Below are 115,343 nucleotides of genomic sequence, written 5' to 3'. Positions count from 1 at the left end.
CTCGCATCAGCAGGAGGTCGGAACGGGATACTTTGATCATGTCACCACCATCATCCAGGGCGGGGTGTCATCGGTGACGGCACTGACGGGATCGACGGAAGAAGAACAGTTCTGATCCTGGGTCGAGCATGCCCGACCCCTACACGTATCCGGGGCATGTCCGACCCGACACGTATCCCGGATATGTCCGACCCGACACCTATTCTGGGCCTGTCCGACCTCCACAGACTTCTGTAGGGGACGGGCATGCCCGTCCCTTCTTCATGCTGACGCCTGAGGTGAATCATGCCGATACTGGAAACCCTGATTGCCCGCACCATCCTGCAGGGATTTGACGCGCAGTATGGACGTTTTCTGGAAGTCACTGGCGGGGCGCAACAGCGTTTTGAACAGGCCGACTGGCAGGCGGTGCAACTGGCGATGAAAGCGCGTATCCATCTCTACGATCACCATGTGGGTCTGGTGGTAGAACAGCTGCGCTGTATTACCGCCTCGCAGTCGGAAGACCGTGATTTTTTGCAACGGGTAAAGGCCATCTACACCGATTTGCTGCCGGACTACCCGCGTTTTGAAATAGCCGAAAGCTTCTTTAATTCCGTCTACTGCCGTCTGTTCAGCCACCAGGCTCTGACGCCGGAACGACTGTTTATCTTCAGTTCACAACCAGAGCAGCGATTTCGCACCATTCCACGCCCACTGGCAAAAAACTTCAGTGCGGCCGATGGCTGGCAGCCTTTGCTGAGCCGTTTACTGCACGATCTGCCGTTGCGCCTGCCTTGGCAGGATATGGCGCGAGATATCCAGTATATCATTGCGCATCTGCGGGAAAACTTTAGCGCCAGTGAGCTGCAACAGGCGAATTTACAGGTCGCCAATGAACTGTTTTACCGGAATAAGGCTGCCTGGCTGGTTGCCAAACTGCGCACGCCTTCAGGAGTCTGCGCCTTCCTGCTGCCGATTCACCGCAGTGACGAAGGCACATTGTTTATTGATACCTGCCTGACGCGCAACCGTGAGGCCAGCATCGTCTTTGGCTTCGCCCGCTCCTACTTTATGGTGTATGCCCCGTTGCCTGCGGCGCTGGTTGAATGGCTGCGTGAGATCCTGCCGGGCAAAACTACGGCTGAACTCTATATGGCGATTGGCTGCCAGAAGCATGGCAAAACCGAAACGTATCGCGAATATCTCCACTATATGAGCGCAACAAACGAGCAGTTTGTCGTGGCGCCCGGCGTACCAGGGCTGGTGATGCTGGTGTTTACCCTGCCGGGCTTTGATCGGGTATTTAAAGTGATTAAAGATCGCTTTGCGCCGCAGAAAGAGGTGACGCCAGAGCGGGTGCGTCAGTGCTATCAGCTGGTCAAAGAGCATGACCGCGTGGGCAGAATGGCGGATACCCAGGAATTCGAAAATTTTGCTATCGAAGAGAAGCGCATCAGCCCGGCGCTGCTGGCGCTGCTGGAGCAAGAGGTGCCGGAGAAATTGCAACGGAACGGGGAGATGCTGACCATCAGCCATCTGTATATGGAACGGCGTATGACCCCGCTTAACCTGTGGCTGGAGCAGGCCAGTGCGCAGCAACGACGAGAGGCGATAGAAGAGTACGGAAATGCGGTGAAGCAGCTGGCGGCGGCCAATATCTTCCCTGGCGATATGCTGTATAAAAATTTTGGCGTCACCCGTCACGGGCGGGTGGTGTTCTATGACTACGATGAAATCAGCTATATGACTGAAGTGAACTTCCGCGATATCCCCGCCGCACGCTACCCGGAAGATGAATTAAGCCACGAGCCCTGGTACAGCGTGTCGCCAGAAGACGTGTTTCCGGAAGAGTTTCGTCACTACCTGTGCGCCGATCCGGCCATCGCCACACTGTTTGATGAAATGCACGCGGAGCTGTTTCACGCCGACTTCTGGCGCGGGCTACAGCAGCGTATCCGCGCGGGTCACATTGAAGATGTGTTCGCCTACCGCCGCCGCCAGCGCTTCAGTCAGCGTTATCGTTCACTGCAAACGGCAGGTTAGCGCGATCCGCCGTATTCACGGGTGATCTCTTTCGCCGCTTTGATCACCAGTGCACCGATTTCGGTAACACGGTCGTCGGTAATGCGTGAGATCGGGCCGGAGATGGAAATCGCTGCGAAAGGTTCGCGGTGTTCGTCGTAGATGCAGGCGGCAATGCAGCGCAGACCCAGCGCGTGTTCTTCATCATCAAACGAATAACCGGCCTTGCGTACCTGCGCAAGATTCTCTTTCAGGCTGTGTGGTGACATCAACGTTTTCGGCGTGTAGTGATGTAGCCCCTGACGATGCAGTAGTTCGCTCACCTGCTTATCATCAAGGTTGGCGAGAAATGCCTTACCTGCACCGGAGGCGTGCATCGGCAGTTTGCCGCCAATCGGCGCTGACATGCGCATTAGCTGAGTGCATTGCACCTGATCGATAATCACCGCCTGGTGATCGCTGATGTCTAACACCGCCAGATTCACCGTTTCGCCGGAGGCCTCCATCAGTGTGCGTAGCATCGGATGGACCAGTGCCAGCAGGTTACGGCTTTGCAAAAAGCTACTGCCGACCACAAACGCGTGCGCCCCAATAGTCCACAGCCCTAAATCCCCGACCTGCCGCACAAATCCCTGTTGCTGCATAGTGGTCAACAAGCGATGTGTGGTGGAGTTAGGTAACCCGGCCTGCTGTGCCAGTTCAGTGAGCGCCACATTACCGTGGGACTCAGCAATAAATTCCAGCAGCTTCAGACCACGGGTTAACGACTGAACCTGCCCGGCAGGCGCAGCAGTAGATGCAGCGGCGGCACGCGGCTTCTTGCCGCGTTTCACGACGACGGGGGTGACCATACCTGACTCCTTTTTGCGCATTATGGAAATCATTTTCGTTCTATACCCGTCATACTTCAAGCTGCTTCTGCATTTGTCATCAGACTGAAAATGTCTCACCTGGCATCACTGTTACCCGCACAAAAGTTGTGCCAGTATGACGTGCTGGCAGTGGTGCCTGGGTGAGATGCTGAAGGGGAAGAGTGGTGAGTAACCGGATTGAAGCGCTGCATCAGCAGTTGAAAAAACGCATTATGCTGCTGGATGGCGGCATGGGAACCATGATCCAGAGCTACAGACTGGAAGAAGAGGATTTTCGCGGTGCGCGTTTTGCCGACTGGCCGAGCGATCTAAAAGGCAACAACGATCTGCTGGTGCTGACGAAACCCGAGATGATTAGCGAAATCCACAACGGCTACCTCGCCGCAGGTGCAGATATCCTCGAAACTAACACCTTCAACTCCACCACCATCGCGATGGCCGATTACCAGATGGAATCCCTGTCGGCCGAGATCAACTACGTCGCCGCGAAACTGGCGCGGGCCTGTGCCGACGAGTGGACGGCACGCACCCCGGATCGTCCACGCTATGTCGCAGGTGTGTTAGGGCCCACTAACCGCACCTGCTCCATTTCTCCTGATGTCAACGATCCCGCATTTCGTAATGTCACCTTTAACCAGCTGGTGGAAGCTTACCGCGAATCCACCCGCGCGCTGGTGGAGGGGGGCGCTGACATCATCATGATTGAAACGGTGTTCGATACCCTGAATGCCAAAGCGGCGATCTTTGCCGTTAAAGAGGAATTTGAAGCGCTGGGGGTTGAGCTGCCGCTGATGATCTCCGGTACCATCACCGATGCTTCAGGCCGAACGCTCTCTGGCCAGACGACGGAAGCCTTCTATAACTCACTGCGCCACGCGGAACCGCTCTCCTTTGGCCTGAACTGTGCTCTTGGTCCAGACGAGTTACGTCAGTACGTAGCGGAGCTGGCGCGTATTGCCGAAGGGTATGTCACCGCACACCCGAATGCCGGGTTACCCAACGCTTTTGGTGAATACGATCTGGATGCGCAGATCATGGCCGAACAGATTGGTGAATGGGCGCAGGCCGGCTTCCTGAACATTGTCGGCGGCTGCTGCGGTACCACGCCAGAGCATATCGCGGCGATGGCGAAAGCGGTTGAGGGCGTTGCCCCGCGTCCGCTACCAACGCTGCCCGTTGCCTGCCGCCTTGCCGGGCTGGAGCCGCTGAACATCAGCGCAGAAAGCCTGTTTGTCAACGTGGGGGAACGGACTAACGTCACCGGCTCGGCGAAATTTAAACGACTGATCAAAGAAGAAAAGTATAACGAAGCGCTGGAAGTGGCTTTGCAACAGGTGCAAAGCGGCGCACAGATTATTGATATTAATATGGATGAGGGGATGCTCGACGCTGAAGCAGCGATGGTGCGTTTTCTCAACCTGATTGCCGGGGAACCGGATATTGCGCGTGTGCCCATTATGATCGACTCCTCGAAATGGGAGGTGATCGAGAAAGGTCTGCAATGTATCCAGGGCAAGGGCATCGTTAACTCGATCTCCATGAAAGAGGGCGTCGCTCAGTTCCTGCGTCATGCCCGCCTGGTGCGGCGTTACGGTGCGGCAATGGTGGTGATGGCCTTTGATGAAGTGGGCCAGGCGGATACCCGTGCGCGTAAAATCGAGATCTGCCGCCGCGCCTACAAGCTGCTGACGGAAGAGGTCGGCTTCCCGCCGGAAGATATTATTTTTGACCCGAATATCTTCGCGGTCGCCACCGGCATTGAAGAGCACAACAACTACGCGATGGACTTTATCGGCGCCTGTGAAGACATCAAACGCGAACTGCCGCATGCGATGATTTCGGGCGGGGTGTCCAACGTGTCGTTTTCCTTCCGGGGTAACGACCCGGTGCGTGAAGCGATTCACGCGGTCTTCCTCTACCACGCTATCCGTAACGGCATGGATATGGGGATCGTGAATGCCGGGCAGCTGGCAATCTATGACGACCTGCCTGCCGACCTGCGTGATGCGGTAGAGGACGTGGTGCAAAACCGTCGCGACGACGGCACCGAACGTCTGCTGGAGCTGGCAGAGAAATATCGTGGCAGCAAAGCCGATGATGACAGCACCAAGCCGCAGGCCGAATGGCGCAGCTGGGACGTGGCAAAACGCCTGGAATACTCGCTGGTTAAAGGGATTACCGAATTTATTGAAGTCGATACGGAAGCCGCACGCCTGTTGGCCGCCCGTCCGATCGAAGTGATTGAAGGGCCACTGATGGCCGGTATGAACGTGGTCGGTGACCTGTTTGGCGAGGGTAAAATGTTTCTGCCACAGGTGGTGAAATCAGCGCGTGTGATGAAACAGGCGGTGGCCTGGCTGGAACCCTATATTGAAGCCAGCAAAGAGAAGGGCAGCACCAACGGTAAAATCGTTCTGGCGACGGTAAAAGGCGATGTGCACGATATCGGCAAAAATATCGTTGGCGTGGTGTTGCAGTGTAATAATTACGAAATCATTGACCTGGGCGTGATGGTGCCCAGCGATAAGATCCTGAAAACCGCCCGCGAACACAACGCCGATATTATCGGCCTGTCTGGCCTGATCACCCCGTCACTGGACGAGATGGTCAACGTGGCGAAAGAGATGGAGCGCCAGGGCTTTACAATACCGCTGTTGATTGGTGGGGCTACCACGTCTAAAGCGCACACTGCGGTAAAAATCGAACAGAATTACAGCGGCCCGACGGTATATGTGCAGAACGCCTCGCGCACCGTGGGCGTGGTCTCTGCGCTGCTGTCTGCGACCCAGTACGATGACTTTGTCACCCGCACCCGCAAAGAGTACGACACCGTACGTATTCAGCATGCCCGTAAAAAACCGCGTACGCCGCCGGTGACTTTACAGGTGGCACGTGACAACGATTTTTCCTTCGACTGGGAGAATTACACACCACCGAGAGCACACAGGCTGGGTGTGAGCGAAGTGAGTGCTAACATCGAAACGCTGCGCAACTATATCGACTGGACGCCATTCTTTATGACCTGGTCGCTGGCCGGCAAATATCCGCGCATTCTGGAAGATGAGGTGGTCGGTGAAGAAGCCAAACGGCTGTTCGCCGATGCCAACGCGATGCTGGATCAGCTAAGCCGCGACGGTTCACTCAATCCGCGCGGTGTAGTGGGCATTTTCCCGGCGAACCGCGTCGGGGATGATATCGAAATTTACAGCGACGAATCGCGTACTGAAATTTTGCAAGTGAGTCATCACTTACGCCAGCAGACCGAAAAAAAGGGCTTTGCTAACTATTGTCTCGCCGATTTTGTCGCGCCGAAGTCGAGCGGTAAAGCCGACTATCTGGGCGCATTTGCCGTCACCGCAGGCCTCGAAGAAGATGCCCTGGCAGACGCCTGGGATGCACAGCACGACGACTACAACAAAATCATGGTCAAAGCATTGTCAGATCGCCTGGCGGAAGGTTTTGCCGAATATCTGCATGAGCGGGTGCGTAAAGTGATATGGGGCTTTGCCGCCACGGAAAACCTCAGCAACGACGAGTTGATTCGGGAAAACTACCAGGGGATCCGTCCTGCGCCTGGCTACCCTGCCTGCCCGGAGCACACGGAGAAAGCCACCATCTGGGAACTGCTCGATGTGGAATCCCACACCGGAATGAAACTGACGGAGTCCTTCGCCATGTGGCCGGGGGCGGCGGTGTCCGGCTGGTACTTCAGCCATCCGGAGAGTAAATACTTTGCCGTGGCCCAGCTACAGCGTGACCAGATTGAAGACTACGCCCGGCGTAAAGGGATGTCGGTCACCGACGTTGAACGCTGGTTAGCGCCTAATCTGGGATATGACGCTGATTAAAAACGTGTTCATTGCTCTTCATTGAGAATTGATAAGGTAATCATCGGCTAAACTAACACTATCAGCACAGCGGATGTTGTTACTGCTGTGCATAGTCAGTCTTTCTGAGTGATGAGGTCGATATCTGTGTTAACCCTGCTTAATCTTCTTTCTGCCGTGGCGTTGCTGGTGTGGGGGACGCACATCGTGCGTACCGGCATTATGCGCGTCTACGGTGCCGATCTGCGGCGGGTACTCAGCCGCAGCGTGGCAAAAAAACCGATGGCGTTTCTGGCGGGCATTGGTGTTACCGCCCTGGTGCAGAGCAGCAATGCCACCACCATGCTGGTGACGTCATTTGTCGCCCAGGAGCTGGTGGGGCTGACACCTGCGCTGGTGATCATCCTCGGTGCGGATGTCGGTACGGCGCTGATGGCGCGTATCCTCACGTTTGATCTCTCCTGGCTGTCGCCGTTGTTTATCTTCTTTGGCGTGGTGTTTTTCCTTGGCCGCAAACAGACCCGTGCGGGGCAGATAGGGCGTGCCAGCATCGGGCTGGGGTTAATTCTTCTGGCCTTACAGCTGATTGTTGCTGCTGCCACGCCGATCACCCAGGCCGCCGGGGTAAAAGTGCTGTTCTCATCACTGACCGGTGATGTGATGCTTGATTCACTGATCGGTGCGCTGTTCGCGATTATCAGCTATTCCAGCCTCGCGGCCGTTCTGCTGACCGCCACGCTGACGGCCACCGGGGTGATCTCCTTCAAAGTCGCCCTCTGTCTGGTGGTTGGGGCTAACCTCGGCAGTGGGCTGCTGGCGATGCTGAATAACAGCGCGTCGAACGCTTCCGGCAAACGGGTGGCGCTCGGCAGCCTGCTGTTTAAATTTATCGGCTCGCTGCTGGTGCTGCCGTTTATTGAGCCGCTGGCGGGATGGCTGGAGAAATTGCCGGTCAACGACGAAGAGTTAGTGATTTTCTTCCATGTGTTTTACAACCTGATCCGCTGCGTTGTCATGGTGCCCTTTGCCGAACCGATGGCTGCGCTGTGTCGTCGGCTGATCCGTGAGGAGCCGGAAACCGACCTGCGTCTGAAGCCACGCCATCTTGATCCCGGCTCACTGGATACGCCTGCGCTGGCGCTGGCTAATGCCTCACGTGAAACCCTGCGAATGGGGGATGTGATGGAACAAATGCTGGCGACCTTTAGCAAAGTTGTGCACGGTGAACTGCGGGAAGATCGCGAAATTCGCAAGTTGGATGATGATGTCGATGTGTTGTACACCGCCATCAAACTCTATCTGGCACAGATGCCAAAAGAAGACCTGCCGGAAGAGGATTCACGGCGCTGGGCAGAAATTATTGAGATGGCCCTGAACCTGGAGCAGGCCGGAGATATTCTTGAACGGATGAGTGGCGATGTGGCCGATAAATCACTGGCCGCGCGGCGCGCATTCTCGGTGGAAGGTTTACAGGAGCTGGATGCTCAGTTAGAGCTGCTGACCAACAACCTGCGCCTGAGCCTGTCGGTATTTTTATCCCGCGACATGACCAGTGCGAAACGCCTGCGTCGTTCCAAGCACCGTTTTCGCATCACCAACCGTCGCTACTCGCATGCTCATGTTGATCGTCTGCATCAGCATAATGTTCAGAGCATCGAAACCAGTTCGCTGCATCTGGGGTTACTGGGGGATATGAAGCGCCTTAACTCTCTGTTCTGCGCGGTGGCATACAGCGTGCTGGAGCAGGCGGATGATGACAGAGATGATGAGGAAAGTAGCAGAGTCAGGAAGGTGTAGGGGCCAGGCACGCCTGACCCGCTACGAATGTTAAAACAAACCCCAACAGCAGGTTATTTTTTCTTAATCGCTTTGCCAGACCAGTAACCCGCCAGCAGTGACCCGGACAGGTTATGCCACACGGAGAACAGCGCGCCTGGCAATGCTGCCAGTGGGGAAAAGTACATTTTCCCCAGCGCCGCGGCCAGACCTGAGTTCTGCATGCCCACTTCCAGCGCCAGCGTGCGGCAGGTGGATTCGTCGAAGCCAAACAGCTTGCCGCCCCAGTAGCCGCCCAGCAGACCAATGGCGTTATGCAGGATCACAGCGACAATCACCATCAGCCCCACTGAACCGATAAAGCCCTGGCTGCCTGCCACCACCGCACTGATGATCAACAGAATGCAGACCATGGAAAATGCAGGCAGGTAAGGCTCTACGCGTTTCACCAGGCCGTTCATGGTGTGGTGGATCACCAGGCCGAGGCTGATCGGCACGACGACAATTTTCACAATACTCAGCAGCATGCCCACCACATCCACCTGAATATGGGTATCGACATAGAATTTAGTCAGCAGCGGCGTAGCGAAGACCCCCACCAGCGCCGACACGGAGGAGATGGTTACGGACAGGGCAACATCGCCCTTGGCCAGATAGATCATCACGTTAGAGGCGGTCCCGCTGGCCACGCTGCCCACCAGAATCATACCTGCTGCCAGGTCAGGCGGCATATGGAACAGCTTTGCCAGGCCCCAGGCTGCCAGTGGCATCACCAGATAGTGCAGGAAGGTACCGGCAATCACCGGTGCCGGGCGGGTCAGTACCCGTTTGAAATCGCCGACGTTTAGCGTCACACCCATACCGAACATAATCAGCATCAGCAGGTAAGGCACATAAGGTCCCATGCCGGTGAAGGTCGTGGGCGTGTAATACGCGGCAACAGAGAGCAGGACTGCCCAGAGAGGAAACAGTCGGGTAACAGTGGCGAGCATAGAGAGACTTCCTTTTTAGAATCGCATTTTTTCTTTCAGCGAGTATGCAGATGATGCCAAATTGCCATAGCAAAACAACGCTCATCCCGAAGGATAAGACGTCGAAGATCATAGCATTAAAAATGGGGTGAAAAGTCAGCGAGTTCCGGCGGATATAAAGCAGAAAACCCCACCGGAGTGGGGTTCAGGCAGCACAGCATACTTCTTCTGCCGCCGACGAAAAAACCGGGCAAGGCCCGGTTTCATCATCATTCAAACAGGTTGCGGTGCAGCGTTTGGACAATTTTCTCTGCATCCTGTCCAGGGACAAGGAAGCAGAGATTGTAGCTGCTGGCACCGTAACAGATCATGCGCAGATTGAACGGCTCCAGCACGCCAAACACTTCTTTGCCCACGCCACAGGCCTGAGAAAGTTTGTTGCCGATAATCGCAACCAGCGCGAGATTCTCTTCCACTTCTACCCGGCACAGGGAGGAGAGTTCCGTCAGCAACGCCTGTGTCAGCAGGCTTTCTCCGGTCGAGGTTGAACCGGTGGTATCCAGCGTCAGCGCCACGCTCACTTCAGAGGTGGTGATCAGGTCAACGGAGATATTGTGACGCGCCAGAATGTTGAAGACTTCGGCAAGGAACCCGCGTGCATGCAGCATATTCAGGCTGTGCAGCGTCAGCAGCGTCTGTTTACGGCGCAACGCAAGGGCGCGGAACAGCGGCGGGTTCTCGGTTTTATTGCACACCATGGTGCCACCGGCTGACGGATCTTTGCTGGAACCGACAAACACCGGAATATCACTGCGGACCGCAGGCAACAGCGTCGCCGGATGCAGCACTTTCGCGCCAAATGTCGCCATTTCAGCAGCTTCTTCGAAGGTGATCTCATCGATACGATGGGCAGTATGCACCACGCGCGGATCGGTGGTGTAGATACCCGGCACGTCAGTCCAGATATCAATGCGGCTGGCATGCAGCGCTTCACCCAGCAGGGCAGCCGTATAGTCACTGCCGCCACGGCCTAGCGTGGTGGTGCGGCCCTGTGCTTCACTCCCGATAAAGCCCTGTGTCACCACCAGCGCTTCGTCAGTGCGGGATTTCAGCTGGGTGTTAACCAGTTCGTTCAGCAGCGTGACGTTTGGTTCTGCGCGGCCAAAGCGGTCGTTAGTGCGCATCACTTTACGCACATCGAACCACTCTGCGGCGACCTGACGCTGGCGCAGGATCTCAACAAACAGCAGGGTGGACATCAGTTCACCGTGGCTGACCAGTTCATCGGTCAGGGCGGTAGAGGGCGACAGTGCTGCCGCTTCAGACAGCATACTGATGTTGTCCAGCATGCGGTCGATTTCGTCACGGATGACCGTCGGTTGATCCAGTGCGTCAATGATCGCGTACTGAATACGGCGAATGTCGTCGAGCAGGGAAGCACGCTGTTTTGGCTGCTGGCCTTCAGCCAGTGCAACCAGCAGATTGGTCACACCCGCAGAGGCGGATAAGACAACCAGACGCACATCGGGATTGGACAGCACCACATCAGCGCTGCGGTTCATAGCGGTAAAGTCGGCCACACTGGTGCCGCCAAATTTCGCCACGATCAGATTTTGAGACATTACGATGACTACCTTCGTGTCAGGATTTATTCCATCAGCTTGGCACAAGGGAAGGAGCACAACAGGGGAGGACGTAGAATGAAGGCTACGAGTCACCCAGAAGCGCCCCACCTCGCCGCCCGACTACCGGACGTTGCTGGTGACAACCCAGAGGATTCAGCCCCTGCGGTCGATACGCCCCACTCCGCGTGGTTGATACCTCGGCGTCGCTCCCCATCATGCATTATCAAAGGATTCGGTTCCTCCAATACACTGCCTGGGCGACGCGCCTCTTCTGGCTTACACATTGCGTAAGTTGCGCATAGAAATATCGGGTTATGGCGCGGCTGTCAACGCTTGTCGGCTAATGATTATTCATTTTCGTTATACCCGGGAAGGTATCACTCGTGCTAATCACTTTTGGATCAAAAATCATCGTTTAGACCATAAGCGTCAATTCTTATAAGCACGGTCCGGGCTATAATTTTTTCTCGTAAAAGGGTATGAATAGTCATACTGAAACCCTCCATGCGAATCATTCGCACTGGCGGAGACAAAATCGTGGCGGGATGATAGCTGTAACCTGTTGCAGGAAGAGGGGAGCCGAACGCCCGTAACAGGTAATATATCGTCCGGTCTGAATGACAGTTCTTAAATAAAAAGAGTGTGTTGCTATGAAAAATATCAATCCGACACAAACCGCTGCCTGGCAGGCGCTGCTTCAGCATTTTGAACAAATGAAAGATGTGCAAATTGCTGACCTGTTCGCCAAAGATGCCAACCGGTTTGCTGCCTTCTCTGCCACGTTCGACGATCAGATGCTGGTGGATTTCTCCAAAAACCGCATCACCAGCGAAACCCTGGAAAAACTGCAGGCGCTGGCTAAAGAGACCGATCTGCAGGGCGCGATCAAATCCATGTTCTCCGGTGAGAAAATCAACCGTACTGAAGATCGTGCCGTACTGCACGTGGCGCTGCGTAACCGTAGCAACACGCCAATCGTCGTCGACGGTAAAGATGTGATGCCGGAAGTGAACGCGGTGCTGGAGAAGATGAAAGGTTTCTCTGAGCGCATCATCGGCGGTGAGTGGAAAGGCTTTACCGGGAAACCGATCACTGACGTGGTGAACATCGGTATCGGCGGTTCGGACCTGGGGCCGTTTATGGTCACCGAAGCGTTGCGTCCGTATAAAAATCATCTGAATATGCACTTCGTTTCTAACGTTGACGGCACCCATATTGCTGAAACGCTGAAAACACTGAGCCCGGAAACCACCCTGTTCCTGGTGGCGTCAAAAACCTTCACCACGCAGGAAACCATGACCAACGCCCACAGCGCGCGTGACTGGTTCCTGACCTCAGGTCATCAGGAGGATGTGGCGAAGCACTTTGCCGCGCTGTCGACCAACGGTAAAGCGGTGGCAGAGTTCGGTATCGACACCGCTAACATGTTCGAGTTCTGGGATTGGGTGGGGGGGCGTTATTCTCTGTGGTCAGCGATTGGTCTGTCGATCATCCTCTCTATCGGTTTCGACAACTTCGAGAAGCTGCTGGACGGTGCCCACGCCATGGATCGCCATTTTGCGGATACCCCGGAAGAGAAAAACCTGCCGGTTCTGCTGGCGCTGATCGGCATCTGGTACAACAACTTCTTCGGCGCAGAAACCGAAGCGATCCTGCCTTACGATCAGTATATGCATCGCTTTGCTGCTTACTTCCAGCAGGGCAACATGGAGTCTAACGGCAAATATGTGGACCGTGCCGGTAACCCGGTCTCTTACCAGACTGGCCCGATTATCTGGGGCGAGCCAGGCACCAATGGTCAGCACGCGTTCTACCAGTTGATCCACCAGGGTACCAAGCTGGTGCCATGCGACTTTATCGCGCCAGCGGTATCGCATAACAAACTGGGCGATCACCACAGTAAGCTGCTGTCTAACTTCTTTGCTCAGACGGAAGCTCTGGCGTTTGGTAAAGCACGTGATGTTGTGGAAAAAGAGTTCGCGGATGCCGGCCTGGACGCGAAAGCCGTTGAGCACGTGGTGCCGTACAAAGTGTTTGAAGGCAACCGTCCAACCAACTCCATCCTGCTGCGTGATATCACCCCGTACAGCCTCGGTGCGCTGATTGCACTGTATGAGCACAAAATCTTCACCCAGGGCGTGATCCTCAACATCTTCACCTTCGATCAGTGGGGCGTGGAGCTGGGCAAACAGCTGGCTAACCGCATCCTGCCAGAACTGGCGAGTGGCGAACCGGTCAGCAGTCATGACAGCTCGACGAATGGTCTGATTAATCGCTATAAATCCTGGCGTTAATCTACCCGCCTGGGCGAGGCACGCCTCGCCCAGGGCAGGCGTTTCTGACCCCTGCGATGCTCTATGCGGCCCCCAGTTTCTGGGGGTTTTTTATTTTCTGGAAATAACTGGACCTGGTTGACAGCGCGCCCTTTCTCTTAACAGCCGCGTACAGGCGTTGGCAGCCTGTAGGCACTCTGATTACACGGCTATTTTTCACCCCAAAGATGAATAAAGTGGCCGTAAGGAGGGTGGGCATAATCCTAAAAATCACGTAAACCGTACCAATTTGAGACAGATAATTCTTAAATAAACGCTCGTTAAAACCTAATAAATGTTAAGAACTAATTTGTTATTTAATTGATTTTTATCGTTTTTCTGTCGATATTTCGTCAATTACTACCGCTACGTCATTATTCTCCTCGCTGTATGCCTTTTTCAACTTTTCATATCGATAATAAAGTGAGTGTTGGTATTAACCGCTGTTTAAATGTGTATGGCAGGTAAAAATATCTTAATGCGCCACATTTTCAGTCTTTTATCATAGCTGTGTCTCTTGCTTCGACACCTCGCCCGATGCGCTGCTTTCTGGAAATTAATTCCCCATACTGGAGTCGCCAGGTGCCATCCAGGCCCGGGCATCCATTCATTTAATGAAGGGAAAGTGTGATGAAAAAAGTCATATGGGCTACTGCAGCCATAGTGTACTTAGCGAGTGCAACAGGCGCGTTTGCCGCCGTTGAAGCCACTGGTGCGCCAGAGGTTGAAACGGGTGCGGCTGCTGGTGCGGAAGCAGGTGCGATGTCAACCGGTGTCACCACCGCTGTTGGTATTGGCGCTGTTGGCGCACTGGCTGGCGTGGTGCTGGCAGCAAGCAGCGGTGGAAATGGTTCTAATACCGGAACAACGACCACCACCACCACAAGTACAACCCGCTAAGTTCAAAAATTAATCATAACCACACATTTGTGTGGTTATTTTCAGCCTTGTTCTACTTTGCTCAGGGACACACACAGTTGCGAAACCTACCACTTCTGCTGCTCTGCCTGCTGCTTCAGGCCTGTACACAAACGCAAAAAGGATTGGGTGAAACCGTCAAGCTGGCTTTTCTTGGCGTCGACGACATCCAGATGACTAACGAACAAATCGACACGATGCCTTACGCCAGCATGTATCTGCGCGTCAACGGCGGCCAGCAAATCTTTGTGGTGCTGGGCTTCAACGAAAATGGTCAGCAAAAGTGGATCACCCGCGATAAAGCCATGGTGGTCACTCAGCATGGTCGTCTGGTGAAAACGCTCGGCCTGGCAGATAACCTCAACGGTGTCAGTAACCTGGATAACGATCCGCTGCGAGATGCCCTGCATCTGACCGATGGCGCGAGCTGGACCCGCACCCTGCGCTGGACCGAGGGCGGCAAGCCGGAGGCGGGCACGGCGGTTTCCCACTTCTCGCGCCAGAAGGATGAAGTACTGCAACTGGCGGGTCAGTCGGTGGCATGCCGCGTCTGGCAGGAAGAGGTGTCGATAGCGGAAAGTGGCGAATCCTGGCGTAATACCTTCTGGGTGGATATCTCCACCGGGCAGGTGCGCCAGTCACTGCAAATGCTGGGGGCAGACTATATCCCTGTTGAATCCACCATCCTGAAGCCTGCGAAATCATGAAAAAAATAACCCTTATTCTCGCAGGGATAGTGGCATCACTGTCGCTGCACGCCCAGGCCGATGGTCGGGTCAATGTCTTTTACCCTGGACAGACACAACCGGTAGTGATCAGCGGAGCGGCCAATCTGGCGCAACTGGTGACCAACCCGGCACTGACGCAGAAAACCTGGTGGCCGGGAACGGTGATCGGCGAAAAACTGGCGACGGCCGTGGCGGTACAGCAGCAACAGCAGCTGCTGACACGCTTGCAGGCATGGCGCGATGAACTCAAAAGTGACGGTGACGGTGAACAGGCCGCCGTGGTGGAAAACGTCCGTCAGCAGATTGCCGGAATGAAAGTCACAGGGCGTCAGATCGTGAATCTGGACCCGGACTGGGTGCGTTTACGACCGCAGGCTAACCGCACGCTGGAAGGGGAATACAGCCTCTATACCCTGGCAGAACCCACTTCCATTACGCTGGCTGGCGTGGTGGAAAATGCTGGAAAAACACCGTGGGCAGCAGGACGATCTGTGGTTGAGTATCTTGATGCGCACCCGCGAAGGGAAGGCGGTGAACGCAACAACGCGCAGGTGATCTCTCCGGCAGGCGAGGTGACAGAAGTGCCGGTGGCGTACTGGAACCGTCGTCACTATGAGCCGCAGCCGGGCAGCATCCTGTTTGTGGGCTTCTCTTCCTGGACGCTGCCGAGCGCCTATGCCGATCTTAACCAGCAGATCGTTTCTGTTCTGACGCACCGGATCCCTGACTGATGAAAAAACGTTATCTTCTCAGCCTGCTGTCACTCTCTGTCGCCTGTGCCTGTCAGGTTCAGGCTGCCGGTTATCCGGACCCGATTGGCCCGTCACAGTCTGACTTCGGTGGCGTCGGCCTGATGCAGGTACCGACTGCGCGTATGGCCAAAGAGGGCGAGTTCAGCCTTAACTATCGTTATAACGATCAGTATCACTTCTACTCCTCCTCGGTGCAGCTGTTCCCGTGGCTGGAAGCGACCATCCGCTACACCGATGTGAAAACGCGTGAGTACAGTGCGGTGTCGAGCTTCTCGGGAGATCAAACCTACAAAGACAAAGCCTTCGACCTCAAACTGCGCCTGTGGGAAGAGGGCTTCTGGCTACCGGAAGTCTCCGTGGGGACACGTGATCTCGGCGGTACGGGCCTGTTTGACAGTGAATATCTGGTTGCCACCAAAGCCTGGGGGCCATTTGATTTCACCCTCGGTATGGGCTGGGGCTATATCGGTAACAGCGGCACGGTGAAAAATCCGTTCTGCTCCGCCAGTGAAAAATATTGCTACCGTACCGAGGGTAGCGGCACCGCCGGTTCCGTCAGCGGTAGCGATATGTTCAAAGGGCCGACCGCTATCTTCGGCGGGATTGAATATCAGACGCCGTGGCAGCCGCTGCGCCTGAAAATGGAGTACGAAGGTAACGACTATCAGGATGATTTCGCCGGTCGTCTCGAGCAGAAGAGCAAGTTTAACGTCGGGGCGATTTATCGCATTACAGACTGGGCAGATGTGAACGTCAGCTACGAGCGTGGCAACACCTTTATGGCAGGCTTCACCCTGCGCACTAACTTCAACGATCTGCATCAGACCCAGCGTGATACGCCGAAACCGGAATATAACCCGCAGCCGCAGGAGCGCTTCCTCGATCCAACGGTGACGGCCAATCAGTTGACCGATCTGAAATACAACGCCGGGCTGAATGCACCAAGTATTCAGGTAGAAGGCAGCACGCTATACGTGAGCGGTGAGCAGGCGAAATATCGCGATACCACCCGCGGCGTTGATCGCGCCAACATCATCATGGTGAACCACCTGCCAGAGGGGATTGATACCCTGAAGGTGACGCAGACGCGCAGCCATATGCCGCAGGTGACGACGGAGACTAATGTGGCAAGTCTGCAACGTCAGCTGGCGGGATACCCGCTGGGGCGTGAAGAGACGCTACAGCAGCAACGTGTCAATCCGGTTGACCCGGGGCGCACCGAACAGGGCTTCTTTATCGATGGCGATCGCCTGAACTACAGTTTGTCGCCAGTGCTCAATCAGTCAGTCGGTGGCCCGGAAAGCTTCTACCTGTATCAGCTGGGCGTGATGGCGAATGCCAGCTTCTGGCTGACGGATCATTTGCTGGTCGATGGCAGCCTGTTCGGCAACCTTGCCAATAATTATGACAAGTTCAACTACAACGGCGCACCGGCAGACTCCACGCTTCCCCGCGTACGTACCCATATTCGCGACTACGTTGAAAATAACGTTTACGTGAATAACCTGCAGGCCAACTACATGCGTGAACTCGGCAACGGCTTCTATGGTCAGGTGTATGGCGGGTATCTGGAAACCATGTACGGCGGAGCGGGGGGCGAAGTATTGTACCGCCCACTGGATTCCAGCTGGGCGATTGGCGTGGATGCGAACTACGTCAAACAGCGTGACTGGGACAATATGATGAAGTTCAACGACTATTCGGCGAAGGTGGGCAATATTACCGGATACTGGCAGCCGTGGTTCATGCGTAATGTTCTGGTGAAAGCCAGCGTCGGGCAATATCTGGCTGAAGACAAAGGGGTTACCGTTGACGTTTCGAAACGCTTTGACAGCGGGATTATCGTGGGCGCTTACGCCACGAAAACCAACGTCTCAGCAGAAGAGTATGGCGAAGGCGATTTCACCAAAGGCTTCTACATCTCCGTACCGATGGATGTCTTTAGCGTTTCACCAACCCGTGGTCGTGCGCAGGTCAACTGGACGCCGCTGACGCGTGATGGCGGCCAGATGCTGGGCCGTAAATACCAGCTGTACGATATGACAATCGATCGCGACCGCAATTACCGTTAACCGCCGGGCCAGGCATGCCTGGCCCCTACGAAATGTACGGGTCGGGCACGCCCGGCCCGCAGCCAGTACAATGCATGCGTTATCCATCATCGAAATGTTGTGATCTGCATCACGCTCAAGCATATTGTTATCCGTCGGCATTCACGACGGATAACAATGACTTTGAGGCACACCATGACGTCCCAGGAACGTAACACGCCCGCCACCCGGCTGGCCTTTGCCCTGCAAATGGTATTAAACACAGGCCTGATCGTGCTGGCCTGTATTCTGATCATCTTTCTTGGTAAAGAGACCATCCATCTTGGTAACGTGCTGCTGAATACCGGAGAGCAGACATCGTCTTATCTGCTGATCGAAGGTATCGTGATCTACTTCCTCTATTTTGAGTTTATCGCACTGATCATTAAGTATTTTCAGTCAGGCTATCACTTCCCGCTGCGCTACTTTGTCTACATCGGGATCACGGCGATCATTCGTCTGATTATCGTCGACCATAAAAACCCGTTCGATACCCTGGCCTACGCCATTGCCATTCTCATCCTGGTTATCACCCTTTGGCTGGCGAACAGCAACCGCCTGAAGCGGGAATAACTCGCCAAACCAGCCACAAAATCGTGGCTTTTTGCCGAGCTTTGATAGGTTTGCCGCCAGGGTCTGCGTTACACTGACGCATCGAAGATTTTGCGGAGAAGTGTTATGGCTGAGAACGCGCTGTCGCTATTGCGCGCGATCAACTGGCTACCAGATTCATCACCCCTGTTAACCGCCCCCCTGCTGGACTGGCTGCTGGAAGTCGATTCCATGACCCGTCGTTTTGAGCGTCACTGCCAACAGGTGACGGTTAACCTGCTGCGTGAAGGATTTGTCAGTGCCCAGGACGCAGCAGAGGATACCGCCCTGCTGCCAACAGAACCACGTTACTGGTTGCGGGAAATCGAACTGTGCGGTGACGGGGTTCCCTGGCTGGTGGCGCGCACGCTGGTCCCAGAGTCGACCCTGAACGGCCCGGAGCAGAAGCTGCAACAGCTGGGCACCATCCCTCTGGGTCGTTACCTGTTTGCCACCTCTACCTTAACGCGTGATTTTATTGATGTCGGCCACAGTGCTGAACTGTGGGGGCGGCGTTCACGCCTGCGTTTATCTGGCAAGCCGCTATTATTGACCGAACTGTTTTTACCCGCTTCCCCGCTCTATGCCAGCGTGGCGGCAGAAGGGGGACAGTAGCGTGGAGAGAAGTCTGCAAATGAGTAAGCTTTCGGCCTATAGCCGTCTGATGCGTATTGATAAACCGATTGGTTCGTTGCTGCTGCTGTGGCCAACGCTTTGGGCGCTCTGGCTGGCTGGCATGAGCATCCCGCCGCTCAACGTGCTGCTGGTCTTTGTGCTGGGCGTATTTTTTATGCGTGCAGCAGGTTGTGTGGTCAATGATTTTGCTGACCGCAAAATCGATGGTTTTGTGAAGCGTACCCGGGAGCGCCCGCTCCCCAGCGGTGCGGTGACCACGCTAGAGGCAAAACTGCTGTTCGCCGGGCTGGTACTGGTTTCCTTTGGGCTGGTGCTGACCATGAATAACATGACCATCTGGCTGTCGCTTGGTGGGTTGGGGCTGGCCTGGCTCTATCCGTTTATGAAACGTTACACGCATCTGCCGCAGGTGGTGCTCGGGGCGGCGTTTGGCTGGGCTATTCCGATGGGCTGGGCGGCGGTGAGTGAAACGGTCCCATTAACCTGCTGGCTGCTGTTCCTGGCGAATATTTGCTGGACGGTGGCGTACGACACGCTTTATGCGATGGTTGATCGTGATGATGATTTGAAAATCGGCGTGAAATCCACCGCCATTCTGTTTGGACGTTTCGATAAGCTGATTGTGGGGCTGTTACAGCTGGCAACGCTTGGCCTGATGACGCTGGTGGGCTGGCAACTGCATCTCAGCGGCGTATTCTATTGGGCGGTGCTGGTGGCGGGTGTGTTTTTTGTCCATCAGCAGAAGCTGATTGCCGGACGTCAGCGCGATCGCTGTTTCCAGGCCTTCCTGAATAATAACTGGGTAGGGTTGGTGCTGTTCGTTGGCGTGGTACTGGGGATCGGATAAAACGCGTAGGGGCCGATCATCTGTTTCGATCATCGGCCCACCACACTGACATCAATCGTGCTCTACGGCACTCTCAATGGTCATTCTCACATCCTGAGTTATCAGCTCTGCCAGCAGTTGATAAACCTGCTGTGTCTGCTCAACCTGAGCATCACCGGAATCGCTGATATAGCCTTCATCACGCAGCGTTAACACCAGCGATGTAAACACCGCTTTGTCGAAGAACTCCGGCGCGTTAATACCATGCAGCACGGACAGACGCTGTGCCATGGTACGGCTCTCTTTTTCCAGCGTGCCACGGTTAATTGCGGGTTTCGCGCTGAGGATAGAGAAGGTAATCGAGTAACGTTGCAGGGTTTCGCGCACGCCGGCAGCCAGCAGTTGCAGGGTACGGAAACGACCGGCACTCAGACGCAGACTACTCTCTTCAGCAATCAACAGCCCCTGACGGGCCATTTCAGCCACCAGTGAGTCGAGTACCTGGCCCAGTTCATCGGTGCTCCAGCGCAGGAAAAGCTCACTCTTCAGCATTGGGTAGATCACCGTGACCTGGCGCAGAAGCTCGGCGCGGGTGATTTCACGGTGCTGCATCAGAATGGCGGCAATCAGCGACGGCATCACCAGCATGTGATGAATGTTGTTGCGATAGTAGGTCATCAGCACGGCCTGCTCACGCGGCAGTACCACGATCTCGCCGATGCTATCCTGCTCCAGCTCGAATTTGTTCATGCTCAGCGCATGTTCCAGCAGTGCCTCTGGCGTCATATCCGGCACGGTGGAATCAGGCGAGTACGGCACATTGCGCAGCAGTTGCACATAACAGTCGAGCTGTTCGGTCAGCTGCTCGCGGGTCATCGAACGCTGGCGTGATGCCAGCAGCGCAGTCACACACAGGTTCATGGCATTGGCTGCCCCTGCATTGTTAATCCGCACCATGACTTTCTGCGCGATGTCGTTCACGGCCGGGGTTAACCAGGCTGGACGCTGGGCTTCAATAGGATCGATAGCCTCACGCCACTCTGGTACCTGCTGATTCAGATACGCGACCAGCGGCAGCGGCTCACCAAAGTTCACATAGCCCTGACCGAGATTACGCAGCTTACGCAGCCCGCGCACCATCGACATAAAGCCTTCTTTCTCTTTGGTCGCACCGCGCAGCTCTTTGGCGTAAGTTCCCACTTCCATCACGTGTTCGTAACCGATGTAAATCGGTACCAGCGTAATAGGGCGGTTACCTCCACGCAGCATCGCCTGAATCGTCATCGACAGGGTGCCGGTTTTCGGATCCAGCAGGCGGCCTGTACGTGAACGGCCGCCTTCCACGAAGTATTCGACGGAATAGCCACGGGTGAACAGCTCACCAAGGTATTCACGGAACACCGTGGAGTAGAGCTTATTGCCCTTGAAGGTACGACGAATAAAGAAAGCGCCCAGGCGACGGAAAATCGGGCCCGCTGGCCAGAAGTTCAGGTTGATCCCGGCTGCAATATGCGGCGGCACCAGACCCTGGTGATACAGCACATAGGAGAGCAGCAGGTAGTCCATATGGCTGCGATGGCAGGGCACGTAGACAATCTCATGTCCGTCCTGTGCCAGCTGGCGCACGCGCTCACCGCCGTTAACGTTAATCCCCTGATACAGCTTGCTCCAGGTCCAACCCATGATACGGTCGGTCAGACGAATCGCTTCGTAAGAGAAGTCAGCGGCGATCTCTTCCATCAGCTCAACGGCATTCTGCTGGGCTTTTTCATGGGAGATTTTTTTGCTGCGTGCTTCGTCTTCAACCGCTTTGGCGATCGCTTTAGACTGCAACAGCTTGTTGAACAAGTCCTGGCGCACAGGCAGACGCGGCCCCACGGCCGCTAAACGCTGGCGGGCAAAGTGCATACGCGCCACACGGGCCAGCTTCTGCGCGATGATTTTATCTGTACCGTGTTCGGTGGCCATATGGCGCAGCGATACCATCGGTGAGAAGCGCACAAAACTGTCACGTCCCAGCCAGATGACGGCAAAGAATTTCTGGATACCATTCAACATGCGCAGATGCGGCTGTTCGTCACCCTGTACCTCACGGCCCGGCGCACGACCAAACATCACTGATACCGGCACCATTTGCACATCCAGATCGGGATGATTGCGGTGCAGATCGAGATAATCGTGGAACAGCTTGACCGACTCAAGATTCGGAACAAAGTACGGGAACAAGCGCGGGCCATCATGAATAAACACATGGCGTGGCAATACCGTACCGTCGATCTCCAGAGGTTCCAGAGGATCGGGCAGGTCTTGTTTGCGACACTGCTCACGCAGTGCAAGGAGATCGGCCTTTGAATCATAAGGCAGCACATACATAATAGGGCGCGACGTATCAAGCCCGAGTTCGGCAACCGGCTCAGCCGGAATTGCTTTACTTTTTACCAGTAGTTTTACTGGAAGATTCAATAAGTTATAATATAATTTACGCCAACCTGACATAGACAACATGAAGCCTCTTGTTAGCAAAGCGCCGCAAGCATACCAGAAAGCGCCAACAGAATCTGTGGTGTTAAAAAACCTGTAGTTCCACTCATTGACGTTAAACTTCTCAAAGGGTTCCCTGATTATGGCAAATAATGTCACCGGACTGACGCGAATCATAAAAGCAGCCGGGTATTCGTGGAAAGGCATCCGCAGCGCGTGGCAGCATGAAGCCGCTTTTCGTCAGGAAGCCGTCGCGGTGATCATTGCGATTATCATTGCCTGCTGGCTGGACGTAGATGCCATTACCCGTGTGCTGCTGATTGGCTCGGTCATGCTGGTCATCATTGTCGAAATACTCAACAGTGCCATCGAAGCGGTCGTCGACCGTATCGGCAGTGAAATACACCCCCTTGCAGGCCGGGCCAAAGATATGGGTTCTGCGGCCGTGCTGTTGACTATCTTGCTGGCAATTTTTGTTTGGATCATGCTGTTAGTGCCACATTTGCGATGAGTTTTCCAAAAATCGCCACAAACTGCATTTCGCCCAACTTTAGGTTTTCAATGTCTAAATACCTGTATATACTCACAGTCGACTGTATAAACAACCAGGGGGCGGAATGAAAGCACTAACGGCGAGGCAGCAGCAGGTTTATGACCTGATTCGCGACCACATTAATCAAACTGGTATGCCGCCGACGCGCGCAGAGATCGCTGCGCAACTTGGTTTCCGTTCCCCGAATGCGGCTGAAGAACACCTGAAGGCCTTAGCCCGTAAAGGCGTGATTGAGATCGTTTCTGGTGCTTCCCGCGGTATTCGCCTGATGATGGAAGAAGAAGACGGTCTTCCACTGATTGGCCGGGTTGCCGCCGGTGAGCCACTGTTGGCAGAGCAGCACATTGAAGGGCACTACAAAGTTGACCCTGACCTGTTCAAGCCTGGCGCTGATTTTCTGTTGCGCGTCAGTGGGATGTCGATGAAAGACATCGGTATTATGGACGGCGATCTGTTAGCGGTACATAAAACTGAAGATGTGCGTAATGGGCAGGTTGTGGTTGCGCGCATTGATGACGAAGTGACAGTGAAACGCCTGAAAAGGCAGGGTAATACGGTGCAACTTTTACCAGAAAACCCGGACTTCAAACCTATCATTGTCGACCTGCGTCAGCAAACGCTGACTATTGAAGGTCTTGCTGTCGGCGTTATTCGCAACGGCAACTGGCTGTAATCGTTACTCCCCGCTAAATCCTGCGCGCTGCTTCTGTGGCGCGTATTATCATCTGTAATCGCTTTAGCTCTGATGGGTTCTGATGAAACTGCTCACCTCTGCGGATAAAAGCCTCTGGCGGCTGGCGCTGCCGATGATCCTTTCTAATATTACCGTGCCACTGCTTGGTCTGGTCGATACCGCCGTGATCGGCCATCTTGATAGCCCGACGTATCTTGGTGGGGTGGCGATCGGCACGACCGTAACCAGCTTCCTGTTTATGCTGCTACTGTTTCTACGCATGAGCACCACCGGGCTGACTGCCCAGGCATTTGGAGCCAGTGATAAATCCGCACTGGCACGTGCATTGATGCAGCCGCTGCTGCTCGCTCTGCTGGCCGGCCTGCTGTTTATCCTGCTAAAAACACCCATCACTCACTTTGCTCTGGGCCTGACCGGTGGCAGCGAAGACGTTCTGCACCAGGCGGCACTGTTTATGCAGGTGCGCTGGCTCAGTGCTCCCGCAACGTTGGCCAATCTCGTGCTGCTTGGCTGGCTCCTTGGGGTGCAGTATGCGCGTGCCCCTGTGATCCTGCTGGTGGTGGGTAATCTGGTCAATATCCTGCTGGATCTGTGGTTTGTTATTGGCCTGAAGTGGGGTGTACAGGGCGCGGCAGCGGCTACCGCAATAGCTGAATATGTCAGTTTTATTGTTGGTCTGCTGCTGGTATGGCGGGTGATGAAACTGCGTGGTCTGTCAGTAAGGTTGATGCTGAGTGCCTGGCGCGGTGATGTGGGGCGCCTGCTGCGCTTAAATCGCGACATCATGCTGCGTTCTCTGTTGTTGCAAATCTGCTTTGCGTCGCTGACTATCTTTGGTGCCCGTCTGGGGAATGATGTGGTGGCGGTCAACGCGGTATTGCTGATGTTCCTCACCTTTACCGCCTATGCACTGGATGGCTTCGCCTATGCGGTTGAGGCCTGTTCTGGAGAAGCCTATGGCGCGCGCGACAGTAAGCAGTTACTCAGCGTCTGGCATGCTGCCTGTCGGCAGTCGTTACTAGTCGCAGCAGGGTTTTCTCTATTTTATGCCCTGTTTGGTGAGCAAATTATCGCGCTGCTGACGTCTCTGGAACCGCTTCGCCAGCTTGCCGATCGGTATTTATGGTGGCAGGTGCTGATGCCATTAGCGGGTGTGGGCTGTTATTTGCTGGATGGGATGTTTATCGGTGCCACCCGCGCCAGTGAGATGCGCAACAGTATGGCCGTCGCAGCACTGGGCTTTGGTTTGGCGCTGTTTAGCGTGCCGTGGCTGGGTAATCATGGTCTGTGGCTGGCAGTCACGTTGTTCCTGCTGCTGCGCGGTGTCTCCCTGTGGGTCATCTGGCGTCGTCACTGGCGTAAGGGAACCTGGTTCGCGCAGTGACACATTTGGTTACGTAACGCGCCGCTTCGCTAGTTCACTGAATTCTAGGTGTTTTTAGTGATTTCTACCGCTTTTGCCAGCGGGTTAACGGCCAGTGCGTGGTTTCTCTACTACAATTATCTTTGTCTCAGGCAAATAACCAGATGATTGTCTGGTTTAACAGTTGGTTTTTGAGGCATTAAAGCTGTTTTAACCCAAGGTAGAGGAATCACATTATGAATAAAGACGAAGCCGGCGGTAACTGGAAACAGTTTAAAGGTAAAGTGAAAGAACAATGGGGTAAGCTGACCGATGATGACTTGACGGTCGTTGAAGGTAAACGCGATCAGTTGGTGGGTAAAATTCAGGAACGCTACGGCTATCAGAAAGATCAGGCCGAAAAAGAGCTGAGTGATTGGGAAACCCGTAACAACCACCGCTGGTAAAAACAGCGGACCCTTTCAGGACGATGCTCCTACCCAGGCACAAGGACAGTGCCACTCACCTCTTTCTCCTCCCTCACAAAATTTGACTAACGCCCGCGTTTTTTACTCTGCACACTATGATCGTGCTGGCACGCATCCTGATGTGTGCAGGCTTCAATCTCCCCGCATTTTTCACAGAAACCATGCGCCTCAATCACGCTATGTCCCAGGGTAAAACCGGACTTCAGGGCCAGCGATTTCAAAATATCTTCCACGCCATTAGCATGCTGCTCGGCCACTGAACCGCAGCGGTCACAAATCAGCATGGCTGAGGTGTGTGACGGTTCTTCAAAGTGATGACAAACCACATAGCTGTTGGTGGACTCCACGCGATGGATAAAGCCCTGCTCCAGCAGGAAGTCCAGCGCACGGTAGATGGTAGGAGGCTTTGCCTGAGGTTCAGAGGCACGCAGTAAGTCCAGCAGATCGTAGGCGCTGATGGCCCCATTCTGCTCACTCATCAAACGCAGAACTTCAAGACGCTGCGGCGTGAGTCGCACGCTGCGTTGCTGACAGATGACTTCCGCCTGCGACAGGATTTTTTCAGCACTGGTCATATTCATTGTTCCCCCTCAGGCCATATCAGGATGTTATTTTATCACGTCTGCAACAAAACGCCGAGTTCACCTTCAGGCGGCCCTCTGTCACGTGCACAGACTCAACCCTTTACTGGTATTGCTGATAAGTGCAGAAGGTAAAAAAAATTTAATCATTGTTTTGAGTGCACCAGGGCCATTATTTTTTAATGCAGTATCGTTAATCTGATTTGCAGGGCTTAAGGTTCATGACTACCTTTTGCAAAGGGCTGTGTGCGTTTGGTACTGAAATAAACAGATGCAAAACGTTCAACTGTTAGCGTGATAACAGATTAATAAAATGGCAATGACCTGATAAGCCCACTCATCTTCTCTCAATTCACAGCAATGAAATGGTGCCTTTATGTTCATTATTCAGGCATTCGGTTATGCGTGTCTTTGCGCATTCGCTTTTTCATTTTTTTTATGGTGGGTTTGGGGTCAATGGCAAATAAATTCAATAAATTAATCGGTTTTTCCGCACCAGTGGTATTACATGCTCTGTTGTTTACTCCGCTGAGTGCGCTTGCCGCCGGTAACTATTTCGATGCCCGCAATGATGCGATGGGTGGGGTGGGGGTTGCCTCTTCCAGCTACGGTTCGGCGGTGCTGGCGAACCCGGCGCTGATGACCAAAGCAAAACCGGAAGACAGCGTCAGTATTATCCTGCCAGCCGTCGGTGCGCAGATCAGCGACAAAGGAAAACTGGTCGATAAGGTGGATGACCTGACCAATGCTGTCGACAGTTACAAAGACCTGGCGAATAACTTCGTCTTCCCCACGGATATCCCCCGCGCCCAGTCGGCTGCCGGTGATCTAGCCGATCGTCTGCGCGAGATCAAAGGGCAGAAGGCATGGGCAAATGCCGGTGCTGCATTTGCAGTGACGGTTCCGAATGAGGTTCTGCCTTTCGCGTTTGTCACCAAAGCTTACGGTACGGCTTCCGTGGTAACCGATGTCACGCAAAGCGACATCGATTATCTGCAAGGTATTGCCGATGGCACTAACATTCCGACGACGGCGGGACTGAACAGCCTGACTTCTGCCGGACTGGGACGTGCAGCGGTGGTTTACGATATGGGGATCGCCGTCGCGCATGAGTTCGATTTCGGTGGTCAGCCGGTGTCGCTGGGCATCACGCCAAAGCTGCAAAAAACCACGCTGTATAACTACAGCGCCTCGGTATACAGCTATGACAAGTCAGACTTCACCAACGGCAATTATAAAAATACCAACACCGGGTTTAACCTGGATGCGGGCGCCTCAACCGACCTCGGTGAAAACTGGACGCTGGGCCTGAGCGCGCAGAACCTGATCTCACGTGATATTGATACCAAAGAGGTCAGCGGCTACAAGGATACCTATCAAATCCGTCCGCTGGTCACCTCCGGCGTGGCATACCATACCGAGCGCCTGACAACGGCACTGGATGTGGACCTGACCCCGACTAAGCGCTTTAAAACGCAACAGGACAGCCAGTATGCTGCCGTGGGTGCGGAGTATCGTTTACTGGACTGGCTGCAACTGCGCGCCGGTTACCGTGCTGATGTGAAGTCCAATGACACTGATGTCTTCACGGGCGGTTTTGGCCTGTCACCGTTTAACAAAGTGCATCTGGACCTTGCCGGGATGGTGGGGAAAGACAATACCTGGGGCGCCGTTGCCCAGTTGAACTTCACTTTCTGATAGTCCGGATGGTCTTTAGGAGGGCAACCCTAAGGGGTTGTCCTCACCCTTACAGGTTTTTCCTCGCACTTTTCCTGATATTCATCTTTGCTCACTCAATCGAACAGACATACCCTGGATGGTTTTCTCCAATACTGGCAGACTGAGTAAACTCATAGGGGAAAATACAGGGAAGATAACAATGCGGGTAATGAATGGAATGGTTTTGTTGTGTCTGGTAATCAGTGGGTGTGCGTCTAACATCACGACTGCGCCATCCAGGGATATCAAAGCATTTACCGATAATGCTGATAACTGCATCCATATGTCGGGAGAATGGGATAGTAACCTCCCTAAAGAACGGCAGGTGGAAATTGAAAAATCTGTTGATAATTATTGCGGTAAAGCGAAAGAGCAGAAAGAAAAACTGAAAATAAAATATGAAAATGACCCTGCAGTTGAAAATATTTTAAACCGTTATGACTTTAGCTGATATTGAATAACTTAATAATTCATTCAAGTCACTGCGCTTTGAAGCGGAACGTTATTTTCTGATTTTTCCCAGCAGTCACCTCACGGCTGCTGGCAATCACCTTTCCCTGATCCTGTATCCTCGCGGCCCGCCGTGCTATGATTGCGCACAATATCGACACTCCCTTTCTGATACAGAGTTAACGCTTTTCATGACCGATAATTTCCCTGCACATCGCTTTTCCATTGCCCCGATGCTCGACTGGACCGATCGCCACTGTCGTTACTTTCATCGTCAGTTGACGCGTCAGACGTTGCTGTACACCGAAATGGTGACTACCGGGGCGATTATCCACGGCAAAGGCGATTACCTGGCCTGGAGTTCTGAAGAGCAGCCCGTGGCGCTGCAACTGGGCGGCAGCGATCCGGCAGCACTGGCACAGTGTGCAAAACTGGCAGAAGAGCGTGGCTACAATGAGGTCAACCTCAATGTGGGCTGCCCGTCTGACCGTGTGCAGAATGGCCGCTTCGGTGCCTGCCTGATGGGTGAAGCCCAACTGGTGGCGGATTGCATCAAAGCGATGCGCGATGTGGTCTCTATTCCGGTTACCGTGAAAACCCGAATTGGCATCGACGATCAGGACAGCTACGAATTCCTCTGTGATTTCATTCAGCGCGTCGCAGAGCAGGGGGGATGCGAGACATTTATTATTCACGCCCGCAAAGCCTGGCTCTCTGGCCTCAGCCCGAAAGAGAACCGTGAAATTCCACCGCTCGACTATGAACGCGTTTACCAGCTGAAGCGTGATTTCCCGCAGCTTACGCTGTCGCTTAACGGCGGCGTCAAGTCGCTGGAAGAAGCCCGCACTCATTTACAGCATCTGGACGGGGTGATGATGGGGCGCGAAGCCTATCAGAACCCGGGACTGTTGGCGCAGGTAGACCAGACGATCTTCGGCAGCACCGTGCCGATGGTTGATCCTGTTGCGGTGGTGCGTGCGATGTACCCGTATATTGAGCGCGAGCTGGCGAACGGTACTTACCTTGGCCACGTGACCCGCCATATGCTGGGACTGTTCCAGGGCATTCCTGGCGCGCGTCAGTGGCGTCGTTACCTGAGTGAGAATGCCCATAAAGCGGGTGCCGGTGTTGATGTGGTAGAAAAAGCCTTGCTACTGGTTGCGGATAAAGTGCCTGCCAACGTATAACATCGTCAAATATTCACTAAGCTTTGATGAAATTCACCAGGGTTGTTACGGCCCTGGTGAGCGCCTTCCTTATAGATCAATACCTTAAAATCCTCGCCGTACTGGCACGCTTCTTGTAATAGTCCCTTCAGAGTCCCTTATTCTGGAGCGTATCGACATGTTAGAGATCCTGTTTGTCATCGGCTTTTTTATGATGCTGTTGCTGACCGGTATTTCGTTATTGGGCATCATTGCGGCGCTGCTGGTGGCTACCGTAGTGATGGTCGTTGGCGGATTGTTCGCTGTTGTTATTAAATTGTTACCGTGGTTGCTGCTGGCGGTGATTGGCGTCTGGTTATATCGGGCTTTTCGGAAACCCTCTGCGAAGGATAAACCCTGGTTATCTCGATAATATCAATGAGTTGCCTGAGGTCTTTGGCGTGTTAATGCGGGTTGGATCACATCATGGCAAATTGCTAAGCACCATTTCGCAATTAAACATATTTTTTACTTATGAATTCTGCCAAGATGGTTTCACTGAATCAAAACGTATTCATCGCCGCTGACCCTACACTCAGTGCGAACTATAAAAAAGAAAGAAAAAAGGGCCTCCTTCGGGAGGCCCTGATTATTTGTGCAGTACGCCAGAAATCACGGTATTAATAAACTCGATCCCTGTGTACCACGTCCTTCGAGTACCTGGTGCGCCCGCGCTGCATCGGCCAGCGCAAACTTCTGCGTGTCTGGCACATCCACCTTAATCGCATTACTTGCCATCAGCGAGAACAGCTCATTGCTGGCCTGAAGCAGCGCTTCACGCGTGGTGATATAACCATTGAGGGATGGGCGGGTCACATACAGTGATCCTTTTTGATTGAGGATGCTGAGATTCACACCCGTCACCGGGCCGGATGAGTTGCCAAAGCTGACCATCAGGCCACGACGCTGCAGGCAGTCCAGCGATGCTTCCCAGGTATCTTTCCCTACCGAGTCATACACCACACGCAGCTTTTTGCCATGGGTCAGCTCGCTGACGCGCGCGGCAATGTCCTCTTCCCGATAGTTAATGGTTTCCCAGGCGCCCGCACGTTTTGCCAGCGCGGCTTTCTCCGCCGAGCCTACCGTGCCGATCAGATGTGCCCCGAGCGCCTTTGCCCACTGGCAGGCAATCAGCCCGACGCCGCCTGCAGCGGCATGGAACAGAAACACCTCATCGGGCTGCACCACATAGGTCTGGCGCAGCAAATAATGCACCGTCAGACCTTTAAGAAAGGATGCCGCGCCCTGTTCATAGGAGATGGCATCCGGCAGCAGCGCCACCTTATCGACCGGAACGTTGTGCACTTCGCTGTAGGCACCCAGAGACGACTGTGCGTAAACCACACGGTCACCTGGTTTCAGGGCGCTGACGCCAGCGCCAACGCGAGTGACGATCCCGGCGGCTTCTGTTCCCAGCCCGGCAGGAAGCGGAGCAGGGTACAGGCCGCTGCGCACATAGGTATCGATGTAATTGATGCCGATGGCTTTGTTCTCAACCTGCACCTCACCGGGGGCCGGATCGGTCGGTTCAAAACTCACCAGCTGCATCACTTCGGGTGCACCGTGCTGGCTGATTTGTATACGTTTCGCCATGTTCACTCCTGTGGATTTCGCGGTAATGTGGGGGAGGACGTCAGTCATGCAAACGGGTATACTTGCGCGTCCCCCCACAAGATTTTTGGTATCGCATCACTATGGCAGGAAATAAACCCACCAACAAATCCTTCGAAAACCGCGAGCCGCGTGACCGCCAGATGGAAGATCTTAAGCTGCCCCCGCACTCGCTGGAAGCTGAACAGTCGGTGTTGGGCGGTTTAATGCTGGATAACGAACGCTGGGATAACGTTGCCGAGCGCGTGGTGGCAAAGGATTTCTTTAGCCGCCCGCACCGGATGATCTTCGCGGAGATGCAGCGCCTGCTGGAACTGGGTAAACCGATCGATCTGATTACCCTTTCCGAATCGATGGAAACCAAAGGCGAACTGAGCATGGTCGGCGGTTTTGCCTATCTGGCTGAGTTGTCTAAAAATACGCCAAGTGCGGCAAACATCGGCGCCTATGCGGATATCGTCCGTGAACGTGCCGTTGTGCGTGAGATGATTTCCGTTGCTAACGAAATTGCGGATGCCGGTTATGATCCTCAGGGGCGCACCAGTGAAGATCTGCTCGATCTGGCGGAAACCCGCGTGTTCCAGATCGCCGAAAGCCGTGCCAATAAAGATGAAGGGCCGAAGAGTGTTGATCAGATCCTCGAATCAACAATCGAGCGTATCGAGGCCCTCTATCAGACGCCGCAGAATGGTGTCACCGGGGTGGATACGGGCTACGGCGATCTGAATAAGAAAACTGCCGGGCTTCAGCGTTCTGACCTGATTATCGTCGCGGCCCGTCCGTCGATGGGTAAAACCACCTTTGCCATGAACCTGTGTGAAAACGCAGCGATGGAACAGGATAAACCGGTGCTGATCTTCAGCCTGGAGATGCCCGGCGAGCAGATCATGATGCGTATGCTGGCATCGATGTCCCGCGTTGACCAGACCCGTATTCGTACCGGTCAGCTTGATGATGAGGATTGGGCGCGCATCTCCAGCACTATGGGGATCATGATGGAGAAGAAGAACATGTACATTGATGATTCTTCCGGCCTCACCCCGACCGATGTTCGTTCGCGTGCGCGCCGTATTTTCCGTGAGCACGGCGGCTTAAGTCTGATCATGATCGACTACCTGCAATTGATGCGCGTACCGGCACTGTCCGATAACCGTACCCTGGAAATTGCTGAGATATCACGTTCGCTTAAGGCGCTCGCGAAAGAGCTTCAGGTGCCGGTTGTGGCGCTGTCGCAGCTTAACCGCTCTCTGGAGCAACGCAGTAATAAACGCCCGATTAACTCCGACCTGCGTGAATCCGGCTCCATCGAGCAGGATGCCGACTTGATCATGTTTATCTACCGTGATGAGGTTTATGAAGAAAACAGCGAGCATAAAGGCATCGCTGAGATCATCATCGGTAAGCAGCGTAACGGCCCCATCGGGACTGTACGCCTGACCTTTAATGGTCAGTGGTCGCGCTTCGACAACTATGCGGGTCCGCAGTACGACGACGAGTAATCTTTTCGGGTCGGGCATGCACGACCCCTACGATTTATCCCTCGCTTCCGACGCGATACAACATACCTCCACAATCTTGGTGGGCCAGCCTGCCCAACCCCCCTACGATTTATCCCTCGCTTCCGACGCTTGTAGGGGGCGGGCATGCCCGACCCGCTTTCAACGCCTGTCATCACAAAATAGTGTTGGACAACACTGCAATGAATGCGGTTATCTGTCTGTCAGCTGTATCCAGACACCAGCACGGATGAACGATGACCCAGATTGATGATTTTGACCTTAAGATACTGACTTTACTGGAAGCGAATGGTCGCCTGACTAACCAGGAATTGAGCGATATTGTGAAGCTGTCCGCCTCACAGTGCTCACGCCGCCGTATTAACCTGGAACAGGCTGGATTGATCCTTGGCTATCACGCGCGGTTGTCCCCGGATGCCGTCGGCCTGGGGATGATCGGCCTGATTGAAGTGCGGCTGATCAGCCACACGACAGAATACGTTGAGAGTTTTCACCGCATGGTGTCCGAGCAGTCGGCTATCGTGGATGCCTATAAAACCACGGGTGACGCTGATTACCTGTTGAAAGTGGCGGTGGCCGATCTCGCCGGGCTGAGCGCGCTGATTAGCCAGTTGGTGGCAGGGCATCAAAGCGTTTCGCATGTGAAGACGTCAGTGGTCCTGAACCGCCTGAAAGAGAATGGCCTGATGTCGGTGAGTGAGACGCTGCTGCGCTAAAACAGTGCATGTCGCGCACCATGCTTGTGCATCAAAGCGATCTTTCATGCGGAATGTGTGCGATAAAATCAACTTAAGTGCGTGATGTGATGCTTAAATGGCAATTTCATGCACAAAAACGAGCAACAAAGCGCCTTGTATTCAATGGGTTAATTCGCTGGCACCATCCGGTGGCTCCAGGGGCCGCCGGATTGGTGCGATTTTTGCTATATATTGGGCAATCAATAAAGCAATAATCACCCGAGAATCAATCCGATGGATAACGTCGTGCAACAACCTGTAAAAATCCCCCATACCCTGCTGGAAGATGTGCTGGCTATTCTGCTGGGTACGTTGATGGTCTCTTTTGGTGTCACGCTGCTGAAACAGGCCGGGGCGCTGACCGGAAGTACTGCCGGTATCGCCTTTCTGATCAGCTACTTGAGTAAAACCTCCTTTGGGCTGGCATTTTTCCTGATCAACATCCCATTTTACTGGCTGGCCGTGAAGCGCATGGGTTGGGCTTTCACTGTGAAAACCTTCTCTGCTGTGGCACTGGTCTCTGCATTTAGCCACCTGCACCCATTATTCATCCATTTTTCCGCGCTGGATCCCTTTTATGCGACACTGTTCGGTAACGTGGTCATGGGGATTGGGTTTATAGTGTTATTTCGCCATAAGGCCAGCCTGGGTGGGATCAATATCCTGGCGTTGTGGTTGCAGGACCGTTACGGTATTCGCGCCGGAAAACTGCAAATGGGGGTGGATACCTGCGTGGTGTTGGCCTCGCTGTTTGTGGTTTCGCGCGAGATGCTGGCGGCCTCTATTGCCGGTGCGGTAGTGCTGAATCTGATTATTGCCATGAACCACCGCCCTGGCCGCTATTACGTTTAACCTTGCCTGAATTTACCGCAACGCCCGCCGTGGCGTTGCAGGACATGACTGATTATTTAATGGAGACTTGCACCGTGTTTCAAAACGTTGATGCCTACGCTGGCGATCCGATTCTCTCCCTGATGGAAACTTTCAAGCAGGACAACCGCGCGCACAAGGTGAACCTGAGCATCGGCCTGTATTACGACGCACAGGGTGTGATCCCACAGATGAGGGCGGTTGCCGCAGCGGAAGCTCTGCTGAATGCACAGCCACAGAGTGCCTCTCTCTATCTGCCGATGGAAGGCCTGCCACCTTACCGCAGCGCGGTTGCGCCACTGCTGTTTGGCGCAGAACATCCGGTACTGAAAGCGGGGCGTATCGCCACAATTCAGACCCTGGGGGGATCGGGTGCGCTGAAAGTCGGTGCTGACTTCCTGAAATACTACTTCCCGAATTCACAGGTCTGGGTCAGCGATCCGACCTGGGAAAACCACATTGCTATCTTTGCGGGTGCCGGCTTCACGGTCAATACGTACCCGTGGTATGACGATGAAAGCAATGGTGTGAAGTTCGCCGCGTTGCTGGAAAAACTGAACACCTTGCCTGCCCAGAGCATTGTGCTGCTGCATCCGTGCTGCCATAACCCAACCGGGGCTGATCTGACCAACGCACAGTGGGATGAAGTGACCGCTGTGCTGAAAGCACGCGAGCTGATCCCGTTCCTGGATATCGCCTATCAGGGCTTCGGTGCTGGCATGGAAGACGATGCCTATGCTATCCGCGCTATCGCCGCGGCGGGCCTGCCTGCGCTGGTCAGTAACTCATTCTCTAAAATCTTCTCCCTGTATGGCGAACGCGTTGGCGGCCTGTCCATCGTCTGTGATGATGCGGATGAAGCCGCTCGTGTGCTTGGCCAGCTCAAAGCGACTGTGCGCCGTAACTACTCCAGCCCACCAAACTTTGGTGCGCAGGTCGTCTCCTGCGTGCTCAATAACCCTGAGCTGAAAGCCAGCTGGCTGGCAGAAGTAGAAGCGATGCGCGTGCGTATTCTGGAAATGCGTCAGGCGCTGGTGGAAGGGCTTACCCTCGCCGTCCCGGGTAAAAACTTTGACTACTTGCTGAAGCAGCGCGGCATGTTCAGCTACACCGGCCTGAGCGCAGCACAGGTCGACCGCCTGCGTAATGAGTTTGGCGTGTACCTGATTGCCAGCGGACGTATCTGCATCGCTGGCCTGAACCACAACAATGTGCGTCAGGTTGCGGAAGCGATGGCTGCTGTTATGTAATCATTTCTGGCCGGGACTCTCCCGGCCAGCTATTCCTGCTTTTTCACTTTTCAGGTTTACCTTTTCGCCACTTGCTGCACACTTAACGCATCTATTGCGTTAAGGAGTCCTACTATGTGGTATCAGCAAACGCTCACTCTGAACGAAAAACCGCGTGGCTTTCATCTGATAACGGATGAGATCCTCGGTGAACTACGTCGATTAAGTGATGTGCAGACCGGGCTGCTGCATCTGCTGTTGCAGCATACATCTGCTTCCCTGACGCTGAACGAAAACTGCGATCCCACGGTGAGAACCGATATGGAGCAACATTTTCTGCGTTCGGTGCCGGACAATGCGCCCTACCAGCACGACTATGAAGGTGCGGATGATATGCCTGCCCATATTAAGTCCTCGCTGCTGGGCACCTCACTGTTGCTGCCGATCAGCCGTGGTCGGCTGATGCTGGGGACATGGCAGGGAATTTACCTGGGTGAACACCGGATTCGCGGTGGTGCCCGACGTATCGTGGCAACCCTACAGGGGGATGATTAAGCATGAAGATATCTGAGCTGTTGTCATACTGCATGGCGAAAAACGGTGCAGAGCAAAGTGAACACGATGAGTGGCAGGCTACACAGATCAAAGCCAAAGGAGTGCTGTTTGCCATGCTCTACGATGTGGGTGGACGTCCTGCCGTGGCGCTGAAAAGCACCCCTGCCTTGGCCGATCTTATTCGAGAGCAGCACAGTGATGTGCAGCCCTGCGAGCATCTGAATCCCTCACACTGGAACGCCGTGTTGCTGGACGGATCACTGAAAGATTCACAAATTTACTACCTGGTGGATGCGTCTTATCAACAGGTGCAGAAATAAAGATGAAACGGCCAGAATGCCTGGTGCGGGCTGGTCGTTATCCTGCTTTACCGAATATTTCCACTAAACGAGATGCTCATTAGCGACACATCAACGTTATATTAAAGGACAGAGGAATAAAAATATCGTAATTTAATGCATTGCTATTTTATTTTTCTAATGCATATCTAAATTAAAACGTATCTCACCCTTGTTAAATTATGTTAACAAGGGCGGTGACGATTGTTTTTTATGGCTTGTTATCTATTTAATTTCATTCATTTATTGATTGTAAAAAATATTTTTCTGCTACGAGCACACATTGTTTTTTTTCATTTCCAGGAAAAAATAAGAAAAACACTAACATCATTTTTACGATGAATATGCTAAAACATCGCGGTTAAAACTGAAGGCAAAGGTAGCGAACCCATTAAAAACTCTCAATTTTTCACCACAATATATTAATAAATATTATTGTGGCGCGAAGGGCTGGCTGCAGTGTTAAATCGCAAAGGTCTTGATAATGATGATTTTTATGCGGGGTGTGGTGCATCGCAATACGACTTTATATTTGTAATGGTTGGCTTAAAAGGAATTGATAATGGATGTTGATTTGAATAAGAAATGGAATATTGGGAAGTTACTGAAAACTCCAATGTGTGTCGTGCCTTTAATTTTTGCTCCTTGCATGCCTGTTTGGGCGGAAGAAGGTACTATCGAGGTTGATGGCATGGTGATCGCCCTTGATGATAAAACCTATTCGAATATGACCGAACAAAATGCAACGATTCTTAGTGTTATTAATGGTTCAACGTTGACGTCAAAGACGATGACGCTTACCAGCGGCGGAGCGGGTGGTATTGGCGCTTCTGTTCAAGGTAGTAAATTCAATGCACAGTACTTAACTGTTAACGTATCTGGTGATAACAGTACGGGGATCCGACTGGAGACGGGGGCGGATGTCGTGCTAGAAAACCTACAGATTAAAGGCACTAACAATGCGAAGGGCTTGGTGCTGGAGGGGGATCCTGGGATCAAGGCAGAGATCAACGGCGGCGAAATTAATACTGCGGCAGGCACTGCTATTGAAGTCATAAAAGGGGGAGAGTTAACCCTGAATAACGTAGCAGTCAGTACTTCAAGCAGCAAGAACTATGCACTGTCGGTGGGTTCATCGGAAGCAAATGCTGGCATCAATAACGTTACTGTTGAGAAGGGGAGTTATTCAACTATAGGAGATGAAAGTTCTGGACTGCTACTCATTGGCTCAGATTCCATCGTCACCATGAATGAGGTCCTTATTTCCACGAAAGGGAATGCATCTATGGGCGTTGAAGTGAGAAAAGGAACGGCGACCCTGACGAACAGCACGATTGACACCACAGGCAAGGGCAGCACCGCTCTTTACACTGAAAGTAAGATTCGGGGAGAAAATCTGACAATCACCACCAAAGATTCTGGCGCTATGGGCATGGATGTCCGTAAGGGGGAAGGAGAGTTGTTCAGCAGCGCCATCGATACGTTTGGTGATAGTGCTTCAGCTCTTATGTCTTACGCCGGGACAAAAATAACTGCAGATGATGTGCATATCAAAACGGCGGGCATTCAGAGTTACGGTGCATGGAGCCGCGACAGTACGCTTGATATTCGTAACAGTGAGATTTCCACTACAGGCGATAAGGCAACCGGGATTTTCGTAGCCAGAGGTTCAAGTGATGTTTTACTGGACAATGTGAAAATTGATACCCAGCTTGCTCAGGCGATTGAGTTAAATGCCACCCAAACGGTTATGACTGTGAAAAACTCTGAACTGAGTGGAGGCAATGGAGAGCTGTTAACGGTAAGTCATTTTGTAAATACCTTGGATCCGAGCAAAAACGTTTACAGTAATCTCACTTTCAATGCCACAGGCAGCACCTTAAATGGCGATATTGTAGTGAGTCATATTGGCAATACCGTGGCGGTCGATCTGTCCTCCGCGTCTGTGCTCAACGGTGCCGTCACGAAAGCCACCTCGCTGTCGCTCGATGCCAGCAGCGAATGGAACATGAACAACAATTCCGATGTCGGCCAGTTGACCAATAACGGTACGATTACTTTCTCCGATCAAAGCAAGTTTGACACCTTGACGATAACGGGCGATTACGCCGGTGACGGTGGATCGCTGGTGATGAACAGCGTACTGGGTGATGACAGCTCACAAACCAATAAGCTGATTGTCGGCGGAGATGTACTGGCAGGAACAACCAGCGTCACGATCAATAACCTTGGCGGCCAGGGCGCACAGACCGTGGAAGGTATTGAAATTGTTGAGGTGGGTGGAACCTCGACAGGGACTTTCGAGAAATCGGGGCGTATGGTTGCAGGAGCCTATGATTACGACCTCGTTCAGAAAGGCGAAAACTGGTATCTGACCAGTCTGCTCACTCCAGTGGTTCCCGATCCAACAGACCCTACAAATCCAACAGATCCAACAGATCCAACAGATCCAACAGATCCAAACCCAGGTCATACTCTGCACCCCTCAGTCATTCGCCCTGAAGGTGGAAGCTACACGGCTAACTTGGCAACAGCAAACACCCTGTTCCTTCTGACCCTGCATGACAGGTTGGGTGAAACACAGTTCATTGATGCGTTAACGGGCCAGAAGGAAGTCACCAGCATGTGGTTACGCCAGGTTGGCGGACATAATTCATGGCACGACGACAGTGGACAGTTGAAAACCCAGAGCAATCGCTATGTGGCGCAGATCGGTGGTGATGTTGCCCGCTGGAGTACGGATGGGCTAGACCGCTGGCATGTTGGCGTTATGGCTGGCTATGGTGACAGCCACAGCACCACCCGAAACCAGCACAGCGGTTACCGTTCAAAAGGTTCCGTTAATGGTTACAGCGTGGGCGGTTATGCGACCTGGTATGGCAATACTGAAAACCATACCGGTGCGCACCTGGATACCTGGCTGCAGTATGGCTGGTTTGATAACGACGTTAAAGGTGAAGAACTGGCGACCGAAAGCTATAAATCCCATGGGGTTTCAGCTTCACTGGAAGGCGGCTACACCTGGAAACTCGGCCAGTTCTCGGGGAGCCAGGGATCGCTCAATGAATGGTTTATTCAACCTCAGGCTCAGGTTGTCTGGATGGGTGTAAAGGCAAATAACGTTCAGGAAGCGAATGGTACGAAGGTGAAAGGTGAGGGCGACGGCAACCTGTTGACGCGTCTGGGGGTGAAAACCTACTTGAAAGGTCACAGTGCTATTGATAACAATAAGCAGCGCGAGTTCCAGCCTTTCCTTCAGGTGAACTGGCTGCATAACACACGCAACTTTGCGACCAAAATGGATGACGTTCGTGTCAGCCAGAACGGCGCAACCAACCTGGCGGAAGTGAAAGTCGGGCTGGAAGGGAAAGTGAACCCACGTCTGAATCTGTGGGGGAACATTGGCGTGCAGATGGGCGATGCGGGTTACAACGATAATGCCGCAATGGTTGGCGTGAAATACAATTTCTAATCGTCAACATTAAGCGGGCGGCCCTGAACAGGGCCGCCCGCTTTGTCTTCTGGTTACGCGCGCAATGTATCGATATCAATCACGAAACGGTACTTCACATCGCTTTTCAGCATACGCTCATAGGCTTCGTTGATCTGATTAATATTGATCATCTCAATATCGGAGGTGATGTTGTGCTTACCGCAGAAATCCAGCATCTCCTGAGTCTCTTTAATCCCGCCAATCAGTGAACCCGCAATGCTGCGGCGTTTAAAGATCAGATTAAACACCTGCGGTGACGGATGATCATGTTCCGGCGCACCGACCAGCGTCATGGTGCCATCGCGGCGCAGCAGGGTGATAAACGGGTTCAGATCGTGCTGTGCAGCAACCGTGTTAAGAATGAAGTCAAAACTGTTGGCATGTTGCGCCATCTGGTCGGCATCTTTCGAGATCACGACTTCATCTGCGCCCAGGCGCTTACCGTCTTCAATTTTAGATGGCGAGGTGGTGAACAGTACGACGTGCGCGCCCATGGCATGCGCAATTTTTACGCCCATATGGCCGAGGCCGCCCAGGCCTACGATACCGACTTTTTTACCCGGGCCCACGCCCCAGTGGTGCAGTGGCGAGAAGGTGGTGATCCCGGCACACAGCAGTGGCGCGGCACCGGCCGGATCGAGATTTTCAGGCACGCGCAGTACGAAGTCTTCATGCACTACTACTTGGGTGGAGTAACCCCCAAAGGTGATATCGCCGTTTATGCGGTCTTCGCCGTTATAGGTGCCAACAAAGCCCTCTTCGCAGTACTGCTCCAGGTCCTCTTTACAGCTGTCACAGGTACGACAACTGTCGACCATACAGCCCACGCCAACCAGATCGCCCACCTTGTATTTATGGCCGTGTGCGCCGACTGCCGTCACGCGACCCACAATCTCATGGCCTGGCACGACCGGGAAAATGGTGTTGCGCCATTCATTGCGTGCCTGGTGTAGGTCAGAGTGGCAAACGCCGCAGAACAACACCTCGATCTGCACATCATGTTCACGCAGTTCGCGTGGCTGAAACTCAAACGGAGCCAGCTTCGATTTCGCGTCCTGGGCGGCATAAGCATGCGTAATATTCATTGGTCTCTCCAGTTATTGATGATGTGGCGCAGTGGCCGTGAGGGTGGGAGCAGGCAGTGGAATAGCGTCACCTTCTCCGCAAAATGATGAAGGTTAAGCATAGTCAGATAATGGTGAAGGGGGTATATCCAAAACTCGCTAAGTCTTGCCTGTTTCTGCAAGATTTTGTGGCGATTGTAAGAAAAATGCAGCAAACCACGGAGAAAAATACCGTTCGTGATAGCGGGTCGGGCATGCCCGACCCCTACGAAAACCGTACAACCGTACAACCGTACAACCGTACAACCGTAATCGTAATCGTAATCGTAGGGGCGAGGCACGCCTCGCCCGATGCCTCGCCCAAATAATTAACGCTGTAACAGCGGCTTCAGGAAGCGCGCGGTGTGCGAACGTTCGCACTCTGCCACTGTTTCCGGCGTACCGGACACGAGGATCTCGCCGCCACCGCTGCCGCCTTCCGGCCCGAGGTCAACAATCCAGTCAGCGGTTTTGATCACATCAAGGTTGTGCTCAATCACCACGATGGTGTTGCCCTGGTCGCGCAGCTGGTGCAGCACTTCCAGCAGTTGCTCGATATCGGCAAAGTGCAGGCCGGTGGTGGGTTCATCAAGGATGTACAGCGTCTGACCTGTGCCGCGTTTCGACAGCTCACGCGCCAGCTTCACGCGCTGCGCTTCACCACCGGAGAGCGTGGTGGCCGACTGCCCGAGACGAATATAGGACAGGCCGACATCCATCAGGGTTTGCAGCTTACGCGCCAGCGCAGGAACGGCATCGAAGAACTCACGGGCTTCTTCAATGGTCATCTCCAGCACTTCGTGAATGCTCTTACCCTTGTATTTCACTTCCAGTGTTTCACGGTTATAGCGTTTGCCTTTGCATTGGTCACAGGGCACGTAGATATCCGGCAGGAAGTGCATCTCCACCTTGATCACGCCATCACCCTGACAGGCTTCACAGCGCCCACCGCGCACGTTAAAGCTGAAGCGCCCCGGCGTATAGCCGCGTGTACGCGACTCCGGCACCCCGGCAAACAGTTCACGCACTGGGGTGAAGATCCCGGTATAGGTGGCCGGGTTTGAACGCGGCGTACGCCCGATAGGGCTTTGATCGATGTCGATCACCTTATCGAAATGCTCCATCCCAGAGATATCACGGTACGGTGCGGCTTCGGCAATAGTGGCGCCGTTCAGCTGGCGCTGAGCAATCGGGAACAGAGTATCGTTGATCAGCGTCGATTTCCCGGAGCCGGACACGCCGGTCACGCAGGTAAACAGCCCGACAGGCAGTGTCAGTGTGACGTCCTTCAGGTTGTTACCGCTGGCGCCGGTCAGCTTCAGCACCTTCGCCGGATCGCCCTTAACGCGCTGTTTCGGGATGGCGATGCCACGCTTGCCGCTGAGGTACTGCCCGGTCAGGGACGACTCCACCGCCATGATGTCATCCACCGTCCCTTCTGCGACGATCTGTCCGCCATGCACCCCGGCACCGGGGCCGATATCAATCACATGGTCGGCCGCGCGGATGGCATCTTCATCGTGCTCAACCACAATCACGGTATTGCCCAGATTGCGCAGATGCACCAGGGTTTCCAGCAGACGCTCGTTGTCACGCTGATGCAGGCCGATAGAGGGCTCATCCAGCACGTACATCACGCCCACCAGGCCCGCACCGATCTGGCTGGCAAGACGGATACGCTGCGCTTCACCGCCGGAGAGGGTTTCCGCCGAACGCGACATCGACAGATAGTTCAGGCCAACGTTCACCAGGAACTTCAGGCGGTCGCCAATCTCTTTCAGCACTTTCTCAGCGATTTGCGCGCGCTGGCCGCTGAGTTTCATATTCTGGAAAAACTCCATCGCATGGCCGATGCTCATATCTGAGATGGTCGGTAGCGTGGTGTTCTCCAGGAAGACGTGGCGTGCTTCACGACGCAGACGTGTACCGCCGCAGCTGGTACAGGAGCGGTTGCTGATATATTTCGCCAGTTCTTCGCGCACCGCGGACGATTCCGTCTCTTTATAGCGGCGTTCCATATTGTGCAGTACGCCTTCGAACGGATGGCGGCGCACCGAGGTATCGCCCCGGTCGTTGACGTACTTAAATTCGATGTTCTCTTTGCCTGAGCCGTACAGGATCACTTTGCGGTTGTAGTCGCTGAGCGAGCTGAACGGCGCTTCGATATCAAATTCCAGATGCTCAGCCAGCGAGCGCAGCATCTGGAAATAGTAGAAGTTACGGCGATCCCAGCCGCGAATGGCACCACCCGCCAGTGACAGCTCAGGGTTCTGCACCACGCGGTCAGGATCAAAATACTGCTGAACGCCCAGCCCGTCACAGGTCGGGCAAGCCCCGGCCGGGTTGTTGAAGGAGAACAGGCGCGGTTCCAGCTCATTCATACTGTAGCCACAAATCGGGCAGGCAAAGTTGGCTGAGAACAGCAGTTCTTCGGCGCTGGTGTCATCCATATCCGCGACGACCGCACTACCACCGGACAGTTCGAGCGCAGTTTCAAACGACTCTGCCAGGCGCTGGGCCAGATCGTCACGCACCTTAAAGCGGTCAACCACCACTTCAATGGTGTGTTTCTTCTGCAGTTCCAGCTTCGGCGGATCGGACAGATCGCAGACTTCACCGTCGATACGCGCACGGATGTAGCCCTGGCTTGCCAGGTTTTCCAGCGTTTTGGTGTGTTCACCCTTACGATCTTTCACGATCGGTGCCAGCAGCATCAGACGGCGGCCTTCAGGCTGCGCCAGCACATTATCCACCATCTGACTGACGGTTTGTGCTGCCAGCGTGACATCGTGGTCCGGGCAGCGAGGCTCACCCACGCGAGCAAACAGCAGGCGCAGATAGTCATGAATTTCGGTGATGGTGCCGACGGTGGAACGCGGGTTGTGCGAGGTCGATTTTTGTTCAATCGAAATCGCCGGTGACAGCCCTTCGATATGGTCGACGTCTGGTTTTTCCATCAAGGAAAGGAACTGGCGCGCATAGGCCGATAGCGACTCGACATAGCGGCGTTGCCCTTCTGCGTACAGCGTATCAAACGCCAGCGAGGACTTGCCAGAGCCTGACAGGCCCGTAACGACGATCAGTTTGTCGCGCGGGATGGTCAGGTTAATGTTTTTCAAATTGTGGGTGCGGGCACCCCGTACTTCGATCTTATCCATTCACAATTCCCGGATTAGCACAAACCTCACCATGCCTGCCCGGCACGGCCAGAAAGAAACGCGTTAGTATGGCACAAAAAAACCTGAATGGATAACCAGTGTTTTGGCGTAGAATGCCATACAGAGCGATGTAATACTGCAACGAACAGCGGTGTTTTTCGAGGCATCTCCTAAATGTAGGATCTGGGGGTATGCCATGATAGAATTTTGCGCTTAGACTTAAGTCAGAACATTTAACCGGAGACAGCAACATGGCCAGCAGAGGCGTAAACAAAGTAATTTTAGTCGGAAATCTGGGTCAGGACCCGGAAGTTCGCTACATGCCAAATGGCGGTGCCGTTGCCAACATTACTCTGGCCACCTCCGAAAGCTGGCGTGACAAGCAAACCGGTGAAACCAAAGAGAAGACTGAGTGGCACCGTGTTGTGCTGTTCGGCAAACTGGCCGAAGTGGCGGGTGAATACCTGCGTAAGGGTTCTCAGGTTTATATCGAAGGCGCACTGCAGACCCGTAAATGGACTGACCAGGCTGGCGTTGAGAAGTACACCACCGAAGTCGTGGTTAACGTTGGCGGCACCATGCAGATGCTGGGCGGTCGTGCTCAGGGCGGCGGCGCACCAGCAGGTGGCGGTCAGGGCGGCGGCAGCAACAACGGTTGGGGCCAGCCACAGCAGCCACAGGGCGGCGCACCGGGCGGCAACCAGTTCAGCGGCGGCGCGCAGCAGTCTCGCCCGCAGCAGGCACCACAGCAGAACAGTGCGCCTGCCAACAATGAACCCCCAATGGACTTTGACGACGACATTCCTTTCTAAATACGGAATGTATGTTGCTTAAAGCATAAAAAAAGAGGCCTGATGGCCTCTTTTTTTATGCACGCAATCAGCGCATTCGTCACATCCAGTGGGCGACGATGGCGGGATACTCACCGGTGGCGCGGGACAGATGCAGCCACTGGTCGACGTAAAGCTTCCAGCTGATATCGTCGGTCGGTAGCATGTAAGACTTCTCGCCATACTGCATCGGTTTATCAGGGTTCACCGCGCAAAGCGACGGGTGCGACTTCTTCTGATACAGCGCTTCAGATGCCTCGGTTATCATCACATCGGCCTTTTTGTCGACCAGTTGCTGGAAGATGCCGGCATTATCGTGAGAGAGCGTCAGCGTGCTTTTCGGTAAGAAAGCGTGGGCAAAAGCCTCGTTAGTGCCGCCTGCCGGCTCGATCAGGCGTACTGAGGGTTTGTTGATTTGCTCAATCGTTTGATACCTTTTCACATCCACGCAGCGTACCAGCGGGATTTTACCGTCAACGTCGATCTTCTCGGCAAAGAAAGCCTGCTGCTGACGCGCCAGCGTGACCGAAATTCCGCCCATCGCAATATCGCATTTGCCTGCCACCAGATCGGGCGTCAGAGTCTTCCAGGTCGATTTCACGATGTTCACCTTTACCCCCAGGCTTTTCGCCAGCGATTCAGCCATCGAGATATCAATCCCTTCATAGCTGCCATCGGGTTTCAGGAAGGTGTAAGGCTTGTAATCACCCGTAGTACAGACAGTTAACGTGCCCTGCTTTACCACTGTTTGCAGATGTGATTCTGCGCTGGCGCTCCCGGCGGCAACCAGCAATACCAAAGGTAATAATGTTTTCATTTTTTCCCTGTCTCAGAGGTTATTGGTTTCAACAATCGTGCCCACATGCGCGGTGTTTTTCTTTTTTCTTAACTGATAGCTCACGGTCAGCACCAGCAGCCAGACGGGGATCAGCCAGACGGAAATCGCGATGCCCGGCGTCATAAACATAATCACCAGAATACCGGCCAGGAACAGCAGGCACAGAATATTGGTCAGGGGATAGCCCAGGCTGGCGAAGCGGGTTTTCTGCCCGGCAACGCGCATGGCGCTGCGGAATTTCAGATGGGTGATACTGATCATCGCCCAGTTGATCACCAGCGCAGAAACCACCAGTGACATCAGCAGCTCGAAGGCTTTGCCCGGCATCAGGTAATTAAGCAGTACGCAAAGGGCGGTCACCAGCGCCGAAACGCTAAGGGCGTTGAAAGGAATACCGCGACGATTAATCTTTAATAATGACGCCGGAGCGTTACCCTGTTTCGCCAAACCAAACAGCATACGGCTGTTGCTGAACACGCAGCTGTTATAAACGGACAGCGCAGCAGACAGCACCACGGCATTCAGCAGCGTCGCGACCAGATTGCTGTCGAGTGCGTGGAAAATAAGAACGAACGGACTCCCGCCTTCGACCACTTTCTGCCACGGATAGAGTGACAGCAGCACCGCCAGCGCCCCCACATAGAACAGCAGGATGCGATAAATCACCTGATTGGTAGCCTTCGGAATACTTTTCTGAGGATCATCGGCTTCGGCGGCGGTAATGCCTATCAGCTCAAGCCCACCGAAAGAGAACATGATCACGGCCATCGCCATCACCAGCCCACTGATTCCGTTAGGGAAAAAACCGCCGTACTGCCACAGGTTAGCGACGCTGGCCTCAGGGCCGCCATGGCCGCTGGCAAGCAGCCAGGCGCCAAAGCCTATCATGCCGACAATCGCCACGACTTTGATGATGGAAAACCAGAACTCCACCTCACCGTAGATTTTCACGCTGGTCATGTTGATGAGGTTGATCGCAACAAAGAACACCCCGGCAGAAACCCAGGTCGGAATGTCCGGCCACCAGTACTGAACGTAAATCCCGACAGCGGTGAGCTCAGCCATACTGACCAGCACGTAAAGCACCCAGTAATTCCAGCCGGAGACGAAACCGGCAAAGCTGCCCCAGTAGGTGTTGGCAAAATGACTGAACGAGCCTGCAACCGGTTCGTGAACCACCATCTCGCCGAGCTGGCGCATAATAAAGAAGGCAATCATGCCGGCAATCGCATAGCCCAGCAGAACCGACGGGCCTGCCATTTTGATGGTTTGCGCAATACCGAGAAACAGCCCGGTACCGATTGCGCCACCCAAAGCAATCAGCTGAATATGGCGATTTTTCAATCCCCTGTGCAGCTGACCTTCTGACTGATTGTGATCCATGTATGCTCCCCAGCGTATTGATATTTGTTGCAGGGTAATTAGCAATTCCCGGGCCAGCGGCAGCGCTTATTAAGGAGCGATATGCTCAACACAATGAAAAATAAGACTAATTATTTTTACGCTCGACTCACAGGCTATGCATGCAACACGTCTTATGCACCTATGTTGTGCTCTTTAGGGTGTTTTTGTGCACGAATTGAGCAGGGAGTGCGTCTTTAATGACGGATGTGAACCATAAAGGTGCAGGGTGATGTGTCGCTCTGCGCATTCTTACTGAATAACTCTTCTAAGAACGCGGTTTTTCCGTTAATTCAAATGACTTATCCCAAATTCTAAAATAGATAAGTAACCCATTTGTATTATTAATTAGCTGAACCTTTAACGGTAAGTCATTTTAACTTATCCAGACAGAAGCGTTTTCGTGTGAATAATAAAAAACGGATACATTCCTGCTTGATTTTCATTTTATTGAATGGATAATGCACGAAAATTACATTGTGTTACATGCCTTTAAAATGGACTTACATTAGCATGACTTTATTTTTGCGTTTCTTTCAGCAGGGATTTGCTACATCTTTACTTATGAGTGCGGCAATTACCGCTACACCCATCGCCTTCGCGGCAGCACTCCCTGATAACGATACCCGTACGGGCGCAACGCTGGATGCCCAGGAGCAACTGCGCCAGCAGGCGCGAGAGCGTGCACTCCAGCAGCAAAATGCGCCGGACAGTGATGTCCGTCTGGCTCGCCCCGATGCGGTGACCCCTGACTATCCTGTCGACGAAAAACCCTGCTTCATGATCCACTCCCTGCGTCTGCAGGGCGATCTCGCACCCCGTTTTCAGTGGGCGCTGGACGCGGCTGAGGGGGCCAAAGGCCGTTGTCTGGGCGGGCAGGGCATTATGCTGGTGATCAACAAGGTGCAGAATGCCATCCTGGCAAAAGGCTTTGTCACCACCCGGGTGATGGCCCAGGAACAGGATTTGACCCAAGGTGTGCTGACATTGACGCTCCAGCCCGGACGCATCGGTCGCGTGCAGTTTGAAGAGCCGGTCTCATGGCGTGCACGTATGTGGAATGCTGTACCGGCATCCTCAGGAGATGTGCTGAATCTGCGCGATATTGAGCAGGGGTTGGAAAACTTCCGGCGGGTGCCCAGCGCCACGGCCGATATCAGCATCCTGCCCGGTGAGCAGGATGGCACCAGCGACCTGCGGGTGAACTGGAAAGAGGGCCGCCCGGTTCGCCTCAGCCTGGGGCTGGACGACAGCGGTTCAAAAAGCACCGGGCGCTACCTCGGTTCCGCCACGCTGGCGGTGGATGCACCTTTTGCACAAAACGATCTGTTCTATGCCAACATCGGCAAAGATCTGTTTCAGCACGGCCCCTTTGGCAACCGCTCGCATACGCTGAACTACTCGGTGCCTGTGGGCTACTGGGGGCTGGCCGCCAACTACAACAATTACACCTACCACCAGAATATCGCCAACGCCAACGAGGTGTTGAGCTACAGCGGCAAGAGCGACAACGTACAGTTGACGCTCTCGCGCCTGCTGTTCCGCAATCAGTTGCATAAAACCACCCTCAATATGCGCCTCTGGCGCAGAAACTCCTCTAACGCAGTGGAGGACGTCGAGATCGAACAGCAGCGCCGCCGTACGGCGGGTTGGGAGTTGGGGCTGAATCAGCGCAGTTATCTTGGCAACGCCACGCTGGATGCCAACCTCAACTGGCGGCGTGGCACCGGCGCTTTCAATGCGCTGCGGGCACCCGAAGAGGATACCCAGAGCGGCAGCGCCCGTACCGGCATTGCCATGGCCGATATCAGCCTGAACCAACCCTTTACCCTGGGCAGCGAACCCTGGCGTTATGTCACCAGCGTACGCGGCCAGTGGAGCGCCAACCCGCTGACGCCACAGGATCGCATAGCAATTGCGGGGCGTTACTCGGTACGCGGTTTTGACGGTGAGCAGATCCTGTCGGGTGAGAAAGGGGTGATATGGCGTAATGAGCTGGCGTGGAATGTGCTGTCACGCGGCCATGAGCTGTATGCCGCGCTGGACTACGGTCGAGTTGACGGCCCCGGTACCCGTTATCTGGCCGGGCACCAGCTGGCAGGGAGCGCCATCGGCGTGCGCGGTGCTGTATTGAGCCACCTCAGCTACGACCTGTTTGCCGGGGTACCGCTGCAAAAACCCGAACAATTCCATACTTCAGGTGCGACGGCAGGTTTCAGCCTCAACCTGGACATTTAACGCGGCCTGCCGCCCTCGCGGCGGCTGCACTATGACGTGAACGGACAGTGCTCTTTCAGGGACGACTTCTATGAACAAACATTGCTATCGCCTTATCTTCAGCCGCACTCACGGGGAGCTGCGCGTGGTGTCCGAACTGGCCCGCAGTTGCAGCAGTGAGCCCGGCCAGAGCCGTGGCATCGGCGCGCCGCGTCTGTGGGTGACGGTACGTCGGGTGGTCTGGATGCTCGGCCTGTCGCTGTTTGCCGCGCCGACGATCGCCGCCGGGATTGTTGCCGACGGCTCGGCACCTGCGGGCCAGCGCCCGCAGGTGATCGCCACGCAGAACGGACTGCCACAGGTGAACATCGCCGCGCCGAACCGCTCCGGGGTATCGCATAACCAGTACCGCCAGTTTGACGTTGATAAACGCGGGGCGATCCTCAATAACTCCGCGTCGATGACCTCGACCCAACTGGCGGGGATGATCCAGGGTAACCCGAATCTTAAGCTGAATTCAGCCCCGGCGCGGGTGATTCTTAACGAAGTGAACAGCAGCAACCCCAGCGAACTGCGCGGCTTCCTTGAAGTCGCAGGCGGGCGTGCACAGGTCATCGTCGCCAACCCGGCGGGGATCGTCTGCAATGGCTGCGGCACCATCAACGCCGGGCGCATGACGCTGACGACCGGTAAAACTCAGTTGAACGCCGATGGCAGCCTGGCGGGTTATCAGGTGGAGCGCGGCACCGTGCGTATTGAAGGCGGCGGGCTGAATGGCGATGCCCGGCATGATACGGAATACGTTGACGTGCTGGCGCGTGCAGTCGACGTGAATGCGGGCGTGTGGGCGAAACAGGGGCTCAACGTGGTCGCAGGCCGGAACCGCATCAGCGCAGACGCGAAAACGGTGAGTGCGCTGGCCACCGACGGCAAGGCGCCTGAACTGGCGATCGACATGGGACAGATGGGCGGCATGTACAGCGGTCATATTCGCATGATCGGGACGGAAGCGGGCGTCGGCGTGCGCAACCAGGGCGGGCACATTCAGGCTGAGAAAACGCTGACAGTGAGCAGCGAAGGTAAACTCACCTGGCAGCCTGGCAAACAGGAGGCGGTAACCGAAGCGGGCGGGGATATTCAGCTGGCGGCCCGGGACAGCATTGAACACCACGGCAAACTGCACAGCGGTGGCACGCTGTCCGTCGACAGCCGCGAAGGTGATGTGAAACAGTCCGGCACTCTGGCAGCGGCGGGCGACGTCACACTGAAAGCAAAACGCGGTATAACCAGCAGCGGCAACCTGCTGGCAGGCAGTGATGCGAACAGTGTCCTGACGCAGGATGCGGATCTTACGCTGACCAGCCAGGGCGATATCCAGGCCAGCGGCAAGCTGTTGAGCAAAAAGGACGTGAAGGTCAGCGGGCAACGGGTTGATCTCAGCCAGAGTACGCTGGCTGCCCGCCGTGCCGACATCCGTGCGCAGGCGGCAGGCGTAGCATTAAAAAATGCCAAAGTGGACAGCGCCGAGCTGATCGTTAACACCGCAGGGAGCGTTGCGGCGCAGCAGGCGCAGGTGAGCGCGGGCCGCTGGGACATTAACGCGGATAGTCTCTTCGTACAGCGTGGCATCTGGTCGCAGACCGGAGAAGGGGAAAGCCGTTTTGCCCTTTCTGGCCAGCTGGATAATACCGATGGCAGCATTGAAGCCCGGCAGTTGAGCCTGACCAGCGCTACGCTGACCAACCAGAATGGACGGCTGGTGGCACTCAACGACACGGCGCAGCACTGGCAGGTCAGCGGTTTGCTGGATAACACCCATGGCGCTCTGGGTAGCAACGGTAATCTGACGCTGGTGGTCGAGGGCGGCCTGGGCAACCGCGGTGGCCTGATCTTCAGCGACCAGCAGCTTGATCTGACGGTGAATAACGCGCTGGACAATCAGGGCGGCACGGTGAGGAGCAGCGACGATCAGCGCATTGTGGCCAACCACATTAATAACCGCCAGGGGCTGTTCAGCAGCGGCGCAGGGCTGGAACTGACCGCGCAGCAGCTGGATAACCCGGACGGCACGCTGATCAGCTATAGCAAGGGTGTGTACCATGTTGCCACGTTGAATAATCAGCAGGGCAAGCTTCATAGCGGCGATGCACTGGCGATTGAGGCCAATGAGGTCAACAACCAGGGCGGCCAGCTGGTTGCAACGCGGGCGCTGGACGTGCATACGACGCAGTTGAATAATCAGGATCAGGGAAAAATCAGCAGCCAGCAGGCGCTGACCGTACAGGCGGATCGGTTGAATAACCGTGACGGCGGGCTGCTGCTGGGCACCACGGACACCGATGTGACGGCCCGTACGCTGGATAACCGCGCCGGGAGCGTACAGAGTGCAGGAACGCTCACCCTTTCACTGCTGGAGACGCTGGATAACCGCCAGGGACGTGTTGTGGCGAATCAGGCGCTGACGATCCAGGGCGGCAATCCGGGCGCACGCAGTTCCGGAGTTCCCGCGCTCGATCTGATCAATCAGGGCGGCGTGGTGCAAAGCGGCGCAACATTAAGCGTTCAGACCCACACTCTCAACAACCAGGGCGGTACGCTGCTCAGCCAGCAGGATCTGAATCTCGCGGTCCGCCAGGATTACACTCACCGTGCGGGCGACACCCTCAGCAGCAACGGCACTGTTACGCTTTCCGTGGCGGGCGTGCTGACCAACCTGACGGATTGGCTACTGCCTGGCGGCCTGATCGTTAACAGCCAGGATTTCACGAATCAGGGATCGCTGGTCGGTAAAACGCTGCACCTGACGACCGGCCTGCTGCTTAACCGTGGGCGACTGGAAGCCGACAGCATGACGCTGAACGTGGATACGCTGGACAACCCGGCGACCCTGATCGGCGATAACATCACCGTGCGTGGCCGGGTGATCGACAACCACGGTAATGCTGCGGTAATCGCGGCGACCGACCGTCTGGATCTGCATAGCGGGGAACGCCTGACGAACCGCGATGGCGGCCTGCTCTACAGCAGCGGCAGCCTCTTGCTGGGCAGTGATGATCTGATTGAAAATCGCGCCAGCAGCATCGAAGCGGACGGTGATGTGACGGTGGAGGCCAAACGCCTGAACAACCTGCGCGAAGGGTTGAATATCGCCCGTAATGCGGCCAGCAGTGACTACAGCTGGCATCGCTACAACTACTACTGGCGCTCATATGGTTCAGATGTGGGTCGCAACAAAAACACCATGACGCCAACCACCCAGCGGCTCACCTTTAAGGATGACGCGGCTGCTGCCAGCAATCGCTACGGCACCTTGCTGGCTATCGATGCCGGGTCCAAACGCGCCCAGGTGCGGGTGAAAAACAGTCAAGGGGTGATGACGAATCTGTGGGTCAACTACCTGGCCCTGAAGCCGAATGCGGATGGCAGCTATGCCATGACGTTCTATGAAACGCGTGGCTATCGCCAGAATACGGTGCCAACACCGTATCAAAACACCGTCTGGCGAGAACACGACCAGGGACGGCTGGAACAGTGGGATCCGAACAAACATCTTGATATTGCCGATGCACCGTACGTCAGCGATTACAACAACCTGCGTGAGCGTACGGTCACTGGCACGGTAACCCGTGACAAACTGGTGTCTGCGGGTGTCGGTGCGCATATTCTGGCGGGCGGCAATATGGTGCTGCGTGTGGCCGGGCAGCTGCTTAATGATGCCAGCACCCTCAGCGCGAACGGGGATCTGAATGTTGCAGGCGCGAAAAATATCGTCAATAAAGGCTATTCGGTTAACGAGCGCCGCCAGGAACATATCGTCGACCACTACGATCGTGACACTAACCACTGGTATCCCACCTTCAATCGCGATGAGACCACCGCGCTGACCACCATTGATGCCATTATGACGGGCAATGGCTCGGTGACGATCCAGGGCGCCAGCATTGAGAACGTCACAGTCAATCAGGCGCAAATCAGCAGCGTGGCAGCGGCGGAGAAAGCAGCGCAAGCCGGGCGCGAAGAGTGGGAACGTAACCCGCTGACGGCCAACGAGGACGGCACCCAGCCGCTGACGCCGGGTGAACTGGCGCTGGCGAATAAACAGCAGCTCGATCGTGTGGCGACCTCCATTCCCAATAACGGCCTGTTCCGCCAGGATACGGCCAAAGGCAGCCCTTTCCTGGTGGTGACCGACGAGCGCTTTACCAGCCGCAGCAAGTTTATCAGCAGTGATTACCTGCTCGACCGGGTGGGATACGATCCGGCGCTGGTGATCAAGCGCCTGGGCGATGGCTTCTACGAGCAGCGTCTGGTCCGTGAGCAGATGCTGGCGCTGACCGGACGGCCGTCGGAGAAGGGAGACGATGCCATGGCGCAGTATCAGAACCTGATGAACAACGGCAGCAAAGTGGCACAGGACTTCCACCTGGTGCCTGGCGTGGCGCTGACGCCAGCACAGATAGCCGCGTTACAACAGGACATCGTCTGGCTGGTGAGTGAAACGGTCGATAGCGCAGAAGGCCCGCAGACGGTCTGGGTGCCTAAAGTCTATCTGGCCAACAATACCGTGCGCCTGTCCGGTGACGGGGCGCTGATCGCCGGTGGCAACCTGCAACTCTCGGCCAACAGCCTCAGCAATGCCGGGAACCTGGTGGCTGACCAGGCGCTGAAGATTGATGCCGACCAGTTCCTGCACCAGGGCGGCGATATTCGTGCTGACAGTATTAACGTACAGGCCACTCACCTGACCTTAAGCACCAACCTTCAGGATGCCCTGCGCCAGGCCTCGATGAGCGCCAGTGACATCAGCCTGAGCGGCACCGATGTGAAACTGCAGGGGGCGAAGCTGGATGCCACACAGAACCTCAGCCTGAGTGCGCAAAACAGCCTGGAGATTGGCGCGGCCCGCAGCAGCCACACCGCCAGCCTTGAGGTGATTTCCGGGGCGATGGGTAACCGGACACGCGCCGGTATGGAAGACGCCGGCTCACGTAAGGCACAGGTGAGCGGTGAATGGCAGCAGGCGCTGGGCAGTTCGCTGAATGCCGGGGGCAACCTCAGCCTGAATACCGGGCAGGACATTACCCTGCAGGGCAGCCAGGTGAAAGCGGGCGGCACCACCCAGCTGCAGGCGGGCGGTGAGATAAAACTGCTGGCAGAAACGACCACCAACACCACACATCTGACTGCCGACAGCAGAACTTCGTCAGTCAGTAACACCCGTCAGGAAGATCGTCTGTTGCTCAGTACCCTGAGCGGTGATCAGGGCGTCACGCTGGTGGCCGGTAAAAACCTGCGGGTGGAAGGCGCGCAGGTGGACAGCGAGAAAGGCAGCATCGGCGTGAGCGCGCAGGACGTGATCATCAAAGAAGCGCGCCAGGTTGTCATCGACCAGGACAGCGAAAAGAAACGCGAGGGTAAAACCAAAAGCCAGCGTGAGATGGAGACGGTGCGCGACAGCGGCATCGGCAGCACCTTCAGCGGCGAGAAAGGCGTAACGGTGATCGCCCGTGAAAATGATATTACGCTGGCGGGCAGTACCCTGCACAGCGAGGATGGCGCGATTGCGCTGCAGGCGAAACGGGACGTGGTGATTAACAGCGCCACCGATCGCGAATCGCAGTTCTCCGAAGATCGCAGCGAGAAAAAAGGCTTCCTGTCAAAAAGCAGCAGCCACACGGTAAAAGACGATCGCTCCACCCTTGAACAGGGCTCGCTGCTCAGCGGGGAAAGCGTCAGCATCACTGCCGGACGCGATCTGGCGGTCGTGGGATCGGCCATCGCTGCTGATAATGATGTCACCCTCGCCGCGGGCAACAATGTGGATATCGTCGCGGCCACCGAGACACAGTCGCATTATCTGCTGGAAGAGAAGAAAAAGAGCGGCCTGATGAGCAGCGGCGGCATCGGCTTTACCGTCGGAAGCCAGTCAACGCGCCATGAGATTGACGAGAACGGCACCACGCAGAGCCAGAGCGTCAGCACCGTGGGCAGCAGCCAGGGCAATGTCAGCATCACCGCAGGCAACCGGGCGCATATCGGCGGTGCCGATGTGGTGGCGGGCAAAGATATTGCCATCGCCGGCGACAGCGTGCAGATAGATCCGGGCTACGATAAACGCACCAGTACCGAAACCTTCGAATCGAAGCAGAGCGGCTTCACCCTGGCCCTCTCCGGGGCGGTGGGCAGCGCGCTGAATACCGCCGTCAGCACCGCGCAGCAGGCAAGGAAAGAGGGCGACGGACGCCTGCAGGCACTCCAGGGAACGAAAGCGGTGCTGTCCGGGGTGCAGGGGGCGCAGGCCTGGGATCATGACAATGCTGTAACGGAAGCGGCCGATGCAAAAAATGCAGCAAATGGCGTGGAGAAAGGCGCCGATGGGGCAGAAAAAGGCGCCACCAATACGGTGGGGGTGAATCTCTCTTATGGCAGCCAGTCGTCAAAGAGTGAGACGACCATCAAAAGCAGCCAGTCGCAGGGTAGCACCCTGAACGCCGGGCAAAACCTGTCGATCACCGCCACTGGAAAAGGTAAAGGGCCTGACAGCGGCGATATCAACATTGCAGGTAGCCAGCTTAAGGCGGGTAAAGATCTGTCGCTGGACGCCAGTCGCGATATCCATCTGGTGTCGGCGCAGAATACCGAAAGCACCGACGGTAAAAACAGCAGTAAGGGCGGCAGCGTTGGCATCGGGATCGGAGTGGGCTCTGGCGGTTGGGGCATCAGCGTATCGGCGAGCGTCAATGCCGGTAAAGGCCATGAGAAAGGGAAGGGCCTGACGCATAGTGAAACCACCCTGGACGCGGGCAGCGTGGTCAGCCTGAACAGCGGGCGCGACACCACGCTGAAAGGCGCACAGGTCAGCGGTGAAACCGTGACCGCTGATGTCGGACGTAACCTGACGCTTGCCTCGCAGCAGGACAGTGACAGCTACGATGCAAAGCAGCAGAATGTCAGCGCGGGTGGGAGCTTCACCTTTGGATCCATGACCGGATCGGTGAATATCAACGCCAACCGCGACAAGATGAACAGTGATTTTGACTCGGTGAAGGAGCAGACCGGGCTGTTCGCAGGCAGCGGCGGCTATGCTATTAAAGTAGGTGAGCACACGCAGCTGGACGGGGCGGTGATCGCCTCAACGGCCACGGCGGATAAAAACAGCCTTGATACCGGGACGCTGGGTTGGTCAGATATTCATAATCAGGCTGATTACAAAACCGAGCATCAGAGCGTGGGCTTTAACAGCGGTGGGCCAATAGGGGCCAACCTTTTAAGCAACGTCAGCGCCCTGCCGATATCCGGTTCGGGTAGTGAAGGGCACGCGGAGGGGACCACCAAAGCGGCGGTCAGCGAAGGCAGCATCACCGTGCGTGATACGGCGAAGCAGCAGCAGGACGTCAGCACCCTGAACCGCGATACGGAGCACGCCAACGACGGCAGCATTACCCCGATCTTTAACAAAGAGAAAGAGCAGAAGCGGCTGCAGCAGGCGCAGCTGGTGAGCGATATCGCCGCGCAGGCGCTGGATATCTACAACACCCACGAGGCGACCAAAGCCACGCGTGAGGCCACGGCGGCACTGGGCGATAAATCGCGTCAGGCCGGGCTTGAGGAGCGGGCGAAAAAGGCGCTTTCGGAGGAGAAAAGAGTCAATCCGAAGGTGGATGACGGGCCGCAGGCGGTAGCCGGAAAAGCCTGGCAGCTGGCCTATGACGATGCGCTGGCGGCAAATGGCGCGCAGATGGGGGGCAGCGTGAGCACGGGCGTGAATGCGGTGGTGAGTGCGCTGCAGGGCCTGGCGGGAGGGGACATCAGGGCCGCGCTGGCGCAGGGAGCGGCTCCTTATCTTGCGGGGGTGGTCAAGACCCTGACGACGCAGGATAAGCAGTACAGCGAACTGAGCGCGGCGGAGAAAGCGAATAATGCGCTGGCGCATGCGCTGCTGGGCGGAGTGGTTGCAGAGCTGAGCGGCGGCAACGCGGCGGCGGGAGCGACGGGGGCGGCCACGGGAGAGCTTGCGGCGCCGGCGATAGCGCTGGCGCTGTACGGTACGGCGGACAGCAGTAAGCTGACGTCGCAGCAGAAGGAAAACCTGAGCGCGCTGGCGACGCTGGCGTCAGGGATAGCGTCAGGCGTGAGCAGCGACAGCACGGCGGGAGCGGTGACGGGCGGGCTGGCGGGTAAGAATGCGGTGGAGAATAATCTGCTTAAAGGCCCGGATGCGCAGGAAAAAAACAGTATTGAACTGGCATTGTCCATAACCGGACAGGCCCTGCATCCGAGAACGCCGGAAGAAGTGGCTGCTCTGGAAGAACGACACGACCAGCTGACTAAACTTGACGTCGAAGTTGATAAATATGTACAGGATGCCTGTTCTCAGGGACGTGCATCACCCGCCTGTCAGGATGCGAATGCTTTGTCGCAGGGGCTGCAGGACAGTTACAGCGATTATCTGGGCAGGCTGACGTATAAAGAGCTGAATAGCGAAGATTACGCCAAAGTCAGCCAGATAGTGGCCAATACCACAGCTGATAAATGGGATTACGCAATAGAGGGTTACGCGAAATCACAGAATATCAGCTATGAGGAAGCAAAGGATAAATTTGCCCTGGCTATCAATGTCAACCAGGCGGCAGATATTGCCGGGATATTATATGGGCTGAAAGGTAGTGCAGGTGGAACAGGTGGCATCAGTACCTCAGTAGCTTCAACTTTGAAACAGGTACTGTCGAAGTACGATGAATTCAAGCAAAATATTGCCAACAGCACGAAGGGCAGTAACGATGCGTTGGCAATGGCAGGAACAGGGAATGTTAACAATTCTTCTGCGGGTAGCGGACTGCCGTCGAATACGTATCTTGCTACTGGATCGGGGGGGAAAGGCAGTCCTATTCCAGTAAAGGATCCTGTTACTGCAAGTAATGATTTAAATTATCAATCTAATCCGAAACATACTATCAATCCGCCACCTAATGCAGGTATTGAACCTAAAAACTCTTTGAGTCTTTTCGAAAATTCAGTTTCAATTAATGCTAAAAACCAAAAAGCACGCTACACCATGGATAGTGACGGGAATATACATCAGTTTATGCCAGATAACACTGGGAACTGGCACTGGGCTGGTAGCACAGCAGATAAAAGGAATCCATTAAAATTACCAAACGATGTTAAATCTGCGTTAAAAAAACAACAAGGTTGGAAAATAAAATGATAATTGGTGATAATTTTTTTAAGATCGCAATTCAGCTGGAGTTTATGATTCCTTATTATTCATCTCCATCCGGGATGTTTAATTTTATTATTGATGAAAGATTTATTCCCGGGGAAGGTATTGCTATTGATCTTTACATTGCGATATCTTTTTTAAAAGATAGTATGAGTGATGAGTTAATTAAAGGAATGCCAGATATTGGTAATGTTAAATTAAATGAATTGGATTTTTCAGAGGGTGCGCCTGAAGGTCTTATTTGGTTGGATACAGGTGCTGCAGAAATAAGTGGTCGTGGTTACTGGTTTTATTTGGGTTTTGATGGGGAGGAGGAAAGGCTTATTTTTACTGAAGATGCGGGTGAAAATTATCAAGAATGTCGGTATTCGCGCGGGACGATTAAAAAGCTGATTGATAATTTACCTGATGCCAATAATCTTAGAATTATTCATCGAAATGATATGGTTATGTTGACAGACCTAGTGGAATAATATTTGCAACAGTCATAATACAATTACTGTTTATTTAAGAAAATTTTTTATAGGGAACAGCGGCGGCATCGGCTTTACCGTCGGAAGCCAGTCAACGCGCCATGAGATTGACGAGAACGGCACCACGCAGAGCCAGAGCGTCAGCACCGTGGGCAGCAGCCAGGGCAATGTCAGCATCACCGCAGGCAACCGGGCGCATATCGGCGGTGCCGATGTGGTTGCGGGCAAAGATATTGCCATCACCGGCGACAGCGTGCAGATAGATCCGGGCTACGATAAACGCACCAGTACTGAAACCTTCGAATCGAAGCAGAGTGGCTTCACCCTGGCCCTCTCCGGGGCGGTGGGCAGCGCGCTGAATACCGCGGTCAGCACCGCGCAGCAGGCAAGGAAAGAGGGCGACGGACGCCTGCAGGCACTCCAGGGAACGAAAGTGGTGCTGTCCTGGGTACAGGGGGCGCAGGCCTACAGCCTGGCCGAAGCGGGTGGCTCCGAAGGCAGCGTAGTGGGGGTTAACCTCTCTTACGGCAGCCAGTCGTCGAAAAGCGAGACGACCACAAAAAGCAGCCAGTCGCAGGGCAGCAGCCTGACGGCGGGCGACAACCTGACCGTCACCGTCACCGTCACCGTCACCGTCACCGTCACCGTCACCGGCAAAGGGCCGGACAGCGGCGATATCAGCATCGCGGGCAGCCAGCTACAGGCCGGAAAGGACGTAAGCCTGAACGCAGCGCGTGACGTTAACCTGGTCTCGGCGGAGAACACGCAGAGCCTGGACGGGAAGAACGAGAGCCACGGTGCCTCGGTCGGCGGCGGGATAAACTTTGGTCAGGGTGCCAACGGGCTGTCGCTCAACGCCAGCGTCAACAAGGGGCGCGGCAGCGAGACGGGCAACGGGGCCACGCACAGCGAAACCACGGTGAACGCGGGTAACAACCTGAGCATTACCAGCGGGCGGGACGCCACGCTGCACGGTGCCCAGGTGAGCGGCGAGAAGGTGGGGGTTAACCCACCAAAGCAGCAGTGAAAAACCGCTGTATCGCCAAAGTAAACATGCGAAGGAAATTCAGAGAAGGACAAAAATCAGTTATTCTCCGACTCCGCTTCCTCACCTTCTTTCTCTTCCCCGCCGCCCGAAATAAAGTCAGACAGCTTCATCTCACCCAGCTCATTCATTTTTTTCTTCGCCTCTTCTAATGGCTGCGCAGCGTTTAGTTCCGCCACTTTTGCATCGGCCAGATCCGTTGCCTGTTTACGGGTTTCATCCCACTGCGTTTGTGCCGATTCCACCAGGCTGCTTGTGCGTTTGTCGGCTTCTTCTTTAATATTTTCTTTGGTTGCATCATCACAGGCTGAAATTAAGGTGATCATGGCGGTTAATGCGAGAATGCCAAATTTGTTCATAGAAATAACCCTTATTAAACCGACGTCGCTTGCGACGGAGAAAAAACAGTAATGGCATGTGCCTTGATGGCAAACCGGGCAGGTGTCTGCCCAATCAGTTCACCGTCGGCGTTAATATCATGAGGACGCCGCGTACTCAGCGTCATGGCGGTGGTGGATAGCGTACGCACTTTACGCCAGCGCCCGTGTGTGCCGCGCCGCAGCGCGGGCAGCAGGGCGATCATCTCCCACCAGTGCGCCACTTCCAGGCTGTAAACATCCAGGCGACCATCGTCGGGTGCCGCACTCTGTTCCACCGTCATGCCGCCGCCGTAAAAGCGGCCGTTACCCACGGAAACCTGCACGGTTTTGACCTTCTCAGTGATGCCGTCATGCTCCAGCGTGGCGCTGAACGGGCGGCTCTGTTTAAGCAGTTTAAAGGCCGCCAGCGCGTAGCCAAAAGTCCCCCAGCGCTTCTTCGATTCAGCGGTCAAATGGTGGGCCAGCGTGGCGGAAAACCCGATGCTGGAGACGTTAAAAAACAGGTGTCCGTTCACTTCACCCAGGTCGATAGGGCGCTGGTGCCCGGCGGCGATCACCTTCACGGCCTGAGCCAGATCGTTGGTGATGCCGATGGTGCGGGCGAAATCATTGGCGGTGCCGAGTGGCAACACACCCAGCGGCAGGCCGCTGCGCATCAGCCCTTTCGCGGCAGCGTTCAGGCTACCATCGCCCCCACCAACGATCACCAAATCGATGCGGTCAGCGTAGTCGAGGATGATCTCGCTGCTGTCGCGACGGTCGCTGGCTTCAGGTTCAACCACCTGAATTCCCTCTGCGCTGAGCAGGGATAACACCTGCTGTTTATTGGCTTTGCCATTCCGGGAATGTTCATTAATCAGTAACAATGCGATCGGCTTTCCCTGAATATTATCATTATCATGGTTCATCATTATTTCTCAGGTCGTCAGAGCACAATTTCTGGAGGGTCGATGGAATCACAGCTGATTACGATGAGGCAACTCACATTTCTTAAGTTTACATTTATACATAAATAATGACGGCGCTCGTGAAATAAAACATAAAACTGCGGGGGAAATAGCCGGAGATTGATGGCTGTAATAAAAGTGTCATATTCATTTTCTGTTTTAGCGGGTTATTTTGTTCTCCGTTGCTCTCTTCTGACCGCTTCTAATCATCAACGTTGATGAAATGCGGGCCTGTAATAACTTTTTCTTATGGCTGTTCGTCGTGGTTTTGCGCTTCCGTTCAGTGTTTTCGCTGCCTGGCGCCTTATTGGCCTCATTACCCTGTGTTTTGCAGGTCATAAGTTTTTTGTTGTACAGCGCAAAGCCAATGATATAGTCGCTGAGACACAACATCATCTCTCTGATTACCCTAACAATAACAACATCAGGGTCAGACCATTACGCACAAGGAATTCGTCATGACAGCTTTTCACTCTCTGGAGTCGTTTCTCACCTCCGTTCAGCAGCGCGATCCGCACCAGCCTGAATACCTGCAAGCCGTGCGCGAAGTATTCACCTCACTGTGGCCATTCCTGGAGCGTAACCCGCAATATCAGGAACAGAGCCTGCTGGAACGCCTGGTGGAACCGGAACGTGTGATCCAGTTCCGCGTGGCCTGGACGGATGACAAAGGTCAGGTACAGGTGAATCGCGCATGGCGCGTGCAGTTCAGTTCTTCGATTGGCCCGTATAAAGGCGGGATGCGTTTCCATCCGTCAGTCAACCTGTCGATCCTGAAATTCCTCGGGTTTGAGCAGACGTTTAAAAATGCGCTGACCACGTTGCCGATGGGCGGCGGGAAAGGCGGCTCTGACTTCAATCCGAAAGGGAAAAGCAACGCGGAAGTGATGCGTTTCTGCCAGGCGCTGATGACCGAACTGTATCGTCACCTTGGTCCGGATACCGATGTGCCTGCGGGCGATATCGGCGTGGGTGGCCGTGAAGTGGCCTTTATGTCCGGGATGATGAAGAAGCTGTCGAACAACACGGCCTGCGTGTTTACCGGTAAAGGTCTGTCGTTTGGCGGCAGCCTGATCCGCCCGGAAGCCACCGGCTACGGTCTGGTGTACTTCACCGATGCGATGTTAAAACGTCATGGTCTGGGCTTTGAAGGCAGCACGGTCTCGGTATCCGGTGCGGGCAACGTGGCGCAGTACGCCATTGAAAAAGCGATGGAGCTGGGCGCTCGCGTGCTGACGGCGTCTGACTCTCGCGGCACGGTAGTGGATGAAGCCGGGTTTACCCCTGAGAAGCTGGCTCATCTGGCTGAAATCAAAAACGTGCGTTACGGCAGCGTGGAAGACTATGCGCGCGAACGTCAGCTGGTTTACCTCGCCGGGCAGCAGCCGTGGAGCGTACCGGTAGATATCGCCTTACCTTGTGCTACACAGAACGAGCTGGATCTGCCTGCGGCGCGTCAGCTGATTGCTAATGGTGTGAAAGCCGTGGCCGAAGGCGCCAATATGCCGACCACGATCCAGGCGACCGATGCGTTCCTGGATGCGGGTGTGTTGTTTGCCCCAGGGAAAGCGGCGAATGCCGGCGGTGTGGCAACTTCCGGTCTGGAGATGGCACAGAACGCAGCGCGTCTGAGCTGGAAAGCCGAGAAGGTGGACATTCGTCTGCAACATATCATGCTGGATATCCATCACGCCTGCGTCGAGCACGGCGGGGAAGGGAAGCAGACCCACTACGTGCACGGCGCGAATATCGCCGGGTTTGTAAAAGTGGCCGATGCGATGCTGGCACAGGGCGTGTTGTAACGTCCCGTCCCTGGTAGGGGGTGACCATTTTTCGGTCGCCCCGAATCCTGCACCTGCATAACCCTTATGCCATTACCGTCTGTTCCCGCCGTTGCTTCACCCGCCAGACCCACGCCAGCAAAATAAACCACAGCGGCATCGCACACAGCGCCATCAGCGTATCGCGGTCAAACACCATGACCACCAGTGAAAACAGAAAGAACAGCAGCGTGATCCAGCTCATCAGAATGCCTGCAGGCATCTTAAACGTCGACTGCTGGTGCAGTTCCGGGCAGCGTTTGCGGTACACCAGGTACGCCACCAGAATCATCCCCCAGGTATAAATCACCAGTATCGCTGCCAGCGTGGACACCACGGTGAACAGCGTCATCACGTTGGGCACCAGGAACAGCAGCAGCGTGCCGCTTAACATACAAAAGCAGGAAAACATCAGGCTGCGAACCGGAATGCGCGTGGTGCGCGACAGAATGCGGAACTGCCAGTGGGCGTGCTGCTCCACCGACAGGCCGTACAGCATACGCGTGCTGGAATAGACGCCGCTGTTGGCGGATGACATCGCCGACGTCAGCGCCACAAAGTTAATCACGGCCGCGGCCGCAGGCAGCCCGGCTTTGGCAAACAGCGTAACGAACGGGCTGGTATCCGGTGAGATATGCTGCCAGGAGGTGACGGCGATGATCACCACCATCGACAGCACATAGAAGATAATAATGCGCAGCGGGATTGCCCGGATGGCTTTCGGCAACACCTTTTCCGGCGATTTGGTTTCGGCACTCATGGTGCCCAACAGCTCAATGCCGGTATAAGAGAAAATCGCGATCTGAAAACCGGCAAAGAAGCCCACGATTCCGTGCGGCATAAACACCGCCGGGTCGCTGAGATTATGCAGTGAGGCGGTGACGCCATCCGGCGATGTCCAGCCGCTGCCAATCATCCAGATGCCGGTAACAATCAGCGCGATAATGGCGATCACCTTAATAATCGCAAACCAGAACTCGGCCTCGCCAAACATTTTCACCGACAGCAAATTAAACAGACACAGCAGCCCCAGGGTCAGCAGCGCCGGGATCCACGGCGACAGCTCGGGCAGCCAGAACTGCATATACCCGCCGCACACCACCACGTCGGCAATGCAGGTCACCACCCAGCTGAGCCAGTAAGACCAGCCAAGAAAGAAGCTGGCCTTCGGGCCGAGGTAGTCGGAAACAAAATCGGCAAATGAACGGTAATCCAGCCGGGTGAGCAGCAGCTCACCCATCGCACGCATCACCATATACATAAAGAAGCCCACCACCACATAGGTGATCAGGATCGAGGTGCCGGAGACCGCGATGGTTTTGCCTGCCCCCATAAACAATCCGGTGCCAATTGCGCCGCCCAGCGAGATCAGCTGGATATGGCGCGAACTGAGGCCGCGATGCAGGTTTTGCTGTGTATCCATTTGGTCAGACATCGCATCCTCTCAACATTGATGAGTCGCAGGCAAAACCACCCCTTCCCTATAGTATTATCAGGGAGTTACGTTCTGATGGATTCGGAAAGTGGTCCACATGCTCGCGCTGCGTTGTAACAAAGTCAACACATCAAAGTCCGTAATTATTCACTTTTTGATCACATTCAAGTTTTTGAAAAACAGGGGAAAAGTTTTCTATATGCATAAATAGTGCATATTAATTGCATAAAATAATTTTTCCTATTAGCCAGAAAAAAACTAACTATTTATTCATCAAAGGGCGTGAGGAAGGGGCGTAAAAAATTCTTCGTTGTGGACAAAATCGTTTTGCGCGCTTTTTATAAAGATAAAGGGCGGACATCCCAGCATGACAGAATTTCACCCTCTCATGCTGGCCCAGACTCGGCCCCCTCAGGTACAATCCTCGCTGCTAAAAAAATGAGCTATGGAGAGGCAGTTATAACATGCAACACACTCTGATCCTGCAACAACTGGGCGATCCGGTCGGCCCGGACAATCTGATCACCGACAGTTATCAAAAAGCGTATTACTGCAAAGGCTTCCGCGTGGGCCAGGGTGATGCGCTGGCCGTTGTGCTGCCGGAAACGCTGCTGCAACTGTGGCAGGTGCTCAAGGTGTGCCAGCAAAATGACATCATTATCCTGATGCAGGCCTCTAACACCGGGGTGACCGGTGGCTCCACGCCGCACGGTGATGACTATGACCGCCCGGTGGTGATTGTCAGCACCCGCAAAATCAAGGGTGTGCAGGTAATTGATAACGCACAGCAGATTATCGCGTTCCCCGGCAGCACGCTGACCGAGCTGGAAACCAGCCTGAAACCGTGGAACAAAGAACCGCATTCCGTGATCGGTTCCTCCTGTATCGGCGCATCGGTGGTCGGTGGCATCTGTAATAACTCTGGGGGATCGCTGTTACAACGCGGCCCGGCGTTTACCGAAAAATCCCTGTTTGCGCAGATTAGCGACGACGGGCAGCTGCATCTGATCAACCATCTGGGCATCGAGCTGGGGAAGACCCCGGAAGAGATGATCACCCGACTGGAAGCCGGGGAGTACACCACCGGCACCGCACCGGACTGGGAAGGAAAAATCTGGGCCGATGACTACGCGGCGGTGATCAAAGATGTGGATGCCACCACCCCGACGCGTTTTAACGGTAATCCGCACTATCTGCATGACAGCGCGGGCTGCGCCGGAAAAGTGATCGTCTTTGCCGTGCGCCTTGCCACCTTCGACGCTACCCCGCAGGAAGACACCTTCTATATTGGCACCAACGATGAGCAGGTGCTGCTCGACCTGCGTCGCTATCTGATTGAAAATCTTGAGACGCTGCCGATTCAGGCGGAGTATATCCACCGCAACGCTTTCCGGCTGACCCTGCGCTATGCGCGTCATATGTTCCTGTCGATTAAGCGCCTCGGGCCCGCAGCGCTGCCGGGGCTGATGGCAAAAAAAGCACGCTGGGATGCGCGGTTGAGAAAACTCCGGCTACTGCCGCATAACACCCTCGATCGGCTGATCCAGTGGGGTAACCGCATCACGCCTTCTACCGTGGCACCGCGTCTGCTCTCGTATCATCGCCGCTATGAACATCATCTGATGATAAAACTGGCCCATGATGAAGTTGCGTCGATGAGTCGCCTGCTGACCGCATTCTTCGCCACGCGCAATGGGGAATGGTTCCACTGTACTGAAGAGGAACAGAAGGATGCCTTCCTGGTGCGTTTTGGCGTGGGGGCCTGCACGGTGTTCTACTGTGACTATGCTGGCATCAATACCGACGACAGGCTGATTGCCTTTGATGTGGCGTTGCGCCGTAATGACGATCAGTGGCTGATCCGCCTGCCGCCAGAGTTGCAGGCTCAGGTACTGGAAGACTCCTGCTGTGGCCACTTCTTCTGTCTGGTCAATCACCAGGACTACATTTTGAAACCTGGCGTCGATGGCGCGCAGTTTAAAGCGGCGGTGCTGGCGTATCTGGATCAGCGCGGGGCAAAATACCCGGCCGAGCACAATATTGGCCATCTCTACCACGCCTCCGACGAGCATCAGCATCACTTCCATCAGCTCGACCCGACCAACACCTGCAACCCGGGTATTGGCAAAACAAGTAAGAAGAAGCACTGGGCATGATAATGCCGCTGGCGGCCTGCCAGTATGGCAGGCTGAGTGCAAACGTATCACTGCGATAAACAGTTACTAAAAAAGCAGGCAAAGTGTGGGGGAAGACGCTGGCTTAGCCGGATAAATTCAATACAATCACTGGCGCCCTGTCGGCGTACAGGTGGCAGAAATGAATAGCGGTGTTATCCGGGATGGTTTGCATGAAAAAGTGGTTGCTGATGCTGGTGGTGTCTTTCGTTGCTTTTCAGGCAGCGGCGGCAGCGCATAACGACGATCCCCAGAGCACCAGCCTGGCCTTTTACAGCTGGTATCTGGCGGCGCTGAACAAAGAAGAAAGCCCGATTGATGAACACGACCCGTTATTAAATGGGTATGTTACTGAGCGGCTGCTGAAAAAAATCAATCTGCTGATCAAAAGCCCGGACGGTATGGACGATGATTATTTCCTCCAGGATCAAGACTACAGCGACAGCTGGGTCAACAATGTCAGCGTCAGCCGATTTACGCTAAACGGTAACCGGGCTTCCGGCGATGTCACCCTCGGGCGTGACCCTGCTGACCAGCAGCATCTGCTGGTCACGCTGGTGCAGGATCACGATGGTTGGAAGATTGATGACGTTGAACAGGAAGCCCCTTCTGCCCCCTGATCCCACTTAGTGCAGGCGCATAAACTGCTCGCTGAGGCTCTCCATTAGCCCATAGCGGCGACGATACTCCGCACGTTTTTTACTGGGGATCTCTTCCATCGTTTTCTGGCTGAATGCCAGCGGCAGTTGCCAGAGGCGACGGCAAAGCGGCGTGCCATCCAGTGACTGCCAGAACTCATCATAACTGGCGACAAACACGGCCTTCTTTTTAAAGCGATAACGCAGGCTGCGATACGTATGGCCGCGATCGCTGACGGCCTGAATGGCGCTGATACCCATGCCCCGTGCCAGCAGTGATACCCCTTCCAGCAGGACACGTTTCGGGAATAGCCCATAACAGGATTTGGTTGCTGAGCGGATCAGCGTATGGGGCGTATCGCTGTGTGCGCCCTGTATTCCCCCGATCAACAGCACCGGCAGGCTGTCACGTTCAACGATGACGAACGTCAGTATCGCCAGCAGCGTCCCATCGCCATGCAGCATCATATTCACTTCACCCTCACGCTCGCAGCGGCCATTACAGGTCAGCGTGAGCTGAAAATGCTCGCCCTCTTTGCCACTGAAGCTGGCCAGTGTGGTGGGGTGTGATGAGAGCATGGCATGGCGTAATGCCTGGGAAGGGAGCTGTTGCACAAAACGGTAGTGCTGGCTCAGTACCTGCACCCGCTGGCCCGCAGACAGACCGAGGTGCAGATAAGGCCGGTGGATCTTATTGGGCAAGGTCGGCTGCAGATGCAGCGCATCCTGCATCACGGGCAGGGTGGCAATCTGCTGCATGTGCTGGAGAGTGGCCAGAGGAAAGGCCAGTGAACGCAGTAAAAACTTAGTCCGCCAGGCGGTACTGTGCCAGATCGGGCCTGGGAGCATTCTGCCGTTAAGCAAGTGCTGGAACAGCGATAACCCGTTCTCCGGGCGCGTAAGCGTCAACGTTTCTGACATGATGTGTGATCCGACCTGGTGTAAGAAAACCGTATTCAACCACGGTGATAATCAATGGTGAGTCAATGCCTGAGGGAAGCTTCTGGTAATAATGCGGCCGTTTGGCTGGCGTTTAATCTTCAGGATTTGTAAGCATGCGTGGCATCAACCGCTAAAGGCGGCGTAGACTGGCTCGCGTACTCTGACGCTCTCTAATCAACAAGGAATAAGTCTGATGAAATTGTTCTATACCCCAGGTGCCTGCTCGCTCTCCCCGCATATCGCGCTCGAAGAAGTTGGGGCAACGTTCACGCTGGAAAAGGTTGATCTTAAAACGAAAAAAACCGAAACCGGCGCTGACTTCACGACCATTAACAGCAAAGGCTACATTCCTGCACTGCTGCTGGATGATGGCAGCCTGCTGACAGAAGGTACGGTGATTGCGCAGTATGTGGCCGACCTGAAACCGGAAGCAGGCCTGATCCCGGCGGCGGGCACCGCGGAACGTTACAAAGTGCTTGAGTGGCTGAGCTTTATCTCAACGGAACTGCATAAGCCAATGGGTGCGTTGTTTAACCCGGCCCAGACCCCTGACTGGAAGCAGGCGACCGTGGCGACACTCAATAAACGCCTCGATTGGCTCTCTTCCGCACTGGCCGGGAAAACCTGGCTCCAGGGTGAGCAGTTCACCGTGGCAGATGGTTATCTGTTTACCGTGCTGGGCTGGAGCAAAGTGGTTGGCTTCTCGCTCGACAGCTGGCCTGAATTGCAGGCGTTTGCAGGCCGCGTGGCAGCACGCCCTGCGGTACAGCGAGCGCTGAAAGCCGAAGGCTTGATCTAAGGCGTCTGGATCGCTGCGGGTAAAGATCGTAAGCTGACACCCTCATCATTTTCTTAATGGAGTCGGCTGTGGAAGGGGTTCCTGAGCAGTTCAGCTATGAGCAGGATCGGGCCAGCTTCCGTCATCTTTCCGGGCAGCAGGGCGTTGAACTGTATCGCGCCCATATTACCCGCTACGCGTTTGAACCTCACACGCATGAAGCGTTCGGCATCGGGACTATCGATCGGGGTGCCGAGCGTTTCCGTTATCGCGGGGTACAGCATGTAGCGCCCGTCGACTCGCTGGTATTGATGAATCCCGATGAGTTACACACGGGGGAATCCGCCACGGAGGGCGGCTGGCAATACCGCATGATCTATATTGAACCTCAGCGTCTTGCTGCCTTAACCGGAGAAACGGGCTGGTGGTTTGAGCAGGCGGTCTGCCATGATCCGCAGCGCGCAGCACAGCTCTCAAGGTTGCTGGAAAACCTGTGGCAGGCCGACGATCCGCTGACGACGGATGGCCTGCTGCTCACGCTGTGCGATCTGTTACGTCCTCATGCCCGCATTGCGCGGCCCTTAGCGGCTGAACCCCGCCATCGTTTCGATCAGGTGCGCGACTATCTGCGTGCCCATTTCAGCGAACGTATTACCCTGGACACGCTGGCGGCGCTGGTGTCTCTCAGCCCTTACCATTTCCAGCGGCAGTTCAAAGCACACTATCATGTTACCCCGCACCAGATGCTGATGGCGTTCCGGCTGTATCAGGCAAGCCAGCTGCTGAGGGCCGGGCTGCCAGCGGCAGAGGTGGCCGCTGCTGTGGGGCTGACCGACCAGGCGCATCTGACGCGCAGTTTTGCCGGGCGCTATGGCATCACGCCGTCGCGCTATCAGAAACAGGTACGTGCCGCGTTGCGCTGATCGCAATTTGCTACAATCTCCTGACCTCCGTTTTTCCCATAATGGTGTTTTCTCTGTCTGGAGTAGACGATGTTATCGGGTATTTTATTTGCACTGAGCGCCGGGTTGATGTGGGGGCTGATTTTTGTCGGGCCGCTGCTGGTGCCTGAGTATCCTGGGACGCTGCAGTCGATGGGCCGCTATCTGGCCTTTGGTCTGATTGCGCTGCCGCTGGCCTGGCAGGATCGCCATCGTCTGGCGGCGTTGACCCGCCGTGACTGGCGGGAGGCTTTTAAACTGACGTTTGTCGGTAACCTGCTCTATTACGCCTGCCTGGCAACAGCGATCCAGCGTACTGGCGCACCGATATCGACCATGATTATCGGTACGTTGCCAGTGGTGATCTCGGTCAGTGCCAATCTGTTTTACGGCCGCGATGAAGGGCATCTGCGCTGGGGTAAGTTATTTCCGGCCCTGTTATTGATCGTCGTCGGGCTGGTGTGCGTGAATGTGGCGGAACTGACGGGCGCCACGCATCCGGTCGACGTGTGGCGCTATCTGAGTGGGATGGCGCTGGCCTTTACTGCGGTGGTGTGCTGGACATGGTATCCGCTGCGCAATGCCCGCTGGTTACGCCAGCATGCGATTCGTCCTGCCACCTGGGCCACTGCGCAGGGGCTGGTGACGTTGCCGCTGGCGCTGGTCGGGTATTTGCTGGTCATGGGGCAACTGCATTTTAGCGATGTTTCGTTTGCCCTCCCGTTTGGCCCGCGGCCGGCGGTCTTTATTGCGCTGATGTTGGCGATTGCGCTGTTCTGTTCCTGGTTGGGGACGCTGTGCTGGAATGAAGCCAGCCAGAGATTACCCACGGTCTTAGTGGGTCCGTTGATCGTGTTTGAGATACTCGCCGGGTTGGCTTACACCTTCCTGTTACGGCAGTCATGGCCGCCACTGCTGACGCTATGCGGCATCTTGTGCCTGATGATCGGGGTAATCAGTGCTATGCGTATCAAGCCAGAAGCGGTAGTAAAGCCATTGAATATTCGCGGATAAAAACGCGCGCAGCCTGACTGACCGCGGCGATGTTCAGTCAGGCGCCGTTCAGGGCCCCGGCTGGTCCGACAGTCCGTGATTTCATCGCAATAATGTGATCAAAATCACCTTTTCACTCACATCCTCCCTGCTTTATTTATCATCAACTCAGCGGATCGCCTGCCATAAGCAGGGATTGTTCGGCTATGAGAATTATCGCTAATCCACATATCGCCTTTTTTTGTACAGTAAACCCTCCCTACTCAATGCAAAAACCTTCATTTTTGAGACGACTTTTCCCAGATCAGACCAGTATTAACTCGAATGATATGAATAAAAAATCATCGATTATGGTAGGGAGACGAAAGAGAAAGAGGCGCTAATGATAAGTTGAAGCGTCATTTAACGGTCACAGGTGGGGGGGTATCCTGATAAATGATAAATGAGTTTAATCTGTTTACCGTGGGAACATCTGTGCTGCTGCTGACTTATTGCGCTTTGTGGCGCGCTGAGCGCGGGTGTCGCCATGTAGCACTCTCCGGCTATTCATTAGTGATCGATGAGAATAAGAAGCCATTATAAAAAAGAGAATGATCACCAAAGCTAACGATTTTTCTAAATTCTTGAGGGGGGGTTTTGCAAAGGACACGTTAACTTAAGGCGCGTTTATCTTTGTATGCAAAGATAAACGCGCATTGAAAGCCTTGATGCTATTGAGATTTTAGCTGGTGCCTGGATAAGTTACAGCCAAATAATAGAGCGGGATGACAATTAACTCATCAGTCAAATTCCGCATCAAAAAATCGATCTGAACTTTTCAATAAGCGTTGAGAATATTTTATTTTGGTACTATTACACCTGACATTGGCTGCCGATGAGCAATTACTGATTTTCAAGATTGTAAGGATAATGGTAAACACTGCGGCTGATATCCAGCAGACGGCAGCTACGGCGCGTTCCAATGTCGAACGTATCCTGTAAGAAATTAACGGCTTGCCGTTTGTCATTCGTGGTGAAAAAGTTTTTCAGCACGCTTTGCAGCATCTCTTTGTCTGATGATAGCGACTGGAGCTCACGTTCCATATGGTGGACCTTCTCCTCTAATTCTTTGATTTTCCTTCCTTCTTCTGAGGACAATCCGGCGTATTTCTTTTTCCAACTGTAGAAAGTTGCTTCAGAAATGCCCAGTTCGTCACAGATTTCTTTCACCTTGATACCATTTTCAGAAGCTTTAATGGCGCTGGTGATTTGCTCTTCGGTATATCGTGACTTTCTCATGAATGCTATTACCTTTCTTAACAATAATGGGATGAGAATGACTGCATTAATCAATGGATCTGTTTTGTACAGATATTAGCGCAGTGTTTCAAAGTACGCGATTGGAATGGCAAGCTTTAAGTTAAGGGATTATGAAGAAATAACATCATGGGATTTCTCCTATTTTATTTCAAAAGGGTTTTGATAGCTTTCGATATTGGTTTTTTTGATATAGATTCGTCTCATGCCAGTTCAAGGCCACGTTGTAATTAGGATAACTCCAACGGGAAAGGTAAAAAAAGTGTGCTAACTTTAATCCCGGTCAAAAGGGTATGTGAATTAGATCACACTTAAATTAAGACCAGATTTAACCATAAATGCTGGCAGGATTGTCTGTTCAGGTTAAAAAACAGTCTCTTAAAAATAAAAGGCACAACGATGCCTGAAAAATATTATTTTCTTTTTCTGCGTTCTCGCCAGGGGTCTACTGTGCGTTATTGAATCAGTTGTGGACACGGATGTGTTGGTTTGAGGTTTTAGCTGGTTGGAAACACAAAGGATGCTTCGATGAAATACAGTGTGATGTCTAATGCCGCCTGGATGATGTCCGAAAAAGTGGTGTCAGTTTTTGGCGTAATTTTTGTCACCTCTTATGTGGCTAAATCTTTCGGCCCGGTTATATTCGGGCAAATAGCATTTTCTGCCTCACTGTTTTCAATTATTCAGACTATTGCCATTTTTGGCACAGAAACAATTCTTTTTAAAAGCATCAGTAAAAGCACGCCAAAAGGAATGCGCCTGATGGGGGTGGCAAAATCATTGCGCCTGACATTATTACTGGTGCTGTCATTGCCCGTATTGCTCTATGTGTGGCTGACGATGCGCGAGAACTTTATTGTGTTTGCCGTGGCATCATTTCTCTCCGCTATGTTTGTGACCCAGGATATTTTTAGCGTTTACAATAACGCCCGTCTGGAATCGCGAATGAATACGGTTGCAAATGCCACCGGCATGATATTGAGCTTTGCCATCAGCTTTACTGTTGCCTGGTGCAAGCTCAGCCCGCTGTGGTTGTCCCTGTCCATTGTCGCCGTCACGCTGGTGCCCTATCTGATCAAGCGCAGTCGCTTTTATCAGACCAACACTATCAGCCCACCGCCGCGACATAAGCGTAAGAATTATCTGCGTTATTTACTGCATGCGGGGCTGCCGCTGGCGATTTCCAGCGTCTTTATCGCCGTTCAGGTGAAGACCGCACAGTTCTTTCTTGTTGGGGTGAGTTCGGCCCAGGATCTTGGCCTGTTTACCGCAGCGAATACCATTTCCGCCTCGTGGATTTTTATTCCGGTGGCGATCATTACATCCTGCTTCTCTGAAATTTTCAGGGAGCGTGCGGATGTGGCAGTAAAACTGGCTTCACGGCTTAATGGCTATGTTATGGCAGTTTCACTTTTGATGCTCTCCGTTGTCACGCTGTTTGGTGACAGGATCATTAACAGCCTGTATGGGCAAGATTACACACAATCGGGAAACCTCATTACGTTGTTGTCGTTAGCAACCTGCTTTTCGGCAATGGGAACCGTAGCGTATCGCTACATGGTGAAAGAGGGTGGTTTCAATTACTTACTGGTGAAAGTGATTCTGCTGGTAGTTATTGGTCTGGCAACTTCTTACTTCTTTATCCATTCCTGGGGATTAACAGGCGCAGCCTGGAGCGTGTTTATCACCGAACTCCTGTCCCTGACGATAATGAATTATTTCTTTAAGAATGGCGTCATTCTTAAAATACAGCTTTCCTCACTCAACTACAAAACCTACAGATGAGGTAAATCATGTTGAAGCTCAAAGCAGAGTTGAGAAAGGGTTTTGTTTACCTGCTCAAGAAAATGCCTTGGTCTTACCAGGATAAAATTTATTACTTTCAGAAATTCAAACGTATTCCCAATATCCGGGAACCCAAGTTGTTCAATGAGAAGATTCTGTATCGTAAATATGTCACTGGTGACCATGTGCGCTATGCCAATTTGTCTGATAAATTACTGGTCAGAGAATATATTGCCGACACTATCGGGGAAGATTATCTGATTCCGCTGATTCATCAGACCGATGACCCGATTTCGTTACTGAGTTTGCCGTCCCTGAAAAACACGGTGATCAAGCCGAATCACGGCTCAGGCATGGTGGAAATTGTGCTGGAAGAACCCGATTGCATCCAGAAACAACTGCTGATCAAGCGCTGCGATGAATGGTTGCATAAGGACTTCTCGCACCACGCGCGTGAGATTCACTACCGCTACATTAAGCCCTGCATTCTGGTTGAACAGTACGTTGGTGATGGCAAGTTTGCCGCCGTTGACTACAAGTTTCATATGTTCAACAAGAAAGATGGCAACTTCGAGTACGTATTGCAGGTGATTTACAACCGGGTGGGCAGTGCTGCGTTGTCGATGAGCTTCTACGTCAACAACCTGAAGCAGAGCTTTTATAAAATCCGGGATACCGGTTTTGACATCAGTGCAGACAGCGAGACGCTGGAACGTGCGCTGGAACTGAGTAAGACGCTGGCAACGGATTTCGACTATGTGCGTGTTGATTGGTACATCCATGAAGGACATATCTACTTCGGTGAGCTGACGTTTACGCCAGGCGCAGGTATGGTGACCGGACTGGAAAATGGTCTGAATCAGATCATGGGGGATATGTGGTTGCAGGATCGTAAAACGGCAGCGTTGCCGGAAGTCAAAGCGTCAAGCGATGTCCCTTTGCCGACCTCGGCGGTGCTAAAAAAGATATAAAAAGTGACAAATAACCTTCTGCCCGGTGAGTCAGGTCAGCTCTCCGGGCAGATGTCGCTTACGGCATCGGCCAGTCGGGAGGTGTGCGGCTCATCACTTCGACAAATACATCCTTGGTTATCGTCCAGAAGTTATGCAGATTATCCATGCTCAACGTAATGCCCAGCAGCCCGGTGACAAACCAGCATGACATACCGATACCAATACCGGTAAACGCGAACGCCATCACGTTGCGGCTGGCTTTGCGGCACTGCACATTAAAGGTGCTGGCAAGGAACATCATCACTGCACTGAGCAGCTCCCATCTCATGAGAATAACGCTGGTGGTAATCGTAGCCATATTGAAAACTCCGGGGTGATCGGTCCTGACAAACGGGATGCAACATCACCCGGAACGGAACGGGAGCTGCCAGGCTTGCTCCTTTCCGGTCTGACGCTCTGGTCATGTAAGTGTGACGGCGATCACATTATATCACCCGTTTTTCAAAACTGAACAAAATTTATACCTGGTATGGTAGTTTTTTTCGGTCAATCCAGGTGGGTTTACACTGACTCGCCAGGAGGGCAGGTGATAAATATATTATCGCTGATATCGAAAAATACAGATTAATCCGTATGCATAATATTATTTCTATGCCATGTGACCGATCTTTTTTCTGACCTTTTGTGCCATCGAATATCTAATTTAACTTAGGGTAAGATTAATTCTAATTGCGTATTGTTACGTGCTGTGATAACCCATTTTATCTGCAATTATTGAATGTATTTTTAAGTAAAAGTTGTTTTATATCATGATGTTATTTTATGGCCTCTCCGTTAAATCTAAGTCAAATCAAACGGTTTAAGATGAATCTTACGCTATTTGAAGTTGTACAGACTATCGATGATCTGTAGGATTTTGCCAAACATTTCTCCCTGTTTATTATTTCCCGGAATTAATCCAGGGAGGGTTTTCTATTCCCGTAAATCATGCCCAAAAAACATTAACTAATAATACATCTGCAAACAGCAGAAAATAATAAAGGAGCCTGCGTGTCGTCTATTGGTCACTCCTGGCTTTCGGGTCTTTCACATCAAACATGATCGTGACGGGCAAATCACCCGTGTGGATGCCGGGCACGTTGTCCGCTGAACGGCGGAGGGGGAGTAAGCATGAAGATCAGGCAAAACGAGGCGGTGACAGTGGCGCGTGAATTACCGACCATGCGCCAGTCATTTCAACGCATTCATCTGGTGATTATCGTGGTGTCGCTGCTGTTCAGCGGGTTGTCGCTTTCTGCGCTGTCGATGTATGTGCTGCGCAGCTATGCGGAAAACAATATCCAGCTGGTCGCGGCCAGCGTTAGTTACAGCGCCCGGACAGCGGTGCTACAGAACGATTCAGCAACCGCAGAGAGTATTCTGCGTGACATGGGGACGCGTACGGAGTTTGCGGTCGGGCGCGTATATCGTGCTGATCAGCAGCTGCTGGCCCAATGGCAGGCACCGGGCGGCGAAGATCCCCGCGGCGCCGGTGCCGTTGTGGCTCGCTGGCTGTTCCCTCAGCCGGTGAGCGCACCCGTGATGCATAATAATCAGGAAGTCGGCCGGGTGTGGATCAGCGGTGATGCCTCACGCGTTCTACATTATCTGGGGCAGGCGCTGCTGTGGCTGGGCGGCAGTCTGTTGATTACCGCCATGCTGGCGATCTACCTGGCGCGGCGGATGCATGCCGGCATTTTACAGGGGCTGCAAAATATTGCCTCCGTCGCACATGATGTGCGCAAACGGCGTGCTTTCTCCCTGCGCGTACCGTCGTCCTCGATTGCCGAGCTGGATAAACTGAGCGGTGATTTCAACAGCCTGCTCGATGAGCTGGACCAGTGGCAGCGGCATCTGACCAGTGAGAATGACTCGCTGACACACCAGACGCTGCATGACACGTTGACCGGGCTGCCTAACCGTAAAGCCTTTGAGCAACATTTACAGGCGCTGATGGACGACCCGGAAACCCGCCAGCAGGCCAGTGTGCTGTTTATCGACGGTGACCGTTTTAAGCAGGTGAATGACTGCTACGGTCACGCCGCCGGCGATCATGTGCTGATGGTCACAGCCCAGCGTCTGCGTGAGCGCCTGCGTAAAGGCGATCTGGTGGCACGCCTGGGCGGCGATGAGTTTGCTGTGGTGCTATCGACGGTCGAACGGGAGGAGCAGGTGGCTCAGGTGGCGCGCGATATTATTGAAGCAATGCAGCCGCCCATCGTGCTGCCGGAAGGCGCGCGGGTGGTGCAGTCGTTAAGCGTGGGTGTGGCGCTGGCAAAAAACCACAGCTCCCCGGAAGCACTGATTGCGCAGGCTGATGCGGCGATGTATCACATTAAAGAGCTGGGCGGCGGCTGGTACTTATCACCGTCTTACTGGGGGCAGGAAACACAAGGCTTGCCACCGCAGGTGGCGGTGGCAACGGGTCGTCATTAGCCGCGTTAGCCGCAGGTCGGGCAGGATTTTTCACTGACCCGCTGGCTGAAGCTGCTGGTGGCATAGTCGCTACAGTCGAATGTCCAGCTGCTGCGCTTCAGGGATGCATGGCGCATGGTGTGACGATAGGCGGTTGGTGTCTGCGAGAACTGGCGGCGAAACACGCGTGAAAACGTCTGTTGGGAGTCATAACCGTACTGCATGGCAATATCGAACACCGGACGTTGCGTCAGGCGCAGCGCTTCGGCGGCCAGCGTCAGACGGCGTTCACGAATGTATCCACCCAGCGTCTGTTTCGTCACGGAACGGAACATACGCTGCAAATGCCACTTCGAATAGCCTGATTTTGCCGCCACTTCATCAATCGACAGAGTCTTTTCCAGATTGTTGTCGATCCAGTCAGTCAGGGTGCTGATGATGTCGTCATGCATACACTTTTTCTCCCAGGTCTCTGCGTCAATAGGTCGCGAACTCAATGGAGGCTGAGTATAATTCCTCAAGTTAACTTGAGGTAAAGCGCTAAATGAAAAAAAGTATGAGTAACGCCAGCAAGCGCGAACTAACCCCCGGCGATGTGGCACGGCGTTGCGGTGTGGCGGTTTCGACGCTTCATTTTTATGAAAGCAAAGGATTAATTAGCAGTTTCCGCAACCCCGGAAATCAACGGCGCTACACGCGTGATGTGCTGAGGCGTGTGGCGGTGATCAAGATTGCCCAGCGTATCGGCATCCCACTTGCGACTATCAGCGACAGCCTGATGCAGTATTCCCCGGGCAAGCGCATGACGACAAAAGAGTGGGCGGTGCTGTCGCAACAGTGGCGTGACGAACTGGACAGACGCATTGAAACGTTGACGCACCTGCGCGACGATCTGGACGGCTGCATCGGCTGTGGTTGTTTGTCGATGGAAGACTGCCCGCTGCGTAACCCGAACGACCGCCTGAGCGAGCAGGGCACTGGGGCGATACTGTTGGATGTGAAGAGCGTTTGACTATACTCAGGCTTTAAGGAGCGAATATGATCACCGTACACCATCTGAATAATTCGCGATCGCAGCGCGTGCTGTGGTTGCTGGAAGAGTTGAACGTGCCCTATCAGATCAAACGTTATCAGCGTGAAGCGAGCATGCTGGCACCTGAGGCCCTGAAAAAAGTCCATCCGCTAGGTAAATCTCCGGTAATTACCGATGGCAATCGTGTGGTGGCCGAATCCGGCGCGATCCTGGAGTATCTGGAAGCGCAGTATGACGCTGAAGGTCTGCTGAAACTTTTCGATGAAGAAGAGGTGATTCAGTCGCGCTACTGGCTGCACTATGCGGAAGGGTCACTGATGCCGCTGCTGGTAATGAAACTGATTTTTAGCCGGATGGGCAAAGCCCCGGTGCCCTGGCTGTTACGTCCCATCGGCAGCGCCTTTGGTCAAGGGGTTCAGAAGGGCTACCTCGACCCGCAGATCACCACCCATCGCCAGTTCATCGAACAGCATCTTGCCCAAAATGAATGGTTCGCCGGTAGCCGCTTCAGTATTGCGGATGTGCAGATGAGTTTTCCGCTGCAGGCGCTCACCGCGCGCGGTGGCGCGGCCGACAGCCCGGCGATTCAGGCCTGGTTGCAGAAGGTGCAAAGCCGTGCTGCCTGGCAGCGTGCGCTACAACAGGGCGGTGAGGTCCGTCTCGACTGAATGCTTTTCTTTTCTTGAGTGACAAACGTTTCAACTCGCAACCGTCGGCAGGCCGTCATAAGAAAGCGCTATTAGAGTGCGCACGGCACTGCCGTTACCCTCATAAGCGTTGATAGCAGACGTGTGTGCAAATCAATAATTATGCAAATTTATGCGTGAAGAAGTGTTGAAAATGCACCATTAAACACAGGATAATCGTTTGCGCAGGAATACTCGTCATACTTCAAGCCGCAGATGCGTTGGCGTTGCCCGCCTGCGACGCGAATGATATCGAGTATCAGCACAGCAATTAGGCGGTTTTTTGCGTGGAATAGTAAACGTTTGCCTTTATCCGGTCTGCGCCTCGCCCTGAGGTTTTTGTACCGCGTATATTGCGCCAGGGATGCAAACGTCGACTACCGCTGGGAAACAGGGGTACCACGCAGCGATAACTCATAAGAAATCTCAGGGGATTACGATGTCAGCTCCTTCTCAACCGGCCAGCGGCTCTTTAGACGCCTGGTTCAAAATTTCTGCGCGCGGTAGTAGCGTCCGTCAGGAAATCCTGGCCGGTCTTACGACCTTCCTGGCGATGGTCTATTCCGTGATTGTGGTGCCCTCGATGCTGGGCAAAGCAGGTTTCCCGCCGACGGCGGTCTTTGTGGCGACCTGCCTGGTGGCCGGTTTTGGTTCACTGCTGATGGGGTTGTGGGCCAATCTGCCGCTGGCGATTGGCTGCGCGATCTCGCTGACGGCATTCACCGCCTTTAGCCTGGTGCTGGGCCAGCAGATCAGCGTACCGGTTGCGCTGGGTGCGGTGTTCCTGATGGGCGTCCTGTTTACCCTGATCTCTGCAACCGGCATTCGAGCCTGGATATTGCGTAACCTGCCGATGGGCGTGGCGCACGGCACGGGCGTGGGCATCGGCCTGTTCCTGCTGCTGATTGCCGCTGACGGTGTGGGCCTGGTGGTGAAAAACCCGGGGCCTGGCCTGCCGGTTGCGTTGGGTCACTTCCCCTCTTTCCCGGTGGTGATGACGCTGGTCGGGCTGGCGGTGATTTTTGGTCTGGAGAAGCTGCGTGTGCCTGGTGGCATCCTGCTGACGATTATTGCCATCTCGGTGCTTGGCCTGATCTTCGACCCGGCGGTGACCTATCAGGGGTTGTTCGCGATGCCAAGCCTGAGCGATGCGCAGGGTAACTCGCTGGTGTTTAGCCTGGATATCCTTGGGGCATTAAAACCGGCGGTGCTGCCAAGCGTGTTGGCGCTGGTGATGACGGCGGTATTTGATGCCACCGGCACCATCCGTGCAGTCGCCGGGCAGGCGAACCTGCTGGATAAAGACAACCAGATTATCAATGGCGGCAAGGCCCTGACGACGGACTCACTGAGCAGCATTTTCTCAGGTCTGGTCGGTGCGGCCCCGGCAGCCGTTTACATTGAGTCGGCAGCCGGAACGGCAGCAGGCGGTAAAACGGGTCTGACAGCCATCGTGGTCGGTGTGCTGTTCCTGATGATCCTGTTCCTGTCGCCGCTGGCGTACCTGGTTCCGGGTTATGCCACCGCACCTGCGCTGATGTATGTCGGCCTGCTGATGTTAAGCAACGTGTCCAAAATCGATTTCAGTGATTTTGTTGATGCAATGTCTGGCCTGCTGGCAGCCGTCTTTATCGTTCTGACCTGTAACATCGTTACCGGTATTATGCTCGGTTTCGGTTCACTGGTGATTGGCCGTATCTTTGCCGGTGAATGGCGCAAGCTGAATGTGGGCACCGTGCTTATTGCGGTAGCGCTGGTCGCTTTCTATGCCTGCGGTTGGGCGATATAATTCTGTTTCGGGGCCGGGATCGCTGGCCCCACCTTAAGATGACACTGATTTTCCCTTCCTAACGCACATCCTGTTTTTCATCGTCTCCCTAATTTGCTTTACTATCTACCAGGGTATTCGCTATCAATGTCTGCCTGTGTTTAAAGCCTATCGGAAGACGTATAAAAAGGATCGCATGGAAATTTTCTTTACCATTCTCATTTTGACGCTGGTTGTGTCGCTGTCAGGCGTCGCCGCGCGTATTATTCCCTTTCAAATTCCTTTGCCTCTGGTGCAAATCGCTATGGGCGCGTTGCTCGCCTGGCCAACGTTTGGTCTGCATGTCGATTTTGATCCGGAGCTGTTTTTAGTGCTGTTTATCCCACCGCTGCTGTTTGCTGACGGCTGGAAAACCCCGACCAGTGAGTTTCTGCGCCACGGGCGCGAGATCCTTGGCCTGGCGCTGGTGCTGGTGCTGATTACCGTTGTCGGGATTGGCTACCTGATTTACTGGCTGGTGCCGGGTATTCCGCTGCTGTCTGCCTTTGCACTGGCGGCCGTGTTGTCACCGACCGATGCCGTGGCGCTCTCCGGTATTGTCGGCGAGGGGCGCATTCCGAAAAAAATTATGGGGATACTGCAAGGCGAAGCGTTGATGAACGACGCATCCGGCCTGGTGTCGCTGAAGTTCGCCGTCGCCGTGGCGATGGGCACGATGGTGTTTACCGTGTCCGGGGCCTCGCTGGAATTCGCCAAAGTGGCGATAGGTGGCCTGCTGGCAGGTATCGCGATCTGCTGGTTATACGGTAAATCACTGCGCCTGTTCAGCCGCTGGAGTGGCGATGATCCGGCCACGCAGACCGTGCTGCTGCTGCTGCTGCCGTTTGCGTCTTATCTGATTGCCGAACATATCGGTGTGTCCGGCATTCTTGCGGCGGTTGCCGCCGGGATGACCATTTCACGCTCCGGGATTATCCGTCAGGCGCCGCTGGCTATGCGCCTGCGTGCTAACAGCGTCTGGCAGATGCTGGAATTCGTGTTTAACGGCATGGTCTTCCTGATGCTGGGCCTGCAACTGCCAGGCATTCTGGAAATCTCCGTGCGTCAGGCGGATGCTGACCCGAATGTTGAGCTGTGGGTGCTGTTTGCCTCGGTGGTGCTGATCTATATGGCGTTGATGGTCGTGCGTTTTGGCTGGCTGTGGACCATGCGCTTTATCAGCCGTACGGCGTTAAAAAAACGTCCGATGGAGTTTTCCAGCTACTCGACGCGTGAGCTGCTGATTGCTTCCTTCGCCGGGGTACGCGGCGCGATTACCCTGGCCGGTGTGTTGTCGATTCCGCTGTTGCTGAGTAACGGAAATGATTTCCCGGCGCGTTATGAGCTGGTGTTCCTGGCGACCGGGGTGATCCTGTTCTCGCTGTTGGTGGGGGTGGTCATGCTGCCGCTGCTGCTGCGAGGCGTTGAAGGGATCGATAAAGCGGGCCACCGCCGTGAGCTACAGATGGCGCGCGCGACGATGGCGAGTGTTGCCATCGACAGTCTACATAAGATGGAAGAACGTCTGATGGTCGACACGGAAGAGAACATCGACCCCGAGCTGTTGAAAGAAGTCAGTTCAAGGGTGATGGGCAATCTGCGTCGTCGTGTGGATGGCAAAGAGGATATGGAACGTGCGCTGTTTGCCGAAAACCTTGAGCGACGTTTCCGTCTGAGCGCTCTGCGTTCTGAGCGCGCGGAGTTGTATCACCTGCGAGCCACGCAGCAAATCAGTAATGAGACGATGCAGAAGCTGTTGCACGATCTCGACCTGCTGGAAACGCTGTTGATCGAGAAAGAGGAATAACTGCGCATCGGCGGTCCCGTGCGTTTGTGGGTCGGGCATGCCCGACCCCTACGATAATCCGACGGTGTCTATTTCGTGTGGTTTTGGTGGGTCGGGCATGCCCGACCCCTACGATAATCCGACATTGTCTATTTCGTGTGTTTTTGGTGGGCCGGGCATGCCCGACCTCTACGATAATCCGCGGTGTCTATTTCGTGTGGTTTTGGTGGGCGGGCATGCCCGACCCCTACGATAATCCGACGGTGTCTATTTCGTGTGTTTTTGGTGGGCGGGCATGCCCGACCCCTACGATAATCCGACGGTGTCTATTTCGTGTGTTTTTGGTGGGCCGGGCATGCCCGGTCCCCTACGATAATCCGACGGTGTCTATTTCGTGTGTTTTTGGTGGGCGGGCATGCCCGACCCCTACGATAATCCGGCATTGTAAATTGCGTGTAGGGGCGAGGCATGCCTCGCCCGGCGGGTTTACAATGAAATGCGCGGTGTTTCGCCCGGCCAGAACTCGCGACAGCAGGTAATCCATGCCTGTGCGCTGCGCGACAGATAGCTCCCCTCGCGCCAGATTAATCCCAGATTCCACACCAGATCCGACTCCAGCGGCAGCCACAGAAGCTGGCTTTTATCCAGACGCTGACAGATAGGCTCCGGCAGAATCGCCACGCCCATACCCGCCTGCACCATCGCGGCCAGAAAATCCCACTGCCCGCTGCGCACCGCAATCTGCGGAGTAAAACCACTGGCCTGAAACGCCCGCATCAGCTGGCGATTAAGGGAAAATTCTTCGTTATAGATCAGGATCGGGTGCCCGGCCAGCTCACTGATCGGCATATGGCTGCGGCGCAACCAGGCCTCGGTACGGGGCACCAGCACGCACAGCGGGTGGCTCATCAGTGACAGCGAATTCAGCGGCAAATCATCAGCGACCGGCAGGGCGGTCATGGCAATATCCAGACTGCCGGACAGCACGGCCTGCTGCACGGTCAGGCCGCCAAACTCAGATATTTTCAGCTCCACGCCCGGATAACGCTGACGAAATGCGGAGATCGAACCCGCAATTTGCATCCCCACCATCGGGGGAATACCCAGGCGCAGCTCGCCGGTTTTCAGCTCGTTGATATCGCTGATCTCCGCTTCCAGCTGTTTAAACTCTTGCAGGATAGTCACGCCGCGCTGGTACACCGCCTGCCCGGTATCCGTCAGATGCAGTTTACGCCCCTCACGGATCAATAAGGTGCAGCCCAGCTCATCCTCCAGCTGGCGCAACATCTTGCTAATGGTCGGCTGTGTGACGTAGAGCTGTTCGGCAGCACGGGTGAAGCTTTGCTGACGAACCACTTCCACAAAGTAGCGCAGGGCGCGAACGTCCATAATCATTCCTGTCTGGCATAGTTGGGATAATATTAAGTCATTTTTTTCACCCTTTGTTACCGCTTTATACTCTTTCCTATAAAAACATTCACAAAGGGGAAAACAGCATGGCATTGGCACTTCGTCCACAGGGTTCTGCCTGGCTGCATCGGGTTCAGGTTCCGCTACAGGTGGCGCTTTATGTCGGGCTGTTTTTAATCTCAGAACAGCTGGTGAGCTGGCTGCATTTACCCCTTCCCGCCAACATCGTTGGGATGTTGTTGCTGTTGTCGATGATTATGCTGCGCGTAATGCCGCTGGGGTGGGTCAAAGCCGGTGCCAGCTGGCTGCTGGCTGAAATGCTGTTGTTCTTTGTTCCGGCCGTTGTCGCGGTGGTTAACTATGGCGATCTGTTGCGCCTTGAGGGCTGGCGAATTCTGCTGGTGATTGGTGTCAGTACGCTGCTGGTGCTGGGCGCCACCTCGCTGGTGGTGGATCGCGTGTATCGCTTCGAGCTGTGGCTGGCGGCGCGTAAACAGGGGAAGGGCGATGAATGATTTTATCCTCAGCGTGTTATGTCTGTTGGCCACACTGGCCGTCTACTTCTGCAATAAACGGCTGTATCGCCGCTGGCACCGCCTGCTGCTGATGCCCCTGGTGATGACACCGATGGTGCTGGTGGCGCTGCTGGTGGTGGCCCATATCTCCTGGCAGGACTACATCAGTGAAAGCCGCTGGCTCTTGTGGCTGCTTGGCCCGGCCACACTGGCGTTTGCTGTACCGGTGTATGAGAACGTGGCGATCATTCGTCGTCACTGGATGTCGCTCAGTGCCGGGGTGATCACCGCCACGGCGGTAGCGGTATGCAGTTCAGTGTGGCTGGCGCAGATGCTGGCGTTGCCGGAGAGCATTCAGCGCAGCCTGGCAGTGCGTTCCATCACCACGCCGTTTGCGCTTGCGGCAGCGAAACAGCTGGGCGGGCAGCCGGATCTGGTGGCGTTGTTTGTGGTGATCACCGGGGTGTTTGGCATGGCGGTGGGTGACCTGTTGTTCCTGCGTCTGGCCATCAAACAAGGCCTGGCGCGAGGGGCCGGATTCGGTGCGGCATCTCACGGCGCCGGGACGGCACGCGCGTATGAGCTGGGTCAGCAAGAGGGCGTGGTTTCAAGCTTAGTGATGATGTTATCCGGTGTCGTTACCGTGGTGATAGCGCCTGCTATCGGGCATGTCATGTGGGCGGTTGGCTAACAGGACTGGATTCAGTGCGTTTGTAAGGTTACTCAAATTCAACGTGATTAGTTTGTTTCTCATATAATTTCAGGGGCGGTTGGTTTACTCTGCAAGCCCGCCGCATCATGGCGTGAGTAAAAATTAATCAGGAGAATAAAATGAAAAGAGTGGCAATGACAACCGGCGCACTGGCGCTGCTGGCGCTGGCAGGCTCTGCTCAGGCTATCGAAGGTGGCGTGAGTGTGGGTAAGGATTACACTGATGTTCACGTTGGCCTGGGGACAACAACCCCTGGTTTTGCGCTTTCCGGTGACTGGCTGCGCAGCGATCATGATGGCAATGTAGAGAGCCTGGGTCTGGGTTACAACGTCGCGATTGGCGATGTGTTCCTGTCTCCGACCGTTAAAGCGCTGTCGACTAACCCGAAAGACACGAAAGATGGCTACGCGATTGCCATTGGTGGCGGCGTGAAAGTCCCTGTGACCAAAATGTTTAACGTGTACGGTGAGTATTTCTACTCTCCTGATTCGTTTTCCAGCCACATCGATAACTACCAGGAAGCATCTGCAGGCGTGAGCTTCCAGCCAATCTCTCTGGTGGATGTGAGCGTGGGTTACAAGTATATGACGCTGAACGGCAAAGATGGCCGTAAAGATAATGTCGTTGCTGATGGTCCATACGTGGGCGCCGCACTGCACTTCTAACGCCCTGCCACCCTGTTTGATACGGACGAGGCGTGCCTCGCCCCTACGGTGATGATACATATACCCGTAGGGGTCGAGCATGCCCGATCCGTTTGACACAGGCGAGGCGTGCCTCGCCCCTACGGCGATGGTAGATATACCCGTAGGGGGCGGGCATGCCCGATCCGTTTGACACAGGCGAGGCGTGCCTCGCCTCTACGGTGATGATACATATACCCGTAGGGGTCGGGCATGCCCGATCCGTTTGACACAGGCGAGGCGTGTCTCGCCCCTACGGTGATGGTACATATACCCGTAGGGGTCGGGCATGCCCGACCCGTTTGACATAGGCGAGGCGTGCCTCGCCCGTACGGGTTCCGTGTTAATGCCCTTTCCCACCCTCAATCCCGACACCTGTTTGCGATCGCACAAACTGCGCCTGGAAGCGTTGACGCTCTTCCGCACCCGATGCCGAGTTGTCGGTCACCGAGAACAGCCACGTACCGATAAATGCTGCCAGCATGGAGAACAGCGCCGGATACTCATACGGGAACACGGCTTTGGCATGTCCCAGCACCTGCACCCACACCGTCGGGCCGAGGATCATCAGCAGCACCGCCGTCAGCAGACCCAGCCAACCGCCAATCATTGCCCCGCGCGTGGTCAGTTTCGACCAGTACATCGACAGCAAAATAATCGGGAAGTTACAGCTGGCCGCAATCGAGAACGCCAGCCCGACCATAAACGCAATATTCTGTTTCTCAAACATAATGCCCAGCAGGATCGCCACAATCCCCAGCAGCACCACGGTGATCTTCGACACCCGCAGCTCATCACGTTCGCTCGCCTGGCCCTTACGGAACACGCTTGCATACAAATCGTGTGACACCGCCGAGGCGCCGGCCAGCGTCAGACCCGCGACCACCGCCAGAATGGTGGCGAAGGCCACAGCAGAGATAAAGCCTAAGAACAGACTGCCGCCCACCGCGTCGGCCAAATGCACCGCCGCCATATTATTGCCGCCAATCAGTGCCCCGGTCGCATCCTTAAACGCCGGATTAGCCCCGACCAGCAGAATGGCACCAAACCCGATAATAAAGGTCAGGAAGTAGAAATAACCCATAAAGCCGGTGGCCCAGAACACGCTCTTACGTGCTTCACGCGCATCGCTTACGGTAAAGAAGCGCATCAAAATATGCGGCAACCCGGCGGTACCAAACATCAGGCCCAGTCCGAGTGACAGCGCCGATATCGGGTCATGCACCAGCCCGCCTGGGCTCATAATGGCGATGCCTTTCGGGTGCACCTTCATCGCTTCGGTAAACAGCGTATTGAAGCTGAAGCCAACGGTTTTCATCACCATAATCGCCATAAAGCTGGCGCCGAACAGCAGCAGCACGGCTTTAATAATCTGCACCCAGGTAGTGGCCAGCATGCCGCCAAACAGCACGTACATCACCATCAGGATCCCGACCAACACCACTGCCACATGGTAGTCCAGGCCAAACAGCAGCTGGATAAGCTTGCCTGCCCCCACCATTTGCGCAATCAGATACAGCGCCACCACCACCAGAGAACCGCAGGCGGAGAGGGTGCGGATTGGCTTCTGCTTAAGACGATAAGAGGCCACATCTGCAAAGGTATAGCGGCCGAGGTTACGCAGGCGTTCGGCAATCAGGAACAGAATGATCGGCCAGCCCACCAGGAAACCAAGCGAGTAAATCAGCCCGTCATAACCGGAGGTGTACACCAGCGCGGAAATTCCGAGGAATGAGGCGGCAGACATAAAGTCCCCGGCCATCGCCAGACCGTTCTGGAAGCCGGTGATATTGCCGCCTGCCGTGTAGTAGTCGCTGCGTGAACGGGTGCGTTTGGAGGCCCAGTAAGTGATCCCCAGCGTAAAAGCGACGAAAATCAGGAACATGATAATCGCTTCGACGTTAGTCGGCTGGCGCTCTACCGCGCCGCTGATAGCATCGGCGGCCAGTACACCACACGGCAACAGTGCCGCCAGCGCAAAGAACAGATGGCGTGATTTCATCCTTTCACCTCATTCAGCAGTTCGCGGGTCAGACGGTCGAACTCGCCATTAGCACGCCAGACGTAAACTCCGGTCAGCAGAAAAGAAATCACAATTAAGCCCACGCCAATCGGAATACCGCGCGTCACGTTGGTCCCTTCATAAAGCGGCGTACCGAGCCAGCCAGGGGCAAAAGCAATCAGCAAAATAAACCCGACATACAGCACTAACATAATCACGGACAGTAGGGTGGCAAAGCTCTGGCGTTTTCTCACCAGCTCTTTAAATTTCGCACTTCGTTCTATTCTTTCGTAGAGGACATTGCTCATTGTAATATCTCCAGAGACAGGGTTATTCCTTTGATCCTTGAAGCATTAACGTCAAGATCGGGGGAATATATTTTTTTTATATCCTGGTACGGACAATATTAAGACGTGAAGCAATCAGATCTGCTCTGCGGCAGGTTTATGATGTCAATATGAAAAGCAGGGGCACGGTGGCCCCTGTGGGTTATGGCATTTTAATGGACTGTTTCTCTTCGAGTAATTTCTCCACTACGCCAGGATCGGCCAGAGTAGAGGTATCACCGAGATTACTGGTATCACCGGCAGCAATTTTGCGCAGGATACGACGCATTATTTTACCGGAACGGGTTTTCGGTAATGAATCTGTCCAGTGCAATACATCCGGGGTGGCAATCGGGCCAATCTCTTTACGTACCCAATTGCGCACTTCGGTATACAGCTCGGGTGAAGGTTCTTCGCCATGATTCAGAGTGATATAGGCATAAATTGCCTGACCTTTCAGACCATGCGGAATACCTACCACCGCCGCTTCGGCGATTAAGGGATGAGACACCAGTGCAGATTCGATTTCTGCCGTCCCCAGTCGATGGCCGGAGACGTTCAGCACGTCATCCACGCGCCCGGTGATCCAGTAATAGCCATCCTCATCACGACGTGCGCCGTCACCGCTAAAATACTGATTTTTAAAGGTGGAAAAATAGGTCTGCTCGAAGCGTTCGTGATCGCCATACAGCGTACGCGCCTGGCCCGGCCAGGAGTCGACGATCACCAGGTTGCCTTCAGTGGCCCCCTCCAGCGCATTGCCTTCGTTATCCACCAGTGCAGGCTGCACGCCAAAGAACGGGTTGGAGGCCGACCCCGGTTTCAGTGCAGTCGCGCCCGGCAGCGGGGTGATCATAAAACCGCCGGTTTCCGTCTGCCACCAGGTATCCACGATCGGGCAGCGGCCATTGCCGATTTTTTTGTGGAACCACTCCCAGGCTTCCGGGTTGATCGGCTCACCAACGGACCCGAGGATGCGCAGGCTCGAACGATCGGTCCCTTCAATCGCTTTATCCCCTTCGGCCATCAACGCACGCACGGCGGTGGGTGCGGTATACAGGATCGTCACCTTATGCTTGTCGACCACTTCCGCCATACGGCTCGGTTTTGGCCAGTTGGGCACGCCTTCAAACATCAGCGTGGTGGCACCACAGGCCAGTGGGCCATATAGCAGGTAGCTGTGGCCGGTTACCCAGCCGACATCGGCGGTACACCAGTAGATATCATCCGCCTGGTAATCAAATACATACTTAAAGGTGGTAGCGGCATACACCAGGTAACCGCCTGTGGTGTGCAGCACGCCTTTCGGTTTCCCGGTTGAACCGGAGGTATAAAGGATAAACAGCGGGTCTTCTGCACCCACCTCTTCCGGTTGGTGATGGGTGCTGGCGTTGTTCGCCAGCTCGTGCCACCACAGGTCACGATCGCTGTTCCAGCCAACCTCTTTACCGGTACGACGAAACACCACCACGTTCCCCACGCTGGTGACGTTGGGATTGTTCAGCGCATCATCCACGTTTTTCTTCAGTGGGATAGTTCGCCCGGCACGTACGCCCTCATCGGCGGTGATCACCAGCCGGGCGTTACAGTCGATAATGCGTCCGGCGACCGCTTCTGGCGAGAATCCGCCGAAGATCACCGAATGCACAGCGCCAATACGTGCGCAGGCCAGCATGGCAACGGCGGCTTCCGGCACCATCGGCATATAGATAGCCACGACATCGCCTTTGTTGATGCCCAGCGCTTTTAAGGTGTTAGCAAAGCGGCAGACGTCCTGGTGCAGCTCGCGATAGGTGATCGTCTTGCTTTCACTGCTGTCATCGCCTTCCCAGATGATTGCCGGATGGTCGCCACGCGTTTGCAGATGGCGGTCAAGGCAGTTGGCCGCCAGGTTTAGCGTGCCGTCCTCAAACCAGCGGATAGAGACATTGCCGGGAGCAAAGGAGGTGTTCTTCACCAACGTGTAAGGCTTAATCCAGTCGAGGATTTTGCCTTGTTCACCCCAAAACGCATCGGGGTCCTGTACCGACTGCTGATACATTGACGCGTACTGCTGAGCATTGATCTGGGTATTTTCCGCAATGTTCGCGGGAACCGGGTAGGTATGTGATTGGCTCATAGCTGGCCTCCTTGAAGATTGTTAATAATATGTCAATCAAAGGTTAAGTGAAGACGCTGGTTTGGCTTTGTTTTCTTTTTGCGCGGCAGATCACGTCATAACAGAATGTGATGGAATCGGGGGAACTGCCTGCTCTAAAGATATTCATTTACCGTCAGAACCGCTGAGATGCGCACGACATGTCGTGCAAAAAAAGCGCATATAGACCATTTTGTTTCTGCGGGGAATGGCGGGGTTATGCATAGCTATGCTGTTTTTATTCTGAATATTTCTAGTTATTACAAAGACTTATTTCTTCATGTTAACGGTAGCGCTTTATCCTGTTAATAGATAGTAAAGTAGCCACATCTCTCGCAGGGTTGCATTTAGTCCGTTGAAAATGGTACTGATTACGCGCCTGTCAATCAGGTTTCAACTATCCACTACCTGCGAATTGCCCGATCCCGGTCAGCCTCCTTTGAGTGTTATTCACTCCGCATGCACCACGCGGAAAGCAGGTTTTGTTAAGGAAATGACGCGTTATGAAAGCCGTAAAGTTCAGCCTTGCCTGGCAAATATTGATTGCGCTGGTGCTGGGGATCGCCGCTGGGGCGATATTGCATAATCAGCCAGAAAATCGTGAATGGTTAGTCACCAACGTTCTCAGTCCTGCCGGTGATATCTTTATCCATCTGATCAAAATGATCGTTGTACCGATTGTGATTTCTACACTGATTGTCGGCATTGCCGGTGTCGGTGATGCTAAAAAACTCGGACGTATTGGTGTGAAAACCATCGTCTATTTCGAAGTGATTACCACCATTGCCATTGTGACAGGAATTACTCTGGCGAACGTGTTTCAACCCGGCTCCGGCATTGATATGTCGACGCTGGCAACGGTGGACATCTCTAAGTATGAAGCCACAACGGCGCAGGTTCAGGGGCAGCCACACAGTCTGGTAACCACTATCCTGTCGCTGATCCCGCAGAATATTTTTGCGGCGATTGCGAAAGGCGACATGCTGCCCATTATCTTCTTCTCGGTGCTGTTCGGCCTGGGCCTCTCTTCGCTGCCGTCTGAACACCGTGACCCGCTGGTGAAAGTGTTCCGTTCGACCTCAGAAGCGATGTTCAAAGTCACCAATATGATCATGCGCTATGCGCCGATTGGGGTGTTTGCGCTGATCTCCGTCACCGTTGCAAACTTCGGTTTCGCTTCACTGTGGCCGCTGGCGAAGCTGGTGATACTGGTGTATGTGGCGATCCTGTTCTTCGCACTGGTGGTACTGGGTGCGGTGGCGCGCTTCTGTAAGCTGCGTATTACAACGTTAATACGCATCCTGAAAGATGAGCTGATCCTCTCTTACTCTACCGCCAGTTCGGAAACCGTGCTGCCGCGTATCATGGAGAAGATGGAAGCCTACGGTGCACCTAAGTCGATCACCAGCTTTGTGGTACCGACGGGCTACTCGTTTAATCTTGACGGCTCCACCCTCTATCAGAGCATTGCGGCAATCTTTATTGCCCAGCTGTACGGCATTGACCTCTCCCTGGGGCAGGAAATCGTGCTGGTGCTGACGCTGATGGTGACGTCGAAAGGTATTGCGGGCGTGCCGGGCGTGTCCTTTGTGGTGCTGTTGGCAACGCTAGGAAGCGTGGGTATTCCGCTGGAAGGGCTGGCGTTTATTGCCGGTGTTGACCGTATCCTCGATATGGCGCGTACGGCGCTGAACGTGGTGGGTAATGCGCTGGCGGTGCTGGTGATTGCCAAGTGGGAAGATCAGTTTGATGCCAAACAGGCCGTAGCCTATGAAGCGCAGCTAAAAACGCAGACTTCAGTCTGATAACTCCACGGGCTGGTGGCCCTGATCGCCAGCCCGAATAAGCTCTCCCTGCGCACTTCTTCCTTTATCGCTATCATTTTATCTGGGGTATCTGTGGGCATTCCCCTGCATCACCTATCCGCCTGGTAAAGATGCATTGGCAATATCATAAATTTTACCTGAAGAATAATGACTTACTAAAATCATGGTTTTTTGTTGTTTCCAGGCCGTGATTTTTTGTGGGTCAGCGTCCGTGCGTCGATGTTACAAGCTTTGTCGCCCGGATCACGAAATTTATAAAAACCCTGCTAAAGATCCCCTATTTCGCGCCGAAAATATAAAAAAACGTTACTAATTTTTCCTGGTCCAACTCCCGTTGATCCATTCAAGGATTTAACTCATGCGCAATAATTTGCCCGTTACACAGCAAGAATATGCGTTTGGCGATGATGCCACACTCATGTCGACCACCGATACCAACAGCCATATCACTTATGCCAACGATGCCTTTATGGAGGTGAGTGGTTTTACGCCGGAAGAGATTAACGGCCAGCCCCATAATATGGTGCGTCATCCGGATATGCCGCCGGAAGCCTTTGCCGATATGTGGGCGACGCTGAAAAAGGGGGAACCCTGGACCGCACTGGTGAAAAACCGCCGCAAAGATGGTGACCATTATTGGGTACGTGCCAATGCCATTCCGGTGGTACGTAACGGCAACGTACAGGGCTATATGTCGGTGCGCACCAAGCCGAGCCAGCAGGAGATCCGTGACACCGAGCGTTTGTACCAGGATTTCCGTACCGGACGGGCGAAAGGAAAGTGCTTCCATAAAGGGCTGATTGTTCGTACCGGTCTGATGGCCTGGCGATCCGTCTTTAAAACCCTGCCGCTGCGCTGGCGTATTCGCAGCGCGTTGCTGGCGCTGCTGCCGCTGGCGACGCTGGGCGTCTGGGCACTCGGGCTGAGTCATGCTGCGCTGGGTATTTTTGCTGCGGGCATGGCGGTGCTGTTGCTGCTGGCGTCAGCCTGGCTGGAGCAGCAGATTTCACGACCGATTGAACGCGTTTGCCAGCAGGCGCTGCGCGTGGCCACCGGGGCCGATCATAAAGTGGAGCAGATAGACCGGGTTGATGAGGTCGGCACCACACTGCGAGCCATAGGTCAGCTTGGGCTGATGTTCCGCTGGTTAGTGGATGATGTCAGCGGCCAGGCAATTAATGTGCTGAGCGCCAGTGACTCGATTGCGCAGGGTAACAGCGAACTGAGCCGCCGCACCGAACAGGCCGCCGCCAACGTCCAGCAAACCGCGGCCACCATGAATGAAATGACGGCCACGGTGAAGAGCAATACCGAAACTGCAGCCGAAGTGAAAAGCCTGTCGATCAGCACCAGCAGCGCCGCTGTACAGGGCGGTGAAGCGATGAATGATATGGTCAAGATGATGGCGGAGATCACCGACAGTTCGAAGAAAATTGCCAACATCACCAGCGTGATTGACGGCATTGCCTTCCAGACCAATATTCTGGCGCTGAATGCTGCGGTGGAAGCCGCTCGCGCCGGTGAGCAGGGTAAAGGTTTTGCCGTGGTCGCCGGGGAAGTGCGCAGCCTGGCCCAGCGCAGCGCCAAGGCCGCGAGTGAGATCAAAATGCTGGTGGAGAGCAGCGCTGACAAAGTGAAATCCGGCACGTTGCATGTCAATGAAGCGGGGAAAACGATGGAAAGTATTGTGTCTCAGGTGCAGAACGTAACGTCGTTGATCGCGCAGATCAGCGCGGCAACCGCCGAACAGTCCACGGCCATCGGCGAGATCAGCCTGGCGGTGGAAGATCTGGATAACATTACTCATCAGAATGCGGCAAAAGTGGAAGAGGGCGCACAGGCTTCCGGGCGTATGACGCGGCAGGCTACGCGTTTGGTCGAAGCTATCAGCGTGTTCCGTTAACCCATCAGGGAAAATCTGTAGGGGTCGGGCATGCCCGACCCGCTTAACATTTGTTATGCTGACTCTCCGTTAACCTGCGAGACTCCCATGTCAGCTACCGTCGATTTCTCCTTTGCCCACCGCCCGCTGATCCCCTATGCACACGACTATCAACATGGCGACGTTGAGCCATTGCATCATCACAACTGCGCGCAACTGGTACATACGCTGACGGGCGTGGTACGGATTGAGACGCCGCTCGGGCACTGGGTTGTACCGCCGGGGCGCGGTGTCTGGCTGCCTGCCGGGGTGAAACATGCGTTGCAGATGACCGGAGACGTTGCGGCACGCACGTTGTTTATCGACCCCCTGGCGCGCGCCGATCTGCCTGCCAGTTGCCAGGTGGTGCAGGTGTCGCCCCTGCTGCGCGAGTTGATTGTTAGCGCTCTCGACCTGCCTGAACATTATGCTCCCGCCAGCCGCGCTGAACGTATTTATGAACTGATCCTTGATGAAATTCGGGTGATGAGCGTGCTGCCTTTCAACCTGCCGGAACCGCAGAGTGCAGCCCTGGTCGGGCTTTGCCAGGCGCTGAGGGCGGCACCGGGCGAGCGCTGGACGCTGGAAAACAGCGCCCAACGCATTAATGTCAGCAGCCGTACGCTGGCGCGGCATTTTCATCAGGAGACGGGGTTGCAATTCAGCGACTGGGTGCGGCGCGCCCGCCTGATGGAAGCCCTGACGCGCCTGGCTCGGGGCGACTCGGTGCTGACGGTATCACTGGAGCTGGGTTATGAGAGCCAGAGCGCTTTCAGCGCCATGTTCCGCCGTATCCTCGGCGTTGCTCCCAGCGACTACTTCCCGCCCAGTTGATCCTGCGCCACGGCATTCAGCAGCGCCTGCAACGAGGCTCGCGATACATCGCTGTCAATGCCCACGCCCCAGGCGCTGCGGTTGCCAGGGAAGATGCAGCGCAGATAGGTGACGGAGCGGCTGTCACTGCGCTGGCCGAGCGTATGTTCATGATAATCCTGAATGGTAAAGGAGACATCCAGCGCCTGGCGCAACGCATCGGCTGCCGCAGACAGCAGGCCGTTCCCCCGCCCGCTGATGCTGTAATGTTTGTCGCCCTGCTGAATGCCCGCGTCGAAACGCAACTGCCCCTGGCTGTCGCTTTCGCTGCGGTACTCACCCAGCTGTAAATGTGTCGCTTCCAGACCGTATACCCGGCGAAACAGCTGCCAGATGGCGGCCTGAGTCATTTCACGGCTTTCCCGATCGGCAACCTGCTGCACCTGCTGACTGAAGTCCTGTTGCAGGGCGCGTGGCAGAGCCAGTCCATGATTCTGCTCGATCATCCATGCCGCCCCACTTTTCCCGGACTGACTGTTGACGCGGATCACCGCTTCGTAACTACAGCCAATATCCGCCGGGTCGAGTGGCAGGTAAGGCACTTCCCAGCGCTCCTGCTGCTGACGGGCTGCAAAGCCCTTTTTAATCGCATCCTGATGGGAGCCTGAAAAGGCCGTAAACACCAGTTCCCCGGCGTAGGGATGGCGCGGATGCACCGGCAGTTGGTTGCACTGCTCCACCACATCGACCACCTGTTTCATCTGGCTGAAGTCGAGCTGCGGATGAATGCCCTGGGTATAGAAGTTCAGTGCCATCGTCACCAGATCCACATTCCCCGTGCGTTCGCCGTTACCAAACAGGCAGCCTTCAACCCGATCGGCCCCGGCCAGCAGTGCCAGCTCTGCGGCGGCAATCCCGGTGCCGCGATCGTTATGCGGATGCACGCTGATACACACCTGCGGGCGCTGAGAAAAGTGACGGCAGAAGTATTCGATCTGGTCGGCATACACGTTAGGTGTGCTGACCTCCACCGTGGCAGGCAAGTTGATGATCATCGGCCGCTGTGCACAGGGCTGCCAGACGGCGGCCACCGCTTCACAGATTTCCAGTGCAAAATCGGCCTCGGTGAAGCAGAAGGTTTCCGGTGAGTATTCAAAGGTCCAGTGCGTCTGCGTCTGCTCCTCACAGCGTTGTCGGATCAGACGTGTGGCGTTCACGGCCAGTTCGATAATCTGCTCACGGCTCTGGCGAAACACCAGGCGGCGAAACACCGGTGCGGTGGCATTGTACAAATGCACGCAGGCCTGCTTTGCCCCTTCCAGAGAGACAAACGTGCGATCGATCAGATCGGCTCTTGCCTGGGTCAGAACCTGGATCGTCACATCATCCGGGATCATCCGCTCTTCGATCAGTTCACGAACGAAATTGAAGTCGGTCTGTGACGCTGAAGGAAACGCCACTTCGATCTCTTTGAAACCACACTGTATCAGCAACTGCCAGAACGCTTTTTTACGTGCGCCATCCATTGGCTCGGCCAGTGACTGATTGCCATCACGCAGGTCGGTAGAGAGCCAGCGCGGGGCGGCGGTCAGCGTGCGGGCAGGCCACCGGCGATCGGTCAGGGTGACGGGAGGAAAGGCGTGATATTTGTCGGCAGGTTGGTGCAGCATAGTCAGGCTCCTTGTTGGGTGAGTGACTATTCTGCGGTGAAAATGCGCTGGCTGGCTGGCGCAAAACTGACAACAGCGGATGAAAAAGTGACAATCAACGATGAAAAAAAAGGAGCAGGGGATTAAGCCTGCTCCTTTTGACGCCCTGGTGTTGGCGTGACTGCTGAGATGTGATGCGGGCAGTGATTTGCCTGTAATTGTGTTTGATGGCCTGCCGCGCGGCACCTCATTGGATTTTTATATCATTGGCTAAACGGCGTATTGTTATGTTGTGGTTAGCCGAGGACAGTTATATACGCAATGTCTGTGGAATGCATTACATTTAATAGCAAAGTGTGATTGATACTGAAGTTTCATTGTCATATCACCTTTGTGTTAAATATGTATTAAAATATTAACAGGGAATTAAAGGTGAGTGTTATCAATTAATTGTGTGCTTATTTTTAATGGCATCTTTATATGGTGAAACGTTGTATGTGAACCTGGTTTTAATCTTTGGCGGGAACAGGTAAATATCCCCGGGCTATCTCTCTTAACGTAGGGTATTGTTTATTAGTTGAAAGGGTAATTAATATTCTTCATTTAACAAGGAGTGCGCAATGAGTCAGTTTTTCATGAATCAGAAACAGCAGGTGGTGAACGACGCGATTGAAGGGGTACTGCTCAGTACTCCCCATCATAATCTTGGCCGCCTGGCGCTGGGCTCCCAGATGCGTGTGGTCGTGCGCAATGACTGGGACAAGTCACGCGTTGCGCTGATCTCCGGTGGCGGTTCGGGTCATGAACCTGCTCATATTGGCTTTGTGGGTAAAGGGATGCTGACGGCAGCGGTGTGCGGCGATATCTTCGCTTCCCCCAGCGTCGATGCCGTTCTGCACGCCATTATCAATGTGACCGGGGAGGCGGGCTGTCTGCTGATCGTCAAAAACTACACTGGCGATCGTCTTAACTTCGGGCTGGCGGCAGAAAAGGCCCGTGGCATGGGCTACCAGGTGGAAATGGTGATGGTGCGCGACGACATTGCGCTGCCGGATAACCCGCAGCCGCGCGGTATCGCCGGGACCGCGCTGGTGCATAAAGTGGCGGGCTATGCCGCCGAACAGGGCCAGTCGCTGACGGAGGTGGCCGCGCTGGCGCAGCAGGCCTGTGACGCTACTGCCTCCATCGGGCTGGCTTTCACCACCTGCCATGTGCCGGGCGAAGCGCGTGACGATCACCGCGTACCGGAAGGGTGCAGCGAACTGGGGATGGGGATCCACGGCGAACCGGGGGCCTCAACGTTAAAAACACAGAACAGCCGCGAGATCGTCGCTGAACTGGTGCAACAGCTGACGGCGAAAAAGACTGATCGACCGCTCGCCCTGCTGGTGAACAATCTGGGCGGCTTCTCGGCGCTGGAAATGGCGGTGTTGGTGCGTGAGACGCTTCATTCGGCGCTGGGCAAGCAGGTTAAGCTGCTGGTTGGCCCCGCCACGCTGGTCAGTGCGTTGGATATGAAAGGCTTTTCACTCTCAGTGATGCAGCTTGATCCCTCGCTGGAAACCGCGCTGCTGGCACCGGTGGAAGTCAGCGGCTGGAGCCCGGCTATCGCGCCTGCAACGCTGGCGGAGATCCCGGCCAAACTGGCCGACTCGCTACAGTCGTTTATCCCTTCAGACAACCCGGCGACAGCGTCCATCGTCACGACGATTTGTCAGACACTGATCGGGCTGGAAAGTGAGCTGAATCAGCTGGATGCGAAGGTGGGTGACGGGGATACCGGGTCAACTTTTGCAGCCGGCGCGCGTAGCGTTCTGGAGGCGAGCGAAGCCGGGGAATTACCGCTGAATCAGCCAGAGGCGCTGCTGACGGTGGTGGGTGAGAAGCTGGCCACGGTGATGGGCGGCTCCAGTGGGGTGCTGATGTCGATCATGTTTACCGCCGCCGGACAGCAGCTCGCCCAGGGCGCATCGCTGGCACAGGCATTCACCGCCGGTCTGGAGCGTATGCAGCACTACGGCGGGGCGCAGGTCGGGGATCGCACGATGATTGATGCCTTACAGCCTGCCTTTGCTGCACTGCTTAACGGCGACGGTCTGACTGCAGCGGCCACGGCGGCTAAAAAGGGGGCCGACAGCACCAGCACCATGCGCAGCGCACGTGCCGGACGCTCCTCTTACCTCAACCAGGAGAGCCTGGACGGGGTGAAAGATCCGGGAGCCTGTGCGGTAGAAAAAGTGTTTGCCGCGCTGGCAGGCTAATCTTCGCGGGCTGACCTTCTTCTTCGGTCAGCCCGCCCTCCTTAATCCAGTGCGCGCTCGAAGCTGCGCAGACGCTTGTAGATCGACATCAGCTCCACCAAAGTAGTCCAGGCATTGATCAGATACTGGAACGCGTTGCGCACTTGATCGAACACATTGGTGATCTGCGTCAGCAGGCCAAGGGTGATCGCCCCAGTGATGATCGAGGGAAACAGCACAAAGATGCTGAATACCGCATCCAGTTGCAGATAAAAAATGCGGGCGATATTGAAGTAGAGATAGTGAAAGTAGAGTCGAAAATAGTTTTTACGTACGTGGCTGAACAGATCGCGTACCAGCGGAGGGCTGGCGCGCTGCGCGTCATCCTCACCGTACACCAGCTCTTTACGGTAAGCGGCTTCCACCCGCTGATTACGAAACGACAGCCCCGGCAGCTTAATCCCCACTACCGCCAGTAGCCCGGTGCCGAACAGTGACCAGACTACCGCAGCTATCACCAGCGCATAGGGAATCTGGCCCAGGATCGGCACGGTTTTCACATGCACTGACAGCGCCACCAGTACCGGTAAAAAGGCGATCAACGTCATCACCGCATCAATCAACCTGACGCCCATATCCTCCAGCGTGGACGCGAAACGCATGGTGTCTTCCTGCACGCGCTGGGCGGCCCCTTCTATATGGCGCAGGCGCGGCCAGTATTCCATGTAGTAACTGTTCATCGCGGTGCGCCAGCGGAACACGAAGTGGCTGATAAAAAACAAATTCAGCACATCAATCACCACGGCAATAAACGCGATACTGAGAAAGCCGTTTATCTGGGTATAAAACGCCGAGATCTGAATAGTGTTCGGGTGTGCCATGGCCTTTTGTATCAGGTCATAGAACGGCTCATACCAGCTGTTGATCGCCACGCCCACCTGCACGGAAAACCAGGTGACAAAGATAATCAGCGCACTGCCGAGGATGGACCAGCGCTGCCAGGGGTGGGGGCTGAAAATAAACCAGCCTCCGGCAAACAGCAGCGTGACCAGCAGGTAATAGCTGTAGAAACCCAGTTCGCCGGGGGAGATGAAACGCAGTGCGTTGTTGGGCAACGTGCCGGGGGGAATCCATGTCAAATGGATCATCAGGTGAGCGAACTTGCTGTCGGCATAGCCAAACCAGAACAAAACGGCCAGCAGGCTCCAGATCACTACGCTGCTGAAAAACAGCCCTGGCCTGGGGAAAAAGGATTTAAACATAGGCACTCCGCTGTCAATGTCTGGTGGTTATACCGCGATTGCCTGTGAGTAATCTCGTTACGGTTGTATCTATTAATGTCCGTGACGAAAATACTTTATTTCCTTTGGTTATTTATGCCGTTAATTGCCCCGTAATCTTTATTTTGTGGAAGAGAAACAACAAATTTACCTTTAAATTCACGTTATATAGCGTGGTCGCCTGAAAATTAATGCTGAATGTTTTTTAATCAAAGCCGATAACGATCAATGAACTGCTATCAATAGATTGAATTAGCTTGAATTGGCTGATGTTTTCGGTTTATACCCGTGTGGATTGAGCACACTGAAAGACAAGAATCCTGCTGCCTACGGGGGGCGGGGGCGGTATATTTTACGCCAGCGAACGGCGTATTGCAGCGCTGACAGTGTTTTCCTCAGAGGGGAAAATGACCATCAGCGCCCAGGCGAAAATAATAATGAATGAAAACTCAGATGTTATGTACCGACTGCTGGTACAAAGCGTGGTCGATTATGCGATCTATATGCTCACGCCTGATGGTACCGTCGCCAACTGGAATCCGGGGGCACAGCGTGCCAAAGGTTACCTGCCTGCCGAGATCGTCGGGAAGCACTTTAGCTGCTTTTACAGCTATGAAGATCGCCAAAAAGGCCTGCCGGAATTTGGGTTGCAGACTGCGCGTGAGAGTGGGCGCTTTGAGACGGAAGGCTGGCGCTATCGCAAAGATGGCAGCGCCTTCTGGGCTCATGTGGTCATTGATGCCATCCGCAGCGAGAGTGGCGAGTTAATCGGTTTCGCCAAAATCACCCACGATTGCACTGAACAGCAACGGCTGCTGAGCGAGCAGCGTGCACATGAACAACGTTTCCGCCTGCTGGTGGAAGGCGTCACCGACTACGCCATTTACATGCTGGATGCGGAAGGCCTGGTGGTGAACTGGAATGCCGGGGCCCGCCGTTCTAAAGGCTATACCGCTGAAGAGATCATCGGTAAGCACTTCTCCTGTTTCTACAGTTCGCAGGATCGGTTGAATAAATTGCCGGAACAGAATCTGAAAACGGCCTATCGCACCGGGCGTTTTGAAGAGCAGGGCTGGCGTTACCGTAAAGACGGTAGCGCGTTCTGGGCACACGTGGTTATTGATGCAGTACATGACGATGACGGTAAGCTGCTTGGCTACGCCAAAATTACCCGCGACTGTACCGAGCAGCGCCGTATGCAGCGCGAACAAACCGAACGTGAGCAGACATTCCGCGTGTTGGTGGAAGGGGTGAAAGATTACGCCATCTATATGCTGGACCCGCGTGGCATGGTGATGAACTGGAATACCGGTGCACGCCGTGCCAAAGGCTACACCTCGGAAGAAATCGTCGGTAAGCACTTCTCCTGCTTCTACAGCGCTCAGGATCGCCTGCTGCAACTGCCAGATACCAATTTGAAAATAGCCGCCACCAGCGGGCGTTTCGAAGATTATGGTTGGCGTTATCGCAAAGATGGCAGCGCCTTCTGGGCCCATGTGGTGATCGACGCGATCCGTAATGATGACGATCAGCTGATAGGCTTTGCCAAGATCACCCGCGACTGCACCGAAGTTCGTGAGTACGAACAGCAGATCCTGCGCTCGAAAGATCTGGCCGAGCAGAACAGTGAAAAAATGGCCTCACTGTCAAAATTTCTCGATACCATCATTGCTAACATCCCCTCCTGCGTCATCGTTGAAGATGTAGTTTCTCGCGAGATCCTGTTGATCAACAGCAAGGCAGAAAAACTGCTGGGCGGCACGCAGCGGGACTTTATCGGCAAACGTGCGCCGGACTGTATGACGGCAGAGATGGGGGAGTACTTTATGCAACTCTCTGATACCGCACAGCGTAAAGAGGGGATGCAGCGCAACGAGCGGCTGCTGACCACGCCGGGCGGTGACCGTATTATCAACGGCAGCGCATCGATCATTCGTGGTAACGATGAGCACCATAACTATGTGCTGCTGATCGCGGATGATGTAACCGATCAGCGCGCTGCGGATGCCCGTATTCACCATATGGCGCATCACGATAACCTCACCAGCCTGCCCAACCGCGTTCTGTTCAGCCAGCGCCTGACCGAGGCGCTGCGTGAAGACCGTGATGCGCGGCGCAAGACGGCAACGCTGGGGCTTGATCTGGATAATTTTAAAAACGTTAACGATGCGCTGGGTCATCAGGTGGGTGATGATCTGCTGCGTTCGGTGGCGGTGCGGCTGCGCGCAGTATTGCGCGAGCAGGACACGCTGGCACGCAGCGGTGGCGACGAGTTCTCGATTGTGTTGCCAGGGCTGACGCATCAGCAGGAAGCCGAAGTGGTCGCCAGCCGTCTGATTGATACCATTCGTCCGCCGTTCAGCGTGGATGGGCACAATCTCTCCGTCGGGCTGAGTGTGGGGATTGCGATTGCCGACAGCGGCATGACCACGCCGGATGAACTGCTGCGCTGTGCGGATATGGCGCTGTACGAAGCCAAGCGTAACGGCCGTAACCGCTTTGAGCACTTCACCGTGGCCATGAGTGATATGGCGCAGAAGCGCCGGGTGATTGAAAGCGACCTGCGTGAGGCCATCACCTGCCGCCAGCTCAGGCTCTATTACCAGCCGATCACGAACAACCTGCACCGCGAGATCATCGGCTATGAAGCGCTGATGCGCTGGCATCATCCGGAAAGAGGCATGATTATGCCGATGGACTTTATCCCGATTGCCGAAGAGACCGGGCTGATCCACAGCCTGGGAGCCTATGCCCTGTATGAGGCCTGCCGTGAGGCCGCCACCTGGCCGGGTGAGCAAAGCGTGGCGGTAAACCTGTCACCATTGCAGTTTAAAAACAGCGCGCTGGTCTCGGTAGTGGAAGCCGCGCTGAAGGACTCCGGTCTGGCACCGCATCGGCTGGAAGTGGAGATCACCGAATCCGTACTGCTGGATAACACCCTGGTGAATATCCATATCTTGCAGAAGCTGAAGGCCTTAGGCGTGCGTATCGCGCTGGATGACTTCGGCACCGGCTATTCATCGCTCAGCTATCTGCGATCGTTCCCGTTCGACAAAATCAAAATCGACAAGTCGTTTATTAACGATATGCATGACAGTCGTGAAGCACTGGCGATTATCCGTGCTATCACCGGCATGAGCCGCAGTTTGGATATTCAGATCACGGCGGAAGGTGTGGAAAGCAACGAGCAGTTTGAACGCCTGAAAGCAGAAGGTTGTACCCTGTTCCAGGGGTACTACTTTGGCCGACCACAGCCGTCGGAAAGCCGCCTGCAAGAGTTTTAACCTCCCCGGGTCGGGCATGCCCGACCCCTACATCATCCTGTTCACAACGTCATTCCCGCCCGGCATAACCCTGTCCACAACGACTTCCCCTGTAGGGGCGAGGCATGCCTCGCCCGGCATAACCCTGTCCACAACGTCATTCTCCGTAGGGGCGAGGCACGCCACGCCCGGCATAACCCTGTTCACAACGTCATTCTCCGTAGGGGCGAGGCACGCCACGCCCGGCATAACCCCGTTTACAACGTCATTCTCCGTAGGGGCGAGGCACGCCACGCCCGGCATAACCCTGTTCACAACGTCATTCTCCGTAGGGGCGAGGCATGCCTCGCCCTCTGCCTGCTACGTAATTTGTTAATGAAATTGTGCCTTTTTGTTTCTATCCCCTCACACCTTGTGCGTATTACTGTTAAAGTAGGGAGTGTTGTTACCGGTAACAATAACAGCCTAAACCGCCGGGACAGTAGAATACCCCTACACTACATGTGACTAAGAAATCATCCGACCCCCATTTTTACGATCGCCGATGCGAGCGTTTGAGAAGGCAATGTCATGTCAGAGCAAAAAACAGGCAGTACACGCAGGGATTTTCTGCTGAAAACCATTACCCTCGCCCCGGCGATGGCGATTGGCACCGCAGGGCTGGGGTCACTGGCCGCCGTCGCTCCTGCGGTGGCGAAAGAAGCCGCCGCCACCGGGCCACATAAAGCACGCGACTATCAGCCCACCTGGTTTACCCCGGAAGAGTACGCTTTCCTTCAGGCGGCGGCCGCACGACTGATCCCGGCAGATGAGCGTGGCCCCGGAGCGCTGGAAGCGGGTGTTCCCGAGTACATTGACCGCCAGATGAACACCCCGTACGCCACGGGCAGCAACTGGTATATGCAGGGACCGTTCCATCCGGATGCCGATAAAACGCTGGGCTATCAGCTGCCGCTGACGCCGCGTGAGATCTACCGTCTTGGCCTGGCCGACGCCGATGCGCTGGCGAAACAGCAGCACGGCAACGTGTTCGCGCAGTTGAGCGGCGAGCAGCAGGATGCGTTGTTACAGGCGCTGGAAGCGGGCAGCGTTGAACTGCCCCAGGTCCCGGCCAAAACCTTCTTCTCCTTCCTGTTACAAAACACCCGCGAAGGCTTCTTCAGCGACCCGATCCACGGCGGTAATCAGGGCCTGGTCGGCTGGCAGCTGATCAACTTCCCAGGCGCACGCGCCGACTTTATGGACTGGGTAGAACGCGGCGAGCGCTACACGCTGCCGCCGGTATCAATTCGCGGGGAAAGAGCATAACCATGGCAAACGAACAGAAAAAAGTGGATGCGGTGATCGTCGGTTTCGGCTGGGCCGGGGCGATTATGGCGAAAGAGCTGACTGAAGCCGGTCTGAATGTGGTGGCGCTGGAGCGCGGCCCGCATCGTGATACCTATCCTGATGGTGCCTATCCGCAGGTGATTGACGAACTGACCTATAACATCCGTAAAAAGCTGTTCCAGGATCTGTCAAAAAGCACCGTTACCATCCGTCATAATGCCGCGCAGACTGCCCAGCCGTACCGTCAGCTGGCGGCCTTTTTGCCCGGCACCGGCACCGGCGGCGCAGGTCTGCACTGGTCCGGCGTGCATTTCCGCGTCGACCCGATGGAACTGCGCATGCGTAGCCATTATGAGGAGCGTTACGGCAAAAACTTTATCCCGGATGGCATGACCATTCAGGACTTCGGCGTCACTTACGATGAGCTGGAACCGTTCTTCGATCAGGCCGAACGCGTGTTTGGCACGTCCGGTTCGGCGTGGAGTGTGAAGGGCAAAGTGGTTGGCCAGGGCGGCAAAGGTAACCCGTTTGCCCCGGACCGTTCTGCTGATTTCCCGCTGCCCGCGCAGAAGCGCACTTACTCCGCGCAGCTGTTCGCCCAGGCGGCAGAAAGCATTGGCTACCATCCTTACGATCTGCCCTCGGCCAATACCTCTGGCCCTTATACCAATACTTACGGTGCGCAGATGGGGCCGTGCAACTTCTGCGGCTATTGCAGCGGTTATGCCTGCTACATGTATTCCAAAGCCTCACCGAACGTGAATATCCTGCCTGCGCTGCGCCAGGAGCCGAAGTTTGAGCTGCGCAACAATGCCTATGTGTTGCGTGTGAATCTGACCGACGATAAGAAACATGCCACTGGGGTGACCTATGTGGATGGTCTGGGGCGTGAGAACGTTCAACCCGCGGATCTGGTGATCCTCTCCGCCTTCCAGTTCCATAACGTGCATCTGATGCTGCTGTCCGGCATCGGCAAGCCGTACGATCCGGTGACTAACGAAGGCACCGTCGGGCGCAACTTTGCCTACCAGAACATCTCCACCATTAAGGCGTTCTTCGATAAAGACGTCTTCACCAATAACTTTATCGGTGCCGGTGGCGCGGGGGTCGGCGTGGATGACTTCAATGCGGATAACTTTGACCATGCCAAATATGGCTTTGTCGGCGGTTCACCAATGTGGGTTAACCAGGCGGGCGTGAAGCCGATTTCTGGCCTGCCAACGCCTCCGGGCACGCCGAACTGGGGCAGCAAGTGGAAGGCGGCGGTGGCGGATCACTATACCCACCACGTGTCGATGGATGCCCACGGTGCACATCAGTCTTATCGCAATAACTACCTCGATCTTGATCCGAACTACAAGGATGTGCACGGCCAGCCGCTGCTGCGTATGACCTTTGACTGGCAGGACAACGACATCAAGATGTCACAGTTTATGCATGGCCGGATGCACAAGATTGCAGAAGCGATGAATCCTAAGCTGATCAGTGGCGCGCCGAAAGCGGCGGGAACCCACTTCGATACCACCGTGTATCAAACCACCCATATGAACGGTGGCGCGATCATGGGTGAAGATCCTAAAACCAGTGCCATTAACCGCTATCTCCAGAGCTGGGATGTCCCGAACGTGTTTGTTCCCGGTGCCTCGGCGTTCCCGCAGGGTCTGGGCTACAACCCGACGGGCATGGTGGCAGCGCTGACCTACTGGTCGGCGAAAGCGATTCGCGAACAGTACCTGAAAAACCCGGGTCCACTGGTGCAGGCATAAGGATAAGCAGATGAAAAAGTTACTTCTTATTGCCCTGTTGCCGGGCATGGTGGCGTTTAGCGCACTGGCAGACGACAACAACGATGCCCTGATTCAACGCGGTGATTACCTCGCCCGTGCCGGGGACTGCGTGGCCTGCCACACCAAAGCGGGCGGCGAGCCGTTCGCGGGTGGGCTGCCGATGGCAACGCCGATCGGCACGATTTACTCCACCAATATCACCCCGGATAAGCAGAGTGGGATTGGGGGTTACAGCTACGACGATTTCCAGAAAGCGGTACGTCATGGCGTGGCGAAAAACGGCGATACGCTGTACCCGGCGATGCCGTATCCCTCTTATGCGGTGGTCAGCGACGACGATATGCAGGCGCTGTACGCTTACTTTATGCACGGCGTAAAGCCGGTGGCACAGGCGAATCAGGAGAGCGACATTCCGTGGCCGCTGTCGATGCGCTGGCCGCTGGCGATCTGGCGTGGAATATTTGCCCCGGATGTGAAGGCGTTCCAGCCGATCAAAGGGCAGGATGCGGTGCTGGCGCGCGGCCAGTATCTGGTGGAAGGGCTGGGCCACTGTGGTGCCTGCCACACGCCGCGTAGTATTACCATGCAGGAAAAAGCGCTGAACAATGATGAGGGCAGCGACTTCCTTTCCGGCAGCAATGCACCGATTGACGGCTGGACGGCGAGCAATCTCAGAGGTGACGGGCGTGATGGCCTGGGCCGCTGGAGCGAAGATGATCTGGTGCAGTTCCTGCGTATGGGGCGCAACGATCATACGGCGGTGTTCGGCGGCATGACCGATGTCGTGCAGCACAGCCTGCAACACCTGACGCCAGAGGATGCGACGGCGATTGCTCGCTATCTGAAGTCGCTGGGCGCGAAAGATCCGAATCAGGTGGGCTTCACACCGGATGACACCGTTGCGAAAGCGCTGTGGAAGGGCGATGACAGCAAGACCGGGGCGTCGGTATATGTCGACAGCTGCGCGGCCTGTCATAAGACCGATGGCAGCGGCTATAAACGCTTCTTCCCGGAACTGCGCGGGAATCCGGTGGTGCTGGCAGAAGATCCCACGTCGCTGATCCATATCGTGCTGAGTGGCGCACAGCTGCCGGGTATGAAAGATGCACCGACCACCATCACCATGCCGGCGTTTGGCTGGCGTCTGAACGACCAGCAGGTCGCCGACGTGGTGAACTTTATCCGCACCAGTTGGGGCAATACCGCAACGTCTGTGGTGTCGGCCGGCGATGTGGCGAAGGTGCGTAAGGATGAGGCCGTGGTGCATCAGCAGGGGAGTGTTGATGTGGAGAAGTTGACGCCGTAACGGGCTAAGCGACACATCATGCTTTCGTGGGGCGAGGCACGCTTCGCCCGGGGCTACCGGAACTCGTAGGGGCGAGGCACGCTTCGCCCTGGACTACCGGAACTCGTAGGGGCGAGGCATGCCTCGCCCTGGACTACCGGTCTGCCCATTGCAGGCCATTATTGCCCGTAATACGCCCCCGCCCCGTGCTTACGCAAATAATGTTTATCCAGCAGCACCTGCTGCATATCACGCATCCCCGGCGTCAGCTGACGCGAGAAAATCCCCATATAGGCAATCTCTTCCAGCACCACCGCGTTATGTACGGCGTTATCCGCGTTACTACCCCAGGCGAACGGCCCGTGGGCGTTGACCAGTACCGCCGGGATCGCCGTCGGGCTGATGTCGCGTGAGCGGAACGTATCGATAATCACTTCACCGGTGTTGTGTTCGTAATCCTCAGCGATCTCCTGTGGCGTCATCAGGCGCGTGCAGGGAATGGTGCCGTAGAAATAATCCGCGTGGGTGGTGCCCCAGGCAGGCAGATCCAGCCCGGCCTGCGCCCAGATGGTGGCATGGCGCGAATGGGTGTGCACGATGCCGCCGATATCAGCAAACGCCCGGTACAGCGCCAGGTGGGTGGCGGTATCGGAAGAGGGCTTCTTGCTGCCTTCCACCGTGCGGCCGCTTTCCAGCTCCACCACCACAATATCGTCAACGGTCATGCCGTCATACTCCACGCCGGAAGGCTTGATCGCCACCAGCCCGCTGCTGCGGTCAATGGCGCTGACGTTGCCCCAGGTAAAAGTCACCAGATGGTGGCGCGGCAGGGCCAGATTGGCCTCAAAAACCTGCTGTTTCAGCGTTGATAAGCTCATTGTAAGCCTCCTTCCTGCATTTTTTGTTCAATCCAGCGCCGGGCCTGCACGATCTCGGCCACCGGCTCCTCGGCTTTTTCTGTCCACATCTCAATCAGGAATGCGCCACGATAGTTAAGCTGCTTCAGCGTGCGGAACACGCCGACAAAATCGACGCAACCCTCGCCAAACGGCACGTCACGAAACTGCCCCGGCGAGCTCGCGGTGACAGGCTGGGTATCCTTCAAATGGATAGCGGCAATGCGGTCAATGCCCAGCGCCAGTTCGGCGGCGACGTCGTTGCCCCAGGCCGTCAGGTTGCCGACATCAGGGTAGACGGTGAACCACGGCGAGGCCTGCTGCTTATCCCAGTGTTTCCATTTGCTGATGGCGTTCATAAATTCGGTATCCATGATTTCGACGGCCAGCATCACCTGCGCCGCCGCGGCGCGATCCACCGCCCACGCCAGCCCTTCGGCAAAGCGTGCCACCGTGCCTTCATCGTGCGGTTCGTAGTAGACGTCGTAGCCCGCCAGCTGGATGGTGCGGATGCCGACGTCTTTTGCCAGCTGGATCGCCTGCTCCATCAGCTTATAGGCCTGCTCACGGATGGCCGGGTCGCGGCTGCCGAACGGAAAACGGCGATGACCGGACAGGCACATCGAGGGAATGGTCACCCCGGTTTCCATCATCGCGTTGACCAGCGACAGGCGCTGCTCCTTGCTCCACTGTAAGCGCGACAGGCGCAGGTCGGTTTCATCCACCGACATCTCGACGAAGTCGAAGCCGCAGGCTTTCGCCAGGGCAAGGCGTTCCGGCCAACTCAGATGAGAAGGCAGGGCTTTTTCATAAATTCCCAGCGGGTGTTGGCGCATGGTTAGTGTCCCCAGATGTTGGCAATCGCCTGATGAAACTCGGCGGCGGTGGCCAGCCCGTCGGCACTTTCGCTGAGCGCCCGGCCGACGATAAAGGCTTTCACATCAATTTGTTTAAACTGCGGCAACTCGTCCGGGGTGATCCCCCCGGTGACCGACAGGGCAAAACCCAGGTCGGAGAGCGCTTTCATCACGTCCAGATCCTGCGGGCTCCACTGCTGGCCGCTGGCCTGGGCGTCGCGCCCACGATGGTAGATGGCCTGCGTCAGCCCCAGTTCACGCCAGCGCTTAGCCTCTTCCAGCGTCCAGTTGCCGAACAGCTCAATCTGGATATCGCCCTGGTGCAGATGCGCCACCTCCAGCGCGCTGGCAAAGGTCGCCAGCGGTGCCGCACAGATCACCGTCATCCAGTTGGCCCCGGCTTCAAACGCCAGTTTTGCCAGCGTGGCCCCGGCATCCGCCACTTTAAAATCGGCCACCAGCGTTTTCCCCGGTAGCTGCTGGCGCAGCTGACGTACGGCGTCAATTCCGGCGCTGAAGCAGAGAATGGTGCCCGCTTCCACGATATCGACCTGCTGATGCAGGCGCTGCGCCGTCTCCAGCGCGGCATCCAGCTGGGTGTGATCGAGCGCCAGCTGCAGCTGGGGAACCCGTGAATGACTCATGGTGTGACTCCTTGTGCGGCGATCAGCGCCGTGAGTAGCTGCTGATAACGCTGGTATTTTTTCTGATACAACGCATGACGTTGTGCGTCCGGCTGATAGCTGACGATGGCGGGTGCCAGTGCCTGCTGCGCCTGTTGCAGGGAGGTCCAGGCTCCGGTACCCGTCATCGCCGCCAGCGCCGCCCCCAGGCAGCCGCTTTCTTCAATCTGTGGGATCTCGACGGGCAGCCCGCTGGCATCGGCAAACATCTGCATCCACTCAGCGGAACGCGTTGGCCCGCCGCTCAGGCGCAGGGCGCTGACCTGCGGGAAGCGGGTAAGAATGCGGTTGAGATGGGTGAGGTGCGAGAACACCACGCCCTCGTAGATCGCCTGCACCAGGTGGCCGCGCTGGTGGCCTGCCTGCAAACCAAAGAAGCTGCCGTGCAGGTCGGCCCCGGCGTTGCAGCCGTAAAGGAACGGCAGGAACAACAGCGAGCTTTGTGCCGGTGGCAGAGCGGCGACCCACTGATTCAGCTGTGCATAGTCGTCAATCCCCCACTGCTGGCAGAACCACTCCAGATTGGCCGCCGAGGTCGGGCTGGCTTCGTGAATGATGTACTGCCCCTCAATGGCGTAGCGCCCGTACACGAACGGATGGCCACTTTCATCGCTGATGCGGTCGGTAATGCCGCTGGTGACCGACCAGGTGCCCATCACCGCGTTCAGTCGGGTATCGTCATGCAGCCCGGCGCACAGCGCGGCAGACACCACATCAAACAACCCGCCGACCACAGGCGTACCTGCACGCAGCCCGCACAATGCTGCGGCTTCCGCTGTCACCTCTCCGGCGATGGCCGTCGGGCCGACAATTGGAGGCAGGGCAGGCAGAATATCGCCGAGGCCGAGGGTGTCCGCCAGGGCGGCAGACCAGTCACCTTTCTCCATATCGTAGAGATTGGATTCAGAAATATTGGTCTCTTCGCAGGCCAGTTTTCCGGTCAGGCAATAGCGCAGATAGTCATGGGCCATCAGCACGCTGCCAATGGCCGCATAGCGCTGCGGCTCATGCTCTTTTAACCAGCGCAGCAGCGACACCGGGTGCCCGGTCCACAGCGTTTGCCGCGTCACCGGGTAGAGCGTCTGCGGCATCCCTTCGCGCTGCCACTGTTGCACCAGCGCCAGCGCCCGGCGATCGGACGAGAGGATGCCGTTGCCCAGCGGTTGCTGCTGTTTATCCAGCAAAAACAGCCCCTTACCCTGCGCGGAAATGCCCACGCCTGCCACCTGAGTAGCCTCCAGCCCGCTGTTTTGCAGCACCTCAGCAATCACGCGAGCAGCCTGCTGCCACAGCAGCGGCATATCGCGTTCTGCACGCCCCGGCTCCGGCACCAGCACTGGCAGAGTCTGCCGTGCCACCGCGCGTTCACGCCCTTCAGCGTCATACAATCCGGCCTTAATGAAGGTGCCGCCGCAGTCCAGCCCTAACCAGTAGTTCATGCTGCCTCCCTGTTTTGTGCATCGCAACGCGCAGGCAGCGTCAGCGCCAGCAGCGAGGCAATCGTCAGTGAGATTGCCAGGCTGTAAACCCCGGCATCTTTGCTGTAAGCGACAATCAGCACGCCGACCATATAAGGACCACAGAAGCCGCCGAGGTTACCCAGCGCGTTAATCACGCCGCGCGCACCGCCTGCCACTTCGGCATTAAACAGGCGGGGAGGGATACTCCAGAACACCCCTGCTGCCGACTGAATAAAGAACCCGCAGCCGCACAGCGCGGCGTACGACCACCAGATATGAGATTTCAGCAGGACTGACAGCGCCATGCAGAGGGCAAACCCGGCCAGCGGCAGGGCGACGAACAGCTTGCGCCGCCCGGTAGCATCGGACAGCGATGAGAACAGGAACATACCGAAGATCGCCCCGACATAGGGAAGGATCGCCAGAAAACCGACCTGCTCCAGGTTACCGTTGGTCAGCCCTTTCAGGATGGTGGGTAGCCACAGCGTGTAACCGTAGATCCCGGTCTGGTAGAAGAAATTCACCATGATCAGTCGCCACATCACCGGCTCTTTCATCACCTGGCGTAGCGAGGCTTTACGGGTGTTTTTGCCTTTGATCAGCAGCTGTTCGTCGTGCAGGGTTTTGATCAGATACTGTTTTTCAGCGGGCGAGATCCACTTCGCCTCTTGCGGGCGGTTGCTGATGGTGAAATGCCACAGCCCCATGACAAACAGCGACAGCACGCCTTCCACAAAGAACAGCATGCGCCAGTCCCAGGCGGTAATGATCCAGCCGGAAAGTGGGGCGGTGAGGATCCCGGCGATCGGCACAAACATGATCACAATGGCGTTGGCACGGCCGCGTTCGGCATCGGGGAACCAGTTGCCGATCATGGTCAGCACCACCGGCAACATCCCACCTTCGGAAACCCCCAGCGCAAAGCGCAGCGCCAGCAGTTGATACTGATTCGTCGCCAGCCCGGTCAGCAGAGAGATCACCGCCCAGGCCAGCAGCGACCAGCCAATAAAGCGTTTACCGTTGCCGTAGACCGCCAGCTTTCCGCCGGGCACCTGCAAGAACAGGTAACCGATAAAGAAGATCCCCCCAGCCAGCCCGGCCATCGAGGCGCTGATGCCGAGGTCGGCGTCCATCCCGCCGGGCATGGCGAAGGCGATATTGACCCGGTCCATATAGGAAATAATGCAGGTGATCAGGATCGGTGGAATGATCCGCAGCCAGCGCAGCGAAGGGATCCCTTCGCGTGAGATCGATGTGGAAGTCAGGCTCATAGTGATCCTCTTTTAGTCAGCGAGATCGGCCGTGGGGATCTTCACCACCACCTTGCGAATGGCTTCGGGAGCATTCACCGCACAGTTCGGACGGTGAATATCCTGCGGGAAGAACACCGCAAAATGGCCTGGCTGCATCAGCACCAGGGTTTCATGCGGGGCATCCTGGTAAAAGATGATGTCGCGTTCGTCGTCATAGGGCTGGTGGATAGCGGGTTCACACTTCTCCGTTGCCACGCCCATCAGCTCATTACCGGACACCAGGTACTGCACATCGATAAAACGGCGGTGCGCCTCAGGGTAGTTATCGCCGTGCGGAGCGGTGTGCAGATCCAGCACCTGTATCTGCCAGCCGGTGTGATCGTCCTGATAGCGCCCGGCTGCCATGCTGGCCAGATCGTGGCGGGCTAACCAGTCGATGGCGTGTGCAATCGTCGGCGGATAGTGGTGGGCATCGGTGTTGTTGATATGGCCAAAAATCATGCGGTTTCCTCCCTTACAGTGCCTGGATGCGTGCCCAGACGCGTTCATCCACCGGAATGCCGAGGCGCTGGTTCTCAGCACGGATACCGGGGAATTTATGGCCAGGCAGACGGATGGCCTGCTGGCTATCGGCGCGCTCGGCTCCGGTGATGGACTCGCGGATGCGTGCCAGCTTGCTGTCGCGGGTGGCGCCGTCGATCAGACGGTCAACGTCAATGGCGATAAACACCTGGGAGATACCGAATTCGTCGCCGTTGTCTTCGGTGACTTCGGTGACGGAGGCACCGTTGGAGAGCAGGGTGGCGACCATATCCAGTACGATGGACAGGGCGGAGCCTTTCCAGTAACCCATGGGTAAAATGCGGCGATTTTCTTCAATCGTGGCGGGATCGCGGGTGTATTCCCCGTCATTGTCAAAACCGCCGTCGACCGGCAGCGTTTTGCCCGCCAGGCGATTCACTTCCAGCATGCCGTAGGAGAACATCGACATCGACATATCGACCATGGTGATCGGTTCACCCGGCACGGCGACGATCAGCGGGTTGGTACCGATGGCGCAGTTTTTTGCCCCCCACGGCGGCATCACCGCGATGGAGTTGGTCCAGCAGACGCCGATATAGCCTTTTTCCGCTGCCTGCCAGCCGTAGCTGCCGCCGCGCATCCAGTGGTTGGCATTACGCAGCGCCACCAGCCCAATACCGTGGTCGTCGGCCAGCGCAATGGCGCGATCCATCATGCTTTGGGCGGTGAGGTTACCGATGGCGCGGTGGGCATCCCACTGTTCGATAGCGCCCAGCGAGAGGATTTTTTCCGCTTCGGCGTGCGGCACGATGTGCCCGGCATCCAGCTGCTGGATAAAGCGGGGGAAACGATTCACCCCGTGGGAGTAAACGCCGTTCTCGCTGGTGTCGGCGAACAGGGTGGCGCAGCTTTCGGCTTTATCTGCCGCCACGCCGCGTGCCAGTAACACCCGCAGGAACTCTTGTTTCAACTGCTGATAGCTGATTCTCATACTGCTGTCTCTCCCCGGAGGTGGCTTTATTTCAATATGTGGAATATCGTTCCAAATAAATCCTATGCGCCTGGTGGGAACAAGTCAAAGAAACGGAGTGGAATTTAATCGTTATAAAACAGTGAGATAAAAATAGTGTTGGGTTATGTGATCGCCAACACATTGGGTGAAATTGAGGCGTGGGGAAACCGGGTCAGGCATGCCTGACCCCTACATATTAAAAAACCGCCGGCACCGTCACCCCAGGGGCGAGGCACGCCTCGCCCATCCCGAACCGATCCCCGTCACCCCAGGGGCGAGGCACGCCTCGCCCGGCCCGAACCGATCCCCGTCACCCCAGGGGCGAGGCACGCCTCGCCCGGCCCGAACCGATCCCCGTCACCCCAGGGGCGAGGCATGCCTCGCCCGGCCGTTAACCGATGATCACCCGGTACAGCGAGGTGGTCGCAGTGATATACAGCTCGTTACCGTCCGGGCCGCCGAGGGTGCAGTTCGACACCCGTTCCGGCACGGGGATCTTGCCTCGCGTCTGGCCCAGGCTGTCGAAAATAATCACCCCATCGGCGCAGCTGCAAT

General features: G+C 55.2%; 87 protein-coding genes and 1 riboswitch (2 of these 88 cut by a window edge). Of the genes, 56 read left to right on the top strand and 31 right to left on the bottom strand.

The features are described 5' to 3' along the window. Both aceA and aceK read left to right on the top strand, forming a co-directional pair. Positions 1 to 115 carry the final stretch of an isocitrate lyase gene (gene aceA, locus HHI26_RS15440; protein ID WP_133846946.1) on the top strand. The gene continues 1,190 nt to the left of window position 1, outside the view, so the window shows 115 of its 1,305 coding nt (coding positions 1,191-1,305); its start codon lies off the left edge, out of view; its stop codon occupies positions 113 to 115. 170 nt (positions 116 to 285) lie between these two features. Beyond that, the gene (gene aceK, locus HHI26_RS15435) at positions 286 to 2,025 is read left to right on the top strand and encodes a bifunctional isocitrate dehydrogenase kinase/phosphatase (RefSeq protein ID WP_171149324.1); all 1,740 of its coding nucleotides are present in this window, start codon (positions 286 to 288) and stop codon (positions 2,023 to 2,025) included. Here aceK and iclR read toward each other — a convergent pair. Further along, the gene (gene iclR, locus HHI26_RS15430; protein ID WP_133846948.1) at positions 2,022 to 2,855 is read right to left on the bottom strand and encodes a glyoxylate bypass operon transcriptional repressor IclR; all 834 of its coding nucleotides are present in this window, start codon (positions 2,853 to 2,855) and stop codon (positions 2,022 to 2,024) included. The genes aceK and iclR overlap by 4 nt on opposite strands. 185 nt (positions 2,856 to 3,040) lie before the next feature. On the opposite strand from iclR, the gene metH reads away from it, so the two are divergent. After that, on the top strand, positions 3,041 to 6,724 hold the full coding sequence (gene metH / locus HHI26_RS15425) for a methionine synthase (RefSeq protein ID WP_171149323.1): 3,684 nt from the start codon (positions 3,041 to 3,043) through the stop codon (positions 6,722 to 6,724). Positions 6,725 to 6,850: 126 nt separating this feature from the next. Further along, positions 6,851 to 8,500: a Na/Pi cotransporter family protein gene (locus HHI26_RS15420; protein ID WP_133846950.1), complete on the top strand. Its 1,650-nt coding sequence runs from the start codon at positions 6,851 to 6,853 to the stop codon at positions 8,498 to 8,500. Positions 8,501 to 8,553: 53 nt separating this feature from the next. Here HHI26_RS15420 and panS read toward each other — a convergent pair whose 3' ends face one another. After that, positions 8,554 to 9,471: a ketopantoate/pantoate/pantothenate transporter PanS gene (gene panS, locus HHI26_RS15415; RefSeq protein WP_133846951.1), complete on the bottom strand. Its 918-nt coding sequence runs from the start codon at positions 9,469 to 9,471 to the stop codon at positions 8,554 to 8,556. Between the two features lie 248 nt (positions 9,472 to 9,719). Further along, positions 9,720 to 11,072, bottom strand: coding sequence for a lysine-sensitive aspartokinase 3 (lysC, locus tag HHI26_RS15410; RefSeq protein WP_159336734.1), 1,353 nt, complete (start codon positions 11,070 to 11,072; stop codon positions 9,720 to 9,722). A gap of 92 nt (positions 11,073 to 11,164) precedes the next feature. Further along, positions 11,165 to 11,354: riboswitch (Lysine riboswitch) on the bottom strand. Positions 11,355 to 11,725: 371 nt separating this feature from the next. Between lysC and pgi the strand changes: the two genes are divergently transcribed. The 8 genes from pgi (at position 11,726) to ubiA (ending at position 19,949) form a co-directional block, all read left to right on the top strand. Beyond that, a complete protein-coding gene (gene pgi / locus HHI26_RS15405) occupies positions 11,726 to 13,369 on the top strand; it encodes a glucose-6-phosphate isomerase (RefSeq protein WP_133846953.1) in 1,644 nt (547 codons plus the stop codon). Positions 13,370 to 14,017: 648 nt separating this feature from the next. Further along, the gene (gene yjbE, locus HHI26_RS15400; RefSeq protein ID WP_133846954.1) at positions 14,018 to 14,287 is read left to right on the top strand and encodes an exopolysaccharide production protein YjbE; all 270 of its coding nucleotides are present in this window, start codon (positions 14,018 to 14,020) and stop codon (positions 14,285 to 14,287) included. Between the two features lie 77 nt (positions 14,288 to 14,364). Next, positions 14,365 to 15,012, top strand: a complete 648-nt coding sequence (locus HHI26_RS15395; RefSeq protein ID WP_133846955.1) for a YjbF family lipoprotein — start codon at positions 14,365 to 14,367, stop codon at positions 15,010 to 15,012. Beyond that, complete coding sequence (locus HHI26_RS15390) at positions 15,009 to 15,764, top strand: capsule biosynthesis GfcC D2 domain-containing protein (RefSeq protein ID WP_159336735.1); 756 nt, start codon at positions 15,009 to 15,011, stop codon at positions 15,762 to 15,764. The genes HHI26_RS15395 and HHI26_RS15390 overlap by 4 nt, the downstream gene beginning before the upstream one ends. After that, a complete protein-coding gene (locus tag HHI26_RS15385; protein WP_171149322.1) occupies positions 15,764 to 17,857 on the top strand; it encodes a YjbH domain-containing protein in 2,094 nt (697 codons plus the stop codon). Before HHI26_RS15390 ends, HHI26_RS15385 begins: the two co-directional genes overlap by 1 nt. Before the next feature lie 174 nt (positions 17,858 to 18,031). Next, on the top strand, positions 18,032 to 18,448 hold the full coding sequence (gene psiE, locus HHI26_RS15380; RefSeq protein ID WP_062748345.1) for a phosphate-starvation-inducible protein PsiE: 417 nt from the start codon (positions 18,032 to 18,034) through the stop codon (positions 18,446 to 18,448). A 105-nt stretch (positions 18,449 to 18,553) separates the two neighbouring features. Continuing rightward, positions 18,554 to 19,081 carry a chorismate lyase gene (gene ubiC / locus HHI26_RS15375; protein ID WP_133846958.1) on the top strand — a complete coding sequence of 176 codons (528 nt, stop codon included), beginning with the start codon at positions 18,554 to 18,556 and terminating at the stop codon, positions 19,079 to 19,081. A 19-nt stretch (positions 19,082 to 19,100) separates the two neighbouring features. Next, positions 19,101 to 19,949, top strand: a complete 849-nt coding sequence (gene ubiA / locus HHI26_RS15370; protein ID WP_192933176.1) for a 4-hydroxybenzoate octaprenyltransferase — start codon at positions 19,101 to 19,103, stop codon at positions 19,947 to 19,949. A gap of 51 nt (positions 19,950 to 20,000) precedes the next feature. On the opposite strand, the gene plsB is transcribed toward ubiA, so the two are convergent. After that, positions 20,001 to 22,424 carry a glycerol-3-phosphate 1-O-acyltransferase PlsB gene (plsB, locus tag HHI26_RS15365; RefSeq protein ID WP_133846981.1) on the bottom strand — a complete coding sequence of 808 codons (2,424 nt, stop codon included), beginning with the start codon at positions 22,422 to 22,424 and terminating at the stop codon, positions 20,001 to 20,003. A gap of 127 nt (positions 22,425 to 22,551) precedes the next feature. Between plsB and HHI26_RS15360 the strand changes: the two genes are divergently transcribed. The 4 genes from HHI26_RS15360 to HHI26_RS15345 all read left to right on the top strand — a co-directional run bounded on the left by HHI26_RS15360 (position 22,552) and on the right by HHI26_RS15345 (position 25,465). Beyond that, the gene (locus HHI26_RS15360; protein WP_171149321.1) at positions 22,552 to 22,920 is read left to right on the top strand and encodes a diacylglycerol kinase; all 369 of its coding nucleotides are present in this window, start codon (positions 22,552 to 22,554) and stop codon (positions 22,918 to 22,920) included. Between the two features lie 106 nt (positions 22,921 to 23,026). Then, on the top strand, positions 23,027 to 23,635 hold the full coding sequence (gene lexA / locus HHI26_RS15355) for a transcriptional repressor LexA (RefSeq protein ID WP_062748337.1): 609 nt from the start codon (positions 23,027 to 23,029) through the stop codon (positions 23,633 to 23,635). Between the two features lie 82 nt (positions 23,636 to 23,717). Further along, positions 23,718 to 25,040 (top strand): MATE family efflux transporter DinF, encoded by a 1,323-nt coding sequence (gene dinF, locus HHI26_RS15350; RefSeq protein WP_133846961.1) that lies wholly within the window; start codon positions 23,718 to 23,720, stop codon positions 25,038 to 25,040. A gap of 215 nt (positions 25,041 to 25,255) precedes the next feature. Further along, positions 25,256 to 25,465, top strand: coding sequence for a CsbD family protein (locus HHI26_RS15345; protein WP_133846962.1), 210 nt, complete (start codon positions 25,256 to 25,258; stop codon positions 25,463 to 25,465). 86 nt (positions 25,466 to 25,551) lie between these two features. Here the strand turns inward: HHI26_RS15345 and zur are convergent, their stop codons facing one another. Beyond that, a complete protein-coding gene (gene zur, locus HHI26_RS15340) occupies positions 25,552 to 26,061 on the bottom strand; it encodes a zinc uptake transcriptional repressor Zur (RefSeq protein WP_133846982.1) in 510 nt (169 codons plus the stop codon). Between the two features lie 462 nt (positions 26,062 to 26,523). On the opposite strand from zur, the gene HHI26_RS15335 reads away from it, so the two are divergent. The 4 genes from HHI26_RS15335 to pspG all read left to right on the top strand — a co-directional run bounded on the left by HHI26_RS15335 (position 26,524) and on the right by pspG (position 29,814). Then, positions 26,524 to 27,765 carry a conjugal transfer protein TraF gene (locus HHI26_RS15335; protein ID WP_171149320.1) on the top strand — a complete coding sequence of 414 codons (1,242 nt, stop codon included), beginning with the start codon at positions 26,524 to 26,526 and terminating at the stop codon, positions 27,763 to 27,765. Between the two features lie 181 nt (positions 27,766 to 27,946). After that, entirely contained in the window at positions 27,947 to 28,237 is a 291-nt protein-coding gene (locus HHI26_RS15330) for a hypothetical protein (RefSeq protein WP_238337024.1), read from the top strand. 190 nt (positions 28,238 to 28,427) lie between these two features. Further along, positions 28,428 to 29,423: a tRNA dihydrouridine(20/20a) synthase DusA gene (gene dusA, locus HHI26_RS15325; protein ID WP_171149319.1), complete on the top strand. Its 996-nt coding sequence runs from the start codon at positions 28,428 to 28,430 to the stop codon at positions 29,421 to 29,423. Between the two features lie 157 nt (positions 29,424 to 29,580). Next, positions 29,581 to 29,814, top strand: coding sequence for an envelope stress response protein PspG (gene pspG, locus HHI26_RS15320; RefSeq protein ID WP_133846966.1), 234 nt, complete (start codon positions 29,581 to 29,583; stop codon positions 29,812 to 29,814). Positions 29,815 to 30,053: 239 nt separating this feature from the next. Here the strand turns inward: pspG and HHI26_RS15315 are convergent, their stop codons facing one another. Next, positions 30,054 to 31,034, bottom strand: coding sequence for a quinone oxidoreductase (locus HHI26_RS15315; RefSeq protein WP_171149318.1), 981 nt, complete (start codon positions 31,032 to 31,034; stop codon positions 30,054 to 30,056). A gap of 101 nt (positions 31,035 to 31,135) precedes the next feature. On the opposite strand from HHI26_RS15315, the gene dnaB reads away from it, so the two are divergent. The 7 genes from dnaB (at position 31,136) to HHI26_RS15280 (ending at position 39,770) form a co-directional block, all read left to right on the top strand. Continuing rightward, complete coding sequence (gene dnaB / locus HHI26_RS15310) at positions 31,136 to 32,551, top strand: replicative DNA helicase (RefSeq protein WP_171149317.1); 1,416 nt, start codon at positions 31,136 to 31,138, stop codon at positions 32,549 to 32,551. Between the two features lie 254 nt (positions 32,552 to 32,805). Then, complete coding sequence (locus HHI26_RS15305) at positions 32,806 to 33,285, top strand: Lrp/AsnC family transcriptional regulator (RefSeq protein WP_133846969.1); 480 nt, start codon at positions 32,806 to 32,808, stop codon at positions 33,283 to 33,285. 255 nt (positions 33,286 to 33,540) lie between these two features. Beyond that, positions 33,541 to 34,158, top strand: coding sequence for a YitT family protein (locus tag HHI26_RS15300; RefSeq protein WP_133846970.1), 618 nt, complete (start codon positions 33,541 to 33,543; stop codon positions 34,156 to 34,158). Positions 34,159 to 34,232: 74 nt separating this feature from the next. Beyond that, complete coding sequence (locus HHI26_RS15295) at positions 34,233 to 35,426, top strand: amino acid aminotransferase (RefSeq protein WP_171149316.1); 1,194 nt, start codon at positions 34,233 to 34,235, stop codon at positions 35,424 to 35,426. A gap of 114 nt (positions 35,427 to 35,540) precedes the next feature. After that, positions 35,541 to 35,960 (top strand): secondary thiamine-phosphate synthase enzyme YjbQ, encoded by a 420-nt coding sequence (locus tag HHI26_RS15290; RefSeq protein WP_133846971.1) that lies wholly within the window; start codon positions 35,541 to 35,543, stop codon positions 35,958 to 35,960. A gap of 2 nt (positions 35,961 to 35,962) precedes the next feature. Then, positions 35,963 to 36,280, top strand: a complete 318-nt coding sequence (locus HHI26_RS15285; protein ID WP_133846972.1) for an MmcQ/YjbR family DNA-binding protein — start codon at positions 35,963 to 35,965, stop codon at positions 36,278 to 36,280. A gap of 580 nt (positions 36,281 to 36,860) precedes the next feature. Continuing rightward, positions 36,861 to 39,770: an autotransporter outer membrane beta-barrel domain-containing protein gene (locus HHI26_RS15280; protein ID WP_171149315.1), complete on the top strand. Its 2,910-nt coding sequence runs from the start codon at positions 36,861 to 36,863 to the stop codon at positions 39,768 to 39,770. A gap of 53 nt (positions 39,771 to 39,823) precedes the next feature. On the opposite strand, the gene HHI26_RS15275 is transcribed toward HHI26_RS15280, so the two are convergent. Together HHI26_RS15275 and uvrA are read right to left on the bottom strand one after the other, a co-directional pair. After that, positions 39,824 to 40,876 carry an NAD(P)-dependent alcohol dehydrogenase gene (locus HHI26_RS15275; RefSeq protein ID WP_133846974.1) on the bottom strand — a complete coding sequence of 351 codons (1,053 nt, stop codon included), beginning with the start codon at positions 40,874 to 40,876 and terminating at the stop codon, positions 39,824 to 39,826. A 347-nt stretch (positions 40,877 to 41,223) separates the two neighbouring features. Further along, positions 41,224 to 44,052 carry an excinuclease ABC subunit UvrA gene (gene uvrA / locus HHI26_RS15270; protein ID WP_133846975.1) on the bottom strand — a complete coding sequence of 943 codons (2,829 nt, stop codon included), beginning with the start codon at positions 44,050 to 44,052 and terminating at the stop codon, positions 41,224 to 41,226. Positions 44,053 to 44,303: 251 nt separating this feature from the next. Here uvrA and ssb1 point away from each other — a divergent pair, with 251 nt between their 5' ends. Then, a complete protein-coding gene (ssb1, locus tag HHI26_RS15265; RefSeq protein WP_133846976.1) occupies positions 44,304 to 44,864 on the top strand; it encodes a single-stranded DNA-binding protein SSB1 in 561 nt (186 codons plus the stop codon). Between the two features lie 79 nt (positions 44,865 to 44,943). On the opposite strand, the gene HHI26_RS15260 is transcribed toward ssb1, so the two are convergent. Both HHI26_RS15260 and HHI26_RS15255 read right to left on the bottom strand, forming a co-directional pair. Next, complete coding sequence (locus HHI26_RS15260) at positions 44,944 to 45,699, bottom strand: transporter substrate-binding domain-containing protein (protein ID WP_133846977.1); 756 nt, start codon at positions 45,697 to 45,699, stop codon at positions 44,944 to 44,946. Positions 45,700 to 45,711: 12 nt separating this feature from the next. Then, entirely contained in the window at positions 45,712 to 47,103 is a 1,392-nt protein-coding gene (locus HHI26_RS15255; RefSeq protein ID WP_159336745.1) for an amino acid permease, read from the bottom strand. Between the two features lie 531 nt (positions 47,104 to 47,634). Here HHI26_RS15255 and HHI26_RS15250 point away from each other — a divergent pair. The 4 genes from HHI26_RS15250 to HHI26_RS25685 all read left to right on the top strand — a co-directional run bounded on the left by HHI26_RS15250 (position 47,635) and on the right by HHI26_RS25685 (position 60,061). Then, positions 47,635 to 49,359 (top strand): ShlB/FhaC/HecB family hemolysin secretion/activation protein, encoded by a 1,725-nt coding sequence (locus HHI26_RS15250; protein WP_171149314.1) that lies wholly within the window; start codon positions 47,635 to 47,637, stop codon positions 49,357 to 49,359. A 70-nt stretch (positions 49,360 to 49,429) separates the two neighbouring features. After that, positions 49,430 to 58,546: a hemagglutinin repeat-containing protein gene (locus HHI26_RS15245; protein ID WP_171149313.1), complete on the top strand. Its 9,117-nt coding sequence runs from the start codon at positions 49,430 to 49,432 to the stop codon at positions 58,544 to 58,546. Beyond that, positions 58,543 to 59,034 carry a hypothetical protein gene (locus HHI26_RS15240; protein WP_171149312.1) on the top strand — a complete coding sequence of 164 codons (492 nt, stop codon included), beginning with the start codon at positions 58,543 to 58,545 and terminating at the stop codon, positions 59,032 to 59,034. Before HHI26_RS15245 ends, HHI26_RS15240 begins: the two co-directional genes overlap by 4 nt. Positions 59,035 to 59,182: 148 nt before the next feature. Then, positions 59,183 to 60,061, top strand: a complete 879-nt coding sequence (locus HHI26_RS25685) for a hemagglutinin repeat-containing protein (protein ID WP_346775683.1) — start codon at positions 59,183 to 59,185, stop codon at positions 60,059 to 60,061. 56 nt (positions 60,062 to 60,117) lie between these two features. On the opposite strand, the gene HHI26_RS15230 is transcribed toward HHI26_RS25685, so the two are convergent. Continuing rightward, positions 60,118 to 60,438, bottom strand: a complete 321-nt coding sequence (locus HHI26_RS15230; protein WP_133842672.1) for a hypothetical protein — start codon at positions 60,436 to 60,438, stop codon at positions 60,118 to 60,120. Between the two features lie 14 nt (positions 60,439 to 60,452). Next, complete coding sequence (locus HHI26_RS15225) at positions 60,453 to 61,367, bottom strand: lipid kinase (protein WP_133842754.1); 915 nt, start codon at positions 61,365 to 61,367, stop codon at positions 60,453 to 60,455. Between the two features lie 497 nt (positions 61,368 to 61,864). On the opposite strand from HHI26_RS15225, the gene gdhA reads away from it, so the two are divergent. After that, entirely contained in the window at positions 61,865 to 63,208 is a 1,344-nt protein-coding gene (gene gdhA, locus HHI26_RS15220) for an NADP-specific glutamate dehydrogenase (RefSeq protein ID WP_133842670.1), read from the top strand. A 64-nt stretch (positions 63,209 to 63,272) separates the two neighbouring features. On the opposite strand, the gene HHI26_RS15215 is transcribed toward gdhA, so the two are convergent. After that, a complete protein-coding gene (locus tag HHI26_RS15215; RefSeq protein WP_171149311.1) occupies positions 63,273 to 64,661 on the bottom strand; it encodes an amino acid permease in 1,389 nt (462 codons plus the stop codon). A gap of 464 nt (positions 64,662 to 65,125) precedes the next feature. Between HHI26_RS15215 and dld the strand changes: the two genes are divergently transcribed. Both dld and HHI26_RS15205 read left to right on the top strand, forming a co-directional pair. Continuing rightward, positions 65,126 to 66,817: a D-lactate dehydrogenase gene (gene dld, locus HHI26_RS15210; protein ID WP_133842666.1), complete on the top strand. Its 1,692-nt coding sequence runs from the start codon at positions 65,126 to 65,128 to the stop codon at positions 66,815 to 66,817. 191 nt (positions 66,818 to 67,008) lie between these two features. Continuing rightward, positions 67,009 to 67,455, top strand: a complete 447-nt coding sequence (locus tag HHI26_RS15205; RefSeq protein WP_171149310.1) for a DUF3828 domain-containing protein — start codon at positions 67,009 to 67,011, stop codon at positions 67,453 to 67,455. A 6-nt stretch (positions 67,456 to 67,461) separates the two neighbouring features. Here the strand turns inward: HHI26_RS15205 and HHI26_RS15200 are convergent, their stop codons facing one another. After that, positions 67,462 to 68,394, bottom strand: coding sequence for a VirK/YbjX family protein (locus HHI26_RS15200; protein ID WP_133842662.1), 933 nt, complete (start codon positions 68,392 to 68,394; stop codon positions 67,462 to 67,464). Between the two features lie 214 nt (positions 68,395 to 68,608). Between HHI26_RS15200 and gstA the strand changes: the two genes are divergently transcribed. The 3 genes from gstA to HHI26_RS15185 all read left to right on the top strand — a co-directional run bounded on the left by gstA (position 68,609) and on the right by HHI26_RS15185 (position 71,148). Continuing rightward, positions 68,609 to 69,214, top strand: coding sequence for a glutathione transferase GstA (gstA, locus tag HHI26_RS15195; RefSeq protein ID WP_133842660.1), 606 nt, complete (start codon positions 68,609 to 68,611; stop codon positions 69,212 to 69,214). A gap of 68 nt (positions 69,215 to 69,282) precedes the next feature. Then, positions 69,283 to 70,116 (top strand): AraC family transcriptional regulator, encoded by an 834-nt coding sequence (locus HHI26_RS15190; protein ID WP_171149309.1) that lies wholly within the window; start codon positions 69,283 to 69,285, stop codon positions 70,114 to 70,116. 69 nt (positions 70,117 to 70,185) lie between these two features. After that, a complete protein-coding gene (locus tag HHI26_RS15185) occupies positions 70,186 to 71,148 on the top strand; it encodes a DMT family transporter (protein WP_171149308.1) in 963 nt (320 codons plus the stop codon). Positions 71,149 to 72,009: 861 nt separating this feature from the next. On the opposite strand, the gene HHI26_RS15180 is transcribed toward HHI26_RS15185, so the two are convergent. Next, on the bottom strand, positions 72,010 to 72,405 hold the full coding sequence (locus tag HHI26_RS15180; RefSeq protein ID WP_133842654.1) for a transposase: 396 nt from the start codon (positions 72,403 to 72,405) through the stop codon (positions 72,010 to 72,012). A gap of 546 nt (positions 72,406 to 72,951) precedes the next feature. Between HHI26_RS15180 and HHI26_RS15175 the strand changes: the two genes are divergently transcribed. After that, positions 72,952 to 74,208, top strand: coding sequence for a polysaccharide biosynthesis protein (locus HHI26_RS15175; protein WP_133842652.1), 1,257 nt, complete (start codon positions 72,952 to 72,954; stop codon positions 74,206 to 74,208). An 8-nt stretch (positions 74,209 to 74,216) separates the two neighbouring features. Next, positions 74,217 to 75,179 carry an ATP-grasp fold amidoligase family protein gene (locus HHI26_RS15170; RefSeq protein WP_133842650.1) on the top strand — a complete coding sequence of 321 codons (963 nt, stop codon included), beginning with the start codon at positions 74,217 to 74,219 and terminating at the stop codon, positions 75,177 to 75,179. A gap of 58 nt (positions 75,180 to 75,237) precedes the next feature. Here the strand turns inward: HHI26_RS15170 and HHI26_RS15165 are convergent, their stop codons facing one another. After that, on the bottom strand, positions 75,238 to 75,519 hold the full coding sequence (locus tag HHI26_RS15165; protein WP_133842648.1) for a YjcB family protein: 282 nt from the start codon (positions 75,517 to 75,519) through the stop codon (positions 75,238 to 75,240). A gap of 812 nt (positions 75,520 to 76,331) precedes the next feature. On the opposite strand from HHI26_RS15165, the gene HHI26_RS15160 reads away from it, so the two are divergent. After that, a complete protein-coding gene (locus tag HHI26_RS15160; protein ID WP_171149307.1) occupies positions 76,332 to 77,636 on the top strand; it encodes a diguanylate cyclase in 1,305 nt (434 codons plus the stop codon). 5 nt (positions 77,637 to 77,641) lie between these two features. Here the strand turns inward: HHI26_RS15160 and soxS are convergent, their stop codons facing one another. Next, on the bottom strand, positions 77,642 to 78,067 hold the full coding sequence (gene soxS, locus HHI26_RS15155; RefSeq protein ID WP_171149306.1) for a superoxide response transcriptional regulator SoxS: 426 nt from the start codon (positions 78,065 to 78,067) through the stop codon (positions 77,642 to 77,644). A 92-nt stretch (positions 78,068 to 78,159) separates the two neighbouring features. Between soxS and soxR the strand changes: the two genes are divergently transcribed. The 4 genes from soxR to HHI26_RS15135 all read left to right on the top strand — a co-directional run bounded on the left by soxR (position 78,160) and on the right by HHI26_RS15135 (position 82,948). Further along, positions 78,160 to 78,627: a redox-sensitive transcriptional activator SoxR gene (gene soxR, locus HHI26_RS15150; protein ID WP_133842643.1), complete on the top strand. Its 468-nt coding sequence runs from the start codon at positions 78,160 to 78,162 to the stop codon at positions 78,625 to 78,627. Between the two features lie 26 nt (positions 78,628 to 78,653). After that, positions 78,654 to 79,316 (top strand): glutathione S-transferase, encoded by a 663-nt coding sequence (locus HHI26_RS15145; protein ID WP_159336758.1) that lies wholly within the window; start codon positions 78,654 to 78,656, stop codon positions 79,314 to 79,316. Positions 79,317 to 79,773: 457 nt separating this feature from the next. After that, positions 79,774 to 81,123, top strand: a complete 1,350-nt coding sequence (locus tag HHI26_RS15140) for an NCS2 family permease (RefSeq protein ID WP_133842641.1) — start codon at positions 79,774 to 79,776, stop codon at positions 81,121 to 81,123. Positions 81,124 to 81,298: 175 nt separating this feature from the next. Next, the gene (locus tag HHI26_RS15135) at positions 81,299 to 82,948 is read left to right on the top strand and encodes a Na+/H+ antiporter (protein ID WP_133842640.1); all 1,650 of its coding nucleotides are present in this window, start codon (positions 81,299 to 81,301) and stop codon (positions 82,946 to 82,948) included. Between the two features lie 465 nt (positions 82,949 to 83,413). Here the strand turns inward: HHI26_RS15135 and HHI26_RS15130 are convergent, their stop codons facing one another. Beyond that, positions 83,414 to 84,316 carry a LysR family transcriptional regulator gene (locus tag HHI26_RS15130; protein ID WP_133842639.1) on the bottom strand — a complete coding sequence of 301 codons (903 nt, stop codon included), beginning with the start codon at positions 84,314 to 84,316 and terminating at the stop codon, positions 83,414 to 83,416. Between the two features lie 107 nt (positions 84,317 to 84,423). Here HHI26_RS15130 and HHI26_RS15125 point away from each other — a divergent pair, with 107 nt between their 5' ends. The 3 genes from HHI26_RS15125 to HHI26_RS15115 all read left to right on the top strand — a co-directional run bounded on the left by HHI26_RS15125 (position 84,424) and on the right by HHI26_RS15115 (position 86,229). Next, positions 84,424 to 84,852 carry a CidA/LrgA family protein gene (locus tag HHI26_RS15125; RefSeq protein ID WP_171149305.1) on the top strand — a complete coding sequence of 143 codons (429 nt, stop codon included), beginning with the start codon at positions 84,424 to 84,426 and terminating at the stop codon, positions 84,850 to 84,852. Continuing rightward, entirely contained in the window at positions 84,845 to 85,543 is a 699-nt protein-coding gene (locus HHI26_RS15120) for an LrgB family protein (RefSeq protein WP_171149304.1), read from the top strand. Before HHI26_RS15125 ends, HHI26_RS15120 begins: the two co-directional genes overlap by 8 nt. Positions 85,544 to 85,683: 140 nt before the next feature. After that, on the top strand, positions 85,684 to 86,229 hold the full coding sequence (locus HHI26_RS15115) for a YfaZ family outer membrane protein (RefSeq protein WP_133842636.1): 546 nt from the start codon (positions 85,684 to 85,686) through the stop codon (positions 86,227 to 86,229). A 361-nt stretch (positions 86,230 to 86,590) separates the two neighbouring features. Here HHI26_RS15115 and actP read toward each other — a convergent pair whose 3' ends face one another. The 3 genes from actP to acs form a co-directional block, all read right to left on the bottom strand. Further along, on the bottom strand, positions 86,591 to 88,249 hold the full coding sequence (gene actP / locus HHI26_RS15110; protein WP_133842635.1) for a cation/acetate symporter ActP: 1,659 nt from the start codon (positions 88,247 to 88,249) through the stop codon (positions 86,591 to 86,593). Further along, positions 88,246 to 88,557: a DUF485 domain-containing protein gene (locus HHI26_RS15105; RefSeq protein ID WP_133842634.1), complete on the bottom strand. Its 312-nt coding sequence runs from the start codon at positions 88,555 to 88,557 to the stop codon at positions 88,246 to 88,248. Before HHI26_RS15105 ends, actP begins: the two co-directional genes overlap by 4 nt. Positions 88,558 to 88,738: 181 nt before the next feature. Beyond that, on the bottom strand, positions 88,739 to 90,694 hold the full coding sequence (acs, locus tag HHI26_RS15100; protein WP_171149303.1) for an acetate--CoA ligase: 1,956 nt from the start codon (positions 90,692 to 90,694) through the stop codon (positions 88,739 to 88,741). Between the two features lie 521 nt (positions 90,695 to 91,215). Here acs and gltP point away from each other — a divergent pair. The 3 genes from gltP (at position 91,216) to HHI26_RS15085 (ending at position 95,293) form a co-directional block, all read left to right on the top strand. Further along, complete coding sequence (gene gltP / locus HHI26_RS15095; protein WP_133842632.1) at positions 91,216 to 92,517, top strand: glutamate/aspartate:proton symporter GltP; 1,302 nt, start codon at positions 91,216 to 91,218, stop codon at positions 92,515 to 92,517. 379 nt (positions 92,518 to 92,896) lie between these two features. Then, positions 92,897 to 94,441, top strand: a complete 1,545-nt coding sequence (locus tag HHI26_RS15090) for a PAS domain-containing methyl-accepting chemotaxis protein (RefSeq protein ID WP_133842631.1) — start codon at positions 92,897 to 92,899, stop codon at positions 94,439 to 94,441. Positions 94,442 to 94,528: 87 nt separating this feature from the next. Next, a complete protein-coding gene (locus tag HHI26_RS15085; RefSeq protein WP_133842630.1) occupies positions 94,529 to 95,293 on the top strand; it encodes a helix-turn-helix transcriptional regulator in 765 nt (254 codons plus the stop codon). On the opposite strand, the gene leuA is transcribed toward HHI26_RS15085, so the two are convergent. After that, positions 95,275 to 96,942 (bottom strand): 2-isopropylmalate synthase, encoded by a 1,668-nt coding sequence (gene leuA / locus HHI26_RS15080; RefSeq protein ID WP_171149302.1) that lies wholly within the window; start codon positions 96,940 to 96,942, stop codon positions 95,275 to 95,277. The genes HHI26_RS15085 and leuA overlap by 19 nt on opposite strands. A 599-nt stretch (positions 96,943 to 97,541) precedes the next feature. Between leuA and HHI26_RS15075 the strand changes: the two genes are divergently transcribed. Continuing rightward, a complete protein-coding gene (locus tag HHI26_RS15075; protein WP_171149301.1) occupies positions 97,542 to 99,182 on the top strand; it encodes a dihydroxyacetone kinase subunit DhaK in 1,641 nt (546 codons plus the stop codon). Positions 99,183 to 99,223: 41 nt separating this feature from the next. Here HHI26_RS15075 and sbmA read toward each other — a convergent pair whose 3' ends face one another. Then, on the bottom strand, positions 99,224 to 100,423 hold the full coding sequence (gene sbmA / locus HHI26_RS15070) for a peptide antibiotic transporter SbmA (RefSeq protein ID WP_171149300.1): 1,200 nt from the start codon (positions 100,421 to 100,423) through the stop codon (positions 99,224 to 99,226). A 455-nt stretch (positions 100,424 to 100,878) separates the two neighbouring features. Between sbmA and HHI26_RS15065 the strand changes: the two genes are divergently transcribed. The 4 genes from HHI26_RS15065 (at position 100,879) to HHI26_RS15050 (ending at position 108,126) form a co-directional block, all read left to right on the top strand. Then, positions 100,879 to 103,725, top strand: a complete 2,847-nt coding sequence (locus HHI26_RS15065; protein ID WP_171149299.1) for a bifunctional diguanylate cyclase/phosphodiesterase — start codon at positions 100,879 to 100,881, stop codon at positions 103,723 to 103,725. 549 nt (positions 103,726 to 104,274) lie between these two features. Further along, positions 104,275 to 105,012 carry a gluconate 2-dehydrogenase subunit 3 family protein gene (locus tag HHI26_RS15060; protein ID WP_133842625.1) on the top strand — a complete coding sequence of 246 codons (738 nt, stop codon included), beginning with the start codon at positions 104,275 to 104,277 and terminating at the stop codon, positions 105,010 to 105,012. A 2-nt stretch (positions 105,013 to 105,014) separates the two neighbouring features. Further along, a complete protein-coding gene (locus HHI26_RS15055; protein ID WP_133842624.1) occupies positions 105,015 to 106,799 on the top strand; it encodes a GMC family oxidoreductase in 1,785 nt (594 codons plus the stop codon). A gap of 10 nt (positions 106,800 to 106,809) precedes the next feature. Further along, positions 106,810 to 108,126, top strand: a complete 1,317-nt coding sequence (locus HHI26_RS15050) for a cytochrome c (RefSeq protein WP_159336763.1) — start codon at positions 106,810 to 106,812, stop codon at positions 108,124 to 108,126. A gap of 158 nt (positions 108,127 to 108,284) precedes the next feature. On the opposite strand, the gene araD is transcribed toward HHI26_RS15050, so the two are convergent. The 8 genes from araD to HHI26_RS15010 all read right to left on the bottom strand — a co-directional run. Continuing rightward, entirely contained in the window at positions 108,285 to 108,983 is a 699-nt protein-coding gene (araD, locus tag HHI26_RS15045; protein WP_171149298.1) for an L-ribulose-5-phosphate 4-epimerase, read from the bottom strand. Then, positions 108,980 to 109,837 (bottom strand): L-ribulose-5-phosphate 3-epimerase, encoded by an 858-nt coding sequence (locus HHI26_RS15040; protein WP_133842621.1) that lies wholly within the window; start codon positions 109,835 to 109,837, stop codon positions 108,980 to 108,982. The genes araD and HHI26_RS15040 overlap by 4 nt, the downstream gene beginning before the upstream one ends. Before the next feature lie 2 nt (positions 109,838 to 109,839). Continuing rightward, positions 109,840 to 110,502, bottom strand: a complete 663-nt coding sequence (gene ulaD, locus HHI26_RS15035; protein ID WP_171149297.1) for a 3-keto-L-gulonate-6-phosphate decarboxylase UlaD — start codon at positions 110,500 to 110,502, stop codon at positions 109,840 to 109,842. Then, entirely contained in the window at positions 110,499 to 111,980 is a 1,482-nt protein-coding gene (locus HHI26_RS15030; RefSeq protein ID WP_133842619.1) for an FGGY-family carbohydrate kinase, read from the bottom strand. The genes ulaD and HHI26_RS15030 overlap by 4 nt, the downstream gene beginning before the upstream one ends. Beyond that, positions 111,977 to 113,272 carry an MFS transporter gene (locus tag HHI26_RS15025; protein WP_133842618.1) on the bottom strand — a complete coding sequence of 432 codons (1,296 nt, stop codon included), beginning with the start codon at positions 113,270 to 113,272 and terminating at the stop codon, positions 111,977 to 111,979. Before HHI26_RS15025 ends, HHI26_RS15030 begins: the two co-directional genes overlap by 4 nt. A 12-nt stretch (positions 113,273 to 113,284) precedes the next feature. Further along, positions 113,285 to 113,755 carry a YhcH/YjgK/YiaL family protein gene (locus HHI26_RS15020; RefSeq protein ID WP_133842617.1) on the bottom strand — a complete coding sequence of 157 codons (471 nt, stop codon included), beginning with the start codon at positions 113,753 to 113,755 and terminating at the stop codon, positions 113,285 to 113,287. Between the two features lie 13 nt (positions 113,756 to 113,768). After that, on the bottom strand, positions 113,769 to 114,767 hold the full coding sequence (gene yiaK, locus HHI26_RS15015) for a 3-dehydro-L-gulonate 2-dehydrogenase (RefSeq protein ID WP_133842616.1): 999 nt from the start codon (positions 114,765 to 114,767) through the stop codon (positions 113,769 to 113,771). 412 nt (positions 114,768 to 115,179) lie between these two features. Then, positions 115,180 to 115,343, bottom strand: the 3' end of a protein-coding gene (locus HHI26_RS15010; protein WP_171149296.1) for an SMP-30/gluconolactonase/LRE family protein. The gene runs 682 nt beyond the window's last position; only the last 164 of its 846 coding nucleotides appear in the window; the start codon falls outside the window, past its right edge; its stop codon occupies positions 115,180 to 115,182.

The organism is Erwinia sp. JH02, assembly GCF_013074405.1.
GTDB lineage: Bacteria > Pseudomonadota > Gammaproteobacteria > Enterobacterales > Enterobacteriaceae > Erwinia > Erwinia rhapontici.
The sequence above is the reverse complement of the archived record's forward strand: the minus strand, read 5'-3'. Positions and strand labels throughout refer to the sequence as shown.

Coding starts and splice junctions, on each gene's coding strand:
- aceK (WP_171149324.1), top strand. CDS start 286: ATGCCGATACTGGAAACCCTGATTGCCCGCACCATCCTGCAGGGATTT.
- iclR (WP_133846948.1), bottom strand. CDS start 2,855: ATGGTCACCCCCGTCGTCGTGAAACGCGGCAAGAAGCCGCGTGCCGCC.
- panS (WP_133846951.1), bottom strand. CDS start 9,471: ATGCTCGCCACTGTTACCCGACTGTTTCCTCTCTGGGCAGTCCTGCTC.
- lysC (WP_159336734.1), bottom strand. CDS start 11,072: ATGTCTCAAAATCTGATCGTGGCGAAATTTGGCGGCACCAGTGTGGCC.
- pgi (WP_133846953.1), top strand. CDS start 11,726: ATGAAAAATATCAATCCGACACAAACCGCTGCCTGGCAGGCGCTGCTT.
- yjbE (WP_133846954.1), top strand. CDS start 14,018: ATGAAAAAAGTCATATGGGCTACTGCAGCCATAGTGTACTTAGCGAGT.
- HHI26_RS15390 (WP_159336735.1), top strand. CDS start 15,009: ATGAAAAAAATAACCCTTATTCTCGCAGGGATAGTGGCATCACTGTCG.
- HHI26_RS15385 (WP_171149322.1), top strand. CDS start 15,764: ATGAAAAAACGTTATCTTCTCAGCCTGCTGTCACTCTCTGTCGCCTGT.
- psiE (WP_062748345.1), top strand. CDS start 18,032: ATGACGTCCCAGGAACGTAACACGCCCGCCACCCGGCTGGCCTTTGCC.
- ubiC (WP_133846958.1), top strand. CDS start 18,554: ATGGCTGAGAACGCGCTGTCGCTATTGCGCGCGATCAACTGGCTACCA.
- ubiA (WP_192933176.1), top strand. CDS start 19,101: ATGAGTAAGCTTTCGGCCTATAGCCGTCTGATGCGTATTGATAAACCG.
- plsB (WP_133846981.1), bottom strand. CDS start 22,424: ATGTCAGGTTGGCGTAAATTATATTATAACTTATTGAATCTTCCAGTA.
- HHI26_RS15360 (WP_171149321.1), top strand. CDS start 22,552: ATGGCAAATAATGTCACCGGACTGACGCGAATCATAAAAGCAGCCGGG.
- lexA (WP_062748337.1), top strand. CDS start 23,027: ATGAAAGCACTAACGGCGAGGCAGCAGCAGGTTTATGACCTGATTCGC.
- dinF (WP_133846961.1), top strand. CDS start 23,718: ATGAAACTGCTCACCTCTGCGGATAAAAGCCTCTGGCGGCTGGCGCTG.
- HHI26_RS15345 (WP_133846962.1), top strand. CDS start 25,256: ATGAATAAAGACGAAGCCGGCGGTAACTGGAAACAGTTTAAAGGTAAA.
- zur (WP_133846982.1), bottom strand. CDS start 26,061: ATGACCAGTGCTGAAAAAATCCTGTCGCAGGCGGAAGTCATCTGTCAG.
- HHI26_RS15335 (WP_171149320.1), top strand. CDS start 26,524: ATGGCAAATAAATTCAATAAATTAATCGGTTTTTCCGCACCAGTGGTA.
- HHI26_RS15330 (WP_238337024.1), top strand. CDS start 27,947: ATGCGGGTAATGAATGGAATGGTTTTGTTGTGTCTGGTAATCAGTGGG.
- dusA (WP_171149319.1), top strand. CDS start 28,428: ATGACCGATAATTTCCCTGCACATCGCTTTTCCATTGCCCCGATGCTC.
- pspG (WP_133846966.1), top strand. CDS start 29,581: ATGTTAGAGATCCTGTTTGTCATCGGCTTTTTTATGATGCTGTTGCTG.
- HHI26_RS15315 (WP_171149318.1), bottom strand. CDS start 31,034: ATGGCGAAACGTATACAAATCAGCCAGCACGGTGCACCCGAAGTGATG.
- dnaB (WP_171149317.1), top strand. CDS start 31,136: ATGGCAGGAAATAAACCCACCAACAAATCCTTCGAAAACCGCGAGCCG.
- HHI26_RS15305 (WP_133846969.1), top strand. CDS start 32,806: ATGACCCAGATTGATGATTTTGACCTTAAGATACTGACTTTACTGGAA.
- HHI26_RS15300 (WP_133846970.1), top strand. CDS start 33,541: ATGGATAACGTCGTGCAACAACCTGTAAAAATCCCCCATACCCTGCTG.
- HHI26_RS15290 (WP_133846971.1), top strand. CDS start 35,541: ATGTGGTATCAGCAAACGCTCACTCTGAACGAAAAACCGCGTGGCTTT.
- HHI26_RS15285 (WP_133846972.1), top strand. CDS start 35,963: ATGAAGATATCTGAGCTGTTGTCATACTGCATGGCGAAAAACGGTGCA.
- HHI26_RS15280 (WP_171149315.1), top strand. CDS start 36,861: ATGGATGTTGATTTGAATAAGAAATGGAATATTGGGAAGTTACTGAAA.
- HHI26_RS15275 (WP_133846974.1), bottom strand. CDS start 40,876: ATGAATATTACGCATGCTTATGCCGCCCAGGACGCGAAATCGAAGCTG.
- uvrA (WP_133846975.1), bottom strand. CDS start 44,052: ATGGATAAGATCGAAGTACGGGGTGCCCGCACCCACAATTTGAAAAAC.
- ssb1 (WP_133846976.1), top strand. CDS start 44,304: ATGGCCAGCAGAGGCGTAAACAAAGTAATTTTAGTCGGAAATCTGGGT.
- HHI26_RS15260 (WP_133846977.1), bottom strand. CDS start 45,699: ATGAAAACATTATTACCTTTGGTATTGCTGGTTGCCGCCGGGAGCGCC.
- HHI26_RS15255 (WP_159336745.1), bottom strand. CDS start 47,103: ATGGATCACAATCAGTCAGAAGGTCAGCTGCACAGGGGATTGAAAAAT.
- HHI26_RS15250 (WP_171149314.1), top strand. CDS start 47,635: ATGACTTTATTTTTGCGTTTCTTTCAGCAGGGATTTGCTACATCTTTA.
- HHI26_RS15245 (WP_171149313.1), top strand. CDS start 49,430: ATGAACAAACATTGCTATCGCCTTATCTTCAGCCGCACTCACGGGGAG.
- HHI26_RS15240 (WP_171149312.1), top strand. CDS start 58,543: ATGATAATTGGTGATAATTTTTTTAAGATCGCAATTCAGCTGGAGTTT.
- HHI26_RS15230 (WP_133842672.1), bottom strand. CDS start 60,438: ATGAACAAATTTGGCATTCTCGCATTAACCGCCATGATCACCTTAATT.
- HHI26_RS15225 (WP_133842754.1), bottom strand. CDS start 61,367: ATGAACCATGATAATGATAATATTCAGGGAAAGCCGATCGCATTGTTA.
- gdhA (WP_133842670.1), top strand. CDS start 61,865: ATGACAGCTTTTCACTCTCTGGAGTCGTTTCTCACCTCCGTTCAGCAG.
- HHI26_RS15215 (WP_171149311.1), bottom strand. CDS start 64,661: ATGTCTGACCAAATGGATACACAGCAAAACCTGCATCGCGGCCTCAGT.
- dld (WP_133842666.1), top strand. CDS start 65,126: ATGCAACACACTCTGATCCTGCAACAACTGGGCGATCCGGTCGGCCCG.
- HHI26_RS15205 (WP_171149310.1), top strand. CDS start 67,009: ATGAAAAAGTGGTTGCTGATGCTGGTGGTGTCTTTCGTTGCTTTTCAG.
- HHI26_RS15200 (WP_133842662.1), bottom strand. CDS start 68,394: ATGTCAGAAACGTTGACGCTTACGCGCCCGGAGAACGGGTTATCGCTG.
- gstA (WP_133842660.1), top strand. CDS start 68,609: ATGAAATTGTTCTATACCCCAGGTGCCTGCTCGCTCTCCCCGCATATC.
- HHI26_RS15185 (WP_171149308.1), top strand. CDS start 70,186: ATGTTATCGGGTATTTTATTTGCACTGAGCGCCGGGTTGATGTGGGGG.
- HHI26_RS15180 (WP_133842654.1), bottom strand. CDS start 72,405: ATGAGAAAGTCACGATATACCGAAGAGCAAATCACCAGCGCCATTAAA.
- HHI26_RS15175 (WP_133842652.1), top strand. CDS start 72,952: ATGAAATACAGTGTGATGTCTAATGCCGCCTGGATGATGTCCGAAAAA.
- HHI26_RS15170 (WP_133842650.1), top strand. CDS start 74,217: ATGTTGAAGCTCAAAGCAGAGTTGAGAAAGGGTTTTGTTTACCTGCTC.
- HHI26_RS15165 (WP_133842648.1), bottom strand. CDS start 75,519: ATGGCTACGATTACCACCAGCGTTATTCTCATGAGATGGGAGCTGCTC.
- HHI26_RS15160 (WP_171149307.1), top strand. CDS start 76,332: ATGAAGATCAGGCAAAACGAGGCGGTGACAGTGGCGCGTGAATTACCG.
- soxS (WP_171149306.1), bottom strand. CDS start 78,067: ATGCATGACGACATCATCAGCACCCTGACTGACTGGATCGACAACAAT.
- soxR (WP_133842643.1), top strand. CDS start 78,160: ATGAAAAAAAGTATGAGTAACGCCAGCAAGCGCGAACTAACCCCCGGC.
- HHI26_RS15145 (WP_159336758.1), top strand. CDS start 78,654: ATGATCACCGTACACCATCTGAATAATTCGCGATCGCAGCGCGTGCTG.
- HHI26_RS15140 (WP_133842641.1), top strand. CDS start 79,774: ATGTCAGCTCCTTCTCAACCGGCCAGCGGCTCTTTAGACGCCTGGTTC.
- HHI26_RS15135 (WP_133842640.1), top strand. CDS start 81,299: ATGGAAATTTTCTTTACCATTCTCATTTTGACGCTGGTTGTGTCGCTG.
- HHI26_RS15130 (WP_133842639.1), bottom strand. CDS start 84,316: ATGGACGTTCGCGCCCTGCGCTACTTTGTGGAAGTGGTTCGTCAGCAA.
- HHI26_RS15125 (WP_171149305.1), top strand. CDS start 84,424: ATGGCATTGGCACTTCGTCCACAGGGTTCTGCCTGGCTGCATCGGGTT.
- HHI26_RS15120 (WP_171149304.1), top strand. CDS start 84,845: ATGAATGATTTTATCCTCAGCGTGTTATGTCTGTTGGCCACACTGGCC.
- HHI26_RS15115 (WP_133842636.1), top strand. CDS start 85,684: ATGAAAAGAGTGGCAATGACAACCGGCGCACTGGCGCTGCTGGCGCTG.
- actP (WP_133842635.1), bottom strand. CDS start 88,249: ATGAAATCACGCCATCTGTTCTTTGCGCTGGCGGCACTGTTGCCGTGT.
- HHI26_RS15105 (WP_133842634.1), bottom strand. CDS start 88,557: ATGAGCAATGTCCTCTACGAAAGAATAGAACGAAGTGCGAAATTTAAA.
- acs (WP_171149303.1), bottom strand. CDS start 90,694: ATGAGCCAATCACATACCTACCCGGTTCCCGCGAACATTGCGGAAAAT.
- gltP (WP_133842632.1), top strand. CDS start 91,216: ATGAAAGCCGTAAAGTTCAGCCTTGCCTGGCAAATATTGATTGCGCTG.
- HHI26_RS15090 (WP_133842631.1), top strand. CDS start 92,897: ATGCGCAATAATTTGCCCGTTACACAGCAAGAATATGCGTTTGGCGAT.
- HHI26_RS15085 (WP_133842630.1), top strand. CDS start 94,529: ATGTCAGCTACCGTCGATTTCTCCTTTGCCCACCGCCCGCTGATCCCC.
- leuA (WP_171149302.1), bottom strand. CDS start 96,942: ATGCTGCACCAACCTGCCGACAAATATCACGCCTTTCCTCCCGTCACC.
- HHI26_RS15075 (WP_171149301.1), top strand. CDS start 97,542: ATGAGTCAGTTTTTCATGAATCAGAAACAGCAGGTGGTGAACGACGCG.
- sbmA (WP_171149300.1), bottom strand. CDS start 100,423: ATGTTTAAATCCTTTTTCCCCAGGCCAGGGCTGTTTTTCAGCAGCGTA.
- HHI26_RS15065 (WP_171149299.1), top strand. CDS start 100,879: ATGAATGAAAACTCAGATGTTATGTACCGACTGCTGGTACAAAGCGTG.
- HHI26_RS15060 (WP_133842625.1), top strand. CDS start 104,275: ATGTCAGAGCAAAAAACAGGCAGTACACGCAGGGATTTTCTGCTGAAA.
- HHI26_RS15055 (WP_133842624.1), top strand. CDS start 105,015: ATGGCAAACGAACAGAAAAAAGTGGATGCGGTGATCGTCGGTTTCGGC.
- HHI26_RS15050 (WP_159336763.1), top strand. CDS start 106,810: ATGAAAAAGTTACTTCTTATTGCCCTGTTGCCGGGCATGGTGGCGTTT.
- araD (WP_171149298.1), bottom strand. CDS start 108,983: ATGAGCTTATCAACGCTGAAACAGCAGGTTTTTGAGGCCAATCTGGCC.
- HHI26_RS15040 (WP_133842621.1), bottom strand. CDS start 109,837: ATGCGCCAACACCCGCTGGGAATTTATGAAAAAGCCCTGCCTTCTCAT.
- ulaD (WP_171149297.1), bottom strand. CDS start 110,502: ATGAGTCATTCACGGGTTCCCCAGCTGCAGCTGGCGCTCGATCACACC.
- HHI26_RS15030 (WP_133842619.1), bottom strand. CDS start 111,980: ATGAACTACTGGTTAGGGCTGGACTGCGGCGGCACCTTCATTAAGGCC.
- HHI26_RS15025 (WP_133842618.1), bottom strand. CDS start 113,272: ATGAGCCTGACTTCCACATCGATCTCACGCGAAGGGATCCCTTCGCTG.
- HHI26_RS15020 (WP_133842617.1), bottom strand. CDS start 113,755: ATGATTTTTGGCCATATCAACAACACCGATGCCCACCACTATCCGCCG.
- yiaK (WP_133842616.1), bottom strand. CDS start 114,767: ATGAGAATCAGCTATCAGCAGTTGAAACAAGAGTTCCTGCGGGTGTTA.